At 71.3% G+C, this 114,768-nt stretch carries 95 protein-coding genes, 2 tRNA genes and 3 pseudogenes (1 of these 100 only partly in view); 47 read left to right on the plus strand and 53 right to left on the minus strand.

All coding sequences use genetic code 11. The features are described 5' to 3' along the window. The 8 genes from ACESMR_RS03945 to ACESMR_RS03980 all read right to left on the minus strand — a co-directional run. A partial coding sequence (locus ACESMR_RS03945; RefSeq protein WP_373046408.1) for a phosphopantetheine-binding protein occupies window positions 1-116 on the minus strand: 116 nt, incomplete at its 3' end. Window positions 117-268: 152 nt separating this feature from the next. After that, on the minus strand, window positions 269-1,015 hold the full coding sequence (gene fabG / locus ACESMR_RS03950; protein WP_373045242.1) for a 3-oxoacyl-[acyl-carrier-protein] reductase: 747 nt from the start codon (window positions 1,013-1,015) through the stop codon (window positions 269-271). Window positions 1,016-1,046: 31 nt separating this feature from the next. Next, on the minus strand, window positions 1,047-1,985 hold the full coding sequence (gene fabD / locus ACESMR_RS03955; protein WP_373045244.1) for an ACP S-malonyltransferase: 939 nt from the start codon (window positions 1,983-1,985) through the stop codon (window positions 1,047-1,049). Between the two features lie 113 nt (window positions 1,986-2,098). After that, window positions 2,099-3,139 (minus strand): phosphate acyltransferase PlsX, encoded by a 1,041-nt coding sequence (gene plsX, locus ACESMR_RS03960; protein WP_373045245.1) that lies wholly within the window; start codon window positions 3,137-3,139, stop codon window positions 2,099-2,101. A gap of 91 nt (window positions 3,140-3,230) precedes the next feature. Next, window positions 3,231-3,410 carry a 50S ribosomal protein L32 gene (rpmF, locus tag ACESMR_RS03965; protein ID WP_373045248.1) on the minus strand — a complete coding sequence of 60 codons (180 nt, stop codon included), beginning with the start codon at window positions 3,408-3,410 and terminating at the stop codon, window positions 3,231-3,233. A gap of 127 nt (window positions 3,411-3,537) precedes the next feature. Beyond that, a complete protein-coding gene (locus ACESMR_RS03970) occupies window positions 3,538-4,119 on the minus strand; it encodes a YceD family protein (RefSeq protein WP_373045250.1) in 582 nt (193 codons plus the stop codon). 101 nt (window positions 4,120-4,220) lie between these two features. Further along, complete coding sequence (locus ACESMR_RS03975; protein WP_373045252.1) at window positions 4,221-4,799, minus strand: Hsp20/alpha crystallin family protein; 579 nt, start codon at window positions 4,797-4,799, stop codon at window positions 4,221-4,223. A 103-nt stretch (window positions 4,800-4,902) separates the two neighbouring features. Then, window positions 4,903-5,826 (minus strand): hypothetical protein, encoded by a 924-nt coding sequence (locus tag ACESMR_RS03980; RefSeq protein WP_373045254.1) that lies wholly within the window; start codon window positions 5,824-5,826, stop codon window positions 4,903-4,905. A gap of 167 nt (window positions 5,827-5,993) precedes the next feature. Between ACESMR_RS03980 and ACESMR_RS03985 the strand changes: the two genes are divergently transcribed. After that, window positions 5,994-7,145, plus strand: a complete 1,152-nt coding sequence (locus tag ACESMR_RS03985) for a hypothetical protein (protein ID WP_373045256.1) — start codon at window positions 5,994-5,996, stop codon at window positions 7,143-7,145. On the opposite strand, the gene ACESMR_RS03990 is transcribed toward ACESMR_RS03985, so the two are convergent. Then, a complete protein-coding gene (locus ACESMR_RS03990; protein ID WP_373045257.1) occupies window positions 7,124-8,572 on the minus strand; it encodes an ATP-binding protein in 1,449 nt (482 codons plus the stop codon). The genes ACESMR_RS03985 and ACESMR_RS03990 overlap by 22 nt on opposite strands. Before the next feature lie 87 nt (window positions 8,573-8,659). Here ACESMR_RS03990 and ACESMR_RS03995 point away from each other — a divergent pair, with 87 nt between their 5' ends. From ACESMR_RS03995 to ACESMR_RS04035, 9 genes are all read left to right on the plus strand, one after another. Further along, entirely contained in the window at window positions 8,660-9,046 is a 387-nt protein-coding gene (locus ACESMR_RS03995) for a response regulator (RefSeq protein WP_373045259.1), read from the plus strand. Further along, entirely contained in the window at window positions 9,043-11,040 is a 1,998-nt protein-coding gene (locus ACESMR_RS04000; protein WP_373045261.1) for a chemotaxis protein CheA, read from the plus strand. The genes ACESMR_RS03995 and ACESMR_RS04000 overlap by 4 nt, the downstream gene beginning before the upstream one ends. Then, on the plus strand, window positions 11,037-11,474 hold the full coding sequence (locus ACESMR_RS04005; RefSeq protein WP_373045263.1) for a chemotaxis protein CheW: 438 nt from the start codon (window positions 11,037-11,039) through the stop codon (window positions 11,472-11,474). Before ACESMR_RS04000 ends, ACESMR_RS04005 begins: the two co-directional genes overlap by 4 nt. Next, window positions 11,464-13,989, plus strand: coding sequence for a methyl-accepting chemotaxis protein (locus ACESMR_RS04010; RefSeq protein WP_373045265.1), 2,526 nt, complete (start codon window positions 11,464-11,466; stop codon window positions 13,987-13,989). Before ACESMR_RS04005 ends, ACESMR_RS04010 begins: the two co-directional genes overlap by 11 nt. Beyond that, complete coding sequence (locus ACESMR_RS04015; protein WP_373045267.1) at window positions 13,986-16,316, plus strand: HEAT repeat domain-containing protein; 2,331 nt, start codon at window positions 13,986-13,988, stop codon at window positions 16,314-16,316. Before ACESMR_RS04010 ends, ACESMR_RS04015 begins: the two co-directional genes overlap by 4 nt. Before the next feature lie 8 nt (window positions 16,317-16,324). Next, entirely contained in the window at window positions 16,325-17,137 is an 813-nt protein-coding gene (locus ACESMR_RS04020) for a CheR family methyltransferase (protein WP_373045269.1), read from the plus strand. Beyond that, window positions 17,134-18,147: a chemotaxis-specific protein-glutamate methyltransferase CheB gene (gene cheB, locus ACESMR_RS04025; protein ID WP_373045271.1), complete on the plus strand. Its 1,014-nt coding sequence runs from the start codon at window positions 17,134-17,136 to the stop codon at window positions 18,145-18,147. The genes ACESMR_RS04020 and cheB overlap by 4 nt, the downstream gene beginning before the upstream one ends. A gap of 99 nt (window positions 18,148-18,246) precedes the next feature. Continuing rightward, window positions 18,247-20,160, plus strand: coding sequence for a YgiQ family radical SAM protein (locus ACESMR_RS04030; RefSeq protein ID WP_373045273.1), 1,914 nt, complete (start codon window positions 18,247-18,249; stop codon window positions 20,158-20,160). Then, complete coding sequence (locus tag ACESMR_RS04035) at window positions 20,157-20,690, plus strand: diacylglycerol kinase family protein (RefSeq protein WP_373045275.1); 534 nt, start codon at window positions 20,157-20,159, stop codon at window positions 20,688-20,690. Before ACESMR_RS04030 ends, ACESMR_RS04035 begins: the two co-directional genes overlap by 4 nt. Here the strand turns inward: ACESMR_RS04035 and ACESMR_RS04040 are convergent. Further along, window positions 20,687-20,884, minus strand: coding sequence for a hypothetical protein (locus ACESMR_RS04040; RefSeq protein ID WP_373045278.1), 198 nt, complete (start codon window positions 20,882-20,884; stop codon window positions 20,687-20,689). The two genes, ACESMR_RS04035 and ACESMR_RS04040, sit on opposite strands and share 4 nt — an antisense overlap. Before the next feature lie 171 nt (window positions 20,885-21,055). Here ACESMR_RS04040 and ACESMR_RS04045 point away from each other — a divergent pair, with 171 nt between their 5' ends. The 5 genes from ACESMR_RS04045 to ACESMR_RS04065 all read left to right on the plus strand — a co-directional run bounded on the left by ACESMR_RS04045 (window position 21,056) and on the right by ACESMR_RS04065 (window position 27,380). Then, a complete protein-coding gene (locus ACESMR_RS04045; protein ID WP_373045280.1) occupies window positions 21,056-21,265 on the plus strand; it encodes a hypothetical protein in 210 nt (69 codons plus the stop codon). A gap of 10 nt (window positions 21,266-21,275) precedes the next feature. Continuing rightward, on the plus strand, window positions 21,276-21,935 hold the full coding sequence (msrA, locus tag ACESMR_RS04050; protein WP_373045281.1) for a peptide-methionine (S)-S-oxide reductase MsrA: 660 nt from the start codon (window positions 21,276-21,278) through the stop codon (window positions 21,933-21,935). Window positions 21,936-22,008: 73 nt separating this feature from the next. Further along, window positions 22,009-23,301 carry a sensor histidine kinase gene (locus ACESMR_RS04055; protein ID WP_373045283.1) on the plus strand — a complete coding sequence of 431 codons (1,293 nt, stop codon included), beginning with the start codon at window positions 22,009-22,011 and terminating at the stop codon, window positions 23,299-23,301. Window positions 23,302-23,487: 186 nt separating this feature from the next. Then, complete coding sequence (locus ACESMR_RS04060) at window positions 23,488-26,652, plus strand: DUF4215 domain-containing protein (RefSeq protein WP_373045285.1); 3,165 nt, start codon at window positions 23,488-23,490, stop codon at window positions 26,650-26,652. Between the two features lie 116 nt (window positions 26,653-26,768). Then, window positions 26,769-27,380, plus strand: a complete 612-nt coding sequence (locus ACESMR_RS04065; protein ID WP_373045287.1) for a hypothetical protein — start codon at window positions 26,769-26,771, stop codon at window positions 27,378-27,380. Here ACESMR_RS04065 and ACESMR_RS04070 read toward each other — a convergent pair whose 3' ends face one another. From ACESMR_RS04070 to ACESMR_RS04100, 7 genes and pseudogenes are all read right to left on the minus strand, one after another. Continuing rightward, complete coding sequence (locus ACESMR_RS04070; protein ID WP_373045289.1) at window positions 27,381-28,229, minus strand: hypothetical protein; 849 nt, start codon at window positions 28,227-28,229, stop codon at window positions 27,381-27,383. Beyond that, window positions 28,226-30,001, minus strand: a complete 1,776-nt coding sequence (locus tag ACESMR_RS04075) for a protein-arginine deiminase family protein (RefSeq protein WP_373045291.1) — start codon at window positions 29,999-30,001, stop codon at window positions 28,226-28,228. Before ACESMR_RS04075 ends, ACESMR_RS04070 begins: the two co-directional genes overlap by 4 nt. Before the next feature lie 154 nt (window positions 30,002-30,155). Next, window positions 30,156-30,791, minus strand: coding sequence for a YsnF/AvaK domain-containing protein (locus tag ACESMR_RS04080; RefSeq protein ID WP_373045293.1), 636 nt, complete (start codon window positions 30,789-30,791; stop codon window positions 30,156-30,158). Window positions 30,792-31,188: 397 nt separating this feature from the next. Continuing rightward, the gene (locus tag ACESMR_RS04085) at window positions 31,189-31,584 is read right to left on the minus strand and encodes a hypothetical protein (protein ID WP_373045294.1); all 396 of its coding nucleotides are present in this window, start codon (window positions 31,582-31,584) and stop codon (window positions 31,189-31,191) included. Between the two features lie 9 nt (window positions 31,585-31,593). Further along, a pseudogene (locus ACESMR_RS04090) lies at window positions 31,594-31,800 on the minus strand (hypothetical protein); the annotation flags it as partial. Between the two features lie 28 nt (window positions 31,801-31,828). Further along, a pseudogene (locus tag ACESMR_RS04095) lies at window positions 31,829-32,029 on the minus strand (acyl-CoA dehydrogenase family protein); the annotation flags it as partial. Window positions 32,030-32,098: 69 nt separating this feature from the next. Continuing rightward, window positions 32,099-32,848, minus strand: a complete 750-nt coding sequence (locus ACESMR_RS04100; protein WP_373045296.1) for an acyl-CoA dehydrogenase family protein — start codon at window positions 32,846-32,848, stop codon at window positions 32,099-32,101. Between the two features lie 195 nt (window positions 32,849-33,043). Between ACESMR_RS04100 and ACESMR_RS04105 the strand changes: the two genes are divergently transcribed. Continuing rightward, window positions 33,044-34,375, plus strand: a complete 1,332-nt coding sequence (locus tag ACESMR_RS04105; protein ID WP_373045298.1) for a sodium:solute symporter — start codon at window positions 33,044-33,046, stop codon at window positions 34,373-34,375. 374 nt (window positions 34,376-34,749) lie between these two features. After that, the gene (locus ACESMR_RS04110) at window positions 34,750-35,262 is read left to right on the plus strand and encodes a transposase (protein ID WP_373045300.1); all 513 of its coding nucleotides are present in this window, start codon (window positions 34,750-34,752) and stop codon (window positions 35,260-35,262) included. Between the two features lie 56 nt (window positions 35,263-35,318). Here the strand turns inward: ACESMR_RS04110 and ACESMR_RS04115 are convergent, their stop codons facing one another. Next, the gene (locus ACESMR_RS04115) at window positions 35,319-36,941 is read right to left on the minus strand and encodes an ABC-F family ATP-binding cassette domain-containing protein (RefSeq protein ID WP_373045302.1); all 1,623 of its coding nucleotides are present in this window, start codon (window positions 36,939-36,941) and stop codon (window positions 35,319-35,321) included. Window positions 36,942-37,283: 342 nt separating this feature from the next. Here ACESMR_RS04115 and ACESMR_RS04120 point away from each other — a divergent pair, with 342 nt between their 5' ends. The 9 genes from ACESMR_RS04120 (at window position 37,284) to pgi (ending at window position 45,413) form a co-directional block, all read left to right on the plus strand. Continuing rightward, window positions 37,284-38,147 carry a DUF4397 domain-containing protein gene (locus ACESMR_RS04120; RefSeq protein WP_373045304.1) on the plus strand — a complete coding sequence of 288 codons (864 nt, stop codon included), beginning with the start codon at window positions 37,284-37,286 and terminating at the stop codon, window positions 38,145-38,147. Between the two features lie 173 nt (window positions 38,148-38,320). Continuing rightward, complete coding sequence (locus tag ACESMR_RS04125; protein WP_373045305.1) at window positions 38,321-38,641, plus strand: hypothetical protein; 321 nt, start codon at window positions 38,321-38,323, stop codon at window positions 38,639-38,641. Window positions 38,642-38,737: 96 nt separating this feature from the next. Continuing rightward, window positions 38,738-39,868, plus strand: a complete 1,131-nt coding sequence (locus ACESMR_RS04130; RefSeq protein WP_373045307.1) for a 4Fe-4S dicluster domain-containing protein — start codon at window positions 38,738-38,740, stop codon at window positions 39,866-39,868. Continuing rightward, window positions 39,865-40,326, plus strand: coding sequence for a cyclic nucleotide-binding domain-containing protein (locus ACESMR_RS04135; protein WP_373045309.1), 462 nt, complete (start codon window positions 39,865-39,867; stop codon window positions 40,324-40,326). The genes ACESMR_RS04130 and ACESMR_RS04135 overlap by 4 nt, the downstream gene beginning before the upstream one ends. Next, window positions 40,323-41,150, plus strand: coding sequence for an FAD/NAD(P)-binding protein (locus tag ACESMR_RS04140; protein WP_373045311.1), 828 nt, complete (start codon window positions 40,323-40,325; stop codon window positions 41,148-41,150). Before ACESMR_RS04135 ends, ACESMR_RS04140 begins: the two co-directional genes overlap by 4 nt. A gap of 2 nt (window positions 41,151-41,152) precedes the next feature. Next, window positions 41,153-41,941, plus strand: a complete 789-nt coding sequence (locus ACESMR_RS04145; protein ID WP_373045313.1) for an oxidoreductase — start codon at window positions 41,153-41,155, stop codon at window positions 41,939-41,941. Next, a complete protein-coding gene (locus ACESMR_RS04150) occupies window positions 41,931-43,220 on the plus strand; it encodes a Ni/Fe hydrogenase subunit alpha (protein WP_373045315.1) in 1,290 nt (429 codons plus the stop codon). Before ACESMR_RS04145 ends, ACESMR_RS04150 begins: the two co-directional genes overlap by 11 nt. Further along, window positions 43,220-43,669 carry a hydrogenase maturation protease gene (locus ACESMR_RS04155; RefSeq protein ID WP_373045317.1) on the plus strand — a complete coding sequence of 150 codons (450 nt, stop codon included), beginning with the start codon at window positions 43,220-43,222 and terminating at the stop codon, window positions 43,667-43,669. Before ACESMR_RS04150 ends, ACESMR_RS04155 begins: the two co-directional genes overlap by 1 nt. 124 nt (window positions 43,670-43,793) lie before the next feature. Next, on the plus strand, window positions 43,794-45,413 hold the full coding sequence (gene pgi, locus ACESMR_RS04160; protein WP_373045319.1) for a glucose-6-phosphate isomerase: 1,620 nt from the start codon (window positions 43,794-43,796) through the stop codon (window positions 45,411-45,413). Here the strand turns inward: pgi and tkt are convergent, their stop codons facing one another. Further along, window positions 45,414-47,513, minus strand: a complete 2,100-nt coding sequence (gene tkt, locus ACESMR_RS04165) for a transketolase (protein WP_373045321.1) — start codon at window positions 47,511-47,513, stop codon at window positions 45,414-45,416. A gap of 120 nt (window positions 47,514-47,633) precedes the next feature. On the opposite strand from tkt, the gene ACESMR_RS04170 reads away from it, so the two are divergent. After that, complete coding sequence (locus ACESMR_RS04170; protein ID WP_373045325.1) at window positions 47,634-49,538, plus strand: Ig-like domain-containing protein; 1,905 nt, start codon at window positions 47,634-47,636, stop codon at window positions 49,536-49,538. On the opposite strand, the gene ACESMR_RS04175 is transcribed toward ACESMR_RS04170, so the two are convergent. From ACESMR_RS04175 to ACESMR_RS04185, 3 genes are all read right to left on the minus strand, one after another. Further along, entirely contained in the window at window positions 49,535-52,189 is a 2,655-nt protein-coding gene (locus tag ACESMR_RS04175) for an ATP-binding protein (RefSeq protein WP_373045327.1), read from the minus strand. The genes ACESMR_RS04170 and ACESMR_RS04175 overlap by 4 nt on opposite strands. Window positions 52,190-52,380: 191 nt before the next feature. Then, complete coding sequence (locus ACESMR_RS04180) at window positions 52,381-52,746, minus strand: SEC-C metal-binding domain-containing protein (RefSeq protein ID WP_373045328.1); 366 nt, start codon at window positions 52,744-52,746, stop codon at window positions 52,381-52,383. A gap of 91 nt (window positions 52,747-52,837) precedes the next feature. Beyond that, window positions 52,838-53,905 carry a c-type cytochrome gene (locus ACESMR_RS04185; protein WP_373045330.1) on the minus strand — a complete coding sequence of 356 codons (1,068 nt, stop codon included), beginning with the start codon at window positions 53,903-53,905 and terminating at the stop codon, window positions 52,838-52,840. A gap of 319 nt (window positions 53,906-54,224) precedes the next feature. Here ACESMR_RS04185 and ACESMR_RS04190 point away from each other — a divergent pair, with 319 nt between their 5' ends. Then, complete coding sequence (locus ACESMR_RS04190; protein ID WP_373045332.1) at window positions 54,225-55,382, plus strand: hypothetical protein; 1,158 nt, start codon at window positions 54,225-54,227, stop codon at window positions 55,380-55,382. Between the two features lie 84 nt (window positions 55,383-55,466). Here ACESMR_RS04190 and ACESMR_RS04195 read toward each other — a convergent pair whose 3' ends face one another. The 5 genes from ACESMR_RS04195 to ACESMR_RS04215 all read right to left on the minus strand — a co-directional run bounded on the left by ACESMR_RS04195 (window position 55,467) and on the right by ACESMR_RS04215 (window position 61,949). Then, window positions 55,467-56,381 (minus strand): bifunctional methylenetetrahydrofolate dehydrogenase/methenyltetrahydrofolate cyclohydrolase, encoded by a 915-nt coding sequence (locus ACESMR_RS04195; protein ID WP_373045334.1) that lies wholly within the window; start codon window positions 56,379-56,381, stop codon window positions 55,467-55,469. Window positions 56,382-56,451: 70 nt separating this feature from the next. Continuing rightward, window positions 56,452-57,468 carry a pirin family protein gene (locus tag ACESMR_RS04200; protein WP_373045336.1) on the minus strand — a complete coding sequence of 339 codons (1,017 nt, stop codon included), beginning with the start codon at window positions 57,466-57,468 and terminating at the stop codon, window positions 56,452-56,454. A 43-nt stretch (window positions 57,469-57,511) separates the two neighbouring features. Then, entirely contained in the window at window positions 57,512-58,939 is a 1,428-nt protein-coding gene (locus tag ACESMR_RS04205) for a multicopper oxidase family protein (RefSeq protein WP_373045338.1), read from the minus strand. Window positions 58,940-59,040: 101 nt separating this feature from the next. Next, window positions 59,041-60,381, minus strand: coding sequence for an MFS transporter (locus ACESMR_RS04210; protein WP_373045339.1), 1,341 nt, complete (start codon window positions 60,379-60,381; stop codon window positions 59,041-59,043). Between the two features lie 155 nt (window positions 60,382-60,536). Beyond that, window positions 60,537-61,949 (minus strand): hypothetical protein, encoded by a 1,413-nt coding sequence (locus tag ACESMR_RS04215; RefSeq protein ID WP_373045341.1) that lies wholly within the window; start codon window positions 61,947-61,949, stop codon window positions 60,537-60,539. A 163-nt stretch (window positions 61,950-62,112) separates the two neighbouring features. Here ACESMR_RS04215 and ACESMR_RS04220 point away from each other — a divergent pair, with 163 nt between their 5' ends. Then, window positions 62,113-64,437 carry a DUF4215 domain-containing protein gene (locus tag ACESMR_RS04220; protein ID WP_373045343.1) on the plus strand — a complete coding sequence of 775 codons (2,325 nt, stop codon included), beginning with the start codon at window positions 62,113-62,115 and terminating at the stop codon, window positions 64,435-64,437. A gap of 59 nt (window positions 64,438-64,496) precedes the next feature. Then, on the plus strand, window positions 64,497-65,057 hold the full coding sequence (locus ACESMR_RS04225; protein ID WP_373045345.1) for a hypothetical protein: 561 nt from the start codon (window positions 64,497-64,499) through the stop codon (window positions 65,055-65,057). On the opposite strand, the gene ACESMR_RS04230 is transcribed toward ACESMR_RS04225, so the two are convergent. Both ACESMR_RS04230 and ACESMR_RS04235 read right to left on the minus strand, forming a co-directional pair. Next, a complete protein-coding gene (locus ACESMR_RS04230; RefSeq protein ID WP_373045347.1) occupies window positions 65,054-66,418 on the minus strand; it encodes a tryptophanase in 1,365 nt (454 codons plus the stop codon). The genes ACESMR_RS04225 and ACESMR_RS04230 overlap by 4 nt on opposite strands. Window positions 66,419-66,696: 278 nt before the next feature. Continuing rightward, window positions 66,697-67,857: an NAD(P)H-dependent flavin oxidoreductase gene (locus ACESMR_RS04235; protein ID WP_373045349.1), complete on the minus strand. Its 1,161-nt coding sequence runs from the start codon at window positions 67,855-67,857 to the stop codon at window positions 66,697-66,699. Window positions 67,858-68,053: 196 nt separating this feature from the next. Here ACESMR_RS04235 and ACESMR_RS04240 point away from each other — a divergent pair, with 196 nt between their 5' ends. After that, window positions 68,054-69,202, plus strand: coding sequence for an NnrS family protein (locus tag ACESMR_RS04240; RefSeq protein ID WP_373045352.1), 1,149 nt, complete (start codon window positions 68,054-68,056; stop codon window positions 69,200-69,202). Window positions 69,203-69,212: 10 nt separating this feature from the next. Here the strand turns inward: ACESMR_RS04240 and ACESMR_RS04245 are convergent, their stop codons facing one another. The 6 genes from ACESMR_RS04245 to ACESMR_RS04270 all read right to left on the minus strand — a co-directional run bounded on the left by ACESMR_RS04245 (window position 69,213) and on the right by ACESMR_RS04270 (window position 75,134). Continuing rightward, entirely contained in the window at window positions 69,213-71,438 is a 2,226-nt protein-coding gene (locus ACESMR_RS04245) for an MXAN_6577-like cysteine-rich protein (protein WP_373045354.1), read from the minus strand. Window positions 71,439-71,547: 109 nt separating this feature from the next. Beyond that, the gene (locus ACESMR_RS04250) at window positions 71,548-71,859 is read right to left on the minus strand and encodes a metal-sulfur cluster assembly factor (RefSeq protein ID WP_373045356.1); all 312 of its coding nucleotides are present in this window, start codon (window positions 71,857-71,859) and stop codon (window positions 71,548-71,550) included. Next, window positions 71,856-73,142, minus strand: coding sequence for a hypothetical protein (locus ACESMR_RS04255; protein ID WP_373045359.1), 1,287 nt, complete (start codon window positions 73,140-73,142; stop codon window positions 71,856-71,858). The genes ACESMR_RS04250 and ACESMR_RS04255 overlap by 4 nt, the downstream gene beginning before the upstream one ends. After that, the gene (locus ACESMR_RS04260; protein WP_373045361.1) at window positions 73,139-73,675 is read right to left on the minus strand and encodes a DUF2249 domain-containing protein; all 537 of its coding nucleotides are present in this window, start codon (window positions 73,673-73,675) and stop codon (window positions 73,139-73,141) included. Before ACESMR_RS04260 ends, ACESMR_RS04255 begins: the two co-directional genes overlap by 4 nt. 156 nt (window positions 73,676-73,831) lie before the next feature. Then, a complete protein-coding gene (locus tag ACESMR_RS04265; RefSeq protein ID WP_373045363.1) occupies window positions 73,832-74,089 on the minus strand; it encodes a DUF2249 domain-containing protein in 258 nt (85 codons plus the stop codon). A gap of 124 nt (window positions 74,090-74,213) precedes the next feature. Next, the gene (locus tag ACESMR_RS04270) at window positions 74,214-75,134 is read right to left on the minus strand and encodes a LysR family transcriptional regulator (protein WP_373045364.1); all 921 of its coding nucleotides are present in this window, start codon (window positions 75,132-75,134) and stop codon (window positions 74,214-74,216) included. A gap of 106 nt (window positions 75,135-75,240) precedes the next feature. Here ACESMR_RS04270 and ACESMR_RS04275 point away from each other — a divergent pair, with 106 nt between their 5' ends. Beyond that, a complete protein-coding gene (locus ACESMR_RS04275; protein WP_373045367.1) occupies window positions 75,241-75,840 on the plus strand; it encodes a short chain dehydrogenase in 600 nt (199 codons plus the stop codon). Here the strand turns inward: ACESMR_RS04275 and ACESMR_RS04280 are convergent. The 4 genes from ACESMR_RS04280 to ACESMR_RS04295 form a co-directional block, all read right to left on the minus strand. Beyond that, complete coding sequence (locus tag ACESMR_RS04280; RefSeq protein WP_373045369.1) at window positions 75,825-76,712, minus strand: alpha/beta fold hydrolase; 888 nt, start codon at window positions 76,710-76,712, stop codon at window positions 75,825-75,827. The two genes, ACESMR_RS04275 and ACESMR_RS04280, sit on opposite strands and share 16 nt — an antisense overlap. Window positions 76,713-76,724: 12 nt before the next feature. Beyond that, window positions 76,725-77,651 (minus strand): site-2 protease family protein, encoded by a 927-nt coding sequence (locus tag ACESMR_RS04285; protein ID WP_373045371.1) that lies wholly within the window; start codon window positions 77,649-77,651, stop codon window positions 76,725-76,727. Next, a complete protein-coding gene (locus ACESMR_RS04290; protein ID WP_373045373.1) occupies window positions 77,648-78,265 on the minus strand; it encodes a hypothetical protein in 618 nt (205 codons plus the stop codon). Before ACESMR_RS04290 ends, ACESMR_RS04285 begins: the two co-directional genes overlap by 4 nt. A gap of 221 nt (window positions 78,266-78,486) precedes the next feature. Next, entirely contained in the window at window positions 78,487-80,985 is a 2,499-nt protein-coding gene (locus ACESMR_RS04295; RefSeq protein ID WP_373045375.1) for a heavy metal translocating P-type ATPase, read from the minus strand. A 145-nt stretch (window positions 80,986-81,130) separates the two neighbouring features. Here ACESMR_RS04295 and ACESMR_RS04300 point away from each other — a divergent pair, with 145 nt between their 5' ends. The 4 genes from ACESMR_RS04300 (at window position 81,131) to ACESMR_RS04315 (ending at window position 84,746) form a co-directional block, all read left to right on the plus strand. After that, window positions 81,131-81,346 carry a heavy-metal-associated domain-containing protein gene (locus ACESMR_RS04300; protein ID WP_373045376.1) on the plus strand — a complete coding sequence of 72 codons (216 nt, stop codon included), beginning with the start codon at window positions 81,131-81,133 and terminating at the stop codon, window positions 81,344-81,346. A gap of 123 nt (window positions 81,347-81,469) precedes the next feature. Beyond that, the gene (locus tag ACESMR_RS04305) at window positions 81,470-82,681 is read left to right on the plus strand and encodes an NAD(P)/FAD-dependent oxidoreductase (protein ID WP_373045378.1); all 1,212 of its coding nucleotides are present in this window, start codon (window positions 81,470-81,472) and stop codon (window positions 82,679-82,681) included. Between the two features lie 80 nt (window positions 82,682-82,761). Then, on the plus strand, window positions 82,762-84,375 hold the full coding sequence (locus tag ACESMR_RS04310) for an ATP-binding protein (protein ID WP_373045380.1): 1,614 nt from the start codon (window positions 82,762-82,764) through the stop codon (window positions 84,373-84,375). Further along, window positions 84,372-84,746 carry a response regulator gene (locus ACESMR_RS04315; RefSeq protein ID WP_373045382.1) on the plus strand — a complete coding sequence of 125 codons (375 nt, stop codon included), beginning with the start codon at window positions 84,372-84,374 and terminating at the stop codon, window positions 84,744-84,746. The genes ACESMR_RS04310 and ACESMR_RS04315 overlap by 4 nt, the downstream gene beginning before the upstream one ends. Before the next feature lie 13 nt (window positions 84,747-84,759). Here the strand turns inward: ACESMR_RS04315 and ACESMR_RS04320 are convergent, their stop codons facing one another. The 4 genes and pseudogenes from ACESMR_RS04320 to ACESMR_RS04335 all read right to left on the minus strand — a co-directional run bounded on the left by ACESMR_RS04320 (window position 84,760) and on the right by ACESMR_RS04335 (window position 92,075). After that, complete coding sequence (locus ACESMR_RS04320) at window positions 84,760-86,190, minus strand: MFS transporter (protein WP_373045384.1); 1,431 nt, start codon at window positions 86,188-86,190, stop codon at window positions 84,760-84,762. Between the two features lie 111 nt (window positions 86,191-86,301). Beyond that, on the minus strand, window positions 86,302-87,816 hold the full coding sequence (locus ACESMR_RS04325; RefSeq protein ID WP_373046410.1) for a TolC family protein: 1,515 nt from the start codon (window positions 87,814-87,816) through the stop codon (window positions 86,302-86,304). Then, window positions 87,790-90,918, minus strand: a pseudogene (locus ACESMR_RS04330) (efflux RND transporter permease subunit); the annotation flags it as partial. The pseudogene ACESMR_RS04330 and the gene ACESMR_RS04325, both read right to left, overlap by 27 nt. Continuing rightward, window positions 90,915-92,075 (minus strand): efflux RND transporter periplasmic adaptor subunit, encoded by a 1,161-nt coding sequence (locus ACESMR_RS04335; RefSeq protein WP_373045386.1) that lies wholly within the window; start codon window positions 92,073-92,075, stop codon window positions 90,915-90,917. The pseudogene ACESMR_RS04330 and the gene ACESMR_RS04335, both read right to left, overlap by 4 nt. 179 nt (window positions 92,076-92,254) lie before the next feature. On the opposite strand from ACESMR_RS04335, the gene ACESMR_RS04340 reads away from it, so the two are divergent. From ACESMR_RS04340 to ACESMR_RS04365, 6 genes are all read left to right on the plus strand, one after another. Next, on the plus strand, window positions 92,255-93,058 hold the full coding sequence (locus ACESMR_RS04340; RefSeq protein WP_373045388.1) for a hypothetical protein: 804 nt from the start codon (window positions 92,255-92,257) through the stop codon (window positions 93,056-93,058). Window positions 93,059-93,151: 93 nt separating this feature from the next. Next, window positions 93,152-93,796 (plus strand): SRPBCC family protein, encoded by a 645-nt coding sequence (locus ACESMR_RS04345; protein WP_373045389.1) that lies wholly within the window; start codon window positions 93,152-93,154, stop codon window positions 93,794-93,796. 17 nt (window positions 93,797-93,813) lie between these two features. After that, window positions 93,814-94,677, plus strand: a complete 864-nt coding sequence (locus ACESMR_RS04350) for a RimK family alpha-L-glutamate ligase (RefSeq protein WP_373045391.1) — start codon at window positions 93,814-93,816, stop codon at window positions 94,675-94,677. A gap of 199 nt (window positions 94,678-94,876) precedes the next feature. Then, window positions 94,877-95,662 carry an MBL fold metallo-hydrolase gene (locus tag ACESMR_RS04355; protein ID WP_373045393.1) on the plus strand — a complete coding sequence of 262 codons (786 nt, stop codon included), beginning with the start codon at window positions 94,877-94,879 and terminating at the stop codon, window positions 95,660-95,662. Between the two features lie 124 nt (window positions 95,663-95,786). Beyond that, window positions 95,787-96,755 (plus strand): class I SAM-dependent methyltransferase, encoded by a 969-nt coding sequence (locus tag ACESMR_RS04360; protein ID WP_373045395.1) that lies wholly within the window; start codon window positions 95,787-95,789, stop codon window positions 96,753-96,755. 189 nt (window positions 96,756-96,944) lie between these two features. After that, on the plus strand, window positions 96,945-98,474 hold the full coding sequence (locus ACESMR_RS04365; protein ID WP_373045396.1) for a hypothetical protein: 1,530 nt from the start codon (window positions 96,945-96,947) through the stop codon (window positions 98,472-98,474). Window positions 98,475-98,513: 39 nt separating this feature from the next. Here the strand turns inward: ACESMR_RS04365 and ACESMR_RS04370 are convergent, their stop codons facing one another. The 3 genes from ACESMR_RS04370 to ACESMR_RS04380 form a co-directional block, all read right to left on the minus strand. Next, window positions 98,514-99,149 carry a hypothetical protein gene (locus ACESMR_RS04370; RefSeq protein ID WP_373045398.1) on the minus strand — a complete coding sequence of 212 codons (636 nt, stop codon included), beginning with the start codon at window positions 99,147-99,149 and terminating at the stop codon, window positions 98,514-98,516. A 125-nt stretch (window positions 99,150-99,274) separates the two neighbouring features. Beyond that, window positions 99,275-99,351: transfer RNA gene (locus ACESMR_RS04375), tRNA-Arg, on the minus strand. Between the two features lie 70 nt (window positions 99,352-99,421). Further along, complete coding sequence (locus ACESMR_RS04380) at window positions 99,422-100,000, minus strand: hypothetical protein (protein WP_373045399.1); 579 nt, start codon at window positions 99,998-100,000, stop codon at window positions 99,422-99,424. Between the two features lie 120 nt (window positions 100,001-100,120). Here ACESMR_RS04380 and ACESMR_RS04385 point away from each other — a divergent pair, with 120 nt between their 5' ends. After that, a complete protein-coding gene (locus ACESMR_RS04385) occupies window positions 100,121-101,479 on the plus strand; it encodes a universal stress protein (protein ID WP_373045400.1) in 1,359 nt (452 codons plus the stop codon). A 43-nt stretch (window positions 101,480-101,522) separates the two neighbouring features. Next, window positions 101,523-101,608: transfer RNA gene (locus tag ACESMR_RS04390), tRNA-Leu, on the plus strand. A gap of 18 nt (window positions 101,609-101,626) precedes the next feature. On the opposite strand, the gene ACESMR_RS04395 is transcribed toward ACESMR_RS04390, so the two are convergent. After that, window positions 101,627-102,088 carry a C2 domain-containing protein gene (locus tag ACESMR_RS04395; protein ID WP_373045401.1) on the minus strand — a complete coding sequence of 154 codons (462 nt, stop codon included), beginning with the start codon at window positions 102,086-102,088 and terminating at the stop codon, window positions 101,627-101,629. Between the two features lie 159 nt (window positions 102,089-102,247). On the opposite strand from ACESMR_RS04395, the gene ACESMR_RS04400 reads away from it, so the two are divergent. From ACESMR_RS04400 to ACESMR_RS04410, 3 genes are all read left to right on the plus strand, one after another. Further along, window positions 102,248-103,174 (plus strand): esterase/lipase family protein, encoded by a 927-nt coding sequence (locus ACESMR_RS04400; protein WP_373045403.1) that lies wholly within the window; start codon window positions 102,248-102,250, stop codon window positions 103,172-103,174. Beyond that, window positions 103,171-103,452, plus strand: a complete 282-nt coding sequence (locus ACESMR_RS04405; RefSeq protein ID WP_373045404.1) for a hypothetical protein — start codon at window positions 103,171-103,173, stop codon at window positions 103,450-103,452. The genes ACESMR_RS04400 and ACESMR_RS04405 overlap by 4 nt, the downstream gene beginning before the upstream one ends. Window positions 103,453-103,617: 165 nt before the next feature. After that, complete coding sequence (locus ACESMR_RS04410; protein WP_373045406.1) at window positions 103,618-106,284, plus strand: fibrinogen-like YCDxxxxGGGW domain-containing protein; 2,667 nt, start codon at window positions 103,618-103,620, stop codon at window positions 106,282-106,284. An 86-nt stretch (window positions 106,285-106,370) separates the two neighbouring features. On the opposite strand, the gene ACESMR_RS04415 is transcribed toward ACESMR_RS04410, so the two are convergent. From ACESMR_RS04415 to bshA, 6 genes are all read right to left on the minus strand, one after another. Beyond that, complete coding sequence (locus tag ACESMR_RS04415) at window positions 106,371-107,399, minus strand: alpha/beta hydrolase (protein ID WP_373045408.1); 1,029 nt, start codon at window positions 107,397-107,399, stop codon at window positions 106,371-106,373. Window positions 107,400-107,487: 88 nt separating this feature from the next. Continuing rightward, window positions 107,488-108,969, minus strand: coding sequence for a SulP family inorganic anion transporter (locus ACESMR_RS04420; protein ID WP_373046411.1), 1,482 nt, complete (start codon window positions 108,967-108,969; stop codon window positions 107,488-107,490). Window positions 108,970-109,255: 286 nt separating this feature from the next. Continuing rightward, window positions 109,256-110,974: a sodium:solute symporter gene (locus ACESMR_RS04425; protein ID WP_373045409.1), complete on the minus strand. Its 1,719-nt coding sequence runs from the start codon at window positions 110,972-110,974 to the stop codon at window positions 109,256-109,258. Then, window positions 110,971-111,168 (minus strand): hypothetical protein, encoded by a 198-nt coding sequence (locus ACESMR_RS04430; RefSeq protein WP_373045411.1) that lies wholly within the window; start codon window positions 111,166-111,168, stop codon window positions 110,971-110,973. The genes ACESMR_RS04425 and ACESMR_RS04430 overlap by 4 nt, the downstream gene beginning before the upstream one ends. Then, window positions 111,165-113,618: a PIG-L family deacetylase gene (locus tag ACESMR_RS04435; RefSeq protein ID WP_373045412.1), complete on the minus strand. Its 2,454-nt coding sequence runs from the start codon at window positions 113,616-113,618 to the stop codon at window positions 111,165-111,167. The genes ACESMR_RS04430 and ACESMR_RS04435 overlap by 4 nt, the downstream gene beginning before the upstream one ends. After that, on the minus strand, window positions 113,615-114,768 hold the 3' portion of the coding sequence (bshA, locus tag ACESMR_RS04440) for an N-acetyl-alpha-D-glucosaminyl L-malate synthase BshA (protein ID WP_373045413.1). Its footprint extends 7 nt past the window's final position; only the last 1,154 of its 1,161 coding nucleotides appear in the window; its start codon lies off the right edge, out of view — the gene reads right to left on this strand; its stop codon occupies window positions 113,615-113,617. Before bshA ends, ACESMR_RS04435 begins: the two co-directional genes overlap by 4 nt.

Genomic DNA, 114,768 nt, shown 5'->3' on the forward strand with positions numbered 1-114,768 from the left:
GAGTCGGCGCCGAGGTCCTCGACGAAGTTCGACTCGGGCTTGATCTCGTCTTCGCCCACGCCGAGCTGCTCGGCGATGATGTTCTTGACCTTGGCCTCGATCTGGTTAGCCGCCATGGGAAACGTCCCTCCGTTGGGAAGAGCCCGTGAAAAGGGCCCTTTCTCTTCTGTCTTTCAGGTGCCGGTCGCGCGAGCAGCGGGTCGCTGCCCCGCACGCCGGACCGGCCGGCGTGCGTCATAGCACAAAGCGGAGCGGTTTGACCGATCCACTACATCAGCATGCCGCCGTTGACCCGGATGACCTCGCCGGTCACGTAGGCGGAGGCGTCGGACGCGAGGAAGCAGACCGCACTGGCCACCTCCTCCGCGGAGCCGAGGCGCCCGAGCGGAATCGCGCCGAGCATCGCCTTGCGCACGTCCTCGGGCAGATCCCGGGTCATGTCGGTGTCGATGAAACCCGGCGAGACGAGGTTCGCCCGCACGTTGCGGCTGGCGAGCTCCTTCGCGAGGCTCTTGGTGAAGCCGATGAGGCCCGCCTTGGTTGCGGCGTAGGCGGTCTGGCCGCCGTTGCCCATCTCGCCCACCACCGAGGTGAGGTTCACGATGGCGCCGCCGCGCTGCTTCATCATCGGCCGCGCCGCCGCGCGGCAGAGGTAGAAGGCGGCCTTGAGGTTCACGTCGAGCTGCCGCTCGAGATCCTCGTCCTTGAGGCGCATCAGGAGCTGGTCGATGGCGATGCCGGCGTTGTGCACGAGCACGTGCAGGCCACCGTGCTCCTTCACCGTCTCCTCCACCGCCGCGGTGCACGCGGCGGGATCGGCGACGTCGAAGCGGCGTGCGATCGCCTTGCCACCGGCCTGCTCCACCAGCTGGCAGGTCTCCTGCGCGGCGGACTCGTTCCCGGCGAAGTTCACGATCACCGTGGCGCCGCCCCTGCCGAGGCCCACGCTGATCGCGCGGCCGATGCCGCGGGATCCGCCGGTGACGAGAGCGACCTTCCCCTTGAAGTCGAACATGTAGTCTCCTTCGGCCGGTCAGGGCCTGAATTCAGGCCAGCGCGGCCACTGCCTTGTCGAGGGAGGCGGGGTCTTCGACGTTGACCACCTCGATCGACTTGTCGATCCGCTTCACCAGACCGGCGAGGACCTTGCCGGGCCCGAGCTCGACCATGTGGGTGACGCCCTCGGCGGCCATCGCCTCCACGCACTCGATCCAGCGCACCGGCGCGACCACCTGCTGCACGAGCAGCTCGCGGATGCGGCCGGCGTCGGCGTTCGGCTTCGCCTCCACGTTGGTCACCACCGGTGCAGAGGGCGCGAGGATCTCCATCGCGTCGAGCACCGCCAGGAGGCGGGGCTGGACCGGCGCCATCATGGCGCAGTGGAAGGGCGCGCTCACCGGCAGCGGGAGCGCGCGCCTGGCGCCGAGTTCCTTGCACCTGGCGGAGGCCCGCTCCACGGCGGCGGCGCCGCCGGCGATCACCGTCTGCTCGGGCGAGTTGTAGTTGGCGGGGGCGACGATCTCGCCCTGCGCGCTCTCCTCGCAGGCCTGGCGCACCAGCGCCGGATCGAGGCCGAGGACGGCTGCCATGGCGCCCTGCCCTGCGGGCACCGCCTCCTGCATGAAGAGGCCGCGCTGGCGCACCGCGCGCACCGCGTCCTCGATCGACATCGAGCCCATCGCGGCGAGGGCGCTCCACTCGCCGAGGGAGTGGCCGGCGACGAAGGCGGGGGCCTTGCCGAAGGCCCGGGCGAAGACCGCATGGGCGGCGACGCTCACGGTGAGGATCGAGGGCTGGGTGTTGGCGGTGAGCTTCAGCGCCTCGTCGGGCCCCTCGAAGCACATCGTCGAGAGCTTCTCGCCCAGCGCCGCGTCGGCACGGTCGAAGATCTCGCGGGCTTCGGCAAAGGACTCGGCCAGCGCCTTGCCCATGCCGACCGACTGGCTCCCCTGTCCCGGAAAGACGAATGCGACCTTGGCGGCCATCTACGCGCTCCTCGCTGTGCGGTTCGGGCGCGCGTCAATAGCCCAACTTCGCTGCATCGTCTACCACCAACGATTGCTGCAACGCGTTGTCGCACCGCAGCAGATACACCGTATCAGGGTGTCTCGGGAGCGACGGCAGGCAGGAGGCCTTCCGCAGCGGTGCACGCAGCGGTGATCTCCTCCCTCGCGTCGCCCAGGGCACCTGCAGCCTCGTTGGCGGTGCGGATCGCGTTCCGGATCGCGCGGGCGCCGGAGCGGCCGTGGGCGAGGATCACCGTGCCGTCGCAGCCGATCAGCGGCGCGCCGCCAATCTCGGCGTAATCGAGCTTCTTCCGGACCCCGTCGAAGACGGGCTTCATGAAGAGCGCGCCCACCTTCGCCAGCGCCGACTGCTCGATGTTGCGCTTGAGGAATTGGCGGAACGCCCAGGCGGTCCCCTCGGCGGTCTTGAGGACCACGTTGCCGGTGAAGCCGTCGGTGACCACCACGTCGAATTCCCCGGAGAAGAGATCCTTCCCCTCGGCGTAGCCGCGGAAATCGATCGAAGGATGCTTCGCCAGGGCCTCGACCACGCTGCGGGTGAGCGCGGTGCCCTTGGAGAGCTCCTCGCCGTTCGAGAGGACGCCGATGCGGGGGCGCGGCACGCCGCTCACCCGCCGGGTGTAGACGTCGCCCAGCAGCGCGAACTGCACCAGGTGCAGCGGCTTGACGTCGACGTTCGCACCGGCGTCGAGGAGCGCGACGCGGCCCTCGAGCGTGGGCAGGAAGGCGACGATGGCGGGTCGCTCGACGCCGGGAAGGCGGCCGAGCACGAAGAGCGCGGCGGCGAGCATCGCGCCGGAGTTGCCGGCGGACATCGCGGCATCGGCTTCGCCGCTCTTCACCAGATCGAAAACCACCCGGATCGAAGCGTCCCGCTTCTTGCGGATCGCCTGGCCCGGGTGTTCGTGCATCTCCACCACCTGCGAGGCGTGGCGGACGGAGATGCCCTTCTGGTCTGCTGCGCCGAGCCGGACGAGCTCGCCGCGGATCCGCGTCTCGTCGCCGACGAGGGTGACGTCGGCGCCGAGCTCGCGGCAGGCCTGCACCGCCCCTTCGACGACGACCCCGGGAGCGTGGTCGCCTCCCATCGCGTCGACGGCGATGCGTGCCATTCTTGCCTCGCTATCTCGGGGCGGCAAAGAAGGCCGCCGCTCGGTTTCGGTTGCAGCCGTCCCGTGCCCGGGACGGCGCTGCCGAGGAAGCTTACTCGGCGACCTGGACGACCTGCTTGCCCTTGTAGGTGCCGCAGGTCGGGCAGACCCGGTGCGACATGGTGGGCGAGGCGCAGTTCGGGCAGCTCACCACGTTGGGGGCGCTGACCTTCCAGTGGGCGCGGCGCTGATCGCGCTTCTGCTTCGACGTACGCTTCTTGGGAACACCCACGGCCGACTCCTCTTTCTTCTTACGCGCGGCCGGGCCCGACTCGAAGCCGGCCCGCCGCCATGCGGTTGGAAACGCGCCTTCTACACGTACGCGCGTTCGGGATCAACGTCCTGCGTTGGGCACCCGACTACTTCGGGAGCTTGATGTCCTTGAGCCCGGCCCAACGCGGGTCGGGCACGTGGCGATCGCAGGAGCAGACGGACTCGTTGAGATTGCCGCCACAGACCTGGCAGAGGCCCTTGCAGTCCTCGGTGCACAGGGCATCCATCGGCAGCGCCAGCAGGAGCTGCTCCCGGACCACCGGCTCGAGATCGAGTTCCTGCCCGGTGTAGGCCACCTGATCGGCCTCGTCGGGCCGGAAGGTCCCGCCGATTTCGCCCTCGCCCGAGTCCTCGTCCCTCCCGGGAGCGAGCTCCTTCACCTTGGAGGCGTTGACGAAGTCGAGCTCGAACTTCACCGGCAGGTCGATCCGCACCGGGGCGAGGCAGCGGCGGCAGTCGGCGGCGACGGCGGCATCGAAGCCACCCCGCGCGACGATGTCGCGGTCGTTGACGCGGTCGAAATGGACCGCGAGCGTGGCGGGCGCGGCGGCCGCGAAGCCGGTGGGCGGCTCCGCATCGAGGATCGCACCGAGCGCGGCCTGCGGCAGCTCCCGCTGCAGATCGAGCCCTGCGTCCTTGATTTCGTCGATTTTGACTCGGAGGTTCATGGTCTCGGCCGGAACAAAGGGCGCGCAATCTAAATGCCGATTCCGAGACCGTCAAGCAGGCGGGCGCCTCCCGCGGCGTCCGCCTGCGGATTTACCGCGGTTCAGTGCCGGGTGACGCTGATCCGCCGGGCCCGCTGCTGCTCCTTCTTCCCGATCCGGATCTGGAAGACGCCATGTTCGCTCGTCGCCTCCACCTTGTCCGGATCGATGTCGTCGGGCAGTGCGAGCACCCGCTCGAAGTTACCGTAGTAGACCTCGCTGAAGAGCGGACGGGAGAGCTCCCGGCTCCCCTCGCCTTCGGCCAGGGCCTGGCTCCCGCCGGCCTTCTCCCCGGCTTCGGCGTTCTGCTCCTTGCCGGTGCCCTTCTCTTCCTTTCCCGCCTTCTTCCCGGCGCCGCCCACGGGCCGGGCCTCGACGGTCCGCGGCGCGCGCCGCTCGATCCGTTTCTCGCCCCGGAGCGTGAGCATGTTGCCGCTCAGGGTGATCTCGACGTCCTCCTCCTTCACGCCGGGGATCTCCGCCTTCACCAGGTAGTGATCCTCTTCGTCGGTGATCTCCACCGCCGGCGTTCCGATGCTCTCGGCCATCCTGCCGAAGGGCGACTCGAAGCCGCGACGGAACAAGCGGTCGATGCGCTCGAACTCGCGGAACGGATCCCAGGGACTCAATCCGAATGCCATGACACGAACCTCCTCCTGCGCACCGGTGCGCAGGAGGAGGTTGTGGACGGGTGTCGTCTCCCGAAAGAAGCGGCACGCCGGGGGCGCGCTCTGCGACGGGCCGTCAGCCGGCGCGCACGTCGAGGGTGCGGCTCGCCAACTCGCGGAGCTGCTGCGGGGTGGGACGCTGGGCGCCGTCGATGCGCTGGAGGTAGGTGCGGGCCTGCGCCTCCATCTCCTCGATCCCCTGCACCAGCCCGGCGTCCCGTGGCTGCCGCATCGTCTCCAGGAGCCCGACCGACTCGGCGAGCAGCCTCTCCGCCATCTCCCAATCGCCGGCATCCGCAGCGGCGGCGGCACCCCGGAAGTTCCAGCGCACCGGCACGAGGGGCCCGAGGCGCTGGATCTGCTCCAGGCCACCGCGCGCGTCGGCGAGCGTGCGCTGCGCCGCCCGGACGTCGCGGTTGGCGAGGAGCTGCCGTGCCTCCACCAGCTGCGCCTCGACCCGGGCCACGGGCAGGCGCTGGCTGTCGGCGCCGAGGGCCACCCGCGCCTCGGTGAGCCGGCTCACCGCCTGCTCGGGATTGCCGGCGAGGAGGGCGAAGCGCGCGTCCTCCACCGCCCGAACCACCGCCGGCTCGAGCTGGGGACGCATCTCCTGCACCGCCGTGCGGAGCTCCGTCAGGTCCGCCCGCCCGGGATTGGCCTCGATCGCCTCGATCGTCTCGCCCAGCAGGCCGAAGAGCGGCTCGCCGGGCAGGACGTCCGAGACGCCGCGCAGATCCTCGATGGCGGCGTCGAGGCTCGGTTTGGCGCGGGAGAGCTGCTGCTTCTCGACTGCAGCAGCGGCCTCGTCGATCCGGGCCATCGCCCGCCTCGTAGCCTGCTGGATCTCGGTGCCGCCCTGCGCCTGCGTGGCAGCGCCGGGCTGCGTGCCGCCCGTACCTTCCTGGACGTCGGGTCGCTCGGAGGTGCCGGCGCAGCCGGCGGAACCGAGCGCCAGCGCGCCCCACGCGGCGAGCGCGAGGGCGCGAGTCTTGCGAGCCATGGTCACTCCTTCTCGGGTTGCTCGGGGCTCGCGTGGAAGGTAGCCACGCGCCTGCTGGAGCAAGCAGGCCCCGACGGGGAGTTGGCGCGCCTGTCGCCAGGCGCCGCCATGCCTACCTCCAGGCCGTGGCTGAACCTGGTGCACAGCCCCTGATCGAGATTGGCTGGTTGCTCGCCGGAGAGCTCGAGGACATCGAGCGCATCGTCTTCGAGGAGGCGCGGGACCGCACCCTCGCCTACCTGCGCGAGGTCCTCCCTTCGTTCGTCTGGCGGATGCCGGTTTTGCAGCGCAAGCGTCTCGTCGAGGCGACCCGGATCGAGCCGGTGGTGGTGCTCGAGCGCGCCGCTGCGGAGCGGGCCTCGCACCACTGGGACTTCGTCCTCGTGATCACCGACGCCGAGCTGCGGACCCACGGCGCGCCGCAGGTCCTCGGCATGCCGTCCACCGCCCTGGCGGCAGCGATCCTCTCCACCGCCCGCCTCGAGCCGGCGCTCCGCCGGGAGGACCAGCACGCCGCAGCGCCGGACCAGCTCACCCGGCGGATCGAAGCCCTCGCCCTCCACCTCCTCGGCCACCTCGTCGGCCTCGGCCACTCGGACGAGGAGAGCGACGCGATGGCGCGGGTGGTCTCCGCCACCGATCTCGATCGCATGCACGGCTTCTCCGAGGAGGAGCTGCGCTACCTCGCCTGCGAGCTGCAGGAGGTCGCCGACCTCCGGCTCGAGGAGGAACCCGGCGCGCTCCGCCATCCCGTGGCGTTCTACTTCGAGGCAGCCTGGCGCAACCGCGACGAGATCGGGCGCAGCGTGCGGCAGATCGCGCCCTGGCGATTTCCGCTCCGCTTCGGCCGCCTCACCCTCGCCGCCGCGTCCACGCTGATCGTCCTGGTGATCACGGCGGAGTCCTGGGATCTCGGGATGAGCCAGCACGGCGGCTTCGTGGCGAGCTTCGCCACCGTCGCCCTCGCCGCCAGCACCGCCTTCGTGCTCCAGCGCCACCGGCTCCTGCTGCAGCCTCCGGCGCGCCTCACCGAGCTCACCGTGGTCGCCAACGTCTCCATGGCGCTCGCCGTGCTCGTCGGGATGGCGGCGACGTGGCTGCTGCTCTTCCTGGTGGTGCTCGCGGCGAGCCAGCTCTTCTTCGACGAGGAGCTGGTGCGCGCCTGGGCGACGACGCTCGACGGTCCGCTCGATCTCGAGCGCTACGTGGTCTTCGCGGCGTTCGTGGCGACCTTCGGGATCATCATCGGCGCCCTCGGCGCCTCGTTCGAGCCGGGCGGCTACTTCCGCCACGTGGCCTACATCGACGAGGAGACCTGATCGCCGGTGGCGGCGGAGAGCGGCAACTCGAACCAGAAGGTGCTGCCCTTGCCGACCTCGCTCCGCGCCCCGACGTTGCCGCCGTGGGCCTGCAGGATCTCCCGGACGATCATCAGTCCGAGACCGGTACCGGTGACCTCGTGCTGCGAGTCGATCGCACGGGCGTAGCGCTCGAAGATCGTGGGCAGCGACTCTGACGGAATGCCGCGCCCGGTATCGACCACACTGCAGCGCGCGAGGCCGCCGGCGCGCTCCACCCGCACCACGACGGAGCCGCCGGGCGGCGTGAATTTGAGCGCGTTTCCGACCAGATTGCTCACCACCTGCTTGAGCCGGCTCCGATCGCCCTCGACCCAGATCGACTCGCCGGTCTCGCAGCGCAGGTCGAGCTGGCTCGCCTCCGCCAGCGGCCGGAAATCCTCGGCGGTGACGCCGACCAGCTCCGCCAGGTCCATCGCCTCCCGGGTGAGCGAATAACCGGAGGTCTCGAGCCGCGCGAGGTCGAGGAAGTCGTTGATCATCGCCACCAGCGAGCGGATGTTGGCCTGGACCTTGTGCATGTCGCCGAGGAGCTCGGCGGGCAGGAGGCCCCTGCGACCACGCAGGATCGCGTCGGTGCGCAGCTGCATCGCCATCAACGGCGAGCGGAGATCGTGGGCGATGATCGAGTAGAAATCGAGGCGCCGCGCCTCGGCTTTGCGCTGGTCGGTGACGTCGCGCAGGGAGATGATGCGCCGGCGCCGGGTCTTCTCGACGAGCCAGCGCAGCGAGGGCGAATAGAGTTGCTCCCGAACCCGCACGTCCGGAACCACCAGCGTGCGCGCGATGGAGATCCCCTCGCCGCCTCCCAGCTCCAGCGCCGGCACCAGCTCCTGGAGCTTCTGCCCGATGAGCTCGTCGGGCGCCTTCAGGAAGACGCGGCTCGCCTCCTCGTTGGCGAAGGCGACCTTCCCTGCTTCGTCGATCTCGAACAGCGCGTCCGGCGCCGCTTCGACGATCGCGCGGGATCGATTCTCCGCCGCCTCCATCCGCTCGCGCAGCACGCGCATCCGCACGAGGTTGCCGATGCGAGCGAGGAGCTCGGCGTCGATCCACGGTTTGGAGACGTAATCGTCCGCGCCGGCCTGGAGCCCCTCGACCACCTGCTCGGTGCTGCCGTGGGCGGTGAGGAGCAGGATCTTGATCGGGTCGTTCGGCCTCGTGCTGCGGAGGAAGCGGCAGACCTCGATCCCCGAGATCCCCGGCATCACCCAGTCGAGCACCAGAACGTCGGGACCGGCGGCCCCCTCCAACGCCTCCAGCGCGGCGGATCCGTCGCGAAACGTCCTGACCTCGTACGCGGCCTCCAGCGCTGCTCGGGCGCGGGCCGCGTCGGTCGGACTGTCGTCTACTATCCAGACTTGGCGTCGCGCGGCGCTGGAGGGCATCCCGGCAGACGTTAGGGAGCGTGCCGGGGCCCGTCAACAAGTGCCTGACATTGACACCCCCGATTCGCATCCCTACGTTCGGCGGCTGTGCGTACCGTACTCGTCGTGGACGACAGCAAGGTGATGCGGGAGATGGTGGTGGCCTGCCTTCGGGCGGAGCCCGGCCTCGCGTTCACCCAGGCGGCGAGCGGTCTCGAGGCGATCGAGCAGCTCTCCCTGCAGCCCTTCGATCTCGTCGTCCTCGATCTCAACATGCCGGACATCGGCGGGGTCGAGGTGGTCGAGTTCGTGCGCAGCCAGGAGCGCCTGGCCGGCGTCCCGATTCTCGTGGTGACGACGCGCGGCGACGAGGCCTCGCGGAACCGCGTCCTCGAGGCCGGGGCATCGAGCTTCCTCACCAAGCCCTTCACGCCCGAGGCGATCCTCGCAGAGGCGCGCAGCCTGCTGGGCAGCAGCGCCGCCGCGGGGCGATGAGCCAGCCGCCCGATCTCAAGACCTTCCTCGGCGGCTTTCTCGTCGAGGCGGAGGAGTACCTGCGCTCGGCGAACGCGCAGCTCGTCGCCCTCGATGGCCTCGTGCGTCGCGGCGAGGCGGGACACCGGCAGGTCCGGGAGCTCTTCCGGGCGATGCACACGATCAAGGGCCTCGCCGCGATGGTCGGCGTCGAACCGATCGTCGCGATCGCCCACGCACTGGAGACCGTGCTGCGCAAGGCGGACCGGGCCGGCGGCGCCCTCGATGCCAGGACGCTGGACCTCCTCCAGCAGGCGGTGCGCGCCGTCGAGGAGCGGGTGCGCGCCCTCGAGGAGCGCAAGCAGGTCCTCCCGGAGCCGGCGGCGCTGATCGACGCGCTGGAGCGGCTGCCCATCGGCGAAGGCCCGCGCGAGGCGATCGGCGCGGAGGAGCTCCTCCTCGAATCCGCGCTCCTCGAGCGGCTCTCCGCAGCGGAGAGGGCCGAGCTCCTCGCCGCCCACGGGCGGGGCAGGCGCGCCGTACGCGTCGACTTCGCTCCCTCGCCCGAGCGGGCGCGGGAAGGCATGAACATCACGCGGGTCCGGGAGGACGTGGCCCGGCTCGCGGAGATCGTGAAGGTCGTTCCCCTCTCGCGACCCGCGACGCCGGAGGCCCCCGGCGGGCTCGCCTTCGCGCTGCTGGTGGTCACCGACGCGGACGACGAGGCCCTCGCTGCAGCAGCGGGAGCCGAGGGTGTCGTCCCCCTCCGCGGCGAGGCGCCGCAGCCGGTTCCCCCCCTCCCCGCACTCGAGGAGGCGGAAGGCGGCGCCTTCGAGCCCCGGAACCGCCGCTACGTGCGGGTCGACGTCGGCAGGCTCGACGAGGCGCTGGAGAAGCTCTCCGCGCTGGTGGTGACGCGCCACCGCCTCGAGCGCGCGGTGGCGGATCTCGCCGGCCGCTCGGTGGACGTGCGGGAGCTCGCCTTCGTGGTGGCGGACAACGCGCGCCAGCTCAGGGATCTGCGGGCGGCGATCATGGGCGCCCGGCTCGTGCCGGTGGAGGAGTTGCTCGAGCGCGTGCCGCTCATCGTGCGGGGGCTCGCCCGCGGCACCGGCAAGCAGGTGCGCCTGGACATCGACGCCGGCAGGGCGGAGCTGGACAAGGCGGTGGGCGAGCGGCTCTTCCCCGCGATCGTCCACCTCGTCCGCAACGCCGTGGACCATGGACTCGAGACGCCGGCGGAGCGGGTCGCTGCAGGCAAGCCCGAGGAGGGCCATCTCCGGATCCACTGTGCGGAACGCGGCAACAACCAGCTCGAGCTGGTGATCGCGGACGACGGCAGGGGAATCGACCGGGAGGCGGTGGCCCGCAAGGCCGGGGTCCCGGTGCCGGAGAGCGACGAGGCCCTGATCGACCTGCTGGCACGCCCCGGCTTCAGCACCCGCGACGAGACCACGACCACCAGCGGCCGCGGCATGGGCGTGGACATCGTCAAGCGCGTCGCCGTTGCCGAGCTCGGCGGCGAGTTCTCGCTGCAGACGCAGGCGGGTCGCGGGACGACCTTCGTCCTCCGCGTGCCCTTGAGCATCACCATCATCGACGCCTTCGCCTTCCAGGCCGGCGGCCAGACCTTCGTGGTGCCGGTGGCGACGGTGGAGGAGCTGGTGGAGCTGGCGGATGCGCAGGTGACGGTGCCGCCGGGGCACGGAGCGCTGCGCCTGCTCCGGCGGCGCGACGAGACCGTTCCCCTGGTCGATCTCGCGGCGCGCCTGCAGCTACCCCGGCAGCAGCAGGAGCGGCCCAAGGCGATCGTGGTGCGGCGGAACGGCGAGCCCTTCGCCTTCGAGGTGGACCGGATGCGCGGACAGCAGGAGGTGGTGGTGCGGCCGATCGAGGATCCGCTGGTACAGGTGCCCGGCGTCAGCGGCACCGCCGATCTCGGCGACGGCAAACCCACCCTCGTCCTCGACCTGCTCGCGCTCCGGGCGAGCGGCACCGGGGAGGTGCAGCGGTGAGCGATCTCCACGTCGTCTTCCAGGTCGCCGGCGCCCACTACGTCGTTCCGGCGAACGAGGTGGTGCAGCTCGAATCGTTCCAGGGGGCGACCCCCGTCCCCGGCGCACCGGATTTCGTCGAGGGCCTGGTCCAGATCCGGGGCGCCGTGGTGCCGGTGATCAACCTGCGGCGCCGCTTCGGCAAGGAACCGATCGAGCCGAGCCTGGACAGCCGCGTGATCGTGGTCCGCGGCGGATCCCGCACCGTCGGATTGCTCGCGGATCGCTCCCGCGAGGTGGTGCAGCTCGCGCCCGACGAGCTGCGCCCGCCCCCCGACATCATCCAGCAGCAGGCGAGCGGCTTCGTGCGAGCCGTCGCCGGACGAGGCGACCGCCTCCTCATGCTCATCGACTTCGACAAGGTCGTCGGCGAGGGAGAGATCCATGGCGAATGAGCCCCGGAAGCAGCAGCAGGAGACGCTCGCGCGGGCGACCGCGGTGGCGAACGCCGTCGAGCAGGCAGCCGGCCGTGCTGCAGCAGCCGAGGAAGCTGCAGCGCGCCTCGCCGCTGCCGGCGAGGAACAGGCCCAGGCCAACGAGCACGCGCGGGTGGCGATCGAATCGATCGCCACGTCCGTCGAGGAGACCGCCGCCACCGTCGAGAGCCAGGCGCGCTCCCAGCGCGGCGTCGCCGACGGCGCCCGCAAGGTGCTCGAGGCGTTGGAGGCGACGAGCGCCGGGCTCCAGGAGGTCGCCGCCTCCGTCCGCGGCGTCCGCCGCGATGCCGACAAGCTCGCGGTCTCGGTGGAGAGCACCAGCACCACGCTCGAGGAGATCACCCGGTCGGTCCAGGGGGTGAGCGGCAATGCCAGCGAGCTCGCCGCAGGCGCGGAGGAGCTGCTCCAGAGCTCGAGCAAGGCGGCCACCTCGGTCCAGGAGGTGATCGGCAGAGGCGAGGCCAACGCAGCGACCATCGAAGAGGTGGCCGGCACCGCCCTCGAGATGTCGCGCGGCATCGAGCGCCTCGCCGAGGACACCCGTGGCGTCGGGGAGCGGATGAGCCGGGTCAGCGCCTCGACGCAAGCCTCGACCCGCGCCCTCGACGCGATCGCCACCGACACCGCCGAGATGGCGAGCGCCGTCGAGCAGGTCGCCGCCACCGCGGAGGAGTTCGCGCGCACGGTTCGCGGCGTGGCGGAGAGCGCCGGTGCGCTGGAGCAGGCGCAGGCGGGCAACGCCAGCACCGTCACCGAGGTCGCCGCGTCGGTGGAGGAAGTCGCCGCCACCGCGGAGAAGAACGCGGCGACGATCGAGGCGAACGCCGCGGCGATCGAGCAGGTGGCCCGCGCCTCCCAGGCCCTGGCGCAGAGCGCCGAGCGGATCAGCCAGCTCGCCGGTTCCGGCGCCTCGAGCGCCACCCAGCTCGAGGCAGCGACCCAGCGCATCCGCGGGGTGGTGGAGGGAGCGCGCACCACCGCGGAGCGGGTGACCGCCAGCGCCCGCGAGGGCGGCTCGACCGTTTCCCGTTCCATCGCGGGCCTCGGCTCGGTCCGCGCCGCGATCGGCAGCTCCGCCGGCGTGATGAAGGAGATGGGCACGCGCGCCGAGGAGATCGGCGACATCATCCAGACGATCAACCTCATCGCCGATCGCACCAACCTCCTCTCCCTCAACGCCAGCATCGAGGCGGCGCGGGCCGGCGAGCACGGACGCGGCTTCGCGGTGGTGGCGGAGGAGATCCGCTCGCTCTCCGACCGCGCCGCTGCAGCAGCTGCGGACATCGCCAAGATCGTCCGGGGCCTCCAGTCCACCGCCCGCGAGGCGGTGAGCGCCACCACCGAAGGGGTGAAGGCTGCGGACGAGGGAGCGCGGCTCGCGGGCGAGGCGGAACAGGGCCTGCGGGCGATCCTCGCCGGTGTGGAGGAGCTCGGTGGCGCGGTCCGCGAGATCGACAGGTCCAGCGGCGAGCAGGCCCAGGCGGTGCAGGGCCTCGCCCAGACGGTGGCACGCGTCGACGACGAGGGACGCGCCATCGCCCGTGCCGCCGCCGAACAGACCGAGGCGACCGGGGGCCTGGCCCGCGCCGGCGCCGAGATGCGCCGGATGGCGCGGCAGACCCAGGAGGCGACGGCGGAGCAGGCCCGCGCCCTGCGCGATCTGGTGAAGAGCAACGGGCAGATCACCGGCAACGCCGAGAAGGTCTCCCGGGCGATGCAGGAGCAGGCCACCGGCGCCGTGGAGCTGGCCCGTGCCTCCGCGCGGATGCGCACCCTCACCCAGCAGACCAGCCAGGCGGTGGGCGAGCAGACCCGCGCGCTCGGTGCGGTGGCAGGCCTCGTCGAGGAGACCGCCGCTGCGAGCCAGCGCGCCCAGACCGGTCTCGCCGAGCAGGCGCGCGCGGCCCAGGAGGTCGCCAAGGCGATGGACGACGCGCGCCGCCTCGCGGCACAGACCGCCAAGGCCCTCAGCGAGCAGGGGCGCACCATGCTCCAGCTCGATGGCGGCGTCGGCGAGGTGGCCCGCCTCGCAGCGCAGGTCACCAGCGCCACCGAGGAACAGGCGAAGGCCCTCGGCGCGGTGACCCGCGACGGCGCCGACGTGCGCCGGATCGCCGTACAGACCGCAACGGCGGTGGGCGAGCAGGCGGAGGCGCTGGGCTCGATGGCGTCCTCCGCCGTGGAGCAGACGCGCCTCCTCCACGAGATCGTCCAGGGCGCCGCGGAGCAGGCGAGCGCGAGCCAGCAGCTCGGGCAGGCGGTGACCGACATGCGCGGCAGGATCCGCGAGGTGGTCCAGGCGGTGTCGCGGACCGCAGGCGGCAGCGCCAACGTGGCGGCGGAGGTCGCCCGGATCGCCGAGGAGATCGGCGAGCTGCGGCAGGTCCACGAGGAGAACGCGGCGCAGATCGAGGCGCTCAACTCGGCGCTGCACGGACTCCAGGCGGAGCAGGAAGCCGGGGGAATGCGATGAATACGTCGGGACTCTCCCAGGGGGAGCAGGAACGAATCGCGGCGATCGATCGCATCGTCGCCTCGGAGAGCGATCCGGTCGGCCCACTCCTCGAGCGGCTGGACGAGAAGAGCTGGGCGGTGCGCCGCGCGGTGGTGGCGGCGCTGGCGAGCCTCGGTGACGCCGCCGTGCCCCCGCTCTGCAATCTCCTCCGGAGCTCGCGCGACGACGAAGCGCGCATCGCCGCCGCCGTCGACGCCCTGGTGGCTTCGGTGGGCGATGCGGATCGCTGCGTGGCGGGACTGGCCGGCGACCCCAACCCGGCGGTTGCAGCGGACGCCGCGCAGATCCTCGGGAGGCGCAGGAGCCGGAGTGAGGTGCCGACCCTCGTCCAGCTCATCGACCACGAGGACGACAACGTGGCGGTGGCGGCGATCGAGGCGCTCGGACGCATCGGCGGCAGGGCCGCCGTCGACTCCCTCATCCGCGCCGTGGGCAGCGGCAACTTCTTCCGGGTATTCCCCGCCGTCGACGTGCTCGGGCGGAGCGGCGATCCGCGCGCGGTGGCGCCGCTGGCCGGCCTCGCCGAGAACCCGGTCTACGGCAGCGAAGCGGTGCGCTCCCTGGGCAGGACCGGCGAAAGACAGGCGGTGGCGCCCCTCGCTGCGCTGATCTGCAAGCGCTCCGACGCAGCCGTCCGCCTGGGGGCGGTGGCCCTCGCCGAGCTGGCGCAGCGCCATTACGAGCGCTACGGCGACCCCGCCGTCATCGACGACGCGGTGCGCCTGGCGACGCCGGCGGCCCCGGCGACCCGGCGCCTCGCGCAGGTGCTGCCGGAGGCGGAGTCGGGCGAGCAGGTCGCGATCTGCAGGCTCCTCGGCGTCCTCGGCGGCGAGCATGCGGTGGCGGCCCTGACCCAGCAGCTCGACGCGCCGAGCCCGGTCTCCGAAGCAGCGGCAGCTGCACTCAAGCGCCTCGGCAGGGAATCCGACCAGCCCCTCCTGCTCGCGCTGCGCGAAGGAGACTCGGCCCGCCGCCGCGTCCTTCTCCCACTGGTGAGCCGGGCGACCGCAGCGGACGAGGTCGTGCGCTGCCTCGGCGATCCGGACGCCACGGTCCGGGCGCTGGCGGCGGATGCCCTCGCCCGGCTCGGAAATCCCGCCTTGGTCCCCGCCCTCTTTCCGCTCCTCGCCGACGAGAATCCCCGCGTGGCGCAGGCTGCCGCTGGCGCGATCCAATCCCTCGGCAGCCCGCTCACCGAGAAGCTGGCCCTGGAGGCGGCGCGCTCCGGCGAAGCCCGCGTCCGCAGGGCAGCGTTGCGCATCCTCGGCTATTTCGGCTACGCGTCGGCGCTGCCGGTCTTCGAGGCGGCGCTGCGCGATCCCGATCCCCGGCTGCGGGAGGCTGCGCTGCAGGGTCTCGCCTACATCGACGAGCCGCGTGCCCTCGAGGCGCTGCTCGAGGCCGCCCGCGACGAGGAGGACAGGACCCGCGCCCTCGCCATGCGCTCGCTGGGGCAGGTGACCGAGGACCTGCGCGTCACCTCCTATCTCCTCCGCGGTCTCGCCGATCGGGATCCCTGGGTTCGCTACTACGCCTGCCAGGCCCTGGGCCGGCAGGGAGTCGAGGTCGCGGCGCGCCCGATCGCGGAGCGACTCGACGACGATGCGGGACAGGTGCGGGTCGCCGCCGTCGACGCCCTCTCCCACCTGCAGACGCCCCTGGCCAGCGAGGCCTTGCGCCGCGCCGCGCGATCCGCGGATCCGGACGTGTGCAGGGCGGCGCTCATCGGCCTCGGGATCCGGCGAGAGCGCGACGCGCTCGGCATCCTCCTCGAGCGGAGCCGCGACACCGATGCCGCGACGCGCCTCGTGGCGATCTCGGCCATGGCCGATTTCTCGGGCGACGAGGTGGAGGAGGCCCTCGCCACCGCGGCGCGGGACGAGGAGGAGAGCGTGCGCACCGCCGCGGTCGGATTCCTCGCTGCCCGTCCGGGCAAGAGCGCCACCTTGCGCCTCGTGGGAATGGCTGGCGTGGCGCCGGTGCGCGAACTCGTCGACGCGGGCCTCTCGGTTCCGGTGGAGGGCCGCGTCGAGGGGATCGTCGAGGCGCTCGCCGATGCCGATGACGAGTTGGCGCCGCGGCTCGTCTCGGCGCTCCTCCGCATGAGGCTGCCCGACGCAGGCGCCCTGCTCCGCCGTGTCGCGGGCCTTCCCAACGCCCCGGCGCGGAAGGCCGCGATGGGCGCGCTGGCCAGCATCGGCGAGCGGGAGGTGCTGCAGACCGCCGCGGCGAGCGACGTCGACCCCGAGGTGCGCCGGATCGCCACCCTGCTCCTCTCGGATTGAAAGCCCCCGTGGACCTTCCCCTCTCGCCACAGGTCTTCGCGATCTTCTCCGCTCTCATCGAGGAGCGGAGCGGCCTCCACTACGGCCTGCAGGAACGCGAGCTGCTGTCCGACAAGCTCACCACGCGCGCCATCGAGGCGGGCTTCACCTCGCTCCTCGACTACTATTACTTCCTCCGCTACGACGCCGACAGCGGACCCGAGTTCGAGCAGCTCGTCGACGCGCTCGTGGTCGGGGAGACCTATTTCTTCCGCGAGTGGGACCAGGTCGTCGCGCTGGTCGATCGTGAGCTCGCGTCCCTGGCGCGGGATCGCAAGGTGCGGATCTGGTCCGCTGCCTGCTCCACCGGCGAGGAACCGCTCTCCCTGGCGATGCTGCTCGAGGATCGCGGGCTGCTCGATCGGGCGGAGATCGTGGCGAGCGACATCAGCGGCAGGGCGCTGGCCCGGGCGAAGCGCGGGGTCTACAGCCGCCGTGCGCTGCGGCAGGTCCCCGAACGGCACCTCGTCGAGCGCTGGCTCGAGGTCCATCCCGACGAGATCCGCATCGATCGCTCCCTCATCGATCGGATCGATTGGCGCCGGATCAACCTGCTCGACGACGCAGCGGTCGGCTCGATCGGCACGGTGGACGCCATCCTCTGCCGCAACGTCCTCATCTACTTCCGGGACGACGTGATCACGCAGGTGGTCGACCGGCTCGCGTCGGCGCTGCGCCCGGGTGGCGTGCTCGCGGTCGGCGTCTCGGAATCGCTCCTCCGCTTCGGTACCCGGCTCGCCTGCGAGGAGCGCGGCGGCTTCTTCTTCTACCGGAGGACATGATGATCCGCGTCGTCGTCGTGGACGACTCCGCCTTCGCCCGCAAGGTGATGCGCCAGATCCTGGGCAGCGCCGCGGACATCGAGGTAGTGGACATCGCCCGGGACGGACTCGAAGCGCTCGAGCGGATCGACGAGCTGCAGCCCGACGTCGTCACCCTCGACCTGGTGATGCCCCACCTCGACGGCATCGGCGTCCTCCGGGCGCTGCAGGGCAAGGCGGGCCCGCGGGCCGTGGTGGTGAGCACCTCCGACGCGGAGAGCGAGCTGGGCATCGAGGCCCTCGAGCTCGGCGCGGTGGACGTGGTCGCCAAGCCCACCGCGCTCGCCACCGACCGCCTCTTCGAGATCCGCGAGGACCTGCTCGAGAAGGTGCGCGCCGCCGCAGGGGCCAGGCCGCTCGTCGCCACGACCGAAGAGCCGCTCCCGCTGCCGGCGGTTTCGGAGCGGATCGAGCTGGTGGCGGTGGGTACCTCCACCGGCGGGCCCCCTGCCCTGACCCGCTTTCTCTCCGGCCTTCCCCGGGAGTTGCCGGTGCCGGTGGTGATCGCCCTCCACATTCCCGCGGGATTCACCGAGGCCCTCGCCCGCAGGCTGAACGGTCTCTGTGCCATCGAGGTCTGCGAGGCTGCCGACGGCATGGAGCTCGCACCGGGACGGGCGGTGATCGCCCCGGGCGGCAGGCAGCTCCACGTCCGACGCAAGGGCGGCCGCCTCGTCGCCCGCATCGACGACGAGCCCGTGGGGACCGCGCACAAGCCCTCCGTCGACGTGCTCTTCTCGTCGGTGGCGGAGGCGGTCGGGCCCGCTGCCCTCGGCCTGGTCCTCACCGGCATGGGCGACGACGGCCTGGCCGGCTCCAGGGCGCTGGCAGCAGCAGGCGCCACCCTGCTCACCGAGTCGCCGGAGAGCTGCGTCGTCTATGGAATGCCGCGGGTGGTCTCCGAAGCAGGCCTCTCCGCGGGCTCGGCCCCGATCGATGCGATGGCCCGGCTCGTCCTCTCCCGCCTCTGAGGCGAATGAGAACGCTCCGCCCCTGCGGGACGGATTGGCCCGGGCGGACGGTTGGTGTAGGAGGCGTGCGCGCAGCTTCTGCGCCGGCCGGAGGATTGGATGTCGCTCGTCGCGCTCAGAACCCAGGGGAAGCGGGTCCCCGTCGCAGCCCGCCCCTTTCTGCCCACCACCCGCGAGGAGATGGAGGCGCGGGGCTGGGACGAGCTCGACGTGGTCCTCGTCACCGGCGACGCCTACGTCGATCATCCCGCGTTCGGCGTGGCGGTGATCGGCCGTGTGCTCGAGGCGGCGGGCTACCGCGTGGGTGTCATCGCCCAGCCGGCCTGGCGCTCCGCCGACGACTTCCGGACCCTGGGGCGGCCGCGGCTCGCCTTCGCCATCACCGCCGGCAACATGGACTCGATGGTGAACCGCTACACCGCCCACAAGCGGCGGCGCAGCGAGGACGCCTACTCGCCGGACGGCCATCCCGACCTGCGCCCGGACCGGGCCGCGACCGTCTACGCCAACCGCTGCCGCGAGGCCTTCTCCGGCGTGCCGGTGCTCCTCGGCGGCGTCGAGGCCTCGCTCCGCCGCCTGGCCCACTACGACTATTGGGACGACAAGGTCCGCCGCTCGATCCTCTTCGACTCGAAGGCCGATCTCGTGATCTTCGGCCAGGGCGAGAAGCCCGTGCTCGAGGTGATGGCGCGCCTCGCTCGCGGGGTGCCGGCGAAGGAGATCGACGACGTCCGCGGCGTCGCGCTGGTGCGCAAAGCTTGGGACGATCTGCCGGCGAAGTGGGGTCGCGCGGTGCTCGAGCTCCCGTCGTTCGAGGAGATCTGCGCCTCGAAGGAGAGCTACGCGAACTTCTCGCGGCTCTACCACCTCGAGCACAACCCGGACAACGCGCGGATCATGGTGCAGCGCCACGGCGACAGGGCTGCGGTGATCCTGCCGCCGATGCCCAACCCGAGCACCGAGGAGCTCGACCGCGTCTACGCCCTGCCCTACGCCCGCGGCCCGCACCCGCGCTACGCGGGCACGAAGCTCACCGCGTGGGAGCAGATCAAATTCAGCGTCCACGTGCTCCGCGGCTGCTCCGCCGGCTGCACCTTCTGCTGCATCACCGAGCACCAGGGGCGCGACGTCTGCTCCCGCTCCGAGGCGAACGTCCTCGAGGAGATCCGCGACATCACCGAGATGCCGGACTTCCGCGGGACCATCTCGGACATCGGCGGCGCCACCGCCAACATGTGGCAGATGCAGTGCTCGTCCGAGGAGCACCACCAGCAGTGCCGGCGGATGAGCTGCGTCTACCCGAAGGTCTGCCCCAACCTGCGGGTGGACCACCAGCCGCTGGTGGAGCTCTACCGCAAGGTCCGCGCCATGCCCGGCGTGAAGCACGCCTTCGTGGCGAGCGGGCTTCGGTACGATCTCGCCCACGCCGACGAGGAGCACGGCCAGGAATACCTCGCGGAGCTCATCGCCCACCACGTCTCCGGCCAGCTCAAGGTGGCGCCGGAGCACGTGGGCCGCAGCGTGGTGAAGGTGATGCGCAAGCCGGAGGTGGAGGAGTTCGAGCGCTTCCGCGAGGAATTCGAGCGCTACAGCGCCGCCGCGGGCAAGGAGCAGTACCTCGTCCCCTACTTCATCTCCTCGCATCCGGGCTGCACCCTCGAGGACGCGGCGGAGCTCCACGACTACCTGCGCAGCAACAACTGGAAGCCGCAGCAGGTGCAGGACTTCATGCCCACGCCGATGACCCTGGCGACGGACATGTACTACTCCGGCTACCACCCCTTCACGATGCGGCCGCTGCCCGTCTCCCGCGACGTGGACGAGAAGCGGATGCAGAAGGCGCTGATGCGCTGGGCGGATCCGGAGCTCGCGCCCTGGTACGACCAGGCGATGCAGGCGCTGGGGCGGCCGGAGCGTTTCCGGCACCACGCCGACCGCGGTGGGCGCGGTTCGCCGCGGCCCGGCGCGCGCCGGGGGCAGGCGGGTTCCTTCGAGCGGGGGCGGCGCAGGTGAGCGCGGAACGGAAGGCCACCACCGTCGAGCATGCGAAGGCGCTCCGATCCGTCGGCGAGGCCGAGGCGGGACCGGCGTACGGCAGGCACGGGCTCGGCAAGAGCTTCCGCTTCGCCGCGCAGGGGCTCGCCTTCGCGTTGCGGACCCAGCGGAACCTCCGGATCCACTTCGCCGCCGCAGGTCTCGTGCTCTTCGCGGCGGCAGCGCTCCCGGTGAGCCGGATCGAGTCGCTCCTTCTCCTCGGCGCGATGGTGCTCGTGCCCCTGGCGGAGCTCTTCAACACGGCGATCGAGGCGGTGGTGGATCTCGCCGCCCCGCACTTCCATCCCCTCGCGAAGACCGCCAAGGACGTCGCCGCTGCGGCGGTGCTCCTCGCCTCCGCCTTCGCGCTGGGGATCGGCGTGCTCGTCTTCGCCGAGAAGCTCTGGCCGCTGCAGGTGCGCGAGGGCGCGGCGGGCTACGCAGCCGCCGTCGCGCCGCTGGCGCTGGCGCTCTTCTGGCCGTTCTGCAGGGGCCTCTTCCGCCGCTAATGCGCTGCGGGCTCCCCCGACTCCTCGGCGAGCTCCTTCCAGTTCCGGAGCAGGAACTCGGCGTCCGGCGGCGAGAGGTCGAATTGGAGCGACGCCTCGTCGATCAGCTGCCAGAGCTTGAGGTCGGGGTTCTCCTGCCGGCGGTTGCTGATCCACTGCACCGCGTGGCGAAGTGCTTCTCCTCGCTGGGCCATCGGCTGCCTCCCTCCCGTCGATCGGTGATCCGCTGATCCGATGATCCGCCCCGTGGCTGGCGCGGGCAACACCCCCCGGGTCCACCTGGCGAGAAGGCGATCGAGCGCTGGCGCTCGGGGCGCTCTTGCGGCAGACTCCACCTGAACGCATGTTTCGGTGGGGAGGTGGGCATGGCGGCGGCGAAGTGCTGGGACATCGGCTGGTACGGCGACCGGTTCGTCATCACCCTGGAGGACGAGAGCGGGGTCGCGCTGTCGCAGGTATCACTGCCACGACACGTCGCGCTGGAGATGATGCCGGCGCTGCGAAACCGGAACGCCGGCTTCCGGATGCGGATCCCGGTGGCAATGGCGGAGGCATCGGCGCCCGCCGGCGGTTAGGATCTACGCCATGTTCTTCAAACCGACGAAGATGCTGCAGCTCCCGACACCGGCGGAGGCCCTCCCCGGCCGCAAGGTGCCGGTGCACGTGACCAACCGCCACCTCGTGCTCGGAAACCCGATCCAGCCGCCCTTCCCCGCGGGCCTCGCGCAGGCCGTCTTCGGCCTCGGCTGCTTCTGGGGCGCCGAGCGCAAATTCTGGCAGCAGGAGGGGGTCTACACCACGGCGGTGGGCTACGCCGGTGGCCACACCCCCAACCCGACCTACGAGGAGGTCTGCTCGGGCAGGACCGGCCACACCGAGGTGGTGCTGGTGGTCTACGATCCGGCGCGGATCGGCTACGAGGCGCTGCTCCGGCTCTTCTGGGAGAACCACGATCCGACCCAGGGGATGCGGCAGGGCAACGACCTCGGGACCCAGTATCGCTCGGCGATCTACACCTTCGACGAGGCGCAGCTGCAAGCGGCGGCGTCCTCCCGCGACGCCTACCAGGAGGCGCTCGCGCGGGCAGGGATCGGCGCCGTGACCACCGAAATCCGGGAAGCGCCGCCCTTCTTCTATGCCGAGGACTACCACCAGCAGTACCTGGCAAAGAACCCGAGCGGCTATTGCGGCCTCGGGGGAACCGGGGTGAGCTGCCCGGTGGGCGTCGGCGTCGACGCCGGCTGACGGCTTGCCGCACCCCGGAACTGTCCGTTAGGTTGCACCCCACGACCGGGAAGCCGCAACGGAGGGGGCCCGCGTGTTCCAGACCGAAGCGGCGCGGAAGCAGCGCAGCAAATTCCTCTACGTCGTCGCGGCGGTGGCGGTCGCCTGCCATGTCGGCGACCTCGTCCTTCTCGGCGGGCCCTCGCTCCCTGCGCTCGCCGTGCGCCTGGCGTGGGGGTTCTGCCTCGCGCTTCTGGCGCTCGCTGCTCCCCATGTGCGGCCCGCCCACTTCGAGCGGGTGGTGACCGCCGCGGGCCTCTCCTCGGTCGGCGCCTGGGTGGCGCTCACCGTCCTCACCGGCGGCAGCCCGAGCCCCTACTTCGACTGGATGAGCACCCTGCCGCTGATCGTGGGGGCGCTCGGCCCCGGCTACGTCTGGGCGGTGGCGGCGGTGGGCCTGGCCACCATCGTCGCGAACGCCCTCCTCCTCGTCGTGGAGGGGGCCGCACTCCCGTCCCACCTGAGCTGGCTCAGCTTCTCGATCGCGGTAGGCGGCCTCGCCGTGGCCGGCAGCAAGATGCAGCAGCGACTGCGCGCGGCGGAGCAGCGTGCCGAGGAGGCGCGCCTGCGGGCGGTGGACGATCTCGCGGTCAGCGAGCACCGGCGCCTGCACGCGGAGAAGCTGGCGCTTCTCGGCAAACTCTCGAGCGGCGTCGCCCACGAGATCAACAACCCGCTCGCCTTCGTGAAGTCGAACCTCGCCCATCTTCTCGAGCAGCACGGCGGCGGCGCCGGCTGCGCGGAGCTGGCGTTGCTGCGGGAGATCGTCGAGGACAGCCAGGTCGGCATCGAGCGGATCGAGGGGATCATCGACACGCTGCGCTCCTTCGCCCGGGTGGACGATGCGGGGCTGCAGCCGTGCAGTCTCGCCGAGGTGGTCGACGAAGCGCTCCGGCTCGCCTCCGCCCCGCTGCGCCCCGTGGCGGAGGTGCGGCGGAGCGGCACCGATTCCCTGCCGCGGGTGATGGCCAACCGCGGGCAGCTGGTGCAGGTGCTGGTCAACCTGCTGGTCAACGCCGCCGATGCCATCGCCGAGACGAAGGCGGGTCGCGGCGTGGTGCGGCTCGAGGCCTGGCGCACCGACGGGCTGGTGGTGCTGGACGTGATCGACAGCGGTCCGGGGCTCGAGCCGGCGGTGCAGCAGCGGCTCTTCGAGCCCTTCTTCACCACCAAGCCGCCCGGCAAGGGAACCGGCCTCGGACTCGCGCTCTCGCGCGAGTACCTGAAACGCTTCGACGCCACCCTGGAGGCGCAGAACGAGCCCGGGGGCGGGGCACGTTTCCGGCTCCGCCTCGTGCCGGCGACTGCGGCCCAGCGCAGCGCCTGATCGGCAGCGCCTGGGCGTGCACGCTGCGAGGGGTGCAGCGGCCGCGGGGCGCTACCCCTCCTCGGCAGAGATTCCTCGCGGCTACACAGAATGTGTCGCGCACTGCCACACTGTGCTTGCCAGGCAGAATACACCTCGTGTCATACTGCTCCCTTCACCAGCAGTACGAGCAGTGGGAGGGGTAGCTTGGGCATCAGGCATCTCGGTCTGGTCGTATTCGTTTGTAGCGTGCTCGCCGCCTGTGGCGGAGGGGACACCAACCCGAACCCGGACGCCACCGGCGGTTCCGGCGGCAGCGGCGGTACCGGCGGCACGGGCGGTAGCGGCGGCACCGGTGGTACCGGTGGCACTGGAGGCACCGGCGGCACGGGTGCTACCGGGGGCAGCGGCGGCAGCGCGGCGGTCTGCGGCGACGGCGTGGTCGAGGGCGACGAGGCCTGCGACGACGGCGAGCTGAACAGCGACAACGCTGCCGACGCCTGCCGTACCGATTGCACGGAAGCCTCGTGCGGCGACAGCGTCGTCGACACCGGCGAGAATTGCGACGACGGCAACACCGTCGACGGGGACGGCTGCTCCGCTGCGTGCGGCTTCGAGGCCGAGTGCGGCGACGGCGTCCGCGAGTTCGAAGAGGAGTGCGACGGCGCCGATCTATCCGGCCAGAGCTGCGCCGACTTCGGTCACAACAGCGGCGACCTCGGCTGCTCGGCCACCTGCACCTTCGACACCTCCGCCTGCGCCACCGTCGAATTCTGCGACGACGGCATCGACAACGACGGCGACCTGCTCGCCGACTGCGACGACAGCGATTGCGAAGGCGACGTGGTCAACTGCCCGAGCTGCGGCGACGGCGTGATCAACCAGGCCGAGGAGGTCTGCGACGGCGCCGATCTCGGTGGCGCCGCGTGCACGGACCTCTCCTTCTCCGGCGGCACCATCGGCTGCGACGATCTCTGCCAGCTCGACACCGCCGCCTGCCTCCCCTTCGAGGATTGCAGCACGGTCGGCGACGAGGACCAGGACGGCTTCGCCGACTGCGACGACACCGAGTGCGTTGGCGCCTTCGAGTGCCCCTCGTGCGGCGACGGGATCCTGCAGCGCGACGAGACCTGCGAGGGCTCCGCGCCTGCCGGCGAGGACTGCAGCAACTACGGCTTCAACAGCGGCACCCTCGCCTGCAGCGCCACCACCTGCACCGCCGACACCAGCGCCTGCACCAACGTCGAGCTCTGCGGCGTCGCCGGCGACGAGGACGGCGACGGCGCCTTCGACTGCGACGACAGCGACTGCGACCAGGTCGCGCCCTGCCCGGTCTGCGGCAACGGCACGATCGAAGCTGGCGAGACCTGCGACGACGGCAACCTCGTCGCTGGGGACGGCTGCGACAGCGGCTGCGCCGAGGAGATCTTCGCGGTTGCGGCCCCCGGCCAGTCCTCCACCAGGACCGGAAGCACCGACAGCTCCAGTCCCACCCACGGCCGCGTCACCTCCGATTGCGGGACGCCGGACACCAGTTCCTACTATTACGCGCTGGTGGAGCTGCAGAACCTCGGCACCCATCCCGCGGTCGTAGACGTTCAGGGTGATTGGGGCTCGATCGATGGCTTCCTGCAGATCTCCTCCGTCCCGTTCGCACCCGCCGATCCCCTCGCGACCTGCCTCGGCTCGAACGACGACTGGAACAGCACCGCAGATAGCCGGGTCAACGGGATCGCGATTCCCGCAGGGGGAAGTGTCGCCGTCATCGCGACTACCTACGATCCTCTCACGACCCTCCCTTCGTTCACGCTGACGGCTTCCACCGTCTCCGCTTGCGGCGACACGGTCGTCGAGGGCGCCGAGGCGTGCGACGACGGCAATGCTTCCTCGGGCGACGGCTGCTTCGAGTGTGCCGTCGAGGCAGGCTGGGTGTGCGGCTCGACGGGCTGCAGGCAGACGGTCTGCGGCGACACGATCGTCGAGGGCGACGAGGAGTGCGACGACGGCAACCAGGTCAACGACGACGCATGCAGCAACGGCTGCCTTGCAGCACGCTGTGGCAACGGCACGGTCGACATGTCGCCGGGTGCAGTGGTTCTGACCTCTCCCGTCGTCACCAATCCGGGCGGGAACTCCGGCCGCGTTTGCGACGACGGCGGTACATGCTCCGGCCCGTGCACGGCGGACGTCAGCGGCAACGGCAGTGCCCCGGAGCACGGCATCTGCCAGGCACTCGGCTACCAGTACGCGCTGGCCGTCGCCTGGGGCAATGGCTCCGGTGAAAGCGACGACCCGATGCCGCACGCTTACAACTGGGAATGCAGCAACTACGTCTGCATGGCCAGCTCGAGCACCTACGACTCCGACAACTGCGGCGCATCGGAAATGCTCGATACAATCACGTGCGCCGGCGGGCCGACGATGGAAGCGTGCGACGATGGCAACACCGACAACGGAGATGCCTGCACCACCTCCTGCACGGTGGCAGTCTGCGGCGACGGTTTCATCAGGACCGGCTTCGAAACCTGCGACGATGGCAACACCGCCGCGGGTGACGGCTGCGACGCCACTTGCCAGATCGAGGTGCTCGCCGTCCCGAATGCGGCAAGCGCGCTCAATCTGGCCGGCTCGCTCACGGGCAGCGATCCGACCTGGACCCGCCCGGACGCTTCGTGCGGCGCCAACACCACCGCTGGCATGCACTACGACACCTTCGAGATGACGAACAACACCGGCGCAGATCGGCTGGTCTACTTCACCGCGAACTGGAACGGGAACAACGGCTTCCTCCACGTCTTCAACGCACCGTTCGACCCGTCGAACCCCACGACCAATTGCCTCGCCGGTGACGATGACTACGACTCGGGCGGCAGCCACTTCACCTACACGGTGCCGGCCGGGCAGTCGATCGTCGTGGTGGCGAGCACCTATAGCTCGGGCGCCACGATCTCCTCCTACACGGTGAGCATCTATTCGCCGGATGCGGTGGACGCGGAACCCAACGATGCTTCCACCACCGCCATCTCGACGAGCGTGGGACGCGTCGAGCGCGGCAACATCGCTGCCGGGGACAAGGACTACTACTCGTTCTCGGCGACCAGCGGCACCACCTACAGCGTCGAGACGTGGGCGGGTGCGCCTCTCTTCTGCACCACCGACTCCGGCAACGCGAACGACACGCGGATCCGCCTCTACGACACCGATGGGATCACGGAGCTGGCGAGCGACGACGATGGAGGAACGGGCACCTGCTCGCTCGTCACGTGGACGGCTCCCGCAACCGGCACCTACTTCTTCCGGGTGCAGTACTACGACGACGCAGATACCTCGTCGACGATCGATCCGTATTTCGTCGAGCTGCGTTCGCCGTAACGCAGCTCGCAGGCTGAATCGATAGGCAGGGGCGCCATGCCGGCCAGGGTGGCGCCCCTGCTCGTTCCTGCCCGGGGCGGCTGGCATGGTGGGACGGCAGCCTCCACCTTTCGCCGATGGCCCGGATCTTCCTCCTCTCGCCGGCGCATTCCGGTGGCGTGCGGGCGCAGCTTCTGCTGCGGGAGCAGGCGGCCTTTCCGCTGGCGGAGCGGCTGCGCGGCGACGAAGGCGTGCAGCTCGGCGAGGCCTTCCAGTTCACCAGCGGCCTCTACTTCCGCGGCAAATGGCGCTACGCCCGGACCTTCGCCGCGCCTCCGGCTGGCGTCCCCGGCGTGCTGGTGATCGCGCCCTCTTGGGGCCTCGCCCGCCCCGAGCGTCCCGTCCGCAGGGACGATCTCCTCGCCCTCGCCAGGGTGCCGGTGGATCTCGCCGACGAGCGCTACCGCGCCCCGCTCGAGCGCGATGCAGCCGCCCTCGCCGCGGCGCTCGGCGAGCGCGACGAGGTGGTGCTCCTCGGCAGCATCGCCACCGCCAAATACGTCGACCTGCTCCTCGCCATCTTCGGCGAGCGGCTGCTCTTCCCCACTGCGTTCGTGGGGCGCGGCGACCTGAGCCGCGGCGGCCTGCTCCTCCGTGCGGCGCGCGAAGGGGCGGAGCTCGACTACCTGCCGGTGCAGGGCGCCAGGCGGCGCGGGGCGAGGCCCCCGCGCCTGCCGCGGTTGCGCTGATCAGCGCTTGCGGTGCGCCCGTTCCCAGCGGGCCCGGAGCTGCGTCGCAGCCTCGGGCGCCGTGGCGCGAAGCGCCTCGACCAACGCCGGCGTCTCCGGCCGATCGAGCAGGAGGATGGCGCGGACGATCGCCCGGGCGAGCTCGCCCTCCGCGGCAGGGAAGCCGGCGACGAAGTCGCGCACCATCTCGCTCCGTACCGCTGCGGAGGCGGCGCTCGCCTCGGGACCGAGGGCCTGCCAGGCCCACGACGAGCCCCACTGGCCGGCGGCGCGCACCGCAGCGAGCCGGTCGCCGTGGAGCCGCTCCCGCAGCAGCCGTCCCACCGCAACCGTGCGGCAGAAGCCGAGCCCCTCGGTGGCGGCAGCGCTCCCGTTCGCTGCGAGGAAGGCGACGTCCTCGTCGCGGCACATCCGCCCGAGACCCCGGGCAGCTGCCTGCGCCACCTCGGCCTCGTCACGTACGAGCGCGGCCCGCAGCGTCGGTATGGCGGCGGGATCGCGAAGCCGCCCCACCGCGTCGAGCAGGAGCGCTTCGAGGCGCGCAGCCCGCGCCGGATGGGCCTCGCGCACCGCCGCCAGCTCCTTCGCCCCGGGCTGGAGCAACGCGAGCATCGGGTAGAGGCCACCTTCGCCCAGGACGCGCAGCTCGCCTGCAAGGGTGCGCAGCCGATCCGCACGGAGGGGCGCGGCGCCCACGCGCTCGACGAGGGCGCGCAAGGAACGGAAGGCTGCCGGATCCTCCACCCGGGCCCTGTCGATCCGCGCGGCGAGATCCTCGCCCTGCGCGCCGGCGCCGGGGGAAACGAGCAGCGAAGCAGCGACGAACGCTGCTGCGACGGTGCGCCTCATCGGCCACTCTCCCACCAGCGCAGGTCCATGCGCCGTTCGACGTTGGTACCGCAATGCACTTCGCCGAGGTTGCGGTGGTAGACGTCCCAGTTGTCGGCGAAGAAGACCTCGAGGCCGAGCGCGCCGAGGCGGGCCTCCAGATCGGCGCGGAAGAGATCGACGCCGCCCACCACCGGCCCGAAGGGATCGGGGATGACCACGTGCCCGTCCACGTGGAGCAGGTTGACGGTGCCGGGCTGGTGGGCGACCAGGCCGATGCCGAAGAAGTCCTCGTAGACGAAGGGCATCGGCGTGATCTCCTCGGGAGCGAGTCCGAGCTCCTCCTCCAGGATTGCGAGCATCTCGTCGGTGCGGATCTGCGCCTCCTGGCTCGCCGCCATCAGGTCCGCGTCGGCGAGGATCTCGTCGACGGTCACGTCCGCAGGCACCTCGACCTCGCGCTGCCAGTCGATCCACCTCTTCCCCTCGAAGAGCACCGCGTCGCCCTGGCCGCTCTGCTGCAGGCCGACCAGCATCTCGTGGGCCATGGTGGGATCCGCCACGAGGAGCCGCCAGCCCCGCGGCGTATCCGCCTGCACCCAGCTGAAGACCTCGTCGACGTGGCCCACCAGGAGCCAGCTCGTATCGACGACGATCTCCGGCTGGACCCGCTGCGCCCGCACGAAGTCGACGAAGGCGGGATCGGGCTGCTCGCGCGCCGAGTCCCCAGCCCCCCAGACGTTGCGGCCGAGGGGATGGTCGCCGTAGGGCGGCACCACCTCCCAATTGCCGAAGGAGTTCATGCTGTAGCCGTCGGTCTCCGCTGCTGCCGCCCAGTCCGCGGCGTGGACGTAGACCGTGCCCCAATCCGGGCCGGCGAAGCGGCTGTCGACGATCTCGCCTGCGATGCGATCGGGCTGCGCCGAGCGGACGGCCACCTTCATACCCACCGGCACGCCGTCGGGCCCGGGTATCGAGGTGAAGCCCACGTCGAAGAAATCCTGGGTCCAGGGATCCCACTCCCAGAAGGAGCCGGGGAGCTCGAGACCTTCGAAGGGCACGCCGGCGGCGTCGGCCATCGTCTGCACGCCAGCGGCGAAGCGCTCGTTCAGGTCGCCGCCGTCGGAGTAGTAGATCCGCTCGGTGGGCGCCGTATTGAACTGGAAGAGGAGCGGCGCCACCCGCAGCTCGACCCGGTCGCTACCAAGCGAAGCGCCTGCCGCGTCGAAGACCGTGAGCGTGATCCCGACCGTTCCGTCCCATGCCCCCGCCGCGACGGAGCTCGCGAAATGCCGCCCCTCCAGGGCGAAGGCGGCGCCAGCGCGGAGCGCGTCGGTGGAGATCGAGACGGCGAGCGGATCCTGGACGGCCACGTAGCTTGCCGCCGCCTCGCGCGCACCCTCGACGAGGAAGAGGCGGACCTCGTCGGAGTTCTCGACCTCGAGCCGTGCGGAGGCCCCATCCGGTGCACCTGGCCACGGCGCCACCAGCAGCGGCGCGAGATCGCGCACGTCGGCGTCGCCTGCTACGGCTTCGTCCGCACCGTCGGGGATGCCGTTCCCATCGTCGTCGTCGAGGTTGGCGAGGAAGATGGCGCCAGCCGTGGCGCTGAAGCCCTCCTCCCCTGCCTCCTCGTCGGCGGCACCGGGGTCGAGCCTTCCGTTGCGGTTGGCGTCGACGACCAGGTCGATCACCGGCGCGGGAAGGATCGCCTCGTCTTCGCCTTCGTCCTCACCGCAGGCCGCGAGGGCAGCTGCTGCGAGAACGAAGGCCGGAAGCTTTCTGCGAACCATGCGGAGCCCTCGGGTCGAGCAGCGGCCCCCTTCGACCGCGGTCCTCCCAGTCTCCGCCACCAGGTGGCGCAAGGCCAGCCCGGTTCCGAAGTCCGAACGCCGGCCCGTCGTGGCTACGGGGCGGCGGGCTCCACCCCCCGCCCCCGTGCCGGGCTCAATAACGCCCCTTCGGCTCGCCTCGGGGTGAACCGCGGATCTCCCCCTCGGTCTCCACCTCGGCGCGCTCGTGACGGAGCGGCTCGCTGATCTCGCGCTCCTCCTCCACCGAGGTGGCGGCGACGCGAACCTCCTCGCGGACCACCGGCCGCTTGCGAACCTCGATCTCCTCCTCGTGGACGGGGATCGAGTAGCTCTCCTCCTGGAACGCCGTGCCGGCGGCGGGCCGCCCCTCGGTCGCCACGCGCTCCACCCGAACCTCCTCGTGGCGGACGGGGACCTTGATCTGCTTCTCTTCCACCTCGACGTGCTTGGTGACGCGGACCTGGCCCGCCTCGCGCTCGGTCTTCCCGACCTCGAGCCGCTCCTCGGCCAGCGGGACGCGAAGCTCCCCCTCCCTGGTGCCCATCGCCGCGCCGCGGCTCTCCTTGCCCGCGAAGGCGCCGCCGGTCAGGTCGACGATCGCCTCGTCGCCGCGGATCTCCTTCACGTCGGTGAACTTCGCTTCGTGCCGCTCCTTGGAGAGCAGGCCCTTCTCGATGGTGAAGGTGCCGTCGCCTATCCGCTCGATCTTGCCGAGCTTCGTCCCGTCGAAGCTCCGCACCGTCATTCCCTCGTAGATTTCGCCAATCATCGCTGCCTCCTCTCGTCGTGATGAGAGGTTGCGAACGATTCCGCCGGTAGCAAAGAGTCGGACACGGAAGCCGTCGCTGGGGAAGCGCCGGGGCGTGCGTCGGGCACGGCACGAGCCGCCGACTCGCATGGGCCGGGGGCTGCGGCCTACCCGTTCTCGCGGTCGGCTGAGAACAAACGGCTTGCGTGCTGCGGGCGCTCCTCCAGCTCGACGTGGCGCTCTCTGGCTGGAGCAGAGCTGGAGGGGGCGGGAGCTGGAGACCTCCCTCGCCGCCTTGCGGGACAACGAGCGCCACGCTGCGACCGGGCGCGCTCGAGCCAGGGCCCCTCGCCGAGGAGATCGGTAGCGGCGAGGCGATCCTGCAGCGTCGGTGCGTTGCGGCGGCCGAGTCGCTCGTTCATCCGGTCGAGGTGCTGCGGAGCTTGCGGCGCTGGAGAATGCCCTCCCCCAGATCGGCGAGCTGCGCTGCCACCGCTTCCGGGTCCTGCGGATCGACCACCGACCACTCGCTGCCCACCTGCGGCTCGAAGCGCAGCGCACGGCGCAGCGCCTCGCCGCCGTGGGCACAGAGGATCACGAGGTGGGCGTCCGCGGTGACGTGGCGCACCTGCCGCGCCGCCTCGAGCGGGCGCTCCAGCCCGGCGCCGAGCGCCACCACCGCCGGTGCCGCGCCCGCCTCGACGCGCGCGCGGAGCTTCGCGAGCCCCGCCCACAGCCCGGTCGCGCGCTCGAACTCCTGGCCTGCAGGGAGCGGCAGCGAAAGAGCCGGGCTGTCGTCGATCAGAAGAACCAAGCGTCGGACCTACGAGAGGAGCGGGAGGCCGAGAACGGCGCGCCCCGTCCAGACTTTGGGGAGGTCGGTGGTTGGGGCCATCACGTGGGCGGCCCGTGCGTCGCGGAGGAAGCGGGCGAGCAATCCGTTCTCCTGGTAGGCAATCCCACCACACAGGGTAAGCGCCTCGTTGGCGAGGTGCACGACCATGTCGGCGACGTCGGCTTCCGCAGCGCATACCGGCCGGGAGCGCTTCGGGAAGGCCCTCGTCGCCCAAACGTGCCGCGTGGGCCACGAGGGCCCGGCTCCGCTGGAGCGCGGTCCAGAGCTCGCCCACGCGGTGCTGCAGCACCTCTACCTCGGCGAGGGAGGTCCCTGCGTGGCGCTGGATCCGGCGCTGGAGGTGGCCGAGGGCGGTGTCGAGGATCGCGCCGGCGAGGCCGAGATAGGTCCCGGACATCGCCATGAGGAAGAAGGGGCTGACCACCTCGAAGACGTACCAGACCTGATCGCCCTCCTCACCGAGGAGGTTGCCTTACGGGACACGGACGTTGTCGAGGGAGACCGCGCGGGAGTCGTTGCCCCGCATGCCCAGGCCGCGCCACCCCTCGCCCACCGCGACGCCGGGCGCGTCCCGATCGACCACGAGGTAGCTGAACGATCCCGGCCCCTCCTCCTGCGCAGCAACCGAGACCACGTAGGAGTCGGCGTGCGAGGCGTTGGTGACGAAATGTTTGCGCCCGTCGACGACGAAGCCGTCGCCCTCGCGCTGGAGCGAGGTGGCGGGGAGGTAGAAATGGCTGCCGCTGCCCGCCTCGCTCAAGGCGAGCGTGGTGACGTGGCGCCCCTGCACGATCGGGCCGAGGTAGCGCGCGGCCTGGTCGGCGGTGGCCTTCGCCGCGATCACCGCGCTCGCGACGCAGTGCATCCCCAAGGTGAGCGCCGAGGAGGGGCAGTGCTTGCCGAGCTCCTCGCAGACCGCGACCAGCCCGGCCATCCCGGCGCCGAGGCCGCCGTGCCGGCTGGGGACGGTGAGTCCCATCAGGCCGGCGTCGGCGAGGGCGCGGAGGGTCTCGGCGGGCCAGCGTGCGTCGCGGTCCACGTCGTCGCGGTGGCGCAGGGCGACTTCCTCTGCCACCGCCCGAGCGGTGATCCGCAGCTCCTCGATGGTGGGCGCGCGAGCTCTCGTTCCAGGTTCATCCCGATCGACCTCCCGAGTCGGGGAGGGATGCTCGGCGCTGCTGCCCGGGCGAGCAAGGCTGGATTGCCTTTTTCTCTCGGGCATTTGGCTGCGGGTGCAGGCTATCGGTCACTTGCCGGATGGACGGCGCCTTGAGGCGCCACCCATCGGATGCTATGGGCTCAAACGAATCACCCCGAAGGAGGCCCGCCCCTGCACGCGATCGACCTCGCCCTGATCGGCATCTACCTGCTCGCGACCCTCGCTGTCGGACTCTTCTTTCTGCGGCGACAGGAGCGCGTGGACGAGTATTTCGTCGGCGATCGGCGGATGGGCGCCGGCCACATCGGCTTCTCCGTGGTGGCCACCGACGTCGGCGGCGGCTTCTCCATCGGCCTCGGCGGCCTCGGCTTCGCCATGGGCCTCTCGGGAAGCTGGCTGCTCTTCACCGGCCTGGTCGGCGCGTGGATGGCCGCGGTGATCCTCATCCCGCGGGTGAAGGCCCTCGGCGACAAGTACGGCTGGCTCACCTTCCCCGACTTCCTCGAGCATCGTTTCGACGGCAGGACCCGGCTCGCCGCCGCCGTCGTCTCCGCCATCGGCTACGCCGGATTCGTCGGAGCCCAGCTCCTCGCCGGCGCAAAGCTCGGCGCCGTGGCGTTCGAGGTGGACGTCACCACGGCGGTCTTCGTGATGGCGGCGGTGGTGCTGCTCTACACGGCCTTCGGCGGCATGCAGGCGGTGGTCTTCACCGACACCATCCAGTGGGCGGTGCTCCTCGGCGGCCTGATCCTCGTCGCGCTGCCCGCTGCCTATTTCCACGTCGGCGGCCTCGACGGCCTCGCCGCCGCGCTGCCGCCCGAGCACCTCACCCTCACCAACGTGACGGGCAAGGAGCTCCTCACCTGGGCGATCACCATCATCCCGATCTGGTTCGTCGGCATGACGCTCTACCAGCGGATCTACGCCACCCGCGACGTGCAGACCGCGAAGCGCGCCTTCTACCTGGCGGGGCTGCTCGAATACCCGCTGATGGCCTTCACCGGCACCGCGCTGGGGATGATGGCGCGGGTGGTCTTCCCAGCAGCGGAGCCGGAGCTCGGCCTGCCGATGCTGATCAAGGAAGTGCTGCCGGTGGGGGCCGTCGGGATCGTGATGGCGGCCTATTTCTCGGCGATCATGAGCACCGCCGACAGCTGCCTCCTCGCCTCGGTGGGCAATTGCGTCAACGACCTCTACCAGCGCTACCTCCGTCCGAACGCCAGCGCCAGGCAGGTGCTGCGGCTGAGCCGCATCCTCACCCTGGTGATCGGCGCCCTCTCGGTGGCGGTGGCCCTGCTCCTGCCGATGGTCCTCGACGCGATCCTGCTCGCCTACTCGTTCATGGTCTCGGGGCTCTTCGTACCCACGCTGGCGGGCCTGCTCTGGAAGCGCGCCACCGCCGAGGCGGCCTTCTGGAGCACCATCGGCGGCGGCTTCTCCGCCGTGGCCCTGGGCCTCTTCCCCGCCCTCGATCCCTTCGGCGAGCCGGTGCTCACCGCCATGCCCGTCTCCGCGGTGCTGCTCGTCTCGCTCTCCCTGCTCCGCCCTGAACCGGAGGCGCTAGCGGAAACGGCGCCCTACTCCGGCTGATCGCCCAGGGCGAGCCTCTCCGCGAGGTCCACCCGAGCCCGTAGGACGGCAGCGGCAGCCAGGCCGGGCATCATGCAAACCGGCGCGCAGCCCTTGCCCTAGGCGTGCTCCCCCACGTCCTCATTCCACCTGTTCACGGCAGGCGGCACCCGTTTGATTACCCCTTGTGGAGACTACGACAGACAGGCAGGCGAATATATGCTGTTTCAAAAGAGGGGGCGGAGATGGCACGGGCACGCAAGCCGAAGCAGCAGGACCTGCCGCTGAAGCAGCGCGGGCGCGGCGGCGCACGGAAGAATGCCGGGCGGAAGCCGAAGGGTGATCGCGCCGGTGTTTCCCACCTGGCCCGAGCCCATGTGAGTGGGCGGGAGCCGTTGCACGTCGGTCTTCGCCTCTGCCGCGGCCTGCCGAACCTGCGCTGGCCGAAGGTCTTCGCGGTCGTCGAGCGCGCCTTCGCGGAAACCGCCGCTGCGCGCGACGACTTCCGCGTCACCCACTACTCGGTGCAGGGCAACCACCTGCACCTCATCGTCGAGGTGGAGAGCGGCACCGCCCTCTCCCGCGGCATGCAGGCGCTCACCATCCGCATGGCAAAGGCACTCAACCGCCTCGCGAAGCGCAGCGGCAGGGTCTTCGCCGATCGCTTCTGGTCGCGGCTGCTCGCCACGCCGCGGGAGGTACGGCACGCCATCAACTACGTGCTGGGCAATGCGCGCCAACACGCCGAACGGATGGGCCTCTGGATCACCCTGCCCGCCGCCGATCCCTACGCGGCGGGGCCGGGGCAGCAGCGGCTCGGGATCTACGCACCGCGCACCTGGCTCCTTCGTGTCGGGTGGACGCGAGGCAGAACCCCGGCACCCCCCGCCTACGAGCCGGCGTTCTGAGCGGGAGCTGCCTCGCGCGCCGCAAAAGGACTACGGCACGCGAGCGCAGGCGCGCATCAGCTGCGCAGGCCCGGCGCCTCGTGCCCCGACGCCGCCACGTACTCGGTGTAGCCGCCCTGGTAGGGCACGATGCCTTCCGGGGTGAGTTCGAGCACGCGGTTGGAGAGCGCGCTGAGGAAGTGCCGGTCGTGGCTGACGATCAGCATCGTCCCCTCGAACTTCTTGAGCGCCTCCACCAGCATCTCCTTGGTGGCCATGTCGAGGTGGTTGGTGGGCTCGTCGAGCACGAGGAAGTTCGGCGGATCGAAGAGCATGATCGCCAGCACCAGCCGGGCCTTCTCGCCGCCGGAGAGCACCCGGCACTTCTTCTCCACCTCGTCGCCGGAGAAGCCGAAGCAGCCGGCCAGCGTGCGGAGCGCCGCCTGGGTGGAGCGCGGGAAGGTGTCCATCAGCATCTCGAGGACGGTGCGCTCGCCCTCGAGGACCTCCATCGCGTGCTGGGCGAAATAGCCCACCTTCACGCTGGCGCCGACGGTGACGTTGCCGGTGTCCGGCTGGACGGTCTGGGTGACGAGCTTGAGGAGCGTGGACTTGCCGGCGCCGTTGACGCCCATCACGCACCAGCGCTCGCCGCGGCGCACGAGCCAGTCGAAGTTCTCGTAGATCTTCCGGCTGCCGTAGCCCTTGGCCACGTTCTCGATCTTGCAGACGTCGTCGCCGGAGCGCGGCGCCGGCCGGAAGTCGAAGTGCTGGGTGACGCGGCGCTTGGGCGGCTCGACCTTCTCGATCTTCTCGAGCTTCTTCACCCGCGACTGCACCTGCGCTGCCTTGGCGGCCTGCGCCTTGAAACGCTCGATGAAGCGCATCTCCTTGGCGAGCATCGCCTGCTGCCGCTCGAAGGCTGCCTGCGCCTGCGCCTCGTTGAGCGCGCGCTGCTGCTCGTAGAAGTCGTAGTTGCCCGAGTAGGTGTTGAGGCTGCCGCCGTCGATCTCGATGATCTTGTTCACGATGCGGTTCATGAACGCGCGGTCGTGGGAAGTCATGAGGAGCGCGCCCTCGTAGCCCCGGAGGAAGTTCTCCAGCCAGATCAGCGACTCGAGGTCGAGGTGGTTGGAGGGCTCGTCGAGCAGCATCGCGTCGGGGCGCATCAGGAGGATCTGCCCCAGCGCCACGCGCATCTTCCAACCGCCGGAGAGCGCACCCACGTCGCCGTCCATCATCTCCTCGGAGAAGCCGAGGCCCGCGAGGATCTCCCGCGCCTTCCCCTCGAGCGAATAGCCGTCGAGTTCCTCGAAGCGCGCCTGCACCTCGCCGAAGCGCTCGATCAGTCTCTCCATCTCGTCGGCTCGGTCCGGATCGGCGAGGGCGTGCTCGAGCTCCTTGAGCTCGGCCCCCACCTCGGAGATCGGCCCGGCGCCCGCCATGCACTCCGCCACCGCGGAGCGGCCCTTCATCTCGCCGACGTCCTGGTTGAAGTAGCCGATGGTCACGCCGCGATCGACGGCGACCTGGCCCTCGTCCGCCGACTCCTGCTTCATCACCATGCGGAAGAGCGTGGACTTGCCGGCGCCGTTGGGGCCAACCAGACCGACCTTCTCGCCGCGGTTCAGGACCGCGGAGGCCTCCACGAAGAGGATCTGGTTGCCGTGCTGCTTGCTGATCGAGTCGAAACGAATCAAAGCGGGACCTCAGGGTGTGTGCACGGGAACGGCGCCGGGGCAGGCGTCATGCCCGGCGGGTCGCTTGGCCCGGATGGAGGGTTCAGGTCAAGCCCTTGCCGCGCCGCGTGCAGAAAAAGGAGGCGTCCGCCTGCCGGGGCGCACCTCGCACCCCCCGCGACCTGCCCGCAGCCCCCAGATGGGTGAGTCCGCAACCCTGAACAATCCCTAGCATCGTTTCGTCGCTCGCCTGGCGACGGAGCGGTCTCGAAGAGCCGCAGCCCGTGGCCCGGAAGGGAAACCCTAGACAAGGCCTCCACATGGGTGGGGGGACGGTGCTGCGGCACCGGTCGGGAGGAAACGATGCGGAAGTTCGGAGCATGGATGCTCGCGGCGGGTCTGCTGGTGACAGCGCCGCTCATTGGCTGCGACACGGACGACGACGGCGACGGGAACGGCGGTACCGGTGGCACCGGTGGCACCGGTGGAACCGGCGGCACCGGTGGAACCGGCGGCACCGGTGGAACCGGCGGCACGGGTGGAACCGGTGGCGCGGGTGGAACCGGTGGGGCGGGCGGTGCCGGTGGCGCCGCCGACATGGCGATGCTCCGCGTGATCCACCTCTCGCCGGATGCCGGCGCGGTGGACGTCTACGCCAATGACGGCGAGACCCCACTCTTCGAGGCGGCGAGCTTCCCCACCGGAACCGAGTACGTGGAGGTGGAGCCCGGCACCTACGAGATCTCGATCGTGCCCGCCGGCGAGCCGATCACCGCAGCCGTCCTGACCACGCCGCCCCTGCCCCTCGGCGCAGGCGAATCGTGGACCGGCGTCGCCTTCGACGAGGTGGCGACGCTCCAGGCAGCGGCCAACCAGGACGAGGTCGACGGCATCCCCGCGAGCAGCGCCCGGGTCCGGCTGGGCCACACCGCGGTGGGCGTCGGGCAGGTGGACATTCTCAACGTCAGCGTCGATCCCGCGGTAGCGATCGTCGAGGACGTCGATTTTGGTACCTTCACGCCTGCGCTCGACCTCCCTGCAGGCCAGTACGACGTCGGCATCGACGCCAACGACGACGGTGCCGCCGATTTCGTCTTCTCCCTGCCCGAGCTCGAGGCCGGCCAGTACTACAACCTCTACGCGGTGACCGACGAGGCCGGCGACGTCTTCGTCAGCGTGCAGCCGGAAACCGGCGCGGTGACCACGGTCCCGCCCAACGTGGAGTAGCCGGCTGCCGTGCCCCGATTGAACGGGGGGAGCGGCCGGGCGCGTCCCCGCCCGGCCGCTCTTTTTCCGCCGGCCACATCGCAATGCATCCGCTCCGCCGCGTGTTTTTCGGGCAGGATGGAGAGCACCCGCCGGCGCAAGCAGCAGCCGGCACCAGCGACAGGGGACGCGAGATGGCACGCAAGGGGCGGCAGGGCGAGCGCGGTCCGCAGACCAACTGGGAGACGGAACGCACCCTCGCGGACGTCGAGCAGGAGCAGGCCGACTCGGAGTTCCTCGACGACAGCGGTCTCGTCTGCGCCTGCGGCTCCGATGAATTCCTCCTCGAGGCCTATCTCCACGTGGTGAAGGGCGTGCCCCGTCCCGAGCCGGTGGAGGTGGAGACCCTCACCTGCCCCAGTTGCTCCCGGGAATTCGAGGCGATCCAGGGCGAGGGCGGCAAGATCCTGCGCGGCGACTTCGTCGGCTACGCCGACCTCGACGACGAGGACTGACCGCGGAGAATCGATGATCCGCTGGCGAGCCCGCAAATGGAGGGTTCCGACGCACGCGCTGCGTAGGGACACTGCGGGAACGCCTCCGGGGGATCGATGACCACCAGCGCGCAGCAGCACGTCCTGCAGCGGGAAGAGCTTCCTGCGCTCCTCGGAGCGCTGCGTGACGACGGCTACCTGCTCGTCGGCCCCACCGTCCGCGACGGCGCCATCGTCCTCGACGAGATCGCCGGCGTGGCGGATCTGCCCGAGGGCTGGACCGAGGACCAGGAGGCGGGCACCTACCGCCTCCGCCGCCGTGACGACCTCGCCCTCTTCGGCTTCGCCGCGGGCCCCCAATCGTTCAAGCAGCGCTTCTTCGTCCCGAAGGCCACGCTCTGGCGCGCCCGCAGGAGCGAAGGGGGCTTCTCGCTGCTCCACGACGTGGCCCCGCCTCCCAGGCTCGCGCTGATCGGCGCCCGCTCCTGCGACATCCACGCGATCGAGATCCAGGACCGGACCTTCCTCCGGGGCCCCTTCGCCGATCCGGATTACGAGGCGCGCCGCCGCGACGTCTTCGTGGTGGCGGTCAACTGCGGTACCGCCGGCGGCACCTGCTTCTGCGTCTCGATGGGCACGGGACCGAAGGCCAGCTTCGGCTTCGACCTCGCCCTCACCGAGCTCCTCGACGATGGCGGCCATCGCTTCCTCGTCGAGGTGGGCAGCGAAAGGGGCGCCGCCCTCCTCGAGCGGCTCGCTCCCGTGCAGGCCTCCGCCGCCGACGAGGCGGCGGCTGCAGCCGTGGTGGAGCGCACCGCACGCTCGATGGGCCGGCGGATGGAGACCGAAGGGATCAAGGAGCTCCTCTACCGGAACCTCGAGCATCCACGCTGGGACGACGTGGCGGACCGCTGCCTCGCCTGCACCAACTGCACCCTGGTCTGCCCCACCTGCTTCTGCGCCCGGGTCGAAGACACCACCGATCTCACCGGCGAGACCGCCGAGCGCACCCGGCATTGGGATTCCTGCTTCACCCTCGGCCACTCGAAGCTCCACGGCGCCGCGGTGCGCGCGACCCACAAGGCGCGCTACCGGCAATGGCTCGTCCACAAGGTGGCCAGCTGGATCGATCAATTCGGCACCTCGGGCTGCGTGGGCTGCGGCCGCTGCATCACCTGGTGCCCGGTGGCGATCGACATCACCGAGGAGGTGGCGGCGATCCGCGCCACCGACGGGGCCGTTGCGTGAACGCCATCCCCGAAGCCCTGGCCAACCATCCCTTCTTCGCCGGGCTCCCGGCCCCGGTGATCGAGCGCGCGGCGGATTGCCGACAGGAGCGCAGCTTCGACGCCGGGGCCTTCCTGCTCCGCGAAGGCGCCGAGGCCGCGACCTTCTTCCTCCTGCGCACCGGCCGCGTCGCCCTCGAGGTCCAGGTCCCGGGGCGTGGCGCGGAGCGGATCGAGACCCTCGGCCCCGGCGACGTCCTCGGCCTCTCCTGGCTCGTCCCGCCCTACCGCTGGCACCTCGATGCCCGGGCCCTGGAGCCGACCGCGGCCTTCGTCCTCGATGCGTCCTGCCTGCGCCGGCAGATGGAGGAGGATCCGGTGCTCGGCGCCGCGGTGGCGCAGCGCCTCTTCGCCCAGACCTGGAAGCGGCTGCAGCGGGTGCGCCTCCAGCGCCTCGATCTCTACCGGGGGGAGATTTGATCCCGTCGGCCCAGCCCTGGGCACCTGCGGCGCTGCCGGTGCGCTCGGTGGTCCGCGAGAGCCACGACACCGTCACCCTGCGCATCGACACCACGAAGGCCCCGGCCCTCCTCGCCTACCGCCCCGGCCAATTCAACATGCTCTACGCCTTCGGGGTGGGCGACGTGCCGATCTCGATCGCCGGCACCACGCCCCGCGGCCTGCTCCTCCACACCATCCGCGATGCGGGCACGACCACCCGGATCCTCGCCGGCCTGCGCCGCGGCGGGACCGTCGGCGTGCGCGGTCCCTACGGCAGCGCCTGGCCGCTGGAGGAGGCGGCTGGCGGCGACGTCCTCCTCGTCGCCGGCGGCCTCGGCCTCGCGCCGCTCCGGCCCGCCCTCCTCCACCTCCTGCGCCACCGCCGCCAGTACCGCCGGCTGATCCTCCTCTACGGCAGCCGCACCCCTGCCGATCTCCTCTACCGCCGGGAGCTGGCCAGCTGGGCAGAAGAAGCGGAGGTGCTGGTCACCGTCGATTGGGCCGGCATCGATTGGGACGGGCACGTCGGCGTGGTCCCGGCCCTCCTCGATCGCCTCGTCCTCGATCCGCCGCGCACCACCGTCCTCCTCTGCGGCCCCGAGCCGATGATGCGCTTCACCGTGCGCGACCTGCGCCTGCGCGGGATCCCCGACGAGGCGATCCACGTCTCCATGGAGCGCAACATGGTCTGCGGCATCGGCTTCTGCGGCCACTGCCAGCTGGGTCCCGCCTTCGTCTGCAAGGACGGGCCGGTGCTCCGCCTCGACAGGATCGCCTTCCTCTTCGAGAAGCGGGAGATCTGAAGATGGCGAAGAGGAAGCCCCGCCTCGCGGTCTGGAAGTTCGCCTCCTGCGACGGATGCCAGCTCTCGCTCCTCAACCTCGAGGCGTCGCTCCTCGAACTCGCCGGGCAGGTCGAGATCGCCGTCTTCAACGAGGCGACCTCCCGGGCGGCGAAGGGCCCCTGGGATCTCTCGCTCGTCGACGGCTCGATCACCACCCCCGCCGACGCGGAGCGGATCCGCCGGATCCGCGCGGGGTCGAAGCGGCTGGTGAGCATCGGCGCCTGCGCCACCGCAGGGGGGATCCAGGCGCTGCGCAATTTCGCCGACGCTGCCGGCTTCCTGGCGCTGGTCTACGCCACGCCCGCGTACGTCGACACCCTCGCCACCTCCACCGCGATCGGCGACCACGTCCCGGTGGACTTCGAGCTCCAGGGCTGCCCCGTGAACAAGCACCAGCTCCTCGAGGTGGTGAAGGCCCATCTCCACGGGCGGAAGCCGCAGGTGCCGCCGCACAGCGTCTGCGTCGAGTGCAAGGAGGCGGGGAACGTCTGCGTGGTCGTGGCCCGCGGCACCCCCTGCCTCGGCCCCGTCACCCACGCAGGCTGCGGTGCCCTCTGCCCGAGCTACCACCGCGGGTGTTACGGCTGCTTCGGCCCGATGGAAACCCCCGACACCCGGTCGTTGCGCGGCAACCTCCACCAGCTCGGCCTGGACCGCGCCGGCGTGATCCGCGCCTTCCGCAACTTCCACGCGAACGCGCCCGCCTTCCGGGAGGCGGCAGCGGACGAGGAGGCGGAAGGTGGCCCGTAGGATCATCGAGATCCCGGAGATCTCCCGGGTCGAGGGACAGGGCGCCGTGACGTTGCGCCTGCGCGACGGCGGGGTCGAGTCGGTGGAGCTGCGGATCTTCGAGCCGCCCCGGCTCTTCGAGGCGCTGCTCCGGGGACGCTCGCGCTTCGACGCCCCCGACATCACCGCCCGGATCTGCGGGATCTGCCCCGTCGCCTACCTGATGAGTGCCTGCCATGCCCTCGAGTCCGCTGCAGGCATCCGGGTCGACGGGCCCCTGCGCTCCCTGCGCCGCCTGCTCTATTGCGGCGAGTGGATCGAGAGCCACGCCCTCCACGTCTTCCTCCTCCACCTGCCCGACTTCTTCGGGCTGCCGGACGGCTTCGCCCTCGCCGTGCAGGAGCCGGAGGTGGTGCGCCGGGGGCTGCGCCTCAAGGCGATCGGGAACGCACTCGTCGCCAGGCTCGGCGGCCGATCGATCCACCCGGTGAGCGTGCGGATCGGCGGCTTCTACCGGGTCCCGGGGCGGGGCGATCTCGACGATCTGCTGCCCGATCTGCGCTGGGGCCGCGACACCGCCCTGGAGCTCCTTGGCTGGGCGGCGCAGCTCCCCTTCCCCGACTTCGATCGGGACTACACCCTCGTCTCGCTCCAGCACCCCGACGAATATCCGATGTGCGAAGGGCGCATCGCCATCTCCAACGGCGGCACCCTCGCCGTGGAGGATTTCGACGCCCACTTCACCGAGGAGCAGGTGCCGTGGTCCACCGCGCTGCAGGCGCACCTGCGGGAGGGCGGCACCTATCTCTGCGGTCCGCTGGCGCGCTACCACCACAACTTCGAGCGGCTCGCGCCCACGGTGCGGGCGGCGGCGCTGGCTGCGGGACTCGGGCCCTCCTGCACCAACCCCTACAAGAGTCTCCTCGTCCGCCTGGTGGAGATCGCCCACGCCTTCGACGAGGCCACGCGGATCGCGGCGAGCTGGTCCCCGCCGCCAGCTCCCTTCGTCGAGGTGCCACAGGTGGCCGGAACCGGCCACGGCTGCACCGAGGCGCCGCGCGGCATCCTCTACCACCGCTACACCGTCGACGAGGCGGGGCAGCTGCTCGACGCCACCAACGTGCCGCCCACCACGCAGAACCTCGCCACGATGGAGGGCGATCTCGCCGCAGCCGGTGGCCAGCTGGCCACGCTCCCGCGGCGGGAGGCCCGGCTCCTCGCGCAACGACTCGTCCGGAACCACGACCCCTGCATCTCCTGCTCGACCCATTTCCTCGAGCTCCACGTGGAGGAGGCCTGATGCTGGTGCTCGGCCTCGGGCAGCATGCAGCCGGCGACGACGGGGTGGGCCTCGCCGTGGCGGCGGCGGCGCAGGCCGCGGGCCTCGAGGCGGAGGCGCTCGGTGATCCCCTGGGGCTGCTCGATCGCCTCGGCGGCTGCGGTCCGCTGGTGATCGTCGACGCGGTGGCGGGCCTCCCCCCCGGGCTGGTGCGCTGGCTGGAGGAGCGGGACCTCGCAGCGGTGGTGCGAGTTTCCAGCCATGGCGTCGGCCTCGCCGAGGCCCTGGCGCTGGCACGGCACCTGGCCGCTGGCGAAGGCGCCACGGCAGAGGTCCGGATCCTCGGCATCGGGATCGGGCCGCCGCCGGCACCCGGCAGCGGTACCGGTCTCAGCCCCGCCGTCGCCGCGGCCATTCCCGTCGCTGTCGATGCGATCCGCCGGCTCCTGTTGCCTGCGACACGTCGCTGAAAGCGCCCTGCGCCGAAATAGCACGCTTTGCCCATGCCTTCGGCGCAGCCGATGCGCTACTCGTCGGGACGCAACGAAAGCCGCCGGGGACGCTCCGGCGCTCTCCAGCTCCGGGAGCCCCACCATGCCGATCGCACCGCTCACCGAGCGCCCCTCGTGGAAAGCGCTCGCAGGCCACCACCAGCAGATCCGCTCCCTCCACCTCCGCCACCTCTTCGCTGAGGATCCGAAGCGCGGCGAGCGTCTCGCCTGCGAGGCCGACGGCCTCTACCTCGACTACTCGAAGAACCGGGTCACCGACGAGACCTTGCGCCTCCTCGTCGGCCTCGCCTCCGAGTCCGGCCTGCACCAGGCGATCGAGGCGATGTTCCGCGGCGACCGGATCAACACCACCGAGAACCGGTCGGTCCTCCACGTGGCCCTGCGGATGCCCGAGGGGAAGCGCCTGGTCGTCGACGGCGCCGACCTGGTCGGCGAGGTGCACCGGGTGCTCGAGCACATGGCCGCCTTCTCCCGGCAGATCCGCGACCGCCGCTGGAAGGGGCACACCGGCAAGCCGATCCGCGCCGTGGTCAACATCGGCATCGGCGGCTCCGACCTCGGTCCCGCCATGGCCTACGACGCGCTGCAGGCCTTTGCCGATCGCCAGCTCACCGTGCGCTTCGTCTCCAACGTCGACGGCGCCGACTTCTACGAGAAGACGCAGGATCTCGATCCAGAGGAGACGCTCTTCGTCGTGGTCTCGAAGACCTTTACCACCATCGAGACGATGACCAATGCGCAGACCGCCCGGCGCTGGCTCCTCGGCAGGCTCGGCGACGAGGCGGCGATCCGCCGGCATTTCGTGGCGGTGTCGACCAACGCCGAGGAGGTGAAGCGCTTCGGCATCGACACCGAGAACATGTTCGGCTTCTGGGATTGGGTCGGCGGCCGCTACTCCTACGACTCGGCGGTGGGCCTCGCGCTCATGATCGCCGTGGGGCCGGAGCGCTTCGGGGAGATGCTCGCTGGCTTCCACGCCATGGACGAGCACTTCCGCACCACGCCCTTCGAGCGGAACCTGCCCGTGCTCCTCGCGCTCCTCGGCATCTGGTACGGCGACTTCTTCGGCTTCGCCAGCCACGCGGTGCTTCCCTACAGCCAGTACCTGCACCGCTTCCCGGCCTATCTGCAGCAGCTCGACATGGAGAGCAACGGCAAGCACGTGCGCCTCGACGGCACGCCGGTCGACTATCGCACCGGCCCCATCGTCTGGGGCCAGCCCGGGACCAACGGCCAGCACGCCTTCTTCCAGCTCCTGCACCAGGGAACCGAGATCGTGCCCGCCGACTTCATCGGCTTCTGCAGGGATCCGCACGGCATGGAGGAACACCAGCGCCTGCTCGTCTCCAACCTCCTCGCCCAGACCGAGGCGCTTGCCTTCGGAAAAAGCGAGGAGGAGGTCCGGGCCGAGGGGGTGAAGGCCGAGCAGGTGCGCCACCGCACCTTCGAGGGCAACCGGCCCACCAACACCCTCCTCGCCAGGCAGCTCACGCCCTTCGTGCTCGGCCAGCTCGTCGCGCTCTACGAGCACAAGGTCTTCGCCCAGGGCGTGATCTGGCAGATCAACTCCTTCGACCAGTGGGGCGTGGAGCTGGGCAAGGCCCTCGCCCGGCGGATCGAGCCGGAGCTGGTGGGGAAGGCCGAGCATCCCCACGACAGCTCCACCGCGGCGCTGATCCGCCGCTACCGCTCCCTCGCCTGATCAGTCGCGGAAGCGGGGCGGGCCCTGCAGCTCGCCCCGGGCCCTGGCGATCTGCTCCCGGGCGGCATCCGCAACCCGCTCCGGCGTGAAGCCGAATTTGTGCCGCAGCTCTGCCAGCGGCGCCGACGCGCCGAAGGTGTGCATCCCGATCACCGCGCCCTTGTTGCCGACGTAGTGGGCCCAGCCCTGGGTGGCGCCCTGCTCCACCGCCACCCTGGCGATCACGTCCGGCGGCAGCACCTCGTCGCGCCAGGCCTCCTCCTGCTGCTCGAAGAGCTCCCAGGAGGGCATGCTCACCACCCGCGAGTGAATCCCGGCTGCTGCGAGCTCCTCGTGGGCGGCGACGCAGAGCTGCAGCTCGCTGCCGGTGCCGATGAGGATCACCTCCGGCTTCTGTCCCGGCGCAGCGTCGGCGAGCACGTAGGCGCCGCGGGCGGCGCCCGCAGCCGATGCGTAGCGGCTGCGGTCGAGGGTGGGGACGTCCTGCCGGGTGAGCACCAGCGCCACCGGCTCGTGGCGGAGCGAGGCGATGACGCGCCAGCACTCCACCACCTCGTTGGCGTCGGCGGGTCGCATCACGACCAGGCCCGGGATCGCGCGGAGCGAGGCGAGCTGCTCCACCGGCTGGTGGGTGGGACCGTCCTCGCCGACACCGATCGAGTCGTGGGTGAAGATCCAGATCACCGGCAGCTCCATCAGCGCCGAGAGCCGGATCGCGCCACGGGCGAAATCGCTGAAGATGAGGAAGGTCGACGCGTAGGCGCGGAGCTTGGAGAGGGCGAGGCCGTTGGAGGCGCAGCCCATCGCGAACTCGCGGATGCCGTAGCGCAGGTTGCGGCCATCCCACTGGCCGGCCAGGAAATCGCCGGCGCCGGGGAAGCCGAGCAGCGTCTTGGTCGAGGGGGCGAGGTCCGCCGAGCCGCCGAGGAGCCACGGCATCTTCTCGCCGACCTTCTGCAGCACCTGCCCCGAGGCGACGCGGGTGGCCATCCCCTTCGCATCCGCCGGGAAGGTAGGGAGCTCCGCGTCCAGGCCGGCGGGCACCTCCCGGCGCTGCATCCGCACGATCTCCTCCGCCTCCGCCGGGAAGCGCTCCCGGTAGCGGTCGAAGAGCTCGAGCCAGTCGCTGCGCAGGGTCGCGCCGCGCTTGCCCATCTCCGCGGCGAAATGCTCGCGCACCCCGTCGGGCACACGAAATTTCTCGTCCTCGGGCCAGCCGTAGAAGCGCTTGGTGCGCCGGATCTCCTCCTCGCCGAGGGGCTCGCCGTGGGCCTTCGCCTTGCCCTGCAGGTTGGGCGCGCCCCAGGCAATCTGGCTGTCGACGATGATGAGCGTCGGCCGCCCCGTGGTGGCCCGGAAGGTGCGCAGCGCCCGGCTGAGCATCTCGAGGTCGTTGGCGTCGGCGACCCGGAGCACGTTCCAGCCGTAGCCGACGAAGCGGGTGGCCACGTCGTCGCTGAAGGAGAGGCCGGTGGCGCCCTCGATGGTGATCCGGTTGTTGTCGTAGAGCCAGCAGAGGTTGTCGAGGCGGAGGTGGCCGGCGAGGGACGCCGCCTCGCTGCAGACGCCCTCCATCAGGTCGCCGTCGCCGCAGAGGGAGTAGACGTCGTAGTCGAAGAGGGTGAAGTCGGGGCGGTTGTAGCGGGCGGCGAGCCAGCGGGAAGCGATCGCCATGCCCACCGAGGTGGCGTTGCCGGTGCCCAGCGGACCGGTGGTGCACTCCACCCCACTCGTCCATCGATACTCCGGATGGCCGGGCGTCTTCGAGTCGAGCTGCCGGAAGTTGCGGATGTCGTCGAGGGAGACCGAGGGAGAGCCGACCTGCTCGTACTCGGCGTTGACGGCCTTCACCCCGGCGAGGTGGAGGAGCCCGTAGAGGAGCATCGAGGCGTGGCCCACCGAGAGGACGAAGCGATCCCGGTTGGGCCAGATCGGATCCTGCGGGTCGTAGCGGAGGAAGCGCTGCCAGAGGCAGTAGCCGACCGGCGCGAGCGCCATGGGCGTGCCCGGATGGCCGGACTTCGCCGCCTGGACCGCGTCCATCGCGAGGGTTCGCAAGGTGTCGATGCAGAGCTGATCGAGGGGGGTGGCTTTGCTCATGGGCCTACAGATGGGCACGCGGCAATGGCTCGGCACGCCCCCCCTCCGACCGCTTTTCAGACTTTTGAAGATTCCGGCCGCACGGCCTCCCGGTGAAGATGGCGCGAGCAAGGAGGGGCCATGTCTCGCGCACTCGTTCTTTTCCTGATCTTCGTTCTCTCGGCAGCCTGTGGGACGGAGGATCGGGTCGATCCCCCGCAGGGCGGCGGTTCGGGCGGCGCCGGCGCCGCTGGTGGTTCCGGGGGGAGCGGCGGAGCCGGAGGTGCGGGCGGCGCCGGAGGCACCGCGGGGAGCGGTGGCGCCGGCGGCAGCACCGAGACGCCGGTTGGCCACGTCGTGGTCGACCTCCACCCCGACTATTCCTGCGTCGGAAACTGCTTCGTGCTCCGGGCCGGCGACGAGCGCTTCCTGGTCGCGCGCGTCTACGACGAAAAGGGCGGGCGCCTCCCCGACGCTGCGGTCGAATGGGTGAGCGGCAACGGCGCCGTCGCCTCCGTGGACGACGAGGGCGTGGTCCGCGGCCTCGCCCCCGGTCTGGTGGATATCGAGGCCCACGCCGGCGGCAAGGTCGGCAGCGTCGCGCTGCAGGTGCAGAGCGCCCGAATCGAGCGGGTGGAGATCGAGCCGGCCGTCGTCGCGGTGGAGCCGGGCGCGACGGTGCAGCTCGCCGCGCGGGCCTTCGACCGCAACGGCAACGAGATCGACGGGGTCTCGTTCGCCTGGACGGTGAGCAACCCCTACGTCGCCTCGGTGGACGAGTCGGGCCTGGTCACCGGCACCGCCGCAGGCTCGGTGGTGGTGCAGGCCGGCAACGACGACACCTTCCGGGCCGGCGCCGCGCGGGTCGACGTCGGCGACCTCGCCGCGATCCCCGCGGGCCTCGTCCTCGACCACCTGGCGATCTCCGGCGCCCATGGCTGCGGCGTCGCCGCGGACGGCGTGACCCACTGCTGGGGCTGGAACTACTTCGGCCAGCTCGGCGACGGCACCGTCGGCAGCGCCGAAGACATCTTCCCCACCCCGGCGCCGGTGCTCACCGACCGCACCTTCACCCGGGTCGCGACCGGCATGTACCAGAGCTGCGCCCTCGAGGCGGACGGCAAGGCCTGGTGCTGGGGCCTGAACGACATGGGCCAGCTCGGCACCCACGAGGAGGTCGGCGAGGTCGGCGGCACGGTCATCCCCTACGAGGTCCTCGGCGATCACCGCTTCGCCTCCCTCGCCATGGGCGCCTTCCACACCTGCGGCCTGATCGTGCCCGGCGCCGGCGAGATGGACAGCCCGCCCTATTGCTGGGGCAGCCATTTCGAGGGACAGCTCGGGCTCGGCGATACCGGTGCCCAGCACGCGGCGACCCCCACCCCGCTGGGCGGCAGCCACCGCTTCGTACAGCTCGTCGGCGGGCTGAACGCCACCTGCGGCCTCACCGCAGCGGGCGAGGCGCTCTGCTGGGGCAGCAACATGGCAGGGCAGCTCGGCAGCGGCCAGCCCTGGGTCGAGAGCGAGGTGGCCTTCGCGCCGCAGCCGGTGCAGACCGAGGTCCGCTTCACCAAGCTCGACATGACCGGCACCCACGTGTGCGGCATCACCGCCGCAGGTGCGGTCCACTGCTGGGGCAACAACGCCTTCGGCCAGGTCGGGCTCGAGCCGAGCCCCGGCGTCGGCGCGCCGGTGGAGGTCGCCCTGGGGATCGTCGCCGTGGACATCGCCACCGGCGCCCACCACACCTGCGCGCTGGCCGACACCGGCGGCGTCACCTGCTGGGGCGACAATATGAGCGGCCAGCTCGGCGTCGGGCACATCGGCGAGGTGGAGGGGCCGGCGGAGGTCGAGACCCACCTCGCCTTCACCTCGATCGAGACCGGCGGCAACAACAACACCTGCGCCCGCACGGCTGCCAGCGAGACCTATTGCTGGGGCAGCGGCTTCACCGGCGAGTCCGGCTGGGGCTTCGGCGGCGGCCCCGCCCTCTCGGCAATCCCCTGGCCGGTGGCGCAGCCCGGCACCCCGGTCCCGACGTTCTAACGCCGGGCGCGGTGGAGCGGCACGTCGGGGTCGAGGAGATAGCCCTCGGCGTGCCGCTGCAGCACCTCGTGCAGCCCCATGGCCCGGAGCGCGCGGATGCCCGTATAGACCCGGTTGGCTGCGGCGGAGGCCAGGATGCGCTCGCCGGGCCACCCCTCGGCGAAGAGCTGCTCTGCGGTGAGGCCCACGCCCGGCATGCGGATCCGCTGCTCCACCAGGGCCTGGAGCAGCCTGCGGAGCGGACCGCGGCGGCGCAGATCGACGGGAGCGCCGCCCTGGAGCTGGAAGCCCGCAGCATCGCCCTCGATTACCAGGCCGTCGTGCTGCTCCACCGCGCCTTCGCGCGCCGGCGCACCGGCGCCTCGTGCCTCGATCGCGGCGGCGACGAGGCGGCGCGCCAACGCCAGCTCCGCGGAGGCGACCGGCGCCTCGTGGGAACGAGCGAGACGCGCCCGCGCGAGCGCCTCACCATCCCCGTCGGCAACGAGATCGAGGAAGCCCTCGAGCACCGCGATGGTGGCGAGGCTTCCGCGATCGCCCAGGGGCTCGAAGAAGGCCCGGGCCGCAGCGAAGTCGCTCTTCGCCTCCTCCTGCAGCCCGAGCGCCGCCTCCGCCGCAGCGAAGAAGGGCAGGAAGAGCGCCCGGTACCTGGGCTCGCCGCAGGCCTGGAGCAGATCGAGGGCCTCGCGGAGCCGACGCCAGGCGAGGCGCAGCTCCCGCCGCTCCTGCGCCACCAGGCCGAGATTTCCGAGGGCGAGTGCCTCGAAGGCGCGGTTGCCCGCCCGGCGCTCGCGCTCCAGGCCCTGGAGCAGGTGGCGCTCCGCCTCGTCGAGCCTGCCAGCGGTGAGCTCGACGCTGCCGAGATCGACGATGGCGTCGGCCTCGGTGGCGCGGTCGTCGACGGCGCGGATCAGCACCAGCGACTCCTCGAGGAGCGCGCGGGCATCTTCGAGGCGGCCTGCAGCAGCCCGCACGACGCCGAGGTTGAGGAGCGCGAGCCCCTCGAGCCGCACGTTGCCTGCGGCGCGGAAGAGGCCGAGGGCCGCCTCGAAGGACGCGGCGCTCTCCTCCAGCCTGCCGCAGCGCTCCTCGACCATGCCGAGGATGTTGCGGGACATCCCCCGCAGCCAGGGATGCGCGCCGCCGAGGAGGTCGAGCGCCTGGCCGAGCTCCGCGCGGGCGCCGTCGAAATCACCCGAGATGCAGTGGAGCTTGCCCGACTCGATCAGCAGCTGGGCGCGCAGCTTCTCGTCGGCTGCCGCCGCGAGGACCATCGCCTCGTCGAGATCGGTGCGCGCGTCGGCGGGCCGCCCGTGGCGCCCTGCAGCGCTGCCCCGGGCACGCAGCGCCCGGGCGAGCAGCAGCGGGTCGCCGCTGCGCCGCGCCGCATCGACCGATCGCTCGAAGAGGCCGATCTCGGACGTGGGTGGCCCCTGGAGGAGGACGAGCGGGCCGAGGGCCAGGGCGATCCGGGTGGCGGTGGCGGGATCCTCCGCATGGGTCCGCTCGTGGGCGACGAGGAGGTTCTCCCGCTCCGACTGGAGCTTCGCCACCTCGGCCACGCCGTTCGCGCCGCCGCCCGGCGGCGACCAGCGCTCCGCTGCAGCGAGGAACCAGGCCGCGTGCTTCGCCTCGGCAGCAGCACGGCCGCCGCTCGCGGCGAGCTCCGCTGCGGCGAACTCCCGGACGCTCTCGTAGAGGGAGAAGCGCGGTGCCGTGCCCTGCTCGAGGCGAAGGAGCGATTTGTCCCGCAGCCCCTCGAGCGCGTCGAGGATCGGCGGCGCTCCCTCGCCGAGGCGCAGCACCCCGGCGGCGGCGTCGAGGGTGAAGCCGCCGCGGAAGACGGAGGCTTGCAGGAGCGCCTCCCGCTCGTGGAGGGAGAGGAGCTCGAACGAGCAGGCCAGCGCCTCGCGCAGCGAGGTATGCCTGCCGCGGCGCGGCCCCTGGAGGATGTCGAAGCGATCGGAGAGCCTGCCGAGGAGATCGGCAGGTGGCAGCACCCGGATCCGCGCGGCAGCGAGCTCGAGGGCGAGCGGGATGCAGTCGAGGCGCCGCACGAGTTCCTCGACCACCGCGGCCTCGCCGGGATCCCGGCGCCGATCGCCCCAGGCTGCAGCGGCGCGCTGCTCGTAGAGCTGCACCGCCTCTTCCGGCTGGAGCGGCCCGAGCTCGAAGGCGTTCTCCCCGTCGAGATCGAGGCGGATGCGGGAGGTGACGAGGATCTGGAGCTCGCTGGTGCCGTCGAGCAGCGACTCGATGCAGGCGAGCCCCGCAGGGACCAGGGCCTCGAAATTGTCGAGGAGGAGGAGGAGCGGTTCCCGGGCGGCGACGGCCCGGACGAGCTGCCCCACGCCGCCGCCTGCGCCGCCGCGCAGCGAGAGTCCGAGCGACGTCGCGACGGAGGCGAGAAGGTCCTCCTCGCTCCGGGCCTCGGTCAGATCGCAGAAGAAGATGCCGCCTGCAGGCGGCTCGTCCCGATCGATCGCCGATGCGATGCGACGGGCGAGGCGGGTCTTGCCCATTCCCGCCGGGCCCACCAGGGAGACGAGTCGCGCTCCCCTCGCCAGCGCTTCGAGCAGGAAGGCCTGCTCCGATCTGCGCCCGACGAACGGTGTGCGGTCGATCCCCCGGATGCTCTTGCTGCTGGCCACGCCCCCTCCAACTTCGGGAGCCATCCTACGTGACCGGGCGGGTCGGGTCATCCGGTAGCGCCGGGGAAGTTGCGCGGCCTTCGAAACGGCGCCGGCCACACGTCGTACCCAGGTGATCCTCCGCGAATCGCAAAAGGCCCCACTCGCCTGCTGGCGATGCGGGGCCTTGCTTGCTTCGACGGCAGGCCGGACTACTCGGCGCCGCCGACCGCGAGGCCGGTGGCTGCGTCGTGCCAGTGGCCGTGATCGCTCGACCAGACCTGCCCTTCCGGCGCGGGGCCGGGGGGCTGCGGGACGAAGTTGGCCTGCGACGTGCCGAGCTCGGTGCCGTCGGCGTTGTGCCAGTGGCCATGCTCCGCCGACCAGATCCTGCCGTCGTCGGGGCCCGCGACGATCCCGTAGACGAAACCGCCGGCGCCGAGGACGAGCAGCGCGGCGATGACGTAGAGGGCCGACTTCGACCAATCGCCCTTCCCCTCGGCGGCGGCCTTCTGGTGGCAGTTCTTGTACTTCTTGCCGCTTCCGCAGTGGCAGGGGTCGTTCCGGCCGATCTTCATCTCGTCTCCTTCCGGCAGTTCGCGCGATTGTGCCGCGCCGAAGTTGCCCCGACAACAGCCAGGCGCTCGGGGAGATGCCGGAACAACGGGATCAGACCGAGCGGCGGAGCGAGGCGAGGGCGGCGGAGAGGCCGAGGGCTGCGAGGCCCAGGTCGCCACCGGCGCTGGCGCAGCCGACCGAGTCGTCGTCGCCGCCGTCCTCTTCGTCGTCTTCGTCGTCTTCGTCGTCGTAGCGGCCGTCGGCGCTGCTGGTCGCGCCCAGGAGGTACTGGCGGATCCGCTCCACCTCCTCGTCGGTGAGCTCGCCCCTGCCGCGACCGGGCATGTAACCACGGCGATCGCCGTAGCCGGCACCGTCGTCTCCCTCGCGGACCGTCCTGAGGAAATCGTCCCGCTCGCCCGCGTCGTCCCTGGCGCTCTCGCCGGCAACGCCGCCCCGCCCGTCGCTGCCGTGGCAATTGCCGCAGAAGCGCAGGTAGAGCCCCTGCCCGTCCGCCGGCATCGGCTGGCCCTGGAGGAAGGTGAAGATTTCGTCGAGGTCGGCGCTGCTCACCGCCTGCTCGGAGAAGGCGGGCATCGGCTGCTGGTAGCCCATGCTGTCGCGGCCATTGCGGACCACCCAGGCGGCGTAGCCCTCGTGCGGAGAGCGGATCTGCGGGGCGAGGCTGGTGCCCTCGCCGGTGGCGCCGTGGCAGCCGGCACAATGGTCGAGGAAGGGGTCGCCGGTACCGGCGCCGCCGCCTGCGCCGCCGGCGCCGTTGCCGGGCTCCGCCAACCAGACGAGCCAGGCCTCGATCGCCGCGATGTCGTCGTCGCCCAGGCGGGAGGCGTCGAAGGCGGGCATGCCGGCGCTGCCGTTGCGGACCTGGCTGGCGATCCCCGTGCGGCCGGCGAGGGAGGCCGGGTAGGCGGCGCCGCCGCTGGCTTCGGGCCCGTGGCACATCTGGCAATGGGTGGCGAAGAGCGCGGCGCCCTGCTGGACCTCGGCGGGGGCTTCGCCCATGCCACCACCCGTGCCGCCCGTCCCCGGGCCGCCGCTGCCGCCGGCCCCGCCGTTGCCGAGACCGTCGCCGCTTCCCCCGGGCCCCGCTGGCTCGACCACCGATCCGCAGGCGGCGACGAGCACCGCGACGATGAGAGACAGGATCCGGATGGCCATCGTGCTTCCCCTCGCTGGTCCCGACTGGCGGCGCCGGTGACGCGTTCCAAGCTGGCAGGAGAGCGTGCGGGTCGCAATCGGGTGCCGGCACTTTCCGAATACCCAAAGAATACGGTTCGCCTGCAGTGTGGCCCTCCCCATTCAGGGGGGAGAAATCGACCGATAGCCCCCCGGTATGGGATGCAGCTCCCCTTCGGCTGTCGGCTAGTGTGCGCCCAAAGATCACCGATGCGCACCCGGGGAGACAGGGGGTCCCGCCGGGCTGCGAGCCATGCACACCGGCGACTGCCGCGTGCCTGCCCCCGAGCGGGAGCGAATCATGACGAAGCTGAAGTTCGGACTGGGAATCGGAGCCCTCGCCATCGCAGGCGCCTGCGGTGTGGCGATCGACGAAGACGGGGGGCTCGGGGTCGGCTCACTCCAGAGCGCGGCGATCCAGCCTGCGTCGCCCACCCTGGTCTGCGGCACCAACGTCACCTGCTTCGAGTTCACCGGCACGACCAACCTCACCCACGTCGGTGTGGAAGGCACGCCGTGCGGCACCGGTGACGTCGAGGTGCAGGTGGATGGCGGCGCCTGGATCGGCACGCGCTCGAACACGATCCGGCAGCAGTGCAATCTCCTCGGCGGCAGCGCCAGCCTCTTCCAGTTCGTGGTGCAGGCATCGCCGGGCAGCCACAACGTCTGCTTCAGCAACATCGACGTGGAACGCGTGCACGCGCTCCACGCGACGGCCTCGTGCGAGAGCGAGGACGCCTCGGCGACCTGCCCCTCGTGTGCGGTCACGTCCGGCACGGGCGGTTCGGGTGGAGCGGGCGGCGCCGGTGGAGCGGGTGGCGCCGGCGGTACGGGCACGGGCGGCACCGGCGGTGGCCAGATCGCCTGCAGCGACGCCGGTCCTGCCGAGCTGAACCGCTGCTTCACCGACACCGGGATCAACCCCTGGGGCCACTACGAATACGACCACCTCACCGGCCTCGGTCACTACCTGCAGGGTGGCACCCTCCTCGACCCTGCGGCGACGCACCCGGCGGATCGAAACAACCCGGACAACGCGGTCGGCGGCGGCCCCACCGGCAACTTCTTCAACCTCGGCGTCAACGGCTGGATCAAGCTCGCTTTCCCGGTGGTCGTTCCGGAGGCCGGCACCACGCAGGAGCCCAGGCACGAGCTCCAGATCCTCAGCGAGCCCGGTGCCAGCTGCGACCCGACCTCTCCGCTCGCCGAGATCTGGGCAGCGCCCGGCGCCGACGCGAACGTCGCCCCGGCGGAGAGCGACTGGGTCTTCGTCGGCCACGCCTGCGGCGAGGTGACGCGCTTCGATCTGGCTTGCCTCGCCGCCGATCCCGACGCAGCAGACCTGCTCGCCAACGGGATCCGTTTCGTGAAGGTGCTCGACGTCACCGGCCAGCACGTGACGAGCGGCGACTCCGCCGGCTTCGTGCTCGACCTGGTGGGCGGCCTCACCTGCCCGTAGCGCCGACGCTGTTCTGAAGAACGAAGGGGTGCGGCGAAGGCAGCCGCACCCCTTTTCGTTTGCCCGTCGCGAAGCGGCCGCCGGCTACCGCGCCTGCAGCCCCTCGGTCTGCATGCGCAGGCGCACGATGTTGCGCAGCGCCATGGTCACGGTCATCGGCCCCACCCGCGGGATGAAGACCGAGGCCTTCTCCACCACGTCGTCGGCGAAGTTCTTGATCGTGGAGAAGTTGGCGCAGACCGCCCCCGGCAGGATCTCGTCGGCGCGCACCAGCTCGAATTGCCGCGACGGAACACCGGTGATCACCACGTCGGCCTCCGCCAGCGCGGTGGCCCGGTCGATCCGGATCTCCTCCACGCGGTGGGCATGCTCGGCGCCAGCGGGCACGAAGAGCTGCGGGCCGTCGACGTCGAAGGAGATCACCCGGGCGCCGTCGTTGGCGAGCATCGCCGCCAGCGGCCTGCCCACCACCTCGCTCCGGTTGAAGACCACCGCCTTCTTCCCCTCGAGGGGCCGGGGGCCGCCGCTGCCCACGCCGGTGGCCTCCACCAGCTTCACCACCGCGAGCGGCGTGCACGGCACGATCGCCTTCTTGGTCTTCGCCTCGTCGACGAAGCGGCGGTTCTCGTAGAGCGCCCGGGCCCAATGCGGGTGGAGCCCCTCGATGTCCTTCATCGGGTCGACGGAGTCGCGGAGGTAGTTGTCCTGGTCGGTGCCGAAGACCGGGTAGTAGACGATGATCCCGTCCACCTGCGGGTCGGCGTTGGCGGCGCGGATCGCCGCCTCCACCTCCATCCGCGGGAGCATGCGCAGATCGAAGCCGACGCCCACCGCCTCGCAGGCCTTGCGGGTGTACTCCGCATAGGTCCGGGAAGGCCCCTCCTCGGCGCTCAGGATGCCGACGAGGAGCGGCGGCCGGGAGAGCCGCGCGATGTCGGCGCGGATCTCGTTGCGGTAGGTTTCTGCCAGAACGCTGGGATCGATGAGGGTGGCGGCCATGCGGCGCTCCTTACAGGGGAGCGGCGCCGGGCTCAAGCCCCGCACTGCGAAGCGGAAGCTCCGATTGGGATCACGGCCGCTCGATCCGCCCATCCGCGTGGCGGGCGAAGCGCCCCTCCTCCCGCGGGTGGACCGGATCCTCGCGGTCCCAGGGCCAGCCGCCGAAGCGGGTGCGCTGGTAGTCGAGGAAGGCCTGCTGGAGCTCGGCGCGGGTGTTCATCACGAAGGGACCGTGCTGCGCCACCGGCTCGCCGATGGGCCTTCCCTGGAGCAGGAGCAGCTCGCAGGCGCCGTCCCCGGCCTGCAGCTCGATCGGCGCGTCCGGCTGGACCACCATCGCCACGTGGCCGTCGAGCGCGCGGTCGGCGGCGGTCAGCGACGGCCCGGCGAAGAAGTAGAGCGTGCGCACCACGCCGGTGTCGGCTGCCGCCGGCAGGGTCCAGCGGGCCCGGGGCTCGAGGCGGATGTTCCAGATCGCAACCTGCGACCCGGCCTGCGAGGCCCAGGAGTGCGGCGGTGGCGAAGGCGGCCTGTTCCCCTCGAGCTCGCCCGCCACCACCGTCACCTCGGTGCGCCGCCCCGCCTCGTCGGTATGCAGAACCCTCGGGAGCTTCTCGTTCCAGAGCATGGAGAAATGGGCGGGCGCGAGCTTGTTCGCAGCGGGGAGGTTGACCCAGATCTGGAAGAGCTCGAGGGGATTGGGCGCGTCCCGCCGCAGGAGCGGGAACATCTCCGAGTGGACCACGCCGCCGCCGGCGGTGAGCCACTGCACGTCGCCACCGCCGAAGCGGGCCGCAGCCCCCAGCGAGTCGCTGTGGTCGATCAGGCCGCGGCGCACGATCGTCACCGTCTCGAAGCCGCGGTGCGGGTGGCCGGGAAAGCCGGGGATCGTCTGGCCGTGGTACATGCGCCAGCCGTCCCTGGGCTCGAAGTCCTGGCCGATCTGCCGCCCCGCCAGCGACGCGTCGGGCCCCATCTGCTCGTTGCCCGCGGGGTAGGCGTCGTCGTGGTGGACGCAGAAGAGGAAGGGGTCGACGGTGGGCCACTGGAAGCCCAGCGGGGCGGTCTCGAGAATGGGGCTGCTCATGATGCTCCCAGCGTAATCCCCGCGGCGGCGGCGCGCCGCATCTTCAGCGCACCTCGACCAGCGTCATCATCCCTGCGTCGTGGTGCTCCATCACGTGGCAGTGGAGGACCCAGCGCCCCTCCTCCTCGGGCACGAGGGCGACGTCGACCACGTCGCGCGGGCGGAGGAGCACGGTGTCGCGCCAGTGGCCCTCCGCCGCCGGCCTGCCGTTGCGGGCCACCACCCGGAAGAACTGGCCGTGGAGGTGGATCGGGTGGAGCCGCCCGCTGCGGTTCACGAAGCGGAGCTTCGTCCACTCGCCCTCGTGGAGCGTCGCCGCCGGCTCGTGGGCCCCGTGGTCCTCCCCGTGGAGCATGGCCCTGCCGCCGATCCGCCAGACGATCCCGTCGGGCCCCCCGCGAGCGGCGTCGAGATCGAAGACGTGATCGGGCGCCAGGTCGACGGCGCTCGCCCAGACCGGCGCCGCAGCGACGCGATGCTGCGGCCAGGGCTCCTCCTGCGCGGCGCCCACCACGTCGAGGGCGGCCAGTCCCACCGCCCGCCGCGGGAAGCGATCCTCGATGCGCAGCTGCCGGCCCGCATCCTCCGCCCGCGGCCGCAGCTCGATGTCGATCCGGTTGCCCGGCGCCAGCTCCAGCCTGCCAGCTGGCAGGGGCGCGTCCACCGGGACGCCGTCGAAGGCGACGACCCGCGCGTCGAAGCCGGTGAAGTCCGGCGCGAAGACGCGGCCGTTCGCCGCGTTGATCAGCCGCAGGCGCGTCACCTCGCCGGCGCGCAGCTCGAACGACGGGAGCACCCTGCCGTTCACGGTGGTGACCTGCCCCCAGCGTCCGTCGTGGGCGAGGTCGTGCCTGGTGACGAAGCGCTCGTCGATCTGTCCCGAGGCGGCGAGCCGCCAATCGTCGAGGATCCAGACGAGCTCCCGCGGTGGCGGAGCGTCGGCAGGCTCGACCACGAGGGCGCCGTGGAGCCCGCGCTCCACCTGCTCGCTGCCGCGCAGGTGGGGGTGGTACCAGAACGTGCCAGCGTCCCGGAGCACGAACTCGTAGACGAAGGACGCCCCCGGCTCCACCGCGGGCTGGGTCACCCCGGGGACGCCGTCCATCCCGTTGGGCAACCGGATCCCGTGCCAGTGGATGGTGGTGGGAACGGGCAGCTGGTTGCGCAGGCGCACGCGGAGGGTGTCGCCCACCCGGGCGCGCAGCGTGGGCCCGGGCACCTGGCCGTCGTAGGCCCAGACCTCGAGCGACCTGCCGTCGAGGAGCGGCAGGGTCGCCGGCGCAGCGACCAGCTCCACCTCGTGGACCACGCCCGTCGCCGCCGCCCGGGGAAGGGTCGCCCCGGGCTCGGCGGCGAGTGCCGCACGGACGGGATCGGGGCGCAGCTCCACCGCTGCAGCGATCAGCCAGCCGGCGAAGGCTCCCGCCGCCAACGCTACCGCGACGAGGATCCAGTTCGTTCGTGCCCTCATTCCCATGGTCTCCGTCCACAGCCGGCGCACGGCGGTGCACGGGGGGACGGAGGGCGGACGCGCGGCGACGGGAACGCTTACACCGCGAGGGCCCCGCGCCGTCAGCGGCCCTCTTCCTTCACGCGCAGCTGCCGCTGGAAGACGAGGAGGCCCACCGGGCAAACCGCGGCCATTGCCGCGACCATGAGCCAGAGCATCGAGGGATCGCGCGCGCCGGTCTCGGGCACGAAGGCGGCGAGGAGCCTGCCCGAGAGCATGCCGACGCCGAACTTCGCCACGAAGTAGGGCAGGAGCGAGAGGGCCATGTACGAAGCCTCCTGCCCCTTCGGCGCGATCGCGGCGGTGTATTCGTAGAGGCGCGGCGACCAGAAGGCCTCACCCACCGAAGTGAGCACGGCAAAGAGCGCGATCGAGACGTACCAGGGGTTCACCGGCCCGGCGACGCCCAGCCATCTGTGGGCGATGAGGTCGCCTAGCCAGCCGTCGGCCAGCCCCTGGTAGTGCGAAGGATCGATCACGAGGAAGCCCACCGCCAGGGTGCAGATCGCGGTGCCGACCAGCACCATGGTGTAGGACGAGATCCTGCCGGTGAGGGCGCCGACCAGCGGCACCAGCAGCACGATCAGCACCGGGTTGAGCACGCCCCAGAGCTGTCCGATCGGCGCACCCTCGCCGAGCTCGCGGATGGCGAACTTCGGGAAGGTGGCGTGCATGTGGTAGAAGACCAGCCGCACGCCGACCACCAGCGCGAGGAAGCCGAGGAAGCGGTAGAACGTCTTCTCCTTCCAGACGCCGGCAAAGGTGCTCACCGTCTTGCGCGCGGTCTCCGTGACGGTGCCGAGGACCGAGCCCTGCGGGGCGGCCTCGCCCTTCTCGCGGATCAGGAGCCAGGTGATGATCAGGCCGGGAACCGTCGCCACGAAGGCGACGAGGAAGAGCACCCGGTAGGTCGACATCTCCATGCCGAGCATGTGGGCGGTGCCGTACTCCCCCATCGACCTGCGGACCGCGTCGAAGACCCAGCCCGAGATGGCGAAGCCGACGTTCATCAGCGCGTAGTAGATCGAGAATGCCATCGAGCGCTGTGCAGGGCTCGAGTAGGCCTTCACCGCAGCGGTCATCACCGGGACCATCAGGGCGATGCCCGCTGCGCCGGGGAAGAGGCCGAAGGTGAGCGCGATCCACGGCTCGCTCGTCCCCGCCATCACCGCCCGGGTGACCACGCAGATCAGGAAGCCGAGGATGAAGGACTTCTTGATCCCGATGGTGTCGGTGAGCGAGCCGACGAGCAGCGTCACCAGGGAGATGCCCGTCGACCACCAGGCGTAGACGTCGCCGGCCCCAGCGTCGGTGAAGCCGAGATCGGCGGAGAGCCAGAGGATGACCGTGCCGGTCATCAGGCCGTAGGCGACGATCTCGAGGAGCTTGGCGGCGTAGATCACCCAGAGCTCTCTGGGCGCCCCGCGGAGCACGAGGAATCTGTCGACGAGGGAGGGTTCTGCGGCTACGGGCGCCGACGGCTGGACTGCGCTGGGAGAGGCCATGGCGCGACACTCTCCGCGCTCTTGGCCCGCCCCGCAAGGGGGGTCTGCCCCCCCTACTTCATCTCGGCGAAGAGGGTGCAGAGCGAGGCCTCGCTGGCCTCGCCGGTGAAGGGAACTTCGCGGCGGAGATCGTCCTCGATGGTGCCGAGGTCGAAACGCCAGGCAGCATCCGGCGGGATCTCGCAGACCGCATTGCCCTCGCGATCGAGCCAGATCGCCGCCTGGTAGGAGCCGCCGTCGGCAGCGGCCCCCTCGAAGACCAGCGTGAAGGCGCCGTCGCGCACCGTGGAGCGGGCCCAGCCGTCGACGAGGCCATCGGCACCGATCACCGCCGCCTCGACGGCTGCGTCCTCGAAGGCCGCGTAGCCGCTGCCCACGAGACGGACGTCGTGGCCGAGGCCACGCAGGAGCTCGCAGGGGGCGCTGCCCACGTCCGCAGGCGTCGCCTCCACCAGCTGGAGCAGGCCATCCGGCTCCGGAATTCTGCCGTAACCGCCCGCGTCGGCCGCGGTGCAGGTCCAATCGCCGTCGAGGTCGACCATCCAGGCGATTCCGATCTCGCTGTCCGGGGCCATCTCCTCGACGTAATCGCCGAAGTCGCCGACCCGGAGCCGGAAGCGCCCGTCCTCGACGGTGCGGGTGACGAAGCCGCCGACGGTGAGGAAGGTGGTGTCGACCCATACCGGCGCGGCGATCACCGACTTGCCCTCCCAGGCCTCGAGGCCCCCGCCCTCGAGCACGATCTCGCTGGGGGCCTCGGTCCAGTAGGCACAATCGTCCGGCCGCTGCGGCGCATCGCCCCGCACCACCACCTCGTGGTTGCGGGTCGGCTCGCCGATCCCGATCCGCCAGGCGCGGTCGACGTCCTGCGTGCAGGCACCATCGCCGTCGGCATCCGCCAGGACCACCACGTCGAAGGGAATGCCCCAGCTCGGCAGGCCACCGACGAAGCGCACGTCGAAGGCGCCGTTCTCGACCTCGACCTCGCGGGCGAAATCGACCCAGCGCTCCCCCTCGATCGACTCGGCGACGAGGACGCGGACGCTGCGCCCCTCGAGCGCCTCGAAGGCGACGCCGCGCACGACGAGGTCGTAGGCCATGTCGCAGGCCAGGCCGTGCTGGCAGGCGAGGCGCGCGCCCTCGCAGGCGACCTCCTCGAGGCAGGCGACGCATTCGTCGAGGAGCGCCTGCTGCGGCTGCGCGCGCAGGCACGAGGCGTTGCACGCCTCTTCCTGGTCCGGCTCGTAGTCGCCGGTGCAGGCGACGCGGACCGAGCAGGCCCGGTCGCAGAGCTCCACCAGCTCCGGCGAGGGTCCGACGGCGCCGCCGCTCCCGCCGGTGCCGGAGATGCCGCCGGCACCTCCGCCAGGGAGCGCCCCCGGCTCGTCGTCGCTGCAGCCGGTGGCGGCGATCGAGGCAGCGAGGATGGCCATCGCCGCCAGGCGGAAAATCGTGCGGTGCTTCATCTCGCCTCCAAAGCGACCGCCGACCATGCACGAAGGCACGTGGCCGTGACAAGGGGTGCTTCGTCGCATCCTCCCCTCGCCTGCAGCCCTCGCTAGGCTGACGCCCTTTTCCATCGGTTCGCATTTCACCAGCGGCGCGGCGCGCCGCGCATCGGGGGGATCCGTGCGCAGAGTGAAATTCCTGGGATTGGCGGTGCTGCTCCTTGCCGCATGCGGCGAACAGGGCGAGCAGCTCGCGCCAGGGGGGAGCGGCGGCAGCGGCGGCGCCGGAGGCAGCGGCGGCGGCGCCCTCTGTGGCAACGGCGTCGTCGAAGCGGGCGAGAGCTGCGACGACGGCAACGACGTCGACGGCGACGCCTGCACCTCGGGCTGCGAGGTCGCCCGCTGCGGCGACGGCTTCGTCCACGAGGGCGCGGAGGCCTGCGACGACGGCAACGACGTCGATACCGACGGCTGCACCAGCACCTGCGCCCTGCCGGCCTGCGGCGACGGCCACGTGCAGGGCGACGAGGCCTGCGACCACGGCGTCGCCAACAGCGACACCGCAGCGGACGCCTGCCGGAGCGACTGCACGGCGGCGCGCTGCGGCGACGGCGTCCGCGACACGGGTGAGGCCTGCGACGACGCGAACGAAGACGAGGACGACGAATGCACCAGCCTCTGCCAGCCGCCGCGCTGCGGTGACGGTTTCCTCCAGGGAGACGAGGCCTGCGATGACGGCGAGGCGAACAGCGACCAGGCGCCCGATGCCTGCAGGACCGATTGCGCCACCCCCGCCTGCGGCGACGGCGTCGCCGACAGCGGCGAGGCGTGCGACGACGGCAACGACGACGAGACCGACGGCTGCACCACCCTCTGCGCCGCCCCGCGCTGCGGCGACGGCATCCTCCACGAGGGCGAGGCCTGCGACGACGGCGCCGGCAACAGCAACAGCCGCGCGGACGCCTGCAGGCTGAACTGCACCGCGCCGTCCTGCGGCGACGGCGTCGCCGACAGCGGCGAGGCCTGCGACGACGGCAACGACGACGACTCCGATCTCTGCCTGCGGAGCTGCACGCTGGCCCGCTGCGGCGACGGCATCCTCCGCTCCACCGAGGAATGCGACGACGGCAACAACCTCGACGGCGACACCTGCGACAGCGCCTGCCTGCTCACCTTCTGCGGCAACGGCAGCGTCGACACGCCGCTGCAGGGCACGGTGACGGTGGTGACGCCCGTGGTCACCAACCCGAACGGTGCCACCGGCCACGTCTGCCACGACGGCGCCTCCTGCTCCGGTCCCTGCAACCTCTACGTCGATCGGGATCCGCAGGCGCCCGAGCACGGCATCTGCCAGGCCCTCGGCCACCGGCGCGCCGTCTCGGTGGTCTGGGGCAGCGGCGTCGGCGCCGACGACGAGGTGATGCCGCAGGCCGCCAACTGGTCCTGCGACGGGTACGCGTGCGAGGCGAGCGACGACGCGGACACCACCGACGATTGCGACGCCGGCGAGATGCTCGACACGATCGTCTGCGAGCGGATGCCCTTCGTCGAGGCCTGCGACGACGCCAACACCGATCCCTACGACGCCTGCACTCCCGGCTGCACCGCCACCTATTGCGGCGACGGCGTGGTGCACAACGGCGTGGAGACCTGCGACGACGGCAACACGGTGGGCGGCGACGGCTGCAGCGCCACCTGCATGCGTGAGGGTCGATCCCTGCCCGCCCCCGGGCAGCGGCTCACGCTCACCGGCTCCCTCGATGCGAACGACGCGGTCTGGGAGCGCCCCTACGAGGATTGCAGCCGGAGCTGGATCACCGGCATGCACTACGAGCTGCACGAGTTCACCAACGACACCGCCGCCGAGCTCCTCCTCATCTTCACCGCCGAGTGGGCTCCGGGGACGGATGGCTACCTGCACATCGTCGATCCGCCCTTCAATCCCGTGCCGCCGATCTACAACTGCCTTGCGGGCGACGACGACTACGGGGCGAGCGGCAGCCAGATCTTCGCCTACACGGTGCCGGCGGGCAGCTCGATCACGGTGGTCGCCAGCGACGGCGCCCCCGGTGGACAGATCGGCGCCTACACCTTGCGGATCTTCGCCATCGGCGCGCTGGAGATGGACGGAAACGAGGCGGCTGCGGAAGCGATGCCCATCGCCCTCGACGAGATCGTCACCGGCATGATCCTCAACGGCGACAAGGACTACTTCGCCTTCCAGGCCACCGCCGGCGCCACCTACTCGATCGAGACCTGGTCCGGCGCGCCGGAGAGCTGCGCCGTCGGCAACGGCAGCTCGGCGGACACCCGGATCCGGCTCTACGACACCGACGGCGTGACGGAGCTGGCCACCGACGACAATGGCGGCCTCGCGAGCGCTTGCTCGCTGCTCACCTGGACGGCGCCGAGCACGGGCACCTACTACTTCCGGACCCAGTACACCGACGACAGCGACGTGTGGGAATCGATCATCCCCTACTTCGTCGAGGTCCGCTCGCCCTGATCCGAAGACCAGGGCGCCGCCGCCCGAGGCGGCGCCCCCCACCAACCGAGGAGATCGACGTGCATTGGAAGAAGGCAGGATGGGCCCTCGCGCTCGTGGCGAGCTGGGCCTGCGGCGGCGGCGACGCGGACGATACGAAGCAGCAGCCGGGCGGGACCGGCGGCACGGGCGGCGCCGGCAACGGCGCGTGTTTCCCCGGCTTCGAAGGCTCCTACAGCTGCACCCGCAGCGATTGGACCTTCGAGGCGACGGCGGACGGCGAGCCGTTCGAGGCCGAGTGGACCACCCTGCTCTTCCTCGAGGACTTTCTCGTCGCCGGGAGTGTCCATACCGACAAGGACCACGGCTTTGCCATCAGCCTCAGCTTCCCGGCGGATGCCGGCCCCGAGCTCCACTGCGACCGCGCCGGCGAGGTGGAGATGGAGGTCTCCGTCTTCGATCCCGAGGACGGATGGCACGCGAGCTCGCGCCTCGACGGCGGGAGCTGCACCATCCGCCTCACCGAGGACGGCGCGTGGCTCGAGGGCCGCTTCGAGGGGACGGCGGTCGCCTACGAAGGCGAGGCGACCTGGACCATCTCGGAGGGCTTCTTCCGGGTGGAGCGGCAGACCGTCGACTAACGCGCGGCCGGGCGCAGCTTCGCCACGAAGTGGCGCAGGGGCCCGGCGCCCTCGACGATCTCGTAGGCCGGCAGGGCTGCCGCGTTCTTCGCGATCCGACCGAGGGCGTCTGCCACGTAGTCGAGGTGGGCGCTCTCGTAGACGCGGCGGGGCAGCGCGAGGCGCACCAGCTCCTTGCCGCCCTCGCGCGCACTCGCCCCACCGCCGAACATCAGCGTGCCGATCTCGCAGGCACGCACGCCGGCGATGCGGAAGAGCTCCACCGCCACCGCCTGCCCCGGGAGCTGCGCAGGGGCGAGGTGCGGGGCGAGGGCCGCCGCGTCGACGAAGACCGCGTGGCCGCCCGGCGGGCCGATCACCGGCACGCCCGCAGCGGTGAGCCGCTGGTGGAGGTGGCGGGACTGCGCGAGGCGGTGGGCGAGGTAGGCGGGCTCGAGGGCCTCCTCGAGGCCCGCGGCGATCGCCTCGAGATCCCTGCCGGCGAGGCCGCCGTAGGTGAGGAAGCCTTCGGTGGCGATGAGGTTCTCGCCGAGCTGCGCAGCGAGCGCTTGGTCGCGGACCGCGAGGAAGCCGCCGATGTGGGCGATGCCGTCCTTCTTGCAGCTCATCAGCGCGCCGTCCGCGCAGTCGAAGATCGCGCGGGCGACGGTGCGGGGCTGCGCGTCGTGGAGCTGCGGATCCCGCTCGATTACCAGCGCCGCGTTCTCGGCGAAGCGGGCGGCGTCGATGTAGACCGGCACGCCGTAGCGCTGGCAGATCGCCCGGGCCGCTTTGGCGTTCTCCGGGTGCAGCGGCTGCCCGCCACCAGCGTTGTTGGTGACGGTGAGGACAACGAGGGGCACGCGGCCCCGGTTGGCGGCGAGGACCTGCTCGAGGCGGCCGAGGTCGATGTCGCCCTTGAAGGGCGCGTCCGAGCGTGGATCGGCGGCGGAGGGATGGGGCAGATCGATCACCGAGGCGCCGCGTCGCTCGATGTTGGCCCGGGTGGTGTCGAAGGCGGTGTTCGAGGGGACGACGTCGCCCGCCTTCACGATCGCCTCGAAGAGGATCCGCTCCGCAGCGCGCCCCTGGTGCACCGGGAAGACCTCGTCCATGCCGGTGATCGAGCGGACCGTGTCCCGGAACCGGTTCCAGCTCGGCGAGCAGGCGTAGGCCTCGTCCCCCTGCACCGCCCGTCCCCACTGCACCGCGCTCATCGCGCCGGTGCCGGAGTCGGTGAGCAGATCGATCGAGACCCGATCCGCAGGCAGGCGGAAGAGGTTGTAGCCCGCCTCGACGAGCAGCGCCTCGCGCTGCGCGCGGGTGGTGACGGGGATCGGCTCTACGACCTTGGCCTTGAAGGGAGGAAAGGGAACGTGCACGCGCAACTCCACGTGCGGCGACGCGCGTCGCCACCGCACAGCAGGCCCAGGCCTCGCTTCACGCCCGGGGAGGCATCCGCAGGCAACTAGGCCCATGGCAAACGTGCGCAAGCGTGGCGGGTGATTCGCCGGCCCGGCAGACGCTCGTCCTGCCGCGCCGGCGGCTGCCTGCACTTCACGAAGCGTGCCCGCCCGGAGGAGGCACGAGCGCTCCATCCCGAGACGACGTGTCCCGCGCCGAAACGGCGCCCCGCGTTGGAGCGCTCGATGGCGGAGCGCTACTGCACCGACTCCCAGGCGCCGAGTTCCGCCTCGAGCCGCGCCACGAGACCATGGGCGTCGGTGCATTCCTCCAGCGCCCGCTCCGGGATCCGGGTGACGCTGCTGCCGGAGTAGAAGAGACCCTCCTCCACGTCACCGAGAACGGCTGCGCGCAGGAGCGCGTCGGTAATGCAGAAGCTCTCCTTGAAATCGCTCTCCCTGCAGATGCAGAGGTCGCGGGCGAGGCAATCGATGCAGCTCTTCCGCCTGCCCCGGTAGCCCTCGCGCCCGTAGAACCAGGCCTTCGTCTTCGGCGGAAAGGCCTTTCCTTCCGCCAGCGCCTCGGTGAAGGGATTGCGGATCGCCCGCGCCTTCATCCCCTTCACCGTGCTGGTGATCACCACCACGTCCTCCTCGGTCTTGCCGAGGTGCATGCGCTTGAAGTTCGGGTGGGCGTCGCCGTCGGTGCAGGCGAGGAAACGCGTCGCCAGCTGCACGCCGTCCGCCCCGATGCGCAGGAGCGGCCCGATCTCGCTGCCCACGATGCCGCCTGCGGCGATCACCGGCAGGGAGGTGGCGGCCCGGACCTCCGCCACCAGCGCGGCGAGGGGATGATCGATGTCGCCGATGTGGCCGCCGGCCTCGCTCCCCTCGGCGACGAGGAAGGACGCGCCCCAGCGCTCGTAGGTGGCGGCGAGGCGCCCCGAGGAGACGATGCCGACGAAGGGCGTCTGCGCGTCGCGGCACCAGCGGATCACCTCGCGCGAGATGCCGGCGCCCTGCACGAGGAAGCTGATCCCCTCGGCGAGGGCCGCTTTGGCGAGGGTCTCGAAATCGTCGCGGTTGAGGGCTGCCATCAGATTGACCCCGACGTAGCCGTGCGGCGCCTCGCTGCGGGCGCGGCGGATCTCGCCGACGAGCCCCTCCACCGTCTTGCCCACGGCGGAGATGGTCCCGACCGGGACGAAGCGACCGCTCGGCGCGGCGGCCACCTTGCCGGCGAGGCCGTCGGAGGCGTGGAGCCCCATCGCGCCCTGCACCAGCAGCACCTTGCCCGCAGCGCGCAAGGCGGCGATCGCCTCGGTGGTGAGCTTCGGCGCCGGCGGCAGGTCGACCGCAGGTGCCGGCGAGGTGCGGACGGCGGGATGGCTGGGCTGGGCGGACGGCGGAAGGTGCATGGCGCTCTCTCCGTGGGGGGATGGGGAGCTCCACTGTCCGCCCGTCCCATCACCGCAGCGTCACGAAACGCGGAAGTAGTTTTCCTGCTGCGATGCAACGCGGTTCGTGTGCACGGTGCGGCTGCGCACGCTCCGTGCATGACCGTCCGTCGACCGTCCAGCTTCGGCTGCCTCGCAGCCCAGGGAAGAGTGCTCCATGTTCGATCGACCGCTCTGGCACGCAGGATTCCGCCCCTTCTTCCTCCTCGCCTTCGCCAGCGGCGCGCTGCTTCCCGTGATCTGGGCCCTCGTCTTCGCCGGCGCGATCGCCCTTCCGGCGACCGGCGTGCCGGCGCTCGCCTGGCATGCACACGAGATGTTCTACGGATTCGGCTGGGCGGTGCTGGGTGGCTTCCTCCTCACCGCGACCAAGAATTGGGTGAAGATCCGGGGGATCCACGGCGCCGCCCTCGCCCTCGCCGCTGCGCTCTGGCTGCTGGAGCGGGCCGCCGTCTTCCTCCCCCCGGATCCACTCCGCCTCGTGCTGCTCAACCTCTTCCCGGTCTACGTCGTCGGCTACGTGGTCACCACGCTGGTGCGCTACCGCAGGCACGACACCTTCTTCCCCGACAACCTCTTCTTCATCGTCGCCCTGCCGCTCTTCCTGGTGGCCAAGAACCTGCTGATCTCGCCTGCAGGCTGGACGGTGGGCGTGGCGATGACGGTGGGGCTCTTCCGCCTGCCCTTCGCGGTGATGTTCGAGCGGACGATGACCCAGTTCATGCGCAACGCGATGGGCGTCGACCTGCCCCGCACCCCGTGGCTCGACCGCGCGATCAAGGTGCTGCTGCTGGTGGCGATCTTCGAGGCGCTGCTCCCGACGACGATCGCCGGGATCGTCCTCGCCCTCGCGGCGCTGCTCCTCTTCGCCAGGCTCCTCACCTGGAAGCCGCTGGTGGGCCTGCGCCGCTTCGAGATCGCGATCATGTACGTGGGCTATTTCGGCCTGGTGCTCCACCTGGTGCTGGCGGCGCTGCGCACCACGGGGCTCTTCACCGGCGTGGGCACGCTCTCGCTCCACACCTTCACGCTGCTCACCATGGGCGTCGTGATCCCCGGCATGCTGATCCGGATCAGCCAGGGACACACCGGCCGCAAGCTGCTCTTCACCCGCTCCGACCGCTTCGCGATCGGAGCGATGGGCGTGGCCGCCTTCTTCCGCCTCGTGGCCACGCAGCTCTGGCCCGCCCGCTACACCGACTGGGTGAGCCTGGCGGCGCTCGGGTGGAGCGCCTGCTTCGTGCTCGTCGGCATCCGCCTCGCGCCCTTCCTCTGGAAGGCGCGCGTCGACGGCAAGCTGCACTGACGCCGGCGCCTCAGAAATGTACCGGGAGCGGCTGGCCGCTGGTGGCGGTGGAGCCGTCGCCGAGCTGGCCCATGGCGTTGTAGCCCCAGCAGTGGACCGCCTGCGTGGTCTCCACGGCGCAGGTGTGGGCGCCGCCGGCGACGATCTGCTGGAGGTCGGTCCAGGTGGCGCCGTTCACGTCCTGCACCGGCACCGGCGTGGTGCGCAGCTCGAGCGTGCCGTCGCCGAGCTGCCCCATGTTGTTGAAGCCCCAGCAGGCTGCGGTGGAGTCCGTGAGCGTGGCGCAGCCGTGGTTGGGAGCGATGTGGAGCTCCGCGGCGGTGGTGAGGCCCACCACCTGCGTCGGCGCGTGGCGCTCGACCTGCGTGCCGTCGCCGATCTGGCCGTGGAGGTTCTGGCCCCAGCAGTAGGCGCTGCCACCGCTGCGGGCGCAGCTGCGGTAGCCGGCCGCGACCACCTGGTCGACGGCGGCCAGGCCGGGGAGGGCGGTGGCCACCAGGCGCTCCGTCCCCGTGCCGCTGTCGCCCAGGCCGAGCTGCCCGTTGTTGTTGCGGCCCCAGCAGGAGACGGTGCCGGTGCCGAGGCGGGCGCAGACGTGCTGCAGCCCCGCTGCGATCTCGACCACGTTCTCCAGCGGCACGGTGCCGTCGAGCACGTAGCCGGGGACGAGGGCGCCTGCGGTGCCGCCGTTCCCGAGCCTGCCGTGCAGGCCGCTGCCCCAGCACTTCACCCGGCCGGAAGCAAGGAGCGCGCAGGTGGAGGACTCGGTGAGGGCGAGCTGCGTCGCGCCGGCGAGGGGGCCGCCCTCGTCCTGGACGATCCGCGGCGCGCCCTCGAAGGTGCCGGTGGCGCCGGTGCCGATCTGCCCCGCGTCGTTCTTGCCCCAGCAGGCGACGCCGCCGTCACCGAGGATGGCGCAGCTGTGCATCTCGCCGGTGGCCAGCTCGATCACGCCGCCGAGGGCGACGATCACCGGCAGGTTGGCGTTGGCGACGCCGCCGTCGCCGAGCTGCCCGTAGACGTTCCAGCCCCAGCAGGAGATCCGGCCGTCGCCGTGGAGCACGCAGTTGTGGTGGAAGGTCTTCGCCGGGAAGGCGACGGAGAGGCAGCTCCCCCCGCCGCAGCGCGCGCCGCATTCGTTGCCGCAGGCGCCGCAATGGGCCGCATCGGCGTCGAGATCGGTCTCGCAGCCGTCGACGACGTCGAGGTTGCAGTCGCCGCCGCCCTGGTTGCAGGCGAGGACGCAGGCGCCCTCGAGACAGGAGCCTCCGGTGCTGCCCGGCCAGCCGTTGCAGCCGAGGCCGCAGCCGCCGCAATGGGCCGGATCGCTGGCGGTGTCGACGCAGGCGCCGCCGCAGACCGTGGCGCCCTGCTGGCAGCAGCTCCCCTCCTCGCAGAAGGCACCCTCGCCACAGGCGGCGCCGCACGCGCCGCAATGGCCGACATCGCTCGCGAGCGCCACCTCGCAGCCGTTGGCCACGTCGCCGTCGCAATCGGCCCAGCCCTCGGCGCACTGCAGGGCGCAGACGCCCGCCGCGCAGGAGGCGGCGGTGGCGTTGGCGCCGACCTCACAACCATTGCCGCAGCCGCCGCAATGGGCCGCGTCGGTGTCGGGATCGATGCAGGCACCGTCGCATTCGACGAGGCCGGCGTCGCAGACGCAATTGCCGTCGGTACAGCTGCGGTCGTCGCCGCAGGCCACGCCGCAGCCGCCGCAGTTCGCGTCGTCCGTAGCGAGGTCGGCGCAGCCCGAGGCGCAGGCCTCGAGGCCGCCCTCGCAGGCGCAGGCCCCCTCGACACAGCGCTGGCCCTCCTCGCAGGCGATGCCACACGCGCCGCAATTCGCGTCGTCGGTGAGGCGATCGGTGCAGGCCCCGCCGCAGCGCACCTCGCCCGCCGGGCAGACGCAGACGCCATCCGCGCAGACCGTGCCCTCGTCACAGGCCTGCCCGCATCCACCGCAATGCGCGTCGTCGGCGGCGGTGTCGACGCAGGCGCCGCTGCAGTCGGTGCGCGGCGCTGCGCAGCTCGCCTCGCAGCTTCCCAGCGAACAAACCTCCCCTTCCTCGCACGCAGTCCCACAGGCGCCGCAGTGGCTCGGGTCGCTCCCGGGATCGACGCAGGCGTCGCCGCAGCGGATCCGGCCCGCTTCACAGGGAGCAGGATCGGCCGACTCGGAGCAGGCGGTGGAGGTGAGGAGGATGGCGAGGGCGAGAAGCGTGACGCGAAGCAACATGCAGAACGACCCGGGTCAAACGCGAGGGGATGCAGGCGGCCGGAGAACCCGGCCACGCAAGCCGGGCGCGTCATACCGGGGCTCGTCCCCCCACCGCAACCACACTGCGCTACCAGCCGAGGGCGGCGCGCCCTTCCTCCGTGATCAACTCCGGCGTCCAGCGCGGCTCGAAGACCACCGAGACCGCCACCGAACGCACCTCCGGGAACTGGCTGAGGCGCCGCTCGACCCCCTCGACCATCACCCCGCCTGCAGGGCAGGCCGGCGTGGTGAGGGTCATGTGAACCTGCACCGAGCCATCGGCGGGCTCGAATTCGACGGCGTAGATCAGCCCGAGGTCGACGAGGTTCACCCCCGTCTCCGGATCGAGCACGTCGTGCAGGGCTTCGAGCAGCTTCAGCTGCATCCAACCGGCGGTCATGGCCGACTCCTGAGGATGATCGAGAAATTGCGCGTGGCGAGAAGGGCCGAGGCGGCGAAGCCGAGTGCACCGGCGAGGCGCAAGGCGCCACTCCCCGTGCCCATGCCGGCAAGAAGCGTGAGCAGGCCCGCGTGCATCAGCACCGCCTGGATCCGCTTCGGCGCCTCGGGGAGGATCTCGCTGGCGGCGGGCACCTTCTTCAGGCCGACGTAGGGGCTGAAGCGGTGGAGCCAGACGAGGAAGGGGAGGATCTTGTAGAGCTGGCCGATCACCACGCTGCCCACGAAGCCGGGGAGCGCGATCAGGCCGTAGGCCAGCACCAGCTCGTGGGGCGGGTCGGTCCAGAGGACGAGGCCCAGGCCGACGGCTGCAGCGCTCGCGAGATAGGCGAACGAGGCGAAGGTGAGGTGCCAGGCCGAGTCGGTCTTCTTGCGCATCCGGCGGGCGTGGATCGTCCGGACCTGGAGGAGGAAGCAGCAGACGCCGGCGGCGATCGCGGCGGCAGCGGCGATGGTCCAAACCCCGCCGTCCGTGACGAAGCCGATCACCAGGCCGATCAGGCCTGCGTTGACGAAGAGGAACGCTGCCCGCCCTGCCCGCTCGCTGGCCCCGTAGCTGAGCAGGAACATCTCGAGCAGCCGGTAGGCGACGCCCATGATCAGCAGGCCGAAGAAGCCCAGGCCCGCGGCGTGCGCGTGGGCGCGGAGGAGCAGCAGGTGGTTCATCTGCAGCCAGGGCGCGTGCAGATGCCACGCGAGGGCCATGCCGAAGCCCACCGCCAGCAGGAGCCAGAAGAGCGAGGCGATCACGTAGACACCGGTGAGCGTCATTGTCGCCTTGCGGGCCAGGGTGGAGAGCAGGTTCCAGGCGTAGAGGATCACGCTGGTGGTGAGCAGCGCCGCAGCAGCGGGAAAGCCCCAGCCCACCGAGAGCGACCACATGTGGCCGACGAGGCCCGCGGCGCCGGCGGCGAAGAGGAAGAGCGCGACCCAGGCGATCCGCTCGGACCGCACCGGCACCTCGAAGACCACCGGCACCAGCTGGTGCATGGCGCCGAGGGCGATGGGCAGGAGCCACCCGAGCACGCAGAGGTGGACGAGGCCCAGCAGCCGCGGCTGGAAGAAGTGGCCCTCGAGGGTCGGCGCGACGAAAACCAGCCCCGCGGCGAAGAGACAGAGCCCTGCGAGGCCGAGCCAGAAATGCGCCTGGATGAGCCGGAAGGAGGGGGCGAAGCCGGTGGCGAGACCACCCACCGGCCGCGCTGCGGCTGCTGCCGGGTTCATGCCTCGAAGACCCAGGCAGGGGCGATGCGGACGATGTACTCACCCTCGGCGACCTTCTCGGTCCGCGCCGCGTAGCCCCGCAACTTCAACTTGTCGTAGAGGAGGACCGGCTCGCGGTGGTGGAGCACCTCGAGCCGGGCGCCGGCGCCGAGCTCCGCGAGCTTCTCCAGGATGGCGACCATCGGCGCCGGCGGCTCCATGCCGCGGACGTCCATGGTGAAAGGCTCCTGCAGCGGCCCGCGATCCTCCTGCGTGGCCGCAGGCGCTGCGGCGCCGTCCCGGTAGAACCAGACGTGGAAGAGATCCCCCTCGGCCTCGGTGTGGGCGGCGAGGCCCTGTGCGCGGAGCACGGCGTAGAGGGGCCTGGGCTCGAAGCCCACCAGCAGGTGGAGGGCCTCGCTCCCTGCGAGGTTCGACACGGTGGAGAGGATGAGGCGGAAGGGATCGCCGCCCTTCGCGAGGATCGGGCGGACGTCCAGATCGCGGGCGCCGGTCATTCCAGCCGCACGGACGACGTCGGGGAGCGAGGCCATGGGGATCTCCTGGGGTGAGCGTTTGTGAAACAAACTCTCCAGCGAAGCCGAAGGCGGAGCGAACGCAAGAAGGAGCGTTTCTCGCGCGAAGCGCGAGCGAAGAAAGCGGGCCGGCGCTTGCCGGGCCGATTTCTTCACACGCTTCGAGGGGTTGAATCAGGCCTGCGGCTTGCCGATGCGGACGCGCCAGACCTCGGGGCCTTCCTCGAGGTACTCCCACTCGAACCGGCCCTGCATCTCCATGTTGAACTGGTAGTAGAGCGGCTTCGGATCGTGGTCGTTCACCAGGGTGAACGACTGGCCGCCAGCCAGCGCGTTGAAGGTCTCGAAGATGGTCGAGTGCTTGTGGCGGGGCGGGATCGGGCGAACGTCGAGACGCTCGCCGGCATCGGGCTTCTGGGTGGTGTTGGTCATGCCGCGGCGTACTTCACGCGGCGTGCCAGCGCTTTTCCGGCAGTTGGCGCGCCGCCGGCGTTCCGGCGTGGAACCGGTGCCGCTCCGCACCGGGACGCTCCACCCGCCATCGGTGCAGCGTGGGTCAGCGCAGGAGCGCGGCGCGCTGCGGGTCGGCGAAGAAGGCCAGGGCGAACTCCCGGAAGACCCGGTTCCGGTGGGGCGGGTTCCGGCGCTGCGGCCAGACGAGGTGGATCGGCAGCGCGGGCATCTTCCAATCCGGCAGCAGCCGCACCAGCGCGCCGGCCTCGAGATCCCGGTGCACCTGGAAGCCCGGCAGGCGCGCGAGCCCCATCCCCTCGAGGGCAGCGGTGCGGATCATCCCGTAGTCGTTGAGGGAGAGGATGGGCGCGAGCCCGACGGTCCGCGCCTCGCCGCCGCGCTCCAGCACCCAGGCCGGATCGTCCCGGAAGTGGGTGTTCGCGATGCAGGGCTGCCCTGCCAGATCCTCCGGCGCGCGGAGCGGCGGCAGCCGGTTGAGCAGCACCGGGCTCGCCACCGGCACGTCGCGCATCTGGCCGATGGGCCTGGCGACGAGATCCTCGTCCACGTTGTGACCGGAGCGGAAGCCGAAGTCGATCCCTTCCCGGGCGAGGTCCTTGCGGCGCCTGCTCAGGTCGAGCTCGAAGGAGATCCCCGGGTAGAGCCGGCGGAAGGCGTGCACGAGATCGAGGAGGAAGGCGCCGGCGAAGGTGGGTGCCGCGCTGAGCCGCAGGATCCCCGCCACCTCGTGGCGCGACGCCGCCACGGCCTGCTCCGCCGCCTGCGCCGTGTCGCGGAGCTGCCGGCAATAGTCGAGGTAGAGCCTGCCGGTCTCGGTGAGGGAGAGGCTGCGCGTCGATCGGAAGAGGAGCTGCGCCCCCAGCCCCGCCTCGAGGGCGGAGACCTGCTTGCTCACCTGGGCCTTGGAGCTCCCGAGCCGCGCGGCGGCCGCGGTGAAGCTCCCCTCCTCCACCACGGCGAGGAAGGCGATGGCCTGCTGGATCCGGTCGGCGATTGTTTCCATTTGGAAACAGTCTCTGCCCGCACCGTGTCCTTTGCAAGGCGATGGCGGCGGTTAGATGGAGGTACACGCGCCGCGTCGGAGCGGCGCCATTCGAAAGGAACGGAACATGAGGATTCTTCTGGTCGGCGCCGGCGGCACCATCGGAAAGGCGATCGCAGCCGAGCTCGCGACCCGCCACGAGATCATCGCAGCCGGCAGGCAGAGCGGCGCGGTGCAGCTCGATCTCACCGACGAGCGCAGCATCGTCCGGGCGCTGGCGGATCTGGCGCCGCTCGACGCGGTGATCAGCGCCGCAGGCAACGTGGCCTTCGGCCCGCTCGAGGAGCTCACCAGCGAGCAGTGGGAGGTCGGGCTCCGGGACAAGCTGATGGGCCAGGTGAACCTCGCCCGCGCGGCGATCCCGCGGCTGCGGGACGGCGGCTCGATCACCCTCACCAGCGGCATCCTCTCCGACACCCCGATCCGCCACGGCGCCTCCGCCTCCCTGGTGAACGCGGGGCTCGAGGGCTTCGTGCGCGGCGCTGCGATCGAGCTGCCCCGGGGCCTGCGGATCAACGCGGTGAGCCCCACCGTGCTCACCGAGTCGATGCCGGCGATCGGCGCCTTCTTCCGCGGCTTCGAATCGGCGCCTGCGGCCCGGGTGGCCCTGGCCTACAGCCGCAGCGTCGAGGGCGCGGAGACCGGCAAGGTCTACCGCGTCGACTGACCCACCGCCGAGAGCAGCGCGCGGAGGATCTCACCGCTCCTCGTCCAGAGGAGCGAGCCGCCCTCCTCCGGGAGGAGATGGAGCGCCGCGTTCGGGAAGCGCCGCTCCAGCGAAGCGCCGAAATCCGGTGAATGGCTGGGGCTGGTGTCCCTGCCGCCGTACCAGAGGTGCACCGGAACGCGTACCACCTCCGGCTGGATCGGCCAGGGCCGGAGCGCCAGGGTGAAGTCCCGCACGTAGCCGGCGGGCCCCTGGGCGAAGCCCTCCTGCAGCGCCCTGCGGTACGCGGCGAGGAAGGAAGGCGCCTCGTAGAAGGCGCGATCGTGCGGCGCGCTCATCCCGAGCACGAGGGCGAGCATGCCCTCCGCGTCGACCTGCGTGTCGAAGGACGCCTCGAAGGCCGCTGGGTCCGCGGCGATGGCGTCGACGAGCCCCGCCATCTGCAGGGGCAGGAGCGCCTTCACCTGCGGGTGGGCCAGCTCGTCCTGCCCGGCGACCAGCGCCAGCGCCGAGACGAGGCCCGCGCCGGCCAGGGCCACGGCGAAAGGCGCACCCTGCGAGTAGGCCACCGCAGCGGGCCGCTCGATCCCCTCCGCCGTGAGGACGGCTGCGACGTCGGCTGTCCAGCTCCCGAAGCTCTTCTCCGGATCGGGCGCCGAGCGCCCCAGGCCCGGGCGATCGATGCAGAGGAGCCGGATCCCGAGGGCGCGGATCGCCTCGGCGCCGAAGCCCAGCGACGAGGACATGCCGGCCCCGGTGCAGAAGAGCACCGGCGTGCCCTGCTCGCTGCCCCACTCCGCCCAGCCGATCGGGCGGCCGGTGGGGAGCAGGAGCTGGCGCTTCCGATCCGGTGGGACGATCTCGACTTCCATGCGACTACCTGGTCAAAACGCCACGTCCGGCAGCGCGTCGTGGAGGTGGGCGGTGAGGATCACGAGGCCGGTGGCCAGCCCGAAGTATACGGCTGCTGCCGCGGCGCGCTGCCCCGGCGTGACGCCGTCGTCCGGCACCCTTCTCGCCGCTGCGAGGAGGCGCTCCATCCGGTCGAGCGCAGACGCAGGCAGCGCCTGCCGCGCCCGGAGGATCCGCCGCCCCACCTGCCAGCCAGCGACCAGCACGACAATGAGGCCGATCGGGTTCAGGTGGCCGGTGTGCAGCGCCATGGCGATCGCCGCGGCGCCGAGGAAGCCGACGCCGGCGATGCCCGCCCTGGCGGAGACCGGGGCGAGCATCCGATCGCCGTCGAGTCCCCAGACCGGCAGCAGGTTGAAGAGGTTGAGGATCAAGCCGAAGTAGCCGATGGCGAGGAGCAGCCCCGCGTCCGGCAGGAGCGCGGAGAGCCCGATGCAGCCGAGCGCCCCCGCCGTGCCGAAGAGCGGGCCGCCGGCGCCGATCACCGCGTCCTCGAGGGTCGAGCGCGGCCGCTCCTTCAGGGCGATGAAGGCGCCGACGAAGGGGATGAAGACCGGTGCGCCGACGCGCAGGCCCACGCGCCAGGCGGCGGCGCCGTGGCCGAGCTCGTGCACCAGGACGAGGAGCACGAGGCCTGCGGCGAAGGGCCACCCGTAGAAGAGCGAGTAGGCCCAGACCATCAGCACCATCGTCCAGGCGGTGGTGGCGAATTTGCCGAGCTTGGCGAAGAGCGCGAGGAATTTGAGCTTGCCGACGAGCTGCAGGCCGAGGAGCGCGGCGAGGGCGATGCCGCCTAGCCAGCCACCGGCCCGCGGCCGGGTGGGGACCGGGCCTGCAGCCTGCGCCGCTTCCCGTGCCTGCAGCGCCCGGAGCCGATCCAGCGCCGAAGGCTCGCTCATCGCTGCAGCGCCACCTTCGAAGCGGCGGGGACCTTCCAGGCCGTGCTCAGCGCGAGCAGCACCCAGAGGAGGTCGAAGGGCGAGAGCATCCCCGGCAGCGCCACCGGGAAGATGGCGAGGATGGTGGGGTCGAAGGGGCCCGCGCTGATCCCGTCCTCCGCAAGGGAGGCCGCGAAGAAGTGGGCGAAGATGAAGTACTTCGCCACCACGAGGCCGAAGAGGCCGAGGGCCGCCGCCGTGATTTGTAGTGACTTGCCGCGGGCCTTCCCGGCGCCGAGCTTCACGCCCATGCCAGCGAGGTAGCCCACCAGCACCGCCACGTAGCCCACCTCGTATTCGGTGAAGACGACGATCGCCGCCCAGACCCCTGCCGCCACCAGGGCGCCGGCGATGCCGGCGGCGAGGGCGACGGGAAAGCGCGAGCCGAGGTTCTTCTCGGCGGCGAGGTCCTTCTCGAGCTGGTCCGCGCAACCGGTGCAGAGGGGCCGCAGCTCCGCGGTGCGGGTCTCGTGGGTCGGCACCGCGTTGCTGCAGAGGGAGCAGAGCCGCGCATCGGCGTGGTTGGAGGCGACGGCATCGGTGGTCGCCGAAGGCGCTACGGGGAACTGGTGCAAGGGGAGGCTCCTGTGAAAGCGCCGGATGCTACGCGGACGGAGCCACGGGCCTCAAGCAGATCGGCGCCGCAGGGCGGGAATCCCTGCGGCGCCTCGAATCTTGTCCACTCGGCCCCGCTGGCGCGGGACCAAGCGGACAAGAGGCGCGCTTCGCGCGCAATTTGCTTTGCGTTGGAGCGCCCCACTGGGCGCTCGGGCTGCATCCACCGATGGTGCGTGCTTCAGACCTCGTCTCGCCCCCAGCCACGCAGGCGCAGGGAGTTGGCGAGGACCGAGACGCTGGAGAGGGCCATCGCCGCGCTGGCGAAGAGCGGCGAGAGCTGCCAGCCGGTCCAGGGGAAGAAGAGGCCGGCGGCCAGCGGGATGCCCGCGGTGTTGTAGACGAAGGCCCAGAAGAGGTTCTGGCGGATGGTCCGCAGGGTGGCCCGGGCCAGCCCCAGCGCCCGGGGCAGCGCGGCGATGCCGCCCCGGAGGAGCGCGATGTCGGCAGCCGCCACCGCGATGTCCGTGCCGTGGCCGATGGCGATGCCGACGTGGGCCCCGGCGAGCGCCGGCGCGTCGTTGATGCCGTCGCCCACCATGGCGACGGTGCCGCCGCGGCTGCGCTCCTCCTGGACGATGCCGGCCTTCTGCTCCGGCTTCACGCCCGCATGGACCTCGTCGATCCCGACCTCCGCTGCGACCGCCCTGGCGGTCCGCTCCCGATCGCCGGTGACCATCGCCACCCGGATCCCCAGCTTGCGGATCCCGGCGATCACCGCACGGGCCTCGGCAGTGGGCCTGTCGGCGATGGCCACCAGGCCTGCGAGCTTCCCGTCGACGGCGACGAACGAGGGCGTCCTGCCGTGGGCGGCGAGGCGCTCCGCCTCCGCCTCGAGCTCGACGGTCGCGATCCCCTCGAGCCAGAGGAAGCCCTCGGTGCCCACCCGGATCCGCTTGCCGTCGACCACCGCCTCGACGCCGTGGCCGGCGACGGAGCGGAAATCCTCCGCGGAAGCGAGCGGCAGCCCGCGCGCCTCCGCCGCCTGGACGATGGCGCGGGCCACCGGGTGCTCGCTGGGCTTCTCCGCAGCTGCCACCCAGGCGAGCAGCTCCGCCTCGTCGCCCTCTCCCAGCCGGACCACGTCGGTGAGGGCGGGCTTGCCCTCGGTGATGGTGCCGGTCTTGTCGAGGAGCACCGTGTCGATCCGGCTGGCTGCCTCGAGGGCGGAGCCGCCCTTCACCAGGACGCCGAGCTCCGCTCCCCTACCCGTTCCCACCGCGACCGCAGCGGGCGTGGCCAGCCCCAGGGCGCAGGGGCAGGCGATGACCAGCACCGCGACGAAGCGCTCCACCGCGGTGGCGAGACCGGTCGCGGTGGGATCGACCAGCAGCCAGATCACGAAGGTCACGAGGGCGATGCCGAGGACGATGGGCACGAACCAGCTGCTCACCACGTCGGCGAGGCGGGCGATCGGCGCCCGCGAGCCCTGCGCCTGCTCCACCGCCTCGACGATCCGCGCGAGGGCGGTGCCCTTGCCGGTGCGGGTGACGCGGAAGAAGAAGGCGCCGCTCTGGTTCACCGTGCCGCCGAAGACGACGTCGCCCGGGGCCTTCTCCACGGGCAGGCTCTCGCCGGTGAGCATCGACTCGTCGACCGAGGAGTTGCCCTTCACGATCTCGCCGTCGATGGGGATCCGCTCGCCGGGACGCACCACCAGCACGTCGCCGGGGCCGATCGCGTCGACGGAGACCTCTACCTCGACCTCGCCGTCCAGCTTGCGGGCGGTCTTCGGCTGCAGGGAGACGAGGCGCCGCACCGCGTCGGCCAGGTGCCTGCGGGCGCGGGTCTCGAGGAGCTTGCCGAGGAGCAGGAAGGTGATGATCCAGCCGGCTGCCTCGAAATAGACGTGCGGCGTCGCGCCGTGCTCGGCATGGGGAAAGAGCCCCGGGACCAGCACCGCCACCGTCGAGTAGCTCCACGCCGCGCCGACGCCGAGGGCGACCAGCGAGTTCATGTCCGCGGTCTTGTGGCGGAGCGCCGCCCAGGCGAGGCGGAAGAAGCGCCAGCCCGGGCCGAAGACGACACCGGTGGCGAGCACGAGCTGGGCGAAGCGGCCGACGGGGCCGTCGGTGCCGGGGATGGCGCCGTGGGACATCCCGAGCACCAGGAGCGGCGCGCTCAGGAGCAGCGCGATTACGAGATCCCGCTTGAGCACCCGCCGCTCGTCGTCCTCCGCCGCATCGGCGAGCTCCATGCGCCTGGCCGTCTCGCCGCCGACGCCGGGCGTCGGGATCTCCGGCACCTCGTACCCGGCGCCGACGATCGCCTCGGCCAGTGCAGCAGGCGAGGTCGCGGTGGCGTCGTACGAGATCCGCGCCTTCTTGAGGGCGAGGTTGACCGACGCCTCGGTCACGCCGGACACGGCGCCGAGCGCCTTCTCGATCCGGCGGACGCAGGCGGCGCAGGTCATCCCGAGCACCTGCAGCTCGACCTCCTCCACCGGCGCCTCGGGCACCAGGTAGCCTGCCTCCTCCACGGCCTTCGACAGGGCGTTGCGGTCGGTCCGCTGCGGATCGAAGGCGACGGAGGCCCGGCCCAGCGCGAAATTGACCGATGCGGTCTCGACGCCGTCCACCTGGTGGAGCGCCTTCTCGACCCGGCGCACGCAGCTGGCGCACGTCATGCCCTGTACCGGCATCTCTACGTGAACCGCGTTTCCCTGCGCTTCGAGCTTCATTGGAATCTCCCTTCCCACGGCCCGTTGGCCGCTCGTCTGCCTGGGCTGACGCGAAAGGGGCTCGACCATTACGCGCTGTAATCCCCGCCGCGCCGCTGCGTCGGCAGGCACGGCGCCCGCTGGTGGGCGCGGGAGAGGAGATGAGATGAGCGAGACGATTCTCGACGTGATGGGAATGAGCTGCCCCTCGTGCGTGCGGCACATCGACGAGGCGCTGCGCGGCGTCGACGGGGTGGAGACGGTCGAGGTCCGCCTCGCGGACGGCACGGTGGCGGTCCGCCACGAGACCGGCGCCGCCCCGGTGCAGACGTTGATCGCCGCCCTCCGCGACGCGGGCTACGACGCCCTGCCTGCCGACTGATCGACCAGGGGGCGGGCCTCGAGGCCCGCCCCCTTGCCGCGAGGTGTAATGCCCCGCTCCCCGCTGCGTCCCCGTGCAGGTGGACGAAGAGCCGGCCCCAGGGGGGCCGCAGGAGGAAGCGGGATGAACGTCATCGTGGGTGCGGGTGTGGCGGCGCTGCGGGCTGCCGAGGGGATGCGTGAGGGAGGCTACGACGGCCCGATCATCATGATCAGCGGGGAGCAGGAGCTTCCCTACGAGAAGCCGCCGCTCTCCAAATCCTTCCTCCTCGGCACCGAGGGGCCGGAGAGCGTCCGGCTGAAGCCTGCAGCGGACTACGACGACCTGGGGGTGAAGCTCGAGCTCGGCACCAGGGTCGTGGGTCTCGAGATCCCCGAGCGTCGGCTCCTCTTCGAGGACGGGCGGAAGCGGACCTTCGATCAGCTCCTCGTCGCCACGGGCGCCGCCCCGCGCTGGCCGCAGATCGCAGGCGTCGCCCTCGACGGCGTCGTCGCGCTGCGCACCCTGCAGGACGCCGTCTCGCTCCGGGAGCGCCTCGAGCGGAGCCATCGCCTGCTGGTGGTGGGCGCCGGCCTCGTCGGCCTCGAGGTCGCGGCGACCGCGCGGCGGCTCGGCAAGGAGGTCGTGGTGGTCGAGAAGGCGCCGGGGCCCCTGGCGCGCCTCCTCGGCCCCCATGCCGCTGCAGCGAAGCCGCTCGTCGCCATCCACCGCGAACACGGCGCGGAGATCCGCACCGGCACCAGCGTCGTCGCCTTCCTCGGCCAAAGCCGGGTCGAGGGCGCGGTGCTCGACACCGGCACCGTCGTCGCCTGCGATCTCGTCCTGCTCGCCCTGGGCGTGGAGCCCGCCGTCGACTGGCTCCGCGGCTCGGGGATCGTCCTCGCCGACGGCATCCCCGTGGATGGCCGCGGCGAGACCGAGATCCCCGGCATCTTCGCCGCCGGCGACGTCGCCCGCACCTTCCACCACCGCTTCGGGCGCAGCCTCCGTCTCGAGAGCTACGGCAACGCCTGGGCCCAGGGCTACGAGGCGGGGCGGGCCATGGCCGGCCTGCAGCCAGCAGGCGAAAGCGCGCTTCCGGTCGCCTCCACCGAGCAGTACGGCCACCGCATGCAGGTCGTCGGCCTTCCCGACGCTGGGGACCGGGTCGTCGTCCGCGGCGCGATGGAGGAGGCCTCTTTCGTCACCTTCTTCCTCGCGGGCGATCGCCTCGTGGGCGCGTTCGGGATGAACCGGCCGCGGGACATGCTCCAGGCGCGCAAGGCAATCGCCGCGCAGACGCCCGTCGATCCGCGTCGTCTGGCGCAGGACGGCGAGCCGCTCGCAGCCGCTTGACCCCTTGATGCACATTGCCCCCCCACCCACCGGCCCTATGTTTCAGTTTGGCAAGGGCACCGCTTTTGGCAGGGGGGACCATGGAGACCATCCATCCGGAGGCGGGTGGGCTGGCGGAGCGCGCCGGCCCTTCCGGAGCGCTCGGGCCGGTGCGCGCGGTGCGTCGCGCCGCCGAGCTGGCGCGGACCGCGGCGGCGATCGCGGACGTGCTGGAGGGGACGGTCCATCTGCTCGGCGCGGCCACCGGCGCCTCGCGGGCCTTCGTCCTCGAGCTGCACCGCAGCGACGGACACCAGGTTCGGGTCCGGGCGAGCTGGCCCTTCGATGAACCCGATGCAATCGGCCCCGCCGCGGGCCGCTGGCTCGCGCCGATCGGCGCGGGCCACGAGGCCCGCTTCCAGGGCGATGCGCCGCTGGCGCAGGTCCTCCTGGTGCCCATCCTCGTCGAGGAGGAGCCCTGGGGCGCGCTCGGCCTGGCCGATGTCGATCCCGCGCGGGAGTGGAGCGCCGGGGAGCGGGACGTGGTGCATGCCTGCGCCGACCAGATCGCGCTGCGGCTGGCAGCGGCGCGCACCGAGCCCGAACGACAGCGCCTCCTCGCCGAGGCGCAGGCCCTCGCGGGCTGCGCGATCCGCGATGCGTCGGAGCGCCAGGCCGTCCTCTCCGCCATCGCCTGCGGCGTCTGGGTCTTCGACGACAAGGGCACCGCAGGCTTCGCCAACGCTGCCGCTGCGCGGGTGCTCCGCGTTCCGAACCGGGAGACGCTGCTTCGTCCCATCGCCGCGTACGCGGAGCTCGTCTCCGTCTCCACCCTCGACGGAAAGCAGCTCTCGACCGAGGAGCTTCCGCCGATGCGCGCGCTGCAGGGCGAGACCAGCCACGAGCTCCCCCTGCGGCTCGATCTGCCCTCGGGCCAGCGACGCATGGTCCGGGCGAGCGCCTCCCCCGTCCGTGATGCAGACGGGAGGATTTCCGGGGCGGTGATGGTGGTCACCGACGCCACCGAGGAGCTCCGCTTCCAGCAGATGCAGGATCAGTTCGTGCGGGTCGCCGCCCACGAGCTGAAGACGCCGGTGGCGATCATGAAGGGCTTCGCCCAGCTCCTGCAGCGAAGCGGGAGCGGCACGGACGCAAACGCCCGCAGGCTCGAGGCGATCGTGCGCGGCGCCGACCGGATCGACCGGATCGTGCAGGACCTCCTCGAAGTTTCACTCCTGACCGCGGGCAAGCTCTCCATCCAGCGCGGCCCCGTCGACCTCGGCGCCCTGCTCCGTGAGCTGGTCCACACCCACCAGCCGCGGACGAGCGCCCACACCTTCGCGCTCCACGGAGATCCCGCACGCGTCGAGGGCGATCGCGACCGCCTCGCCTACGTCTTCGACCGCATCCTCGACAACGCGGTCCGCTACACACCGGCGGGTGGCCCGATCGGGATCGCCATCGCCTCGGGGCCTGCGTCCGTCACCATCGCCGTGCAGGACCGGGGGATCGGGATCCCCCGTGCCAGCCAGGAGCGGATCTTCGAGCCCTTCTTCCGGGCCCACGCCGACACGGCCCACGACTATGGCGGCATGGGGGTGGGGCTCTACATCTCGCGGATGATCGTGCGGCTGCACGGCGGCGAGATCACCTTCCGGAGCGAGCCCGGTGCCGGAAGCCGCTTCGTCGTCGAGCTGCCGCGGGGGCGCGCGTGATCCCCCGCATCCTCGTCGTCGACGACGACGCCGACATCCTCGCGCTGCTCGAAGACATGCTCTCGATGGAGGGCTACGAGGTCTGCACCGCAGCCAACGGCCAGCTGGCGCTGCAGGAGCTGGAGAAGCGGCGCCCGCAGCTCATCCTCCTCGACATGAAAATGCCGGTGATGGACGGGAGGGCCTTCGCGCGCTGCCTGCGCGAGCGGCACGGCGACGCGATCCCGTTCCTCGTGCTGACCGCCGCCGCCGACGTGCGCAACGCTGCGCTCGAGGTGCAGGCCCACGGCTGGCTCGGCAAGCCCTTCGACCTCGACGAGCTGCTACGGACGGTGGCGGGGCAGCTCGCCGCAGCGCGCTGCCCCGCCTGAACTGCTGCTGGGATCAGCCCATCGGCACGACCGGTGCTTCTGCAGCAGGCGCGCCCCGCGGCGCACGCAGCCACGCCAGGGTGAGGAGCGCGGCGAGGGCGGCGAAGGCCGCGGCGCCGACGAAGCCGGCGTGGAAACCAGCGGTCAGCGCCTCGGGGCCCGTGCCCCCGGCGCTTGCAGTCCACGCGCCGGAGACCGCCACCATCGCCGCGAGCCCCAGCGCCGAGCCCACCTGGTAGCTGGTGTTGACGAGGCCCGAGGCGAGACCCATCTCCTCCGGCGCCGCGCCGGACATCGCCGCCATCGTCGCGGGGATATAGGCGAGCGACATGCCGAGCGCCGCGATCAGCGAGGCGGGCAGCACGTGGGCGACGAAGCTCCCTGCAGCGGGCGCCTGCGCAAGGAGCACGAGGGAGCCCACCAGCAGGAGCAGCCCCGCAACCAGCGTCGGCTTGAAGCCGAAGCGGTTCACCACCCGGGCCGTCACCGCCATCATCAGCGCCATGATCGCAAGCGTCATGGGAAGGAGCGCGAGGCCGCCCTTGAAGGCGGAGAGCCCGAGCACCTGCTGCAGGTAAAGGTTGAGGAAGAACCAGAGCGGGATCCAGGCAGCGGCGAGGAGCGCCATCACCAGGTTGCCGGCGGTGAGGTTCGGCGCCCGGAAGATCCGCAGCGGAACGAGCGGCGCCCGGACGCTGCGCTGGATGAGCACGAAGGCCACCAGGAGCATCGCCGCCACGGAGAGGAGGCCGAGGGTGCGGGCAGAGCCCCAGCCCACCTGCTCGGCGCCGACGATGGCGGAGACCGCAGCGACCACCGCGCCGGTGACCGAGAGGGCGCCGGCGATGTCAACGCTGCCCTGCCGCCGCGCGCCGCGCTGGAGGAGCATCGGCGCGAGGAGGAGCACCGCGACCCCCATCGGCACGTTGATCAGGAAGGTCCAGCGCCAGGAGAGCCACTCGGTGATCACGCCGCCGAGGAAGACGCCGGCGGTGCCGCCCGCTGCAGCGGACGCCCCCCAGAAACCGAGGGCCTTCGAGAGCTCCCGGGGATCGGTGAAGAGCATCATCAGGGCGGTGAGCGCGCTCGGCGCGATCAGCGCGGCGCCGAGACCCTGCAGGGCGCGGCCCGCGAGGAGGGTGGTGTCGTCGGGGGCCATGCCCGCGAGGAGCGAAGCGCCGGTGAGGATGGCGAAGCCCGCCATGAAGATCCGGCGCTGGCCGAAGAGATCGGAGAGCCGCCCACCGAGGAGCAGCAGCCCGCCAAAGGCGATCACGTACGCGTTGAAGACCCACTGCAGATCACCCTGCGCGATGCCCAGCGCCTGCTGGATCGAGGGCAGTGCCACGCCGATGATCGAGGTGTCGAGGATGACGATGAACTGCGCGGCGCAGAGGAGCGCGAGTGCCCACCATCGCTTCGGGTCGGGACGAGTGTTCGACATTGCCTTCCCTTTCATTGCCCCCCTGGGGGCAAAAAAGCGCTGGCGGGTGGCGCCCACCGCCACCCGCCAGCGCGTCGTGTGCCCTTCGCGGACGCAGCCGCCCGCAAACGATTACAGGGAGGTGCCCTCGGGCGTTGCGACCTTCTCCCCCAGGCCGCCGACCACGCGGTCGAGGTGGAAGCGCTGGGTGAGGTGGTCGGTCACCGCGGCGATCTGCGCGTTGCGCGCGGAGACGAGGTCGGCCTCCAGGCGCAGGAGCCGGAAGGAGGTCGAGTGCCCCACCTCCAGCAGCCGCTTCTCCGCCCGGAGCTGCTCGCCGGCGAGGCGCACCGCCTCTCGCGTCGCGAGGACGCGCTTGGCGCTGGCGTTCACCGCGCGGGCGGCGCTCCGGACCTCTTCGCTCACCCGGAGCTCCACGTCCCGGAGGGCGGCTTTGGTGCGGCGGAAGGAGAGCTCCGCCGCCTCCTTGCCGGACCGCGCCGCCCGGTTGCCGATGGGCAGCGTGAACTGCAGCCCGGCGGACCAGCGGTACTGCGAGTCGAAGTCCGAGCCGAGCTCCCGATGCCCGTCGGCCCAGCGCTCGTCGAGGCCGCCCACGCCCACCGAGCCCACCGCGTCGAGGGAGGGCAGGAGCTGGTTGCGGGCCAGCTTCAGCCCGTCCTCCTCGTTGTCCAGGGCGAGGCGCAGCGCCGCCAGCTCGGGGCGGTTGGCGTGGGCCTGCTGCAGCAGCGGCTGCAGCTCCACCGCCTGCACCTCGGCTTCGATCCGCTCGGTCGGCACCACCTCGAAGTCGAAGGTCGCCTCCTCGTCCGCTGCCACGAGGCGCAGCAGCGCGTCCTGCGCATCGCCGATCTCCGCCTCGGCCCGGATCACCGCCTCCTCGCGCAAGGCGACGCCGGCGCTCGCCTGCGTCACCTCCACCGGCTCGAGGGTTCCCGCGGTCACCTGGATCTGGGTCTGGCCGTGCAGCTCCTTCGCCACACGCAGCGACTCCGAGGCCACCACCATCGACTCCCGGGCCCGGACCAGGCGCCAATAGGCCTCCACGGTGCGGGCGAGGATCGCGTCCCTGCGGCGGGCGAGCTCCGCGTCGGCGATGCCCACCGTCCGCTCCGCCTGCGCGACCGCGGTCCTTCCTTCGATCCCCCACGCACCCTTGAGCAGCGGCTGCCGCAGGCCGAGGTGGAGCCTGGCGCCGTGGGTGGCGCCAGGTGCCTGCTCCGCGGCGAGATCGACCCGGTCGTAGCCGTAGCCGAGCTCGTAGCTCGTGCCCCAGGGGAGCTGCTGGCGAACCACCGCCTCGAAGGTGAGCGCCTCGATGTCGTCGGGGCGGATCATCAGCTGCGCCGGGAGGCGGTCCCGCGTGTACTCGAGCCGCGAGGAGAGCGTGGGATCGAAGGTCGCCTTCGCCCGGCCCACCTCGCTGGCGGCGAGCCCCGGCAGGAGCCGCTCGCCCTCGAGCTCGAGGTTGTTGCGCAGCGCCAGATCGAGGGCCTGGTCGAGGGAGATCTCGAGCCGCTTGTCCCCTTCGGCGGAGGCGCCGAAGGGGAGCACGAGGACCAGCGCCGCAATGCCGGTGGCCAGCTTGCGGACGAGGCCGCGGGTCTCGAGCTTGCGGATCACCACGTAGAAGATCGGGGTGAGCAGCAGGCCGAAGAGGGTCACGCCGAGCATGCCGGCGAGGACCGCGATGCCCATCGCCTGCCGCATCTCGGCACCAGCGCCGGTGCCGATGGCGAGGGGCACCACGCCCATGATGAAGGCGATCGAGGTCATCAGGATCGGCCGGAGGCGGAGGCGGCAGGCCTCGAGGGCGGCGGCCACCGGATCGAGCCCCTCGTCCTCCTTGGACCGGGCGAACTCCACGATGAGGATCGCGTTCTTGGCGGCGAGGCCAACAAGGACGACGAGTCCGATCTGCGTGAAGATGTTGTTGTCGCCGCCGGTGAGGAAGACGCCGGCGAGGGCGCTCAGGACCGAGAGCGGGACGATCAGGATCACCGCCAGCGGGAGGGTCCAGCTGTTGTACTGGGCGGCGAGGATCAGGTAGGCGAGCAGAATCGCCAGGGGGAAGATCCAGACGCCGGCGTTGCCTGCGCGCTTCTCCTGGTGGGTGAGGTCCGTCCACTCGAAGGTCATGCCCGCGGGCAGCACCTGCGAGGCGAGGCGCTCCATCGCGGCGACGGCCTCACCGCTGCTGGCCCCGGGGGCCGGCCCGCCGCTGACGTCGGCGGAGGGGTAGCCGTTGTAGCGCATCACCCGGTCCGGTCCGAAGCCGTCGGCGACGTCGACGAGGGAGCCGAGCGGCACCATCTCGCCTGCTGCGTTGCGGACCTTGAGGCCGGCGATGTCGCTGGCCTGGGTGCGGTACTGCGCGTCCGCCTGGACGTTCACCTGCCAGGTCCTGCCGAAGCGGTTGAAGTCGTTCACGTAGAGCGAGCCGAGGTGGATCTGGAGGGTGTCGAAGAGATCCCCGAGGGCGACGCCCTGGGTCTTGGCCTTGACGCGGTCGACGTCGAGGCTCACCTGCGGCACGTTGACCTGGAAGCTGGAGAGGAGCCCCGCCAGCGCCGGGTCGGTGGAGGCGCGCTGGATCAGCTGCTGGGTCGCAGCGAAGAGCGCCTCGTGGCCGTGGCCCGCCCGATCCTCCACCTGCATCTTGAAGCCGCCGAGGGCGCCGAGGCCCGGCACCGGAGGCGGCGGGAAGATGCCGATGAAGCCCTCCTGGATCGAGCCGAACTTCCCCCAGAGCTTGCCGGCGATGGCGCCAGCCGAGAGGTCCTCGGTGGTCCGCTGCTCGAAGGGATCGAGCATGGCGAACATCACGCCTTCGTTCGACGCGTTGACGAAGCCGTTGATCGAGAGGCCGGGGAAGGCCACCACGCTCTCCACGCCGGGCTCCGCCAGGGCGATCTCCGAGACGCGCTTGAGCACGTCCTCGGTGCGATCCAGCGAAGCGGCGGGCGGCAGCTGCACGATGCCGACGAGGTAGTATTTGTCCTGCATCGGCACGAAGCCCTTCGGCACCTTCTCGTAGCCGAGCCAGGTGAAGGCGAGCAGGCCGCCGTAGACCACCAGGGCGATGACCGAGACCCGCAGGGTCCGCTTCACCAGCCGCACGTAGCCCGCGGAGCTGGCGTCGAAGAAGCGGTTGAAGGGCCGGAAGACCCAGCGCCCGAAGAGCCGCTCGATGAGGCGACCCAGCTTGTCCTGGTGCTCGCCGTGGCCGCGGAGCAGCACGCCTGCGAGGGCGGGGCTCAGGGTGAGCGAGGTGAAGGCCGAGAGGATCGTCGAGATGGCGATGGTCAGGGCGAACTGCCGGTAGAACTGGCCGGTGAGACCGCCCAGGAAGGCGGTGGGGATGAAGACCGCGGCGAGCACGGAGGTGATGGCGATGATCGGGCCGGTCACCTCGGTCATCGCGCGGCGGGCAGCGTCCTTCGGTCGCAAACCTGCGGCGAGGTGGCGTTCGACGTTCTCCACCACGACGATCGCGTCGTCGACCACGATGCCGATGGAAAGCACCAGGCCGAAGAGCGAGAGCGTGTTGAGCGAGAAGCCGAGGAGGTGCATCACGGCGGCGGTGCCGATGAGGGAGATCGGGACGGCGACCAGCGGGATGATCGAGGCGCGCCACGACTGGAGGAAGAGGATCACCACCAGCACCACGAGGAAGACGGCCTCGAGGAGCGTGGTGATCACCTTGTCGATCGAGGAGCGGACGAAGATGGTCGGGTCGTAGGCGATCCGGTAGTCGACGCCCTCGGGGAACTTCTGCTTCAGCTCCGCCATCCTGGCGCGGACCGAAGCCGCCACGTCGAGCGCGTTGGCGCCGGGGGTCTGGGCGATCTGCAGGGCCACCGCCGGCTTGCCGTCGAGCATGCCGCGGAAGGCGTAGGTATTGGCGCCGAGCTCGACCCGGGCCACGTCCTTCAGCCGGGTCACCTGGCCGTTGGCGCCGGTCTTGATCACGATGTCGCGGAACTGCTCCTCGTCGGAGAGGCGGCCCTGGGTCAGCACCGAGACCTGGAAGGCGGAGCTGCCGTCGCCGGGGGGCTGGCCGAGGGAGCCTGCTGCCACCTGCACGTTCTGCTCGCGGATCGCGCGGACCACGTCGCTGGCGGTGAGGCTGCGGGCGGCGAGCTTCTGCGGATCGAGCCAGACGCGCATGCTGTACTCGCCGGCGCCGAAGATGCGGACGCTGCCGACGCCTGCGGTGCGGGAGAGCTCGTCACGGACCTGCAGCAGCGCGTAGTTGGAGAGGAAGAGCGGATCGCGCTTCTCTCCCGGCGAGACGAGGTGCACGACCATCAGCATGTCGGGCGACGTCTTCTCCGTGGTCACGCCGAGGCGCTGCGTCTCCGCCGGGAGGCGGGGCAAGGCGCGGGCGACCCGGTTCTGCACCTGGACCTGCGCCAGGTCGGGGTCGACGCCCTGGGTGAAGGTGATGGTCAGGGTCATCCACCCGTCGGAGGCGGCCTGCGAGGACATGTACTCCATGCCCTCGACGCCGTTGATCTCCTGCTCGAGCGGGCCTGCGACCGTCTCCGCGATCACCTTGGGGTTGGCGCCCGGGTAACCGGCGCGCACCACCACCGTGGGCGGGCTCACCGACGGGTATTCGCTCAGGGGCAGATCCACGAGCGCGATGGCGCCGACGATCACGAGGATCACCGAGAGCACCGCGGCGAAGATCGGCCGGTCGACGAAGAAATGCGTGAACTTCACCGCACACCCCCCTCGGCCGGCGCTTCGGCGCTCGCCTGCGCGGGCTGCCGGGGCTGCACCTTCATGCCGGGGCGGACCATGCCGCCGACGACCACCTTCTCGCCGGGCTGCAGGCCTTCACGGACGATCCGCTTGCCGTCGGTGGCGCCGCCGAGCTGCACCGGGCGGTACTGGACGACGTTCTGATCGTCGACCACGAGGACGTAGCGCCCGCCCTGATCCGCTGCGATCGCGCGCTCGCTCACCAGCGGCGTCGCCGCAGGGGCGGAGGTCGGCACCCGCACCCGGGCGAAGAGGCCGGGGCTCAAGGCGCCGTCGCCGTTGCGGAGCACCGCACGGGCGCGGGCGGTGCCCGAAGAGGGATCGATCTGGTTGCCGAGGAAGTCGAGCTTCGCGGTGCGAACGCCGGCCTCGTCCCCCGAGAGCTCGACCTCCACCTGCGCGCCCTGCTCCCGGGCCGCCCCGAGGCGGAGGAAGGTGGGCTCGTCCACGTCGAACTGCACGTGGATCGGGTCCACCGAGACGATGGTGGTGAGGAGGGTGGCGCCGTCGGTGCCGCCGCTCACCAGGTTGCCCGGACGCACCAGCGCCTGGCCGACGCGGCCGTCGATCGGCGAGGTGATCCGGGTGTAGCCGAGCTCGATCTCGGCTGCGCGGACCGCGGCCCGTGCCGCGTCCACCTGCGCCCGGGCCTCACCCCGCGCCGCGGCCATGTCGTCGAATTTGCTCTGCGAGATCACCTGGTCGGCGACCAGGGACTCGCCGCGCTCCGCCTGCCGCTGGGTCAGGGTGAGCCGCTCCTGCGCCCGGGCCAGCTCGGCCCTCGCCCGCTGGAGCGCCGCCTGGAAGGGCCGATCGTCCAGCGAGAAGAGGAGCTGGCCCTTCTTCACCAGGCCGCCCTCGGGCAGGTGGATCGCCTCCACGTAGCCGCTCACCCGCGGGCGCAGCGCCACGTTCTCCACCGCGGTGAGCGTGCCCGTGAGCTCCACCTTCTCGGCGAGCTGCCGGACCGTCACCTCCTCCACGGGGATCTCAGGTGCAGCAGCTGGTGCCGCGGCCCCTTCGCCCCCACCCTTCGCCTCCGCGCTGCCCACGAGCCAGGTGCTTCCTGCAACGGTCCCGGCGAGCAGTGCGCCAATCACCAAGCGCTTCTTCATGTGTTGCCTCCGTGTTGCCCTGCCGCTCGATTGGCGGATGAACGGGCACCGCGGAGGGGACGCAGGCCCCGGCGGTCCATTACAGGCGGCGATTTGCGGGGCCCTTCGTCGGAGCAGGTGTAATCGCTCGGCGGGCGCTGCGTCGGCTCCGGCGAACTACGGGGAAAGGAGCCCTTGAGATGAAGTCGTGGATCGTTTCGGCGGTGGGGATTTCGATGCTCGCGGGAGCGGGTTGCGCCGAGGAGGAGGGGAAGGTGGAGGAGAAGTATTCGCTCCGGGTGACGACGGACGGGCGGCTGGAGGCGGGCGCGGCGGAGCGGCTCTCCTTCGAGATCCGGGACGCCGAGGGCCAGCCGGTGGGGCCGGTGGACGTGGTCCACGAGAAGCGCTTCCACATCCTCGTGATGCCGCCGGAGCTCGACTTCTTCGCCCACCTCCACGGGGACGAGGGCGATCCCGCGCAGCAGGAAGCGGCCGATCCGAACGAGGTTCCCTCCGTCGAGGTCACCTTCCCCCGCGGCGGCGAATACCGCGTCTTCATCGAGTTCCAGCCCACCGGCGAGAGCCACTCGCACCTCGTCTCGGCGACCGTGGAGGTGGCGGGCGACGGGACGCCCGAGAACGTCCTCGCCTCGGACGAGTCGGGCGCCACCAGGACGGTCGGCTCCCACGCCGTCCAGCTCGAGAACCACGACGGGCACATCGTCCTGCAGGTCGAGACCGACGGCGAGCCCGCGGTGCTCGAGCCCTACCTCGGGGCAGCAGCGCACCTGGTGGTCGCGAAGGAAGGGGCACGGGAGCTCGTCCATGTCCATCCCACCGGCGACGGCGCGGACGGCACGGTGGAGTTCCAGGCGGCGTTTCCCGGGGGTGGGCGTTACCGCGCCTTCGCCCAGATGCGCCCGGACGGCGAGCTGATCACGGTGCCCTTCACGCTCCACGTTGCCGACAAGCCGGACGGCGGCGGCGGGCACGGGCATTGATCGTTCACCCGAGGTGAAGGGCGTGGGGCTGCCCGTTTTCGGGCGGCTCCGCTAGAGTGCGGCCTTTCCGTCCTTCGAACGAAAGGTCCCCTCATGCGCCTTCTCAAGCGTGTTGCCCTGGCACTCGTCGTCCTCGCGGCCGTCTTCCTCGGCGTCGGCATGTTGCTGCCGTCCGCCTGGCATACCGAGCGCTCGGTCGAGATCGCGGCGGGCAGCGAGCACATCCTCCCGCTGATCGAGACGCCGGCGCGCTGGGAGGAGTGGGCGCCGTGGAACAAGACGCGCTACCCCGACATGCAGGTCGAGTTCGCGGGCGAGAAGGCCGGCGCCGGCGCGAAGTGGAGCTGGAAGGGCCAGTCGAGCGGCAACGGCAGCATGACCATCACCCGCGCCTCCGCGGACTACGGGATCGACTTCGACCTCGCCTTCGAAGGGCACGAGCCGTCGAAGGGCTCCATTCGTCTGGAGCCCTCCGCCGGCGGGACGAAGGTCACGTGGTCGATGTGGGGCGACATGGGGATGAGCCCGATCGCCCGCTACTTCGGGCTGGTGATGGACTCGATGATGGCCCCCGACTTCGAGGCGGGCCTCGGCAAGCTCGAGACCCGCGCGAAGGAGGAGCAGGTGGTGGCGGAGAAGGCCGCCGCCGAGGCGAAGGCCCGGGCAGAGGCCGAAGCTGCAGCCGCAGCGGCGGCAGCGGCGCAGGCCGTCGCCGAGGAGATGGAGGCCGCCGAGTAGCTGCCGGGAGAGCGAGCATGCAGGTATGGCTGGCCACCGATGCCGCGCATCGCGCGCTCACCGAGGACGACCGCATCCTCGCCGCGGCCCTCGCGGGCAACGGCGTGGAGGTGGCGGCGGCGGTCTGGAGCGAGATGTCGCTCCCGCCCGCTCGCTCCGTCGACGCGGTGATCGTCCGTTCGTGCTGGGAGTACCACCTCCACGCTGCGGCATTCGCCCGGTGGCTCGACGAGCTCGACGCCGCCGGGATCCCCGTCCTCAATCCCACGCCGCTGATCCGCTGGAACCTCCACAAGCGCTACCTGCTCGAGCTGGCGGCCCGCGGCGTGGCGATCGTTCCGACCGCCCTGGTGCCGCAGGGAGCGGCCCCTTCGCTTCGGGCGCTCCTCGTGGAGACGGCGTGGCGGGAGGCGGTGGTGAAGCCAGCGATCTCCCTGGGCGCGTACGAGACCTGGCGGGTCGCGGCGGACGCCGTGTCGGCAGCGGACGAGGAGCGGTTCGCAGCCAGCTGCGATGCAGGTGACGTGCTGCTGCAGGCCTACGTGCCGGCGATCGAGAGCGAGGGCGAGTGGTCCCTCGTCTTCATCGGGGGCGCGTACTCCCACGCAGTGAGGAAGCGCCCCCGCCCCGGTGATTTCCGGGTGCAGACCGATTTCGGTGGCAGCGTCGCCGCCGAGTCGCCGCCCGCCGTGCTCGTCGCCGACGCGAGCAAGGTGCTCGCCGCCCTCCCGATGCCTCCGGCCTACGCACGGGTGGACGGCATCGACGTCGGCGGCCGCCTCGTGCTCATGGAGGCGGAGTGCATCGACCCCGTCCTCTACTTCCGCTTCGCCCCCGCCGCCGCCGAACGGCTCGCAGCGCTGGTGCTCGACCTGCGGTGAGCACCACGCTCGAGCATTCGGTGGACGTTCTCACCAGGCCGAGCAGCCGGGGCGCCCCCTGCCGGTGACCCGCTGGGCCATCTGGGAGCCGCGGGCGCCGGCAGCGCGCGAAGCCCCGCCCCTGCCTAGATTCGGTGGGCGCGGCCTCCCGGCCGCCGGAACGTCTTCACCCGGGGGTAAATCGATGGACGGAGCGACGATGCTGGCGCCTCGCAAGGTGGCCGGCGATACGACTTGCCTGGGCGGCTACCTGCCGGTGCCGGGGCTCGGCCTCATCGCCTGCAACGCCTTCCTGCTCCAGTCGACCGAGCCGGTGCTCGTCGACACCGGGCTCCTTCCCCTGCGCGAGCAATTCCTCGAGCAGCTGCGGGCGGAGCTCCCCCTGTGGGAGATCCGCTGGATCTGGCTCACCCACGTCGATCCCGATCACACCGGCGCCCTCGACGCGATCCTGCAGGAGGCGCCGAAGGCGAAGGTGATCACCACCTTCATCGGCCTCGCCAAGCTGGATCTGCAGATGCGCGCGCCGCCACCGGAGCGGGTCTACCTGCTCAACGCCGGCGAACGCCTCGACGTCGGCGATCGACAGCTCCTCGCCCAGGCGCCGCCCACCTTCGACGCGCCGGAAACCACGGGGCTCCTCGACTCCCGCACCGGCGCGTTTTTCAGCGCCGACAGCTTCGGCGCCGTGCTTCCCGAGCCGAGCCTCCGCGCCACCGACGTCGATCCGCTGCAGCTGCGGCAGGGCTGCCTCACCTGGGCGCGGATCGACGCCCCGTGGCTCGGGATGGTCGATCGCGCCGCCTTCGAGCGCAGCCTCGAGTTCGTGCGCAGGCTGGCGCCGCCCTGGGTCCTGAGTTCGCATCTGCCGCCGGCACAGGGCATGGTCGACACGCTCCTCGACCACCTCGCGGACGCCCCCGCAGCGGCGCCCTTCGTCGGTCCGAACCAGGAGGCCTTCCTGGCGATGATGCCAGCGAGCTGACGCGCTGGACGAAGCCGACGCTAGTGCGAAAATTCGCTGCCGCGAACCCGCACTATCGAGGGCCGGCCACCGCGCGAGATACCGCGTTTCACACCGTGTTCCGGTGTTCGAGACGAGGTTCACCGTGCAGTTGCAGCTCTCTTCGCTTCCGCCCTCCCCTGTTGCTCCCGCCTCCCGTGCCTCCCACCACGTCGCCTTCGTCCGCGCCCTCGTGGAGAAGGGTGGACCGGTCCCGGCCGACTTTCCCGCGATCGGTACGTGGCTCAACGAGCTGCGCAGCGATCTGGCTGACGGCTCCCTCGACGCCGCCGGCATGGCGGAGGTCCGGGCTGCATTCGGCGACGCGCTCTCGGTGGAGACGGTGCAGGGTATGGCGTACGTGAAGCCCCGCGGCTACGCCGGCGACTTCGAGGTGATCGACCGGATCTACCGGCTCCACGCTGCCCCGCAGCAGCACCTGCGCCGCTGGGACGAGTGCGTGCACGCCCTCGGCGCGACCAGGGCGGTGCGCAACCGCAAGAGCTACTTCCACCGGCTCCTCGAGGCCTACGAAGCGAGCCATCCGGAGGCAGCGCGCCTCACCGTGCTCAACGTCGCCAGCGGCCCCGGCCGCGACATGTACGAATACCTGGAGATGCAGCTCGCGACCCGGGTCCATTTCGACTGCGTGGAGTACGACGCCAACGCGATCGAGTTCGCTGGCGACCTCTGCCGCGACCACGCGTCACGCGTCGGCTTCACCCAGGCCAACGTGCTCCGCTTCAAGTCGCAGAAGCGCTACGGCCTGATCTGGTCTGCAGGGCTCTTCGACTACTTCGACGACCGCCGCTTCGTCCTCGTGCTGCGCAGGCTGCTCGCCTGCCTAGCCGAGGAGGGCGAGCTCGTCGTCGGCAATTTCGCCACCGGCCACGCCAGCCGCGACTACATGGAGCTGGTCTGCGACTGGAACCTCCACCACCGCAGCCCCGAGGATCTCGTCGAGCTGGCGCTGCAGGCTGGCGTCGCCCGCGAGGACATCCGCGTGGGCCGCGAGGAGGAGGGCGTGAACCTCTTCCTCCACCTCAAGCGCGGCGCCGCCTTCGTGGAGCGGTAACGCCCCCCGCTCGCGGCAGCCCTGCCGCTTGCCTCCCGACCCGCCGGGCGACCCCGTGTTGGCCGCCCCGGCCCGGATTTGGCGCTGGAAGGATCGGTGCCAACCCTTGGCGGCGATCCGGCGGCGGTCGGTGTCCTCGCAGCGAGGGCGCCGTTGCGGTCCGCCCCCGCCACGAGAGGGAGGCCCGAGATGAAGAGCCGCGCAATCGAGTTCCTGCTGGCCGCAGCGGTCGTCGCGGCGCTGGTCGCTTGCAAGACGCCCGATGCGGCGCGCACGTCCCCTGCACAGGAGGGGCTCGAGGGGGAGGCGGCGCCGGGCGATCTGGAGGGGCTCGCCGATCGACTGCGCGCCGACCTCGAGAAGAGCGGCTACGAGGTGGCGAAGGGCGGGACGAAGCTCTTCACCATCGACGACTGCAAATACGCCGTCGAGTCGGTGGGCAATTGCTACGGCAACAACCCCGTCGCCCCCTACGTCTTCGCCACCCTTCCCCTCTGGCCGGACGAGTTCGCCGACGAGGCGATGGAGGGCGCGTTCGGGCCGACGGAGGACGATACGTCGGCGACCTTCCGACTCGACGAGCGGGAGGCGATCGTGGTCCTCGCCCAGCTCCCGCCGCCGGGGGCCTATTTCGGGATCCAGACCTACCTCTACGGGCGCGAGGGGGCGATCGACGAGAGCGATCCCCTCTACGAGAAGGTCCCGGCCGAGCTGCGCCACCTGCTCTTCGCCACCACCCCCAATCCGAAGCGGGCGCTGGTCTTCGCCAGCATGGGCAACAGCAACAATGCCGCGCTCGTCGAGCGGGAGACCGGCAGCGCCTTCGGCCAGCAGCGCTATTTCGTGATCACGCCAGACGCCGCCATGGACCGGGCGGTGCGCGAGGCGCTGGGGCGCGCCGGCGTCGGCGACCCGAGCCACGTCTTCACCGAGCCCATTCCGGCGGAGCTCGCCAGGCTCGGCCTCGGCCCCGAAGCGGACGACTTCATGACCATCCTTCGTTATGCGGAGCCGAAGGACCGGAAGGCCGGCGACGCATGGCGCAAGGAGCTGCCGCTCGTCGTCCTCCGGGCCCGCGAGAAGGACCGCTCACGGCAGGCGGAGCCCTACCCCACCCCTGCCTACGACGAGCGCTCGGCGCAATCCGAGCTGGAGCTCGCGGACGAGCTCGAGGGGCTGGTCGAGGCGGTGAAACAGAAGTGGGCGCAGCCCGATGCGGCGGTGAAGGAGTTCTTCAGCGCCTATTCGGAGATCGATCTCGTCGGGCAGCACTGCGTCGGGCGACCGATGAATTGCCTCGGCGACACCCAGGACACCGACACCTACCGGATCAGCCCGACCCACTCGATCGACGGGGGCGAGGTGATCGCCGTAGTGGGGGCACTCGCGACGGCGACCGGCAACGCGACCTACACCAACCTCGCGGTCAACCGCTTCGAGGTCCTCTCCGGCGTCGCCAACGTCTCCGATCCCGATCTCGCCGGAACCGCTGCCAGCTTCGGAGTCCAGAACTCGGACAAATTCTACGTCTACTTCTTCAGCCGGGATTGCACGGGCATCGAGAATTGCCGCGAGCTGCCCACCGACCTGGTGCCGGAAGGCGAGACGATCAAGATCATCCAGCGCAACTACATCCACCCGGGCACCGTCCGTGGTGCCGACCCGGAGCAGCTCCTCGAGCCGTGGTCGATCGTGCTCGACGGGAAGGCGCCGCGCTGAGCGGCGCCTGTCCCGGTCGAGGAGCACGGGGAGCTGCGGTCACCAGCCGCAGCTCCAGAGCACCGGCTGGTTGCCGCCGAGGAGGCCGAAGCTGGAGGACCAGTCGCCCTCCTCGCGCCAATAGCCGGGGACGTCCCACTCGGCGCCAGCGCAATAGCTGAGCGCGTAGGGGTCCCGGTTGAACCACTCGGTGCCGTCCTGGCAGATCACCGAGATCCCGCCTGCGTCGACCACCATGTCCACCGTGCCGCTCGCCGTGCCGATCGAGATGCTGGTGTCCGTCTCGACGAACCAGCCGCAGGTATTGCCGGCGGGATCCTCCATCGAGAAGCTCCAGTGGTGCCAGGCCGAGAGCGGCTCGGTCACCGGCTCCTCGAAGAAGACCGCGCTGCCGTCGGGGTAGTAGCAGGAGTAGCCGTGGTCGTAGAAGACGCCGCCGTAGCGACCGGAATACGTCTGCGGCGCGCACGCCTCGGCTTCGGCGACGGCGACGTCCCAGCAATTCCAGTTGGCGAGCCAGCCGCAGTCGAGGTGGTAGACCGGCGGGCCGGGGGGCGGCTCCGGCAGGGGCTGCGGCTCGGGGTGCGAGATGTAGTGGCGGTCCGGTCCATCGTCTGCGACGACGAGGCAACCGCTGAGGCTGGCTGCGAGAACGAGGGGGAGAAGCTTCTGCATCGGAGCACCATCCTTCCGGTCTCTCCGACGCCGCCTGCCCACTCCCTATTCAGGCGGCCTGGCGGCGCTGGCCACTGCGGCAAAAGAAAAACCCCGCAGGTCCGAGGGACCGGCGGGGTTTTCTGTGGCGGGCGATGCGGGATTCGAACCCACGACCTTTGGCTTCGGAGGCCAACGCTCTATCCAGCTGAGCTAATCACCCACAAGCGCGTGAAGCCCGGCGTATGTACCCAGAAGATCCGCCGAAGGCAAGGGCGAATCACCCGCCTCCGTCACGTCGTCGCCGCACGGAAAGCGACGAGGCCTCCCACCAGAACCGCCAGGGCGAGGGCGACCATCCCGAGGCTGGCCAGGGCACGCCACCGCGAGAAACGCTGCGCCTCGGCGAGCCCCACCACCAGCACCACCGCGGCCCAGAGCCAGGTGAGCCGCTCGAAGGGCCAGAGCACCAGATACGCGACCCGCCACCAGAACGGCGCCGTCTCGCCTGCGGGCGCTGCGCCGCCGGCGGCGAAGTAGAGGCTCCACAGCCCGTCGACGAGGAGGAAGGGCAGCGCGCTTCCCACGAAGACCGCAGCGACCACGGCGCCAGCCGCCCTGCCCCCCAGGGCCCTGCCCCCGTAGAGCGCCACCGCGGGCAGGAGCACGAAGCCGAAGAGGCTGGAGGCGAAGCGCTCCGGGCTGAAGAGGTCGACGTCGGTCATCAGCCCCGCCCGCAGGCCGGCGAGGAGGCTGATCATCACGGCGAAGACTAAAGCGAAGCGCAGCGCCGCCCCCGAAGCAGCGAGATCGCGCAGCGAATCTGCGGGACGGACGGGAAAGCGGAGCGCGGAGCGAAGAAGCGGAGCCATCGTCTTCCACTCTACACGGGGCGCCTCCGGGCACGAAGGGGCCCGGAAAAGCGCCGCATTCGGCTGACAGGGCTTCCCCGCCCCAGTAGAGAGGCTAGATCCCCAGCAAGGAGGCAACGCATGCCCATCGTCTGCGGCACCGATTTCAGCCCCTCAGCAGCAGCTGCCGCCGATGCGGCGGCGGCGCTCGCCGCCCGGCTCGGCACCGAGCTCCACCTCGTGCACGTCCTCACCGGCACCGGGGACGAGATCCTCCTCGGGACGCCGCAGGAGTCGCTGCTCGATCCGCTGAAGCAGCTCCTCGACACCGAGACGGAGCGGCTCCGCGGCAAGGGGGTGCCGGTGCAGTCCTTCCTGCTCAGCGGCGCACCGGACGAGGTCCTCTCCGACCACGCGAAGAAGCTGGAGGCGCAGCTGATCGTGGTGGGCTCGGTGGGACGCCGGGCGGCGCTGCGCTGGGTGGTGGGCAGCACCTCGGAGCGCACCGCGCTCTCTGCCAGCTGCCCGGTGCTCGTCCTGCGCGACGCCGATCCCTTCGGCCCCTGGCTCCGGGGCGAGCGCCCCTTGCGGATCAGCCTCGGCGCGGACTTCTCCTCCACCACCGAGGCGGCAGTGCGCTGGCTCGAACGGCTGGCGGATCTCGGACCCTGCGAGATCTTCGTGACCCAGGTGGTCTGGCCCCCGGAGGCCCAGAGCCGCCTCGGCCTCCAGGGCCCCCTCGGTCTGCAGGATCTCGCGCCGGAGGCAGAGGAGTACGCGAGGCGGGAGCTCGGCGAACGGCTCAAGCCGCTCGAGCAGAAGGCCACGGTCCGCTACGAGATCCGGCCGGGCTACGGCAGGCCTGCCGACCACCTGGTGGGGATCGCCACCCGCGACCGCGTCGATCTCATCGTGGTGGGCACCCACCAGCGCAGCCGCCTCGACCGGGTCCGCTACGGCTCGGTCTCCCGCGGCGTGCTCCACGCCGCGCCCATGGCGGTGGTCTGCGTGCCGCCCCTCGTCGAGAAGGAGCTCGGACCGGTGCCGAGCTTCGGCAGGGTGCTGGCCTCCACCGACTTCTCGGAGCACGGCGACCGTGCCACCCGCACCGCCTACGCCTCGCTTCCCGCCGGCGGGATCGTGCGCCTCGTCCACGTGGTGGAGCGCACGGTGAGCAACCCGATCTACGCCCAGTACGGCGTCGGCGAGGTCCCCGCAGACGACGAGGCACGGGCCCGGGAGAGCCTCGCCATGCACCTGCGCTCGCTGGTGCCGCCCGAGGCGGAGGAGCTCGGGATCGTCACCGAGGTCGAGGTGGTCGAGTCGAACGATCCGGCTGTGGCGATCGCCCAGGCTGCGGAGCGCTTCGGCGCCGACCTGATCTGCATCGGCACCCGCGGGCGCACCGGGATCGGCAAGGCGGTGCTCGGCTCGGTGGCGGAATCGGTGATCGCGCGCACCAGGCGCCCGGTGCTGGTGGTGAAGCCGATCGAAACCTGACCGAGGCATTCAGGCCGTGCGCCGTGTTATGGTGCGCGGCCTTGCCCGGGTGGCGAAACGGCAGACGCGACCGACTTAAAATCGGGTGTCCGCAAGGACGTGCGGGTTCGAGTCCCGCCCCGGGCACCACCATCCCATCAGCGGCAGCTACCGCAGCGGCTCTACGGTGAAGCGGAGCCACGTGGACGAGCCGTGGCTGCTGTAGACGATCTGCCGCATCATCGAGGCGTTGAGCTCCACCCAGCCGTAGTGGAGCCGCCGCGCGAACTTGCCATCCCCCTTGTCGACGAAGAGGAAGAAGTCGAGCGTGTCCTTCTTCTGGAGCTCGACCTCGAGCGTCTCGTCGAAGACGGGCTCGGGGTGCCCTTCGCGTACCGCGGTCCGGCCCACCTGCCTGCCGGCGACGTGGACCGCGACGTAGGACGCCGTCCCGTCCGCGAGCACGTCGGTCACGGGGCTGACCTGCTCGATGTGGAACCGATACCGCCGCGGCAGCGCCGGCAGGCATTCGCCCTCGATCGAGATCGAGACCTCGTCGCAATGATCGGAATCGCTACCGAGCCCACAGCCGAGCAGCGCGAGCATCGGCACGAAGAACCAACGTCTCATCAGACCCACCCCAATTCACCGGCAGCGTAGTCGCACGGGCAGGCGGCCAGCAATGGCGGAAGCACGGCCCGATCGACATGCTTGGAACACCGTCATCGAATGAAGCCTGCCCGCCGAGCGTTCCGCTCCTCGGACCACGCTCGACCGCCCGAGGGGGAATTGGGACAGAAGCTCGACTTCGCGCTGGCCGTGCTCAACGGCGCCATCGGTGATCACCTCGACCGCACCGGCAACGGGCTCGCGACGGAGATGGCCTTCGTGCGCGCCGGCGCGTCCGTTCCTGCCGCAGCGGCTGCGCCCGCGGAAGCGAGCGGCAGGCTGGTGGTCCTCGTGCACGGGCTGATGTGCACCGAGACGGTGTGGCGCCAGCCGGACGGTGGCGACTTCGGCAGCCAGCTCGAGCGCGACCTAGGCTACACGCCCCTCTACCTCCGCTACAACTCGGGTCGGTCCCTCGCCGAGAACGGCGCGGCGCTCGCACGCCTGCTCGAAGAGCTGATCGACACCTGGCCCGTGCCCGTGGAGGAGATCCTCCCGCTCGGCTACAGCATGGGCGGCCTGGTGGTGCGCAGCGCCTGCCACGTGGCGGCGCGCGCGCCCTCGCGCTGGCTCGGCAAGGTCCGCCGCGCGATCTACGTGGGCACGCCCCACCGCGGCACGCCGCTCGAGCGGCTCGGCAGGCTCACCACCCGCGTGCTCCGCGGCGTGGACGATCCCTACACCCGGCTCATCGCGGAACTCGGCGACCTGCGCAGCGACGGCATCAAGGATCTCGGCGACGCCGATCTGCGCCACGAGGACCGCACCGCCCGGCTCTCCCTGCGCGACCGGCGCCACCCGGTGCCCCTCCTCCCATCGATGGAGCATTTCCTCGTCGCCGGCGCCCGCTGGACCGATCCCCGGATCGTCCTCCTCTTCGGCGACGCGATGGTGCCGCTCCCCTCGGCGACGGACGGCGCGTGCGCGACGCCACAGGGCGTGGCGCTGCCGCCCGATCACGTGCACATCGTCCCGGGCATCGCGCACATCGATCTGCCGCGCCGGGTCGTGGTCTACGAAGCGATCCGAAGGTGGTGCGAGCGATGAACGACGCACGTGCGCAGTGGCGGGGGCTCCAGGCCCTGGTGCAGGAGGCGGTCGACCAGGGCTCCCGCGCGATCGAGCAGGTGCAGCTGGAGACGGCGAAGCGGCCGTTCCGGGTCCTCGAGCAGCTGCCGGCGATCGGGCCGGTGGCGGGCGTCGTCCACGCTGCCCACACGATCTCGGTGATGACCAGCCACGCCATCGTCCGCACCGTGAACGAGGCGGCGGGCGCTGCGCTGGCGCAGGTGATCGACGTGGTGGCGAGCGACCGCCGGCGCTGAGCCGCAGCCGGATTCGTTGGCGATCCGAGCGACTTTCCTTTCCCCACCGGTGCCCACCACCAGCCTGTGGCAGTGCGGAAATCCGCACCCCCGGTGGGCGCAGAGGCCGTGCTACTCCGCGCCCCCTTGCAACATGTGGCGCCGACGAGCGCCCTGGGGGTCGTAATGCTTGCGGAGATGCGGCGGGGGCTGCTGGTGGCAGCCTCGCTGGTGGTGCTGGTGGGCGCCGGTTGTGGCGGCGGCGAGGGGAGCGGCGGGGGCGCTGGTGGCAGCGGCGCTGCCGGCGGCAGTGGCGGCACGGGCGGCGTCGGCGGGTCCGGCGGCACGGGTGGCACCGGTGGCACTGGCGGCGGCACCGCGCCCTCCTGCAGCGACGACGAGCAGAACGGCGACGAGACCGACGTCGATTGCGGCGGCTCTTGCGAGCCCTGTGCGGTGGGCGGCAGCTGCGAGAGCGACGACGACTGCCAGAGCGCCTGGTGCAACGAAGGCAGCTGCGGCGACCCGGCCTGCGACGACGGCGTGCGCAACGGCGACGAGACCGGCGCCGACTGCGGCGGCAGCTGCGCCCCCTGCGAGGTCGGCGGCACCTGCGAGGCGGGCAGCGATTGCGAGAGCGGCGCCTGTACCAACGGCGTCTGCACCGCGCCGAGCTGCACCGACGGCGTGAAGAACGGCGTCGAGACCGGCCTCGACTGTGGCGGCGGCGATTGTGATCCCTGCCCGCCCGGCGAGGGCTGCAACTTCCCCGACGAGTGCCAGAGCGGGCTCTGCAACGACGGTCTCTGCGCAGCCCCGGCCTGCGACGATGGCGTGCAGAACGGCAACGAGCCCGCCATCGACTGCGGCGGCGACTTCTGCGCCCCCTGCGCCGAGGGCAGCGCCTGCAACGTCGGCGGCGACTGCGACAGCGGCGTCTGCACCGACTCGATCTGCCAGGCCCCGACCTGCAGCGACGGCGTCCAGAACGGCGACGAGCTCGGCCCCGACTGCGGCCAGAGCGCCTGCGGGAGCAGCTGCCCTGCAGGTGCCGGCTGCTACGACGGCTGGGATTGCGACAGCCAGGTCTGCACCGACGGGATCTGCCAGGCCCCCTCCTGCACCGACGGCATCACCAACGGCGCCGAGCGCGACGTCGACTGCGGCGGCGACTGCGGCCCCTGCGCCGACGGCCTCTCCTGCGACACGCCGGACCAGTGCCAGAGCGGCGTCTGCGTCTTCGAGCGCTGCCGTGCGAGCACCTGCAACGACGGCGTGCAGAACGGCGCCGAGACGGCGATCGACTGCGGCGGTGGCAGCTGCGCCGGCTGCGGCAACGGGCAGGCCTGCAACGGCAGCGAGGACTGCGCCTTTGGCACCTGTGACGGCGGCCTCTGCAACGACAACTGCAGCAACGGCGTGCGCGACGGAGACGAGACGGCCATCGACTGCGGCGGTTCCTGCGGTCCCTGCAACGAAGGCCTCGCCTGCAACACCGACGCGGACTGCGCCACCCTCGCCTGCGACGGCAGCACGTGCAACGCGCTGCCGAGCTGCACGCAGATCCTCGTCCGGCATCCCGACGCACCGAACGGCACCTACCGGATCCGGCCCGACCCCGCGGGCAACGCCGAGACGGTCACCTGCGACATGACCACCGACGGCGGCGGCTGGACGCTGGTGGCCTCGACCGCCTGGGTGCCGCTGCAGGACCAGGCCTCCGCCCCCTACGCGAACCTCGCCACCCTCACCCCCAACGACATCGAGCCCGGCGTGTGGGGCGGCATGCGGAGCGTCATCGCCGGTGAGAGCGACATCCGCTTCACCTGCAAGACGGACCGCGCCTCGGAGGTGATGGCGGTCGATCTCTCCTTCTACGACAACGACTGGTACCGCATCGTCACCACCGGCGCGGAGTCGGAGAGCTGCTTCAACGAGAACAACGGCATCGGCCAGGACGGCATCCCCGCCCGCCGCGACAACGTCGCCGACGCCTACCGCGCCGAAGGCGTGCAGTGGACCTACGGCTACTTCGAGGGTGAAGACGCCTGCGCCGACGCCCAGGACTTCACCGTCGACTTCACCGACCGCGGGATGGACAGCGACGAGAGCGACGGCACGGATTGGGGGATGGACGACGGCTACATCAAGTGCGGCGCCCGGGACGCCGGCGAAGCCTGGTTCGTCTGGGTCCGCGAGACGCGGCTCCCTGCCTCCTGCGCGCAGCTCCTCGAGCTCACGCCCACCGCGCCGTCGGGCGTCTACACGATCCAGCCGGGCCTCTCTTCGCAGCCGGTGGAGGTCTACTGCGACATGACCACCGACGGCGGCGGCTGGACGCTGGTCTCGTCGAGCGCCACGCCGGTGAACGACGAGGCCGGCGTGCACCACGAAGGCCTGCTCACCCTCGAGCCCGCGGGCTACTACGCCGGCGTGTGGAGCGGGATGCGCGAGGCCTACCCCGGGAGCACCGACATCCGCTTCGCCTGCAAGCTGGCGGCGACCGATGCCGCGATGGCGGTGGACCTCTCCTTCTACGACACCGATTGGTACCGGATCATCACCACCGGCACCGACGCCCAGTCCTGCTTCCACCCGGTCGGCCAGACCCCGGAGGCGGTGTTCGCGCGGCGCAACAACCTCACCGGCGTGGCCCTGCCGCTGGGCGACGCGTGGACGCAGCCCTTCGTCGGCGAGGACAGCTGCAACGACATGAACGACTTCACCGTCGACTTCGACGATCGCGGCATGGACAACAACCAGAACGACGGCACCGACTGGGGCAAGGACGACAACGAGCGCAAGTGCGGCACCACCGGGGCCGGCGGCGCGTTCTTCGTCTTCGTGCGCTGATCGAACGCTCGAAATGAAGGCGGCCGCCCTGCACCGGGGCTGCCGCCTTCGTTTTCGGGTCGCGAGAAGGGGCCAGCGCCTCCTGCTCAGTGGGCGAGCTCGGCTGCAGCCTCTCGCCCCGCCCCGGGCCTCGCGCCCTGGCGCTCCTCCTCGCCGATCGCCTCCCGCAGTGTGTCGATGGCGAGGCGCAGCGCGGCCCGTGTCGCCGGCGTCTCGGCGAGCGGGTTGAGCATCACGAAGTCGTGCATCGTGCCGAGGAAACGCGCCGCCTCCACCCGCACGCCGGCTGCGGCGAGCTTGCGGGCGTAGGCCTCGCCTTCGTCGCGAAGCACGTCGCTCTCGGCCACGATGAGCAGGGTGCGCGGCAGGCCGCGCAGCTGATCTTCGCTCGCGCGCAGCGGCGCTGCGTCGGGTCCCTTCCGCATCCCCTCGTCGGGAAGGTAGTTGTCCCAGAACCACTTCATCCCGGCGCGGGTGAGGAAGTGGCCCTCGGCGAACTCGCGGTAGGAGCCGGTGTCGAGATCGGCGTCGGTGACCGGGTAGAAGAGCACCTGGCAGGCGATCGCCGGTCCACCCCGCTCCTTCGCGTACCGTGCGACGACGGTTGCAAGGTTGCCGCCTACGCTGTCGCCGACCACCGCAATGCGGCTGGCATCGAGCCCGTTCGCGCTCCCCTCCCTGGCGATCCAGGTGGCGACCGCCCAGGCCTCCTCGAGCTGCGTGGGATATTGCGCGTCGGGGGCCAGCGTGTAGTCGACGAAGACGACGGCGGCGCCGACGCCGCTGGCGAGCTCGCGGATCAGGCGGTCGTGGGTGTCCTTGCCCCCGAGCACCCAGCCACCGCCATGGGTGTAGAGGATGACCGGCAGCTCGCCGCCTGCGCCCTGCGGCCGGACGATCCGGATGCGGACGTCGCCGTTCTGGCCGCCGGGCACCGTGCGATCCTCGATCGCCGCCGGTGGCTTCGCCACCTCCTCGCCTGCCTGCACGCTGGAGAGGACCTGGCGCGCGTCCTTCGGATCCAGCTCCCAGATCGGCTTGCCGCCTGCCGCGTTGCCCGCATCGAGAAAGCGCCGCGTCGCAGGCTCGACGTTCGGAGATACCTTCGCTGCCATGTGCCCTTCCCCCGGTTCGTGTGGCGCTACATGCGTAGCCACGACGAACCGGGGAGGCGGGACGGCCCACGGCCAGGTGGGCCGGTCGTCAGTGGACGGAGAGCGCGGCGCCGGGCTTGTCGTGGGTGGCCAGCTTGTCGAGCAGCAGCGCGCTCGGCTCGTTGACGCCGGTGAAGACGACCTCCACCCCACGGGCCTTGAACTTGAGCACCACCCGGTCCACCGCTGCCACCGCCGAGGCGTCCCAGACGTGGGCGTGGGTGAGGTCGATCTCCACCCGCTCGAGCGCCTCGCGGAAGTCGAAGGCCTGCACGAAAGCCTCCACCGAGACGAAGAAGAGCTCGCCGGTGACCACGTAGATCCTGCTGCCGGCGCGGTCGGTGGTGGAGGTGACCTGGATCAGCTTGGCCACGTGGCGGGCGAAGAAGACGGCGCTGAGCACGATGCCCACCAGTACGCCCATGGCGAGGTCGTGGGTGGCGACCACGGTGCCCACGGTGGCGACCATCACGATGGTCTCGGGGATCGGCATCACCTTCATCCCCTTGAGCGACGCCCACTCGAAGGTGCTGAAGGAGACCATGAACATCACCGCCACCAGCGCCCCCATCGGGATCGCCGCGACCCACTCACCGAGAACCAGGATGAAGCCGAGGAGGAAGACGCCGGCGAGGAAGGTGGAGAGACGGCCACGGCCGCCCGACTTCACGTTGATCACCGACTGGCCGATCATCGCGCAGCCCGCCATGCCGCCGAAGAAGCCGGTGACGATGTTGGCGATGCCCTGCCCCTTCGCCTCGGCGTGTTTGTTGCTCGAGGTGTCGGTCATCTCGTCCACCACCGAGGCGGTGAGGAGCGACTCGATCAGGCCGACCATCGCCAGCGCCACTGCGTAGGGGCCGATGATCTTCAAGGTCTCGAAGGTGAAGGGCACCTCCGGGATGTGGAAGAAGGGCAGCGCGGTGGGCAGCTGGCCCATGTCACCCACGGTGCGCAGGTCGAGGCCGAGCACGAGCGAGACGCCGGTGAGGACGACGATCGCCACCAGCGGCGAGGGCACGGCCTTCGTGATCCGCGGCAGGCCGTAGATGATCGCCAGGCCCGCGCCGACCATGGCGAACATCTGCCAGTTGGCCCCCTCGAACTGGGGCAGCTGGGCCATGAAGATGAGGATCGCCAGCGCGTTGACGAAGCCGGTCATCACCGACCGCGGCACGAATTTCATGTAGCGGCTGAGGCGAAGGAGCCGGAAGCCCACCTGGAGCACGCCGGTGAGGATGGTGGCGGCGAAGAGGTATTCGAGCCCGTGGTGCTTCACCAGGGTAATCATCAGGAGCGCCATCGCGCCGGTGGCGGCGGAGATCATGCCGGGCCTGCCGCCGAAGATCGCGGCAGTCACCGCGATGGTGAAGGAGGCGTAGAGGCCGACCTTGGGGTCGACGCCGGCGATGATCGAGAAGGCGATCGCTTCGGGGATGAGCGCGAGGGCCACGGCCATGGCGGCGATGGTGTCGCCGCGGACGTTGCCGAACCATTCGGACTTGAGGCGAGCGAGATCGAGGCGGGGCAGGCGCAAGCCTGCCCGCTGGGCATTCGTCTGGTGCAAGCGTTGGACTCGTGAGGCGAAGAGGAAGCGGCGCACGCAGGGCGCCGCAAGGCGGCGACGGCCCACCGGCCCCGAAAGGCAGGCGTCACGTCGCCGGCACGGCGAAGATCGCAGCAGCGCTCAGGGTGGCGTCAGGCTGATCGCCTGGATTCCGTTCGCCTGGCGGCGGATGTCGACAAGGGCGCGCATCGGGATGACCAACCGGGCGGTAAGAGAAAGCAATCCCGCCGCGGGCGCGCGCCTTATCGCCTCATTCGCCGCGGATGGCAAGCCCTCCGCCGCCGCCGAAGCTGCGCGCCGCCTCGAAGAGGAGCGAGAGCACCACCACGATGGCGCAGCCCACCACGTTGAACCAGAGGAAGCCCAGCTCCGAGGCGAAGAAGAGCGCCGCCACCACCGCCTGCGCCACCAGCGCCGCGAGGAGCACCGGGGTGGCGGTCACGCGCTTCAAGAAGAAGGCGACGACGAAGAGGCCGAGCACCGTGCCGTAGAAGATCGAGCCGAGGATGTTCACCGCCTCGATCAGGTTGTCGACCAGCGAGGCGAAGCTGGCGAAGCCGATGGCCACCAGCCCCCAGAGGACGGTGAAGCCCTTCGAGACGAGCAGATCGCGCCGGTCGTTCGCCGGCGCGCCCTTCTTGCCGAAGGCCCGCTTGTAGAGGTCGATGGTGCTGGTGGAGCCGAGGGCGTTGAGCTCGCTCGCCGTGGAGCTCATCGCCGCGCAGAGGATCACCGCGATGAGCAGGCCCACCAGGCCTGCGGGCAGGTAGCGCAGCACGAAGGAGACGAAGACGTAGTCGGCGTCCTTGGTCTCGGTGCCGGGGAGCGCCGTGGCCACCAGCGTCTTCGCCTCGCCGCGGATCTCCTTCGTCGCCGCTGCTGCGGTGCGGAGCTTCTCGCGGGCAACCGCCTCCACGGCGGCGTCCTCCCGGGCCGCCACCCAGGCTTCCGCAGCGGCGCGCTGCGTGGCGAAGGCGGTCTCGTAGCGCGCCTGCAGCTCGTGCAGCGCCGGCGCGTGGGAGGAGGCCTCCACCCGCTCGAGCGCCGCCTGGTTGAAGAAGAGCGGCGGCTGCTGGAAGAGGTGGAAGACGAAGACGAGCACGCCGATGAAGAGGATGAGGAACTGCATCGGCACCTTGAACATGCCGTTGAAGAGCAGCCCCAGCCGGCTCTCGGTCACCGAGCGCCCCGAGAGGTAGCGCTGCACCTGCGACTGATCGGTGCCGAAGTAGGAGAGCGCGAGGAAGAAGCCGCCGGTCATCCCCGACCAGAAGTTGTAGCGGTTGTCGAGGTCGAGGTCGAAGCTCACCACGTTCATGCGGTCGAGGGCGCCGGCGAGCCCAACCGCTGCGGGCATGGAGACGTTCTCGGGGAGCCGCCAGACGATCACCACCGCGGCGACGATCATGCCGCCCATCATCACGATCATCTGCTGCTTCTGGGTCTGGCTCACCGCCCGGGTGCCGCCGGAGACGGTGTAGGCGATGACCAGCAGGCCGATGGCGACGATGAGCCAGTCGAGGGGCCAGCCGAGGATCGAGCTCAGGATGATCGACGGGGCGTAGATGGTGATCCCCGCAGCGAGCCCGCGCTGGATCAGGAAGAGCACCGCACCCAGATAGCGCACCCGGTGGTCGAAGCGGTGCTCGAGGTATTCGTAGGCGGTGTAGACCTTGAGCCGGTAGTAGATCGGCACGAAGACCGCCGCGATCACCACCATCGCCAGCGGCAGCCCGAAGTAGAACTGCACGAAGCGCATCCCGTCCTCGTAGGCCTGCCCCGGCGTGGAGAGGAAGGTGATGGCGCTGGCCTGGGTGGCCATGATGCTGAGGCCGATGGTCGGCCATTTGAGGGAGCTGTCGCCGCGGACGTAGCTCTCCATCGTGGCGACGCCGCGGGATTTCCACGCGCCGTAGATCACGATGAAGCCGATGGTGGCGACGAGGACGGACCAGTCGAGCGACGTCACGAGACCCACCGGGTGAGGACGTAGAAGAGGATCACGAGCACCGCCAGCTCGGCGAGCACCAGGGTGTAGACGTTCTTCCAGGTGCCGAGGAAGGGAGGCGGCTCCTCCGTCGCGTCACGCGCCGGCGCTGCCGACACCGCAGGCGCCGGGGCTTCGCTTTCGAGGTCGGGGACGACGTGCTTCTGCATGCTCACGGGCGGGCCACCAGGTTGCTCAGGAGTCGGTAGGCGCCGGGGACCCCGGCGCGCAGCTGTCGGAAGAAGGCGAGGCCGGTGTAGACGTAGCGGCCCCTGCCGTGGCGGGCGACGAGGGTGCTGCCCTGCAGCTTGCCCTCGCCCGGATCCGCCGCCTCGAAGAGCGGCTGGTAGCGCTCGTCCCACTTCGTCGCGAAGTAGAGGCCGCGCTCCTGCACCCAGCCCTCGAAGTCCGCAGCGGTGATCCGGTTGGGGGCGGCCAGGAGCGGGTGATCCGCCTGGAGCGCGATCATCTCCGCGGTCTCGTCGGTGATCCGATCCCTGCCGATCTCGAGGGGGAAGGGTCCGATCGGCGTGTCGAGGCGATCCCAATTGCTCGAGGTCACGTACTGCACCACCACCGTGCCGCCGCTCTCCACGTAGCGCATCAGCCGCTCGTGGGCGGCGCGGAGCGCGGGCCTGGTGTTGTAGGCGCGGATGCCGACGATGATGGCGGCGTAGCGATCGAGGTCGCCGGCGCGCAGGGTGTCGTCGTCCACCAGCTCGACGGCGGCGCCCACGTGGTGCAGGTCCTCGGCCACCGAGTCACCGGATCCCTGCACGTAGCCGACGAGCCCTGCGGGAAGCTGGATCTCGAGGGGCGAGAGGCGCAGCCGCGCAGGCTGGAGCACCACCTGCACCGGGATGTGCGGGTAGTCGATCACGTCCTCGCGGAACGACCAGCGTTTGCCGGCCACGGTGATCGAGGGCTGGATCTCCGTGGGCGCTGCACCTGCCGGCGCCTCCACGTCGAAGCGCACGGTGGTCTCGTCGCCGGCCTTCGCGAGCTTCACCTCGCGCGAGGCGGGCTTCGCCTTCCAGCCTGCGGGCAGGCCGAGCTCCACCCTGCCCTGCACCCCGTCGGCGCCGGCGCGGATCCGCAGGGCGACGGCGCCGGGCTTGCCGTTGGGGAGGAGCACCGCCTCGCGGGTGGGCGTCAAGGTCGCCGGCGGCACCACGAGGAAGGGGCGCGTGCGCTCGCCGTGGACCCGATCGACCCAGGCGTGGACCACCGGGACGTCGTAGCGGATCGCCGCGCCACCGATATCGAAGGTGGCGGCGACGAAGGCTGCCGCAGGCCCGCGGGGCGCGCCAACGAGGCTGCGATCCGCCACCGCGTAGCTGCCCCGCGACGCCTCGCCTGCGAGCCAATAGGGCGCGGAGATGGCGGCGTCCGCGGGGATGCGCAGGCGGTGCTTCACCAGCTCCCGCTGCTCCGGCGCCAGCTTCACCCCGGGCCGCAGCACCTTGCCGTCGGGGAAGGCCACCTCGCGCAGCTGCACCCCCGCAGGCAGGCGGGCGAGGACCTCGAGCTCCACCTCCACCTCGCTGCCGGGGACGGCGGCGGGGCTCGGCGCGGTGGCGCGGAGGAAGAGCCCCGCTGCACCGGCGATCACCTCGTCGAGATCCCGCCGCGCGTCCTGCACGCGGGGATCGTCCGGCAGCGCCGCCAGCGCGACCCGGGCCTCGACCAGCGCGGGGAGGGCGCGCTCGGGATGGTCGCGTACGAGGGTGGCCCGGGCCTTCTCGAGGGCCTGCCCCACCCGCTCGCCGCCCTTGCCGAAGCGACGCCAGGAGAGCTCCACGCCCTCGACCAGATCCTTCTCCGCCCGCGTGCCGGCGACGTGGACGAAATGCTCGAGGAGCGCGCCCCGCTCGCCCTTCGCGCCGAAGCCCTGGCTCTTGTGCTGGCTGCGCGAGAGCGCGGCGAGCTCGCCGTATCCGAGCCCGAGCCGCACGTCGTAGCCGCCGACGTCGAGGGGCAGCGCCCCTGCCGGCGCAGGGCCGCGCCAATGCGAGTGGTTGTAGACGAGGCGCGTCGCCTGCCAGGGCTCCAGCCCCTGCGCGGGAAAGCGCTTCGGATCCGCCGCAGCGTCGAAGGCCTCCCGGGCCAGGATCGCCGAGGCGGTGTGGTGGCCGTGGTTGGGCGGCGTCTCGTCGAAACGGGTGACGATCACGTCGGGGCGGAAGGTGCGGATCACCTGCACCATGTCGCCCAGCGCCGCTTCCCTGCCCCAGATCCCGAAGGTCTCCTCGGCGCTCTTGGAGAAGCCGAAGTCGCGCATGGTGGAGAAGCGCTGCTCGGCTCGGTCGAGGCCGCGGGCAGCGAGCAGCTCCTCGGTGCGGATCACGTCGAGGAGCTCGCCCTGCTCCCCGCCGATGAGGTTCTGGCCACCGCCGCCGCGGGTCATCGAGAGGTAGGCCACCCGCAGGTGCCTGCCGTTCGCGAGGTGCGCGAGGAGCCGGGTGTTCTCGTCGTCGGGGTGGGCCGCCACGTAGAGCACGCGGCCGGTGCCGGCGAGGCGGTCGAGGGCGTGGGCGAGATCGCCTGCGTGCATCGGGGACTCCGTGGCGCCGGCCAGCGCGGGAAGGAGCAGCAGGGAGAGCGCGAGGGCGAGGCGCGGGATCATCTCTTCTCCGGGGGCCGCCGCAGGAGGAGCTCGCGAAAATAGCGCTCGTAGCGATCGAGCGCGGGCTCGCGGCGGTAACGTTCGAGGACGTGGGTGCGGGCGGCGCTGCCGAGGCGCTCGCTCGCACCGGGGGTTTCGAGGGCGGCCCGCACGGCATTGGCGAGGGCTTTTGCGTCGAAGGGCTCGACGAGCCTGCCGACCTCGGCCGGCACCACCTCGGGCAGGCCGCCGACGCGGTAGCCGAAGACCGGCACCCCTGCAGCGAGCGCCTCGAGGGCGGCGACGCCGAAGCTCTCGCACTCGCTGGGCAGGAGGAAGGCGTCCGCGTGGCGGAGCCACTCCACGAAGGAGGCCTGCTTGCCGAGGAAGTGGATCTGTCCGTCGAGGCCGAGGGCCTTCGCGCGCTCCTCGACGAGGGGACGATCGGGTCCGTCGCCGACGAGCACGAGGCGCGCCGGGAGGTGGTGGCGCAGCAGCGCGAGGACCTCGATCAGATCGCCGGTTCGCTTCACCGGGCGGAAGTTGGAGACGTGGAAGAGCACCGGGCCCTCTTCCGCGCGCGGAAAGAGCGACTGCAGCCTGGCCCGATCGCGCACCTGCGGCGGGGCGAAGCGCTCGCTGTCCACGAAGTTGGCGATCACCTCGATCGGCAGATCACCCGGAAGCTGGAGCCGCGCCCGGGCCTCGTCGCGCAGCCAGGCGGAGGGGACGGTGACCCCGTCGGAGGCGGCGATGGCGGCGCTGGTGATCGAGCGGTAGCTCGGATCGGAGCCGGTGCGGGTGACGTCGGTGCCGTGGAGCGAGGTGACGAGGAGGGGCGCCTGCACGCCGAGGAGCTGCTTCGCCAGGAGCCCGCTCGCCACGTGGGGCACGGCGTAGTGGACCTGGAGCAGATCGAGGCGGTGCGCCCTGCAGACGTCGACGATCTTCGAGGCCACGGCGAGCCCGTAGGGCGCGTGCTCGAAGAGCGGGTAGTCGGGGACCCGGATCTCGTGGAAGGTGAGGCCGGGCTCGTCGCCCGTGATCCGCCCGGGCCGCGCGGTGGAGAGCAGGTGCGCGTCGTGACCGCGCTCGGCGAGGCCCCGCGCCAGCTCGGAGGCCACCACGCCGCTGCCGCCGAAACTGGGGAAGCAGACGATGCCGATCGAGA

Origin of the sequence: Vulgatibacter sp. (genome assembly GCF_041687135.1) — a bacterium.
Classification (GTDB): domain Bacteria; phylum Myxococcota; class Myxococcia; order Myxococcales; family Vulgatibacteraceae; genus JAWLCN01.

Excerpts from the sequence above, each read along its gene's own strand:
- ACESMR_RS04195 (WP_373045334.1), bottom strand. The coding sequence starts at position 56,381 with ATGGCCGCCACCCTCATCGATCCCAGCGTTCTGGCAGAAACCTACCGC.
- ACESMR_RS04355 (WP_373045393.1), top strand. The coding sequence starts at position 94,877 with ATGCTGGCGCCTCGCAAGGTGGCCGGCGATACGACTTGCCTGGGCGGC.
- cheB (WP_373045271.1), top strand. The coding sequence starts at position 17,134 with ATGATGATCCGCGTCGTCGTCGTGGACGACTCCGCCTTCGCCCGCAAG.
- ACESMR_RS04245 (WP_373045354.1), bottom strand. The coding sequence starts at position 71,438 with ATGTTGCTTCGCGTCACGCTTCTCGCCCTCGCCATCCTCCTCACCTCC.
- ACESMR_RS04365 (WP_373045396.1), top strand. The coding sequence starts at position 96,945 with ATGAAGAGCCGCGCAATCGAGTTCCTGCTGGCCGCAGCGGTCGTCGCG.
- ACESMR_RS04280 (WP_373045369.1), bottom strand. The coding sequence starts at position 76,712 with ATGGAAGTCGAGATCGTCCCACCGGATCGGAAGCGCCAGCTCCTGCTC.
- fabG (WP_373045242.1), bottom strand. The coding sequence starts at position 1,015 with ATGTTCGACTTCAAGGGGAAGGTCGCTCTCGTCACCGGCGGATCCCGC.
- ACESMR_RS04275 (WP_373045367.1), top strand. The coding sequence starts at position 75,241 with ATGAGGATTCTTCTGGTCGGCGCCGGCGGCACCATCGGAAAGGCGATC.
- ACESMR_RS04415 (WP_373045408.1), bottom strand. The coding sequence starts at position 107,399 with ATGGCAGCGAAGGTATCTCCGAACGTCGAGCCTGCGACGCGGCGCTTT.
- ACESMR_RS04405 (WP_373045404.1), top strand. The coding sequence starts at position 103,171 with ATGAACGACGCACGTGCGCAGTGGCGGGGGCTCCAGGCCCTGGTGCAG.
- ACESMR_RS04010 (WP_373045265.1), top strand. The coding sequence starts at position 11,464 with ATGGCGAATGAGCCCCGGAAGCAGCAGCAGGAGACGCTCGCGCGGGCG.
- ACESMR_RS04125 (WP_373045305.1), top strand. The coding sequence starts at position 38,321 with ATGGCACGCAAGGGGCGGCAGGGCGAGCGCGGTCCGCAGACCAACTGG.
- ACESMR_RS04205 (WP_373045338.1), bottom strand. The coding sequence starts at position 58,939 with ATGAGGGCACGAACGAACTGGATCCTCGTCGCGGTAGCGTTGGCGGCG.
- ACESMR_RS04305 (WP_373045378.1), top strand. The coding sequence starts at position 81,470 with ATGAACGTCATCGTGGGTGCGGGTGTGGCGGCGCTGCGGGCTGCCGAG.
- ACESMR_RS04040 (WP_373045278.1), bottom strand. The coding sequence starts at position 20,884 with ATGGCCCAGCGAGGAGAAGCACTTCGCCACGCGGTGCAGTGGATCAGC.
- ACESMR_RS04285 (WP_373045371.1), bottom strand. The coding sequence starts at position 77,651 with ATGAGCGAGCCTTCGGCGCTGGATCGGCTCCGGGCGCTGCAGGCACGG.
- ACESMR_RS04170 (WP_373045325.1), top strand. The coding sequence starts at position 47,634 with ATGTCTCGCGCACTCGTTCTTTTCCTGATCTTCGTTCTCTCGGCAGCC.
- ACESMR_RS04300 (WP_373045376.1), top strand. The coding sequence starts at position 81,131 with ATGAGCGAGACGATTCTCGACGTGATGGGAATGAGCTGCCCCTCGTGC.
- ACESMR_RS04015 (WP_373045267.1), top strand. The coding sequence starts at position 13,986 with ATGAATACGTCGGGACTCTCCCAGGGGGAGCAGGAACGAATCGCGGCG.
- fabD (WP_373045244.1), bottom strand. The coding sequence starts at position 1,985 with ATGGCCGCCAAGGTCGCATTCGTCTTTCCGGGACAGGGGAGCCAGTCG.
- ACESMR_RS04180 (WP_373045328.1), bottom strand. The coding sequence starts at position 52,746 with ATGAAGATCGGCCGGAACGACCCCTGCCACTGCGGAAGCGGCAAGAAG.
- ACESMR_RS04255 (WP_373045359.1), bottom strand. The coding sequence starts at position 73,142 with ATGAACCCGGCAGCAGCCGCAGCGCGGCCGGTGGGTGGTCTCGCCACC.
- ACESMR_RS04385 (WP_373045400.1), top strand. The coding sequence starts at position 100,121 with ATGCCCATCGTCTGCGGCACCGATTTCAGCCCCTCAGCAGCAGCTGCC.
- tkt (WP_373045321.1), bottom strand. The coding sequence starts at position 47,513 with ATGAGCAAAGCCACCCCCCTCGATCAGCTCTGCATCGACACCTTGCGA.
- ACESMR_RS04380 (WP_373045399.1), bottom strand. The coding sequence starts at position 100,000 with ATGGCTCCGCTTCTTCGCTCCGCGCTCCGCTTTCCCGTCCGTCCCGCA.
- ACESMR_RS04030 (WP_373045273.1), top strand. The coding sequence starts at position 18,247 with ATGTCGCTCGTCGCGCTCAGAACCCAGGGGAAGCGGGTCCCCGTCGCA.
- plsX (WP_373045245.1), bottom strand. The coding sequence starts at position 3,139 with ATGGCACGCATCGCCGTCGACGCGATGGGAGGCGACCACGCTCCCGGG.
- ACESMR_RS04260 (WP_373045361.1), bottom strand. The coding sequence starts at position 73,675 with ATGGCCTCGCTCCCCGACGTCGTCCGTGCGGCTGGAATGACCGGCGCC.
- ACESMR_RS03975 (WP_373045252.1), bottom strand. The coding sequence starts at position 4,799 with ATGGCATTCGGATTGAGTCCCTGGGATCCGTTCCGCGAGTTCGAGCGC.
- ACESMR_RS04250 (WP_373045356.1), bottom strand. The coding sequence starts at position 71,859 with ATGACCGCCGGTTGGATGCAGCTGAAGCTGCTCGAAGCCCTGCACGAC.
- ACESMR_RS04370 (WP_373045398.1), bottom strand. The coding sequence starts at position 99,149 with ATGCAGAAGCTTCTCCCCCTCGTTCTCGCAGCCAGCCTCAGCGGTTGC.
- ACESMR_RS04270 (WP_373045364.1), bottom strand. The coding sequence starts at position 75,134 with ATGGAAACAATCGCCGACCGGATCCAGCAGGCCATCGCCTTCCTCGCC.
- ACESMR_RS04335 (WP_373045386.1), bottom strand. The coding sequence starts at position 92,075 with ATGAAGAAGCGCTTGGTGATTGGCGCACTGCTCGCCGGGACCGTTGCA.
- ACESMR_RS04075 (WP_373045291.1), bottom strand. The coding sequence starts at position 30,001 with ATGGTTCGCAGAAAGCTTCCGGCCTTCGTTCTCGCAGCAGCTGCCCTC.
- ACESMR_RS04235 (WP_373045349.1), bottom strand. The coding sequence starts at position 67,857 with ATGCACCTTCCGCCGTCCGCCCAGCCCAGCCATCCCGCCGTCCGCACC.
- pgi (WP_373045319.1), top strand. The coding sequence starts at position 43,794 with ATGCCGATCGCACCGCTCACCGAGCGCCCCTCGTGGAAAGCGCTCGCA.
- ACESMR_RS04215 (WP_373045341.1), bottom strand. The coding sequence starts at position 61,949 with ATGAAGCACCGCACGATTTTCCGCCTGGCGGCGATGGCCATCCTCGCT.
- ACESMR_RS04000 (WP_373045261.1), top strand. The coding sequence starts at position 9,043 with ATGAGCCAGCCGCCCGATCTCAAGACCTTCCTCGGCGGCTTTCTCGTC.
- ACESMR_RS04070 (WP_373045289.1), bottom strand. The coding sequence starts at position 28,229 with ATGAGGCGCACCGTCGCAGCAGCGTTCGTCGCTGCTTCGCTGCTCGTT.
- ACESMR_RS04320 (WP_373045384.1), bottom strand. The coding sequence starts at position 86,190 with ATGTCGAACACTCGTCCCGACCCGAAGCGATGGTGGGCACTCGCGCTC.
- ACESMR_RS04190 (WP_373045332.1), top strand. The coding sequence starts at position 54,225 with ATGACGAAGCTGAAGTTCGGACTGGGAATCGGAGCCCTCGCCATCGCA.
- ACESMR_RS04045 (WP_373045280.1), top strand. The coding sequence starts at position 21,056 with ATGGCGGCGGCGAAGTGCTGGGACATCGGCTGGTACGGCGACCGGTTC.
- ACESMR_RS04395 (WP_373045401.1), bottom strand. The coding sequence starts at position 102,088 with ATGAGACGTTGGTTCTTCGTGCCGATGCTCGCGCTGCTCGGCTGTGGG.
- ACESMR_RS04155 (WP_373045317.1), top strand. The coding sequence starts at position 43,220 with ATGCTGGTGCTCGGCCTCGGGCAGCATGCAGCCGGCGACGACGGGGTG.
- ACESMR_RS04295 (WP_373045375.1), bottom strand. The coding sequence starts at position 80,985 with ATGAAGCTCGAAGCGCAGGGAAACGCGGTTCACGTAGAGATGCCGGTA.
- ACESMR_RS04265 (WP_373045363.1), bottom strand. The coding sequence starts at position 74,089 with ATGACCAACACCACCCAGAAGCCCGATGCCGGCGAGCGTCTCGACGTT.
- ACESMR_RS03970 (WP_373045250.1), bottom strand. The coding sequence starts at position 4,119 with ATGAACCTCCGAGTCAAAATCGACGAAATCAAGGACGCAGGGCTCGAT.
- ACESMR_RS03980 (WP_373045254.1), bottom strand. The coding sequence starts at position 5,826 with ATGGCTCGCAAGACTCGCGCCCTCGCGCTCGCCGCGTGGGGCGCGCTG.
- ACESMR_RS04145 (WP_373045313.1), top strand. The coding sequence starts at position 41,153 with ATGGCGAAGAGGAAGCCCCGCCTCGCGGTCTGGAAGTTCGCCTCCTGC.
- ACESMR_RS04100 (WP_373045296.1), bottom strand. The coding sequence starts at position 32,848 with ATGCCCGAGAGAAAAAGGCAATCCAGCCTTGCTCGCCCGGGCAGCAGC.
- ACESMR_RS04310 (WP_373045380.1), top strand. The coding sequence starts at position 82,762 with ATGGAGACCATCCATCCGGAGGCGGGTGGGCTGGCGGAGCGCGCCGGC.
- ACESMR_RS03990 (WP_373045257.1), bottom strand. The coding sequence starts at position 8,572 with ATGCCCTCCAGCGCCGCGCGACGCCAAGTCTGGATAGTAGACGACAGT.
- ACESMR_RS04080 (WP_373045293.1), bottom strand. The coding sequence starts at position 30,791 with ATGATTGGCGAAATCTACGAGGGAATGACGGTGCGGAGCTTCGACGGG.
- msrA (WP_373045281.1), top strand. The coding sequence starts at position 21,276 with ATGTTCTTCAAACCGACGAAGATGCTGCAGCTCCCGACACCGGCGGAG.
- ACESMR_RS04130 (WP_373045307.1), top strand. The coding sequence starts at position 38,738 with ATGACCACCAGCGCGCAGCAGCACGTCCTGCAGCGGGAAGAGCTTCCT.
- ACESMR_RS04120 (WP_373045304.1), top strand. The coding sequence starts at position 37,284 with ATGCGGAAGTTCGGAGCATGGATGCTCGCGGCGGGTCTGCTGGTGACA.
- ACESMR_RS04185 (WP_373045330.1), bottom strand. The coding sequence starts at position 53,905 with ATGGCCATCCGGATCCTGTCTCTCATCGTCGCGGTGCTCGTCGCCGCC.
- ACESMR_RS04340 (WP_373045388.1), top strand. The coding sequence starts at position 92,255 with ATGAAGTCGTGGATCGTTTCGGCGGTGGGGATTTCGATGCTCGCGGGA.
- ACESMR_RS04065 (WP_373045287.1), top strand. The coding sequence starts at position 26,769 with ATGGCCCGGATCTTCCTCCTCTCGCCGGCGCATTCCGGTGGCGTGCGG.
- ACESMR_RS04345 (WP_373045389.1), top strand. The coding sequence starts at position 93,152 with ATGCGCCTTCTCAAGCGTGTTGCCCTGGCACTCGTCGTCCTCGCGGCC.
- ACESMR_RS04350 (WP_373045391.1), top strand. The coding sequence starts at position 93,814 with ATGCAGGTATGGCTGGCCACCGATGCCGCGCATCGCGCGCTCACCGAG.
- ACESMR_RS04435 (WP_373045412.1), bottom strand. The coding sequence starts at position 113,618 with ATGATCCCGCGCCTCGCCCTCGCGCTCTCCCTGCTGCTCCTTCCCGCG.
- ACESMR_RS04240 (WP_373045352.1), top strand. The coding sequence starts at position 68,054 with ATGTTCGATCGACCGCTCTGGCACGCAGGATTCCGCCCCTTCTTCCTC.
- ACESMR_RS04410 (WP_373045406.1), top strand. The coding sequence starts at position 103,618 with ATGCTTGCGGAGATGCGGCGGGGGCTGCTGGTGGCAGCCTCGCTGGTG.
- ACESMR_RS04200 (WP_373045336.1), bottom strand. The coding sequence starts at position 57,468 with ATGAGCAGCCCCATTCTCGAGACCGCCCCGCTGGGCTTCCAGTGGCCC.